General features: G+C 49.8%; 98 protein-coding genes, 1 tRNA gene and 1 pseudogene (2 of these 100 running past the window's edge). 56 read left to right on the top strand and 44 right to left on the bottom strand.

Annotation, left to right across the window (positions count from 1 at the left end; all coding sequences use genetic code 11):
• Positions 1-689, bottom strand: the 5' portion of a protein-coding gene (locus EL645_RS09350) for a sensor histidine kinase (protein ID WP_126549769.1). 154 nt of this gene lie to the left of the window's left edge; only the first 689 of its 843 coding nucleotides appear in the window; its start codon is at positions 687-689; its stop codon lies off the left edge, out of view.
• A 288-nt stretch (positions 690-977) separates the two neighbouring features.
• Between EL645_RS09350 and EL645_RS44060 the strand changes: the two genes are divergently transcribed.
• Together EL645_RS44060 and EL645_RS09345 are read left to right on the top strand one after the other, a co-directional pair.
• Positions 978-1,109: a hypothetical protein gene (locus EL645_RS44060; protein ID WP_281276281.1), complete on the top strand. Its 132-nt coding sequence runs from the start codon at positions 978-980 to the stop codon at positions 1,107-1,109.
• On the top strand, positions 1,106-1,453 hold the full coding sequence (locus tag EL645_RS09345) for a type II toxin-antitoxin system death-on-curing family toxin (protein WP_126549768.1): 348 nt from the start codon (positions 1,106-1,108) through the stop codon (positions 1,451-1,453). Before EL645_RS44060 ends, EL645_RS09345 begins: the two co-directional genes overlap by 4 nt.
• A gap of 69 nt (positions 1,454-1,522) precedes the next feature.
• Here EL645_RS09345 and EL645_RS09340 read toward each other — a convergent pair whose 3' ends face one another.
• Both EL645_RS09340 and EL645_RS09335 read right to left on the bottom strand, forming a co-directional pair.
• A complete protein-coding gene (locus EL645_RS09340; RefSeq protein ID WP_126549767.1) occupies positions 1,523-1,735 on the bottom strand; it encodes a hypothetical protein in 213 nt (70 codons plus the stop codon).
• 79 nt (positions 1,736-1,814) lie between these two features.
• On the bottom strand, positions 1,815-2,141 hold the full coding sequence (locus tag EL645_RS09335; RefSeq protein WP_126549766.1) for an FmdB family zinc ribbon protein: 327 nt from the start codon (positions 2,139-2,141) through the stop codon (positions 1,815-1,817).
• Positions 2,142-2,464: 323 nt separating this feature from the next.
• Between EL645_RS09335 and EL645_RS09330 the strand changes: the two genes are divergently transcribed.
• Complete coding sequence (locus EL645_RS09330) at positions 2,465-3,679, top strand: ISAs1 family transposase (protein WP_246035309.1); 1,215 nt, start codon at positions 2,465-2,467, stop codon at positions 3,677-3,679.
• A 235-nt stretch (positions 3,680-3,914) separates the two neighbouring features.
• Here EL645_RS09330 and uvrC read toward each other — a convergent pair whose 3' ends face one another.
• Positions 3,915-5,933 carry an excinuclease ABC subunit UvrC gene (uvrC, locus tag EL645_RS09325; protein WP_126549765.1) on the bottom strand — a complete coding sequence of 673 codons (2,019 nt, stop codon included), beginning with the start codon at positions 5,931-5,933 and terminating at the stop codon, positions 3,915-3,917.
• An 899-nt stretch (positions 5,934-6,832) separates the two neighbouring features.
• On the opposite strand from uvrC, the gene selB reads away from it, so the two are divergent.
• The 4 genes from selB to EL645_RS09300 all read left to right on the top strand — a co-directional run bounded on the left by selB (position 6,833) and on the right by EL645_RS09300 (position 14,870).
• Positions 6,833-8,812 (top strand): selenocysteine-specific translation elongation factor, encoded by a 1,980-nt coding sequence (selB, locus tag EL645_RS09315; RefSeq protein WP_126549763.1) that lies wholly within the window; start codon positions 6,833-6,835, stop codon positions 8,810-8,812.
• A gap of 367 nt (positions 8,813-9,179) precedes the next feature.
• On the top strand, positions 9,180-11,153 hold the full coding sequence (locus EL645_RS09310; RefSeq protein ID WP_126549762.1) for a protein kinase domain-containing protein: 1,974 nt from the start codon (positions 9,180-9,182) through the stop codon (positions 11,151-11,153).
• Positions 11,154-11,845: 692 nt separating this feature from the next.
• On the top strand, positions 11,846-13,267 hold the full coding sequence (locus EL645_RS09305) for a glycosyltransferase family 4 protein (protein WP_126549761.1): 1,422 nt from the start codon (positions 11,846-11,848) through the stop codon (positions 13,265-13,267).
• Between the two features lie 247 nt (positions 13,268-13,514).
• A complete protein-coding gene (locus tag EL645_RS09300; RefSeq protein ID WP_161977257.1) occupies positions 13,515-14,870 on the top strand; it encodes a glycoside hydrolase family 57 protein in 1,356 nt (451 codons plus the stop codon).
• Between the two features lie 1,469 nt (positions 14,871-16,339).
• Here the strand turns inward: EL645_RS09300 and EL645_RS42500 are convergent.
• Entirely contained in the window at positions 16,340-16,660 is a 321-nt protein-coding gene (locus tag EL645_RS42500; RefSeq protein WP_126551385.1) for a hypothetical protein, read from the bottom strand.
• Positions 16,661-16,948: 288 nt separating this feature from the next.
• Between EL645_RS42500 and EL645_RS09295 the strand changes: the two genes are divergently transcribed.
• Together EL645_RS09295 and EL645_RS09290 are read left to right on the top strand one after the other, a co-directional pair.
• A complete protein-coding gene (locus EL645_RS09295; protein WP_246035321.1) occupies positions 16,949-19,285 on the top strand; it encodes an RHS repeat-associated core domain-containing protein in 2,337 nt (778 codons plus the stop codon).
• 522 nt (positions 19,286-19,807) lie between these two features.
• A complete protein-coding gene (locus EL645_RS09290) occupies positions 19,808-20,287 on the top strand; it encodes an IS630 transposase-related protein (protein WP_126549758.1) in 480 nt (159 codons plus the stop codon).
• 603 nt (positions 20,288-20,890) lie between these two features.
• On the opposite strand, the gene EL645_RS09285 is transcribed toward EL645_RS09290, so the two are convergent.
• Positions 20,891-21,613 (bottom strand): class I SAM-dependent methyltransferase, encoded by a 723-nt coding sequence (locus tag EL645_RS09285; RefSeq protein WP_126549757.1) that lies wholly within the window; start codon positions 21,611-21,613, stop codon positions 20,891-20,893.
• A 282-nt stretch (positions 21,614-21,895) separates the two neighbouring features.
• On the opposite strand from EL645_RS09285, the gene EL645_RS45330 reads away from it, so the two are divergent.
• The 6 genes from EL645_RS45330 (at position 21,896) to EL645_RS09260 (ending at position 27,798) form a co-directional block, all read left to right on the top strand.
• Entirely contained in the window at positions 21,896-21,967 is a 72-nt protein-coding gene (locus EL645_RS45330; protein WP_371865728.1) for a hypothetical protein, read from the top strand.
• A 103-nt stretch (positions 21,968-22,070) separates the two neighbouring features.
• Complete coding sequence (locus EL645_RS09280; RefSeq protein ID WP_443090041.1) at positions 22,071-23,267, top strand: RHS repeat domain-containing protein; 1,197 nt, start codon at positions 22,071-22,073, stop codon at positions 23,265-23,267.
• Between the two features lie 343 nt (positions 23,268-23,610).
• Positions 23,611-24,330: an RHS repeat-associated core domain-containing protein gene (locus EL645_RS09275; protein WP_126549755.1), complete on the top strand. Its 720-nt coding sequence runs from the start codon at positions 23,611-23,613 to the stop codon at positions 24,328-24,330.
• A 513-nt stretch (positions 24,331-24,843) separates the two neighbouring features.
• A complete protein-coding gene (locus tag EL645_RS09270) occupies positions 24,844-25,716 on the top strand; it encodes an RHS repeat domain-containing protein (protein WP_126549754.1) in 873 nt (290 codons plus the stop codon).
• Between the two features lie 205 nt (positions 25,717-25,921).
• Entirely contained in the window at positions 25,922-26,938 is a 1,017-nt protein-coding gene (locus EL645_RS09265; RefSeq protein WP_126549753.1) for a lytic transglycosylase domain-containing protein, read from the top strand.
• Between the two features lie 263 nt (positions 26,939-27,201).
• Entirely contained in the window at positions 27,202-27,798 is a 597-nt protein-coding gene (locus tag EL645_RS09260; RefSeq protein ID WP_126549752.1) for an enoyl-CoA hydratase/isomerase family protein, read from the top strand.
• Positions 27,799-27,890: 92 nt separating this feature from the next.
• On the opposite strand, the gene EL645_RS09255 is transcribed toward EL645_RS09260, so the two are convergent.
• The gene (locus EL645_RS09255) at positions 27,891-29,801 is read right to left on the bottom strand and encodes a HAMP domain-containing protein (RefSeq protein ID WP_126549751.1); all 1,911 of its coding nucleotides are present in this window, start codon (positions 29,799-29,801) and stop codon (positions 27,891-27,893) included.
• Positions 29,802-29,836: 35 nt separating this feature from the next.
• Positions 29,837-30,844, bottom strand: a complete 1,008-nt coding sequence (locus tag EL645_RS09250; protein WP_161977256.1) for a PstS family phosphate ABC transporter substrate-binding protein — start codon at positions 30,842-30,844, stop codon at positions 29,837-29,839.
• A 397-nt stretch (positions 30,845-31,241) separates the two neighbouring features.
• Here EL645_RS09250 and EL645_RS09245 point away from each other — a divergent pair, with 397 nt between their 5' ends.
• The 6 genes from EL645_RS09245 (at position 31,242) to EL645_RS09220 (ending at position 36,564) form a co-directional block, all read left to right on the top strand.
• Entirely contained in the window at positions 31,242-31,796 is a 555-nt protein-coding gene (locus EL645_RS09245; RefSeq protein ID WP_126549749.1) for a hypothetical protein, read from the top strand.
• A gap of 104 nt (positions 31,797-31,900) precedes the next feature.
• Positions 31,901-33,127, top strand: a complete 1,227-nt coding sequence (locus tag EL645_RS09240; RefSeq protein WP_126549748.1) for a cation:proton antiporter — start codon at positions 31,901-31,903, stop codon at positions 33,125-33,127.
• A 784-nt stretch (positions 33,128-33,911) separates the two neighbouring features.
• Positions 33,912-34,544 (top strand): hypothetical protein, encoded by a 633-nt coding sequence (locus tag EL645_RS09235; RefSeq protein WP_126549747.1) that lies wholly within the window; start codon positions 33,912-33,914, stop codon positions 34,542-34,544.
• Between the two features lie 20 nt (positions 34,545-34,564).
• Positions 34,565-35,212 carry a phosphate/phosphite/phosphonate ABC transporter substrate-binding protein gene (locus EL645_RS09230; protein ID WP_126549746.1) on the top strand — a complete coding sequence of 216 codons (648 nt, stop codon included), beginning with the start codon at positions 34,565-34,567 and terminating at the stop codon, positions 35,210-35,212.
• Entirely contained in the window at positions 35,209-35,391 is a 183-nt protein-coding gene (locus EL645_RS44055; RefSeq protein ID WP_161977255.1) for a hypothetical protein, read from the top strand. Before EL645_RS09230 ends, EL645_RS44055 begins: the two co-directional genes overlap by 4 nt.
• A gap of 93 nt (positions 35,392-35,484) precedes the next feature.
• Complete coding sequence (locus EL645_RS09220) at positions 35,485-36,564, top strand: LLM class flavin-dependent oxidoreductase (protein WP_126549744.1); 1,080 nt, start codon at positions 35,485-35,487, stop codon at positions 36,562-36,564.
• On the opposite strand, the gene EL645_RS09215 is transcribed toward EL645_RS09220, so the two are convergent.
• The 3 genes from EL645_RS09215 to EL645_RS09205 form a co-directional block, all read right to left on the bottom strand.
• Positions 36,528-37,724, bottom strand: coding sequence for a M48 family metallopeptidase (locus EL645_RS09215; RefSeq protein WP_161977254.1), 1,197 nt, complete (start codon positions 37,722-37,724; stop codon positions 36,528-36,530). The genes EL645_RS09220 and EL645_RS09215 overlap by 37 nt on opposite strands.
• A gap of 46 nt (positions 37,725-37,770) precedes the next feature.
• The gene (locus EL645_RS09210; RefSeq protein WP_126549742.1) at positions 37,771-38,112 is read right to left on the bottom strand and encodes a hypothetical protein; all 342 of its coding nucleotides are present in this window, start codon (positions 38,110-38,112) and stop codon (positions 37,771-37,773) included.
• A gap of 169 nt (positions 38,113-38,281) precedes the next feature.
• The gene (locus EL645_RS09205) at positions 38,282-39,028 is read right to left on the bottom strand and encodes a sugar phosphate isomerase/epimerase family protein (RefSeq protein ID WP_126549741.1); all 747 of its coding nucleotides are present in this window, start codon (positions 39,026-39,028) and stop codon (positions 38,282-38,284) included.
• Positions 39,029-39,561: 533 nt separating this feature from the next.
• Here EL645_RS09205 and EL645_RS09200 point away from each other — a divergent pair.
• Positions 39,562-40,329, top strand: coding sequence for a hydroxypyruvate isomerase family protein (locus tag EL645_RS09200; protein ID WP_246035320.1), 768 nt, complete (start codon positions 39,562-39,564; stop codon positions 40,327-40,329).
• 17 nt (positions 40,330-40,346) lie between these two features.
• Here EL645_RS09200 and EL645_RS09195 read toward each other — a convergent pair whose 3' ends face one another.
• Positions 40,347-42,731 (bottom strand): protein kinase domain-containing protein, encoded by a 2,385-nt coding sequence (locus EL645_RS09195; protein ID WP_126549739.1) that lies wholly within the window; start codon positions 42,729-42,731, stop codon positions 40,347-40,349.
• Positions 42,732-43,023: 292 nt separating this feature from the next.
• On the opposite strand from EL645_RS09195, the gene EL645_RS09190 reads away from it, so the two are divergent.
• Together EL645_RS09190 and EL645_RS09185 are read left to right on the top strand one after the other, a co-directional pair.
• The gene (locus tag EL645_RS09190; protein WP_246035309.1) at positions 43,024-44,238 is read left to right on the top strand and encodes an ISAs1 family transposase; all 1,215 of its coding nucleotides are present in this window, start codon (positions 43,024-43,026) and stop codon (positions 44,236-44,238) included.
• Between the two features lie 395 nt (positions 44,239-44,633).
• Positions 44,634-44,885 (top strand): hypothetical protein, encoded by a 252-nt coding sequence (locus EL645_RS09185; RefSeq protein ID WP_126549738.1) that lies wholly within the window; start codon positions 44,634-44,636, stop codon positions 44,883-44,885.
• Positions 44,886-44,944: 59 nt separating this feature from the next.
• Here the strand turns inward: EL645_RS09185 and EL645_RS09180 are convergent, their stop codons facing one another.
• Genes EL645_RS09180 through EL645_RS39190 form a run of 3 tightly spaced genes read right to left on the bottom strand, consistent with a single transcriptional unit; the run spans position 44,945 to position 46,880 of the window.
• Positions 44,945-45,763 carry an aldose epimerase family protein gene (locus EL645_RS09180; protein WP_126549737.1) on the bottom strand — a complete coding sequence of 273 codons (819 nt, stop codon included), beginning with the start codon at positions 45,761-45,763 and terminating at the stop codon, positions 44,945-44,947.
• Positions 45,764-45,819: 56 nt separating this feature from the next.
• Positions 45,820-46,734, bottom strand: a complete 915-nt coding sequence (locus tag EL645_RS09175; protein WP_126549736.1) for a phosphotransferase enzyme family protein — start codon at positions 46,732-46,734, stop codon at positions 45,820-45,822.
• An 8-nt stretch (positions 46,735-46,742) separates the two neighbouring features.
• Positions 46,743-46,880, bottom strand: coding sequence for a hypothetical protein (locus EL645_RS39190; protein ID WP_161977253.1), 138 nt, complete (start codon positions 46,878-46,880; stop codon positions 46,743-46,745).
• Between the two features lie 305 nt (positions 46,881-47,185).
• Here EL645_RS39190 and EL645_RS39185 point away from each other — a divergent pair, with 305 nt between their 5' ends.
• The 6 genes from EL645_RS39185 to EL645_RS09150 all read left to right on the top strand — a co-directional run bounded on the left by EL645_RS39185 (position 47,186) and on the right by EL645_RS09150 (position 52,964).
• Positions 47,186-47,338, top strand: a complete 153-nt coding sequence (locus EL645_RS39185; RefSeq protein ID WP_161977252.1) for a hypothetical protein — start codon at positions 47,186-47,188, stop codon at positions 47,336-47,338.
• Between the two features lie 390 nt (positions 47,339-47,728).
• Positions 47,729-48,481: a septum site-determining protein MinC gene (minC, locus tag EL645_RS09170; protein ID WP_161977251.1), complete on the top strand. Its 753-nt coding sequence runs from the start codon at positions 47,729-47,731 to the stop codon at positions 48,479-48,481.
• Positions 48,482-48,605: 124 nt separating this feature from the next.
• On the top strand, positions 48,606-49,442 hold the full coding sequence (gene minD, locus EL645_RS09165) for a septum site-determining protein MinD (protein WP_126549734.1): 837 nt from the start codon (positions 48,606-48,608) through the stop codon (positions 49,440-49,442).
• Between the two features lie 12 nt (positions 49,443-49,454).
• Positions 49,455-49,802, top strand: a complete 348-nt coding sequence (gene minE, locus EL645_RS09160) for a cell division topological specificity factor MinE (RefSeq protein ID WP_126549733.1) — start codon at positions 49,455-49,457, stop codon at positions 49,800-49,802.
• A gap of 1,266 nt (positions 49,803-51,068) precedes the next feature.
• Positions 51,069-51,815 carry a hypothetical protein gene (locus EL645_RS09155; RefSeq protein WP_126549732.1) on the top strand — a complete coding sequence of 249 codons (747 nt, stop codon included), beginning with the start codon at positions 51,069-51,071 and terminating at the stop codon, positions 51,813-51,815.
• A gap of 192 nt (positions 51,816-52,007) precedes the next feature.
• Entirely contained in the window at positions 52,008-52,964 is a 957-nt protein-coding gene (locus tag EL645_RS09150) for a VOC family protein (protein WP_161977250.1), read from the top strand.
• 193 nt (positions 52,965-53,157) lie between these two features.
• Here the strand turns inward: EL645_RS09150 and EL645_RS09145 are convergent, their stop codons facing one another.
• Positions 53,158-54,075, bottom strand: coding sequence for a fumarylacetoacetate hydrolase family protein (locus tag EL645_RS09145; RefSeq protein ID WP_218031799.1), 918 nt, complete (start codon positions 54,073-54,075; stop codon positions 53,158-53,160).
• 191 nt (positions 54,076-54,266) lie between these two features.
• Here EL645_RS09145 and EL645_RS09140 point away from each other — a divergent pair, with 191 nt between their 5' ends.
• Positions 54,267-56,669 carry an ArnT family glycosyltransferase gene (locus EL645_RS09140; protein ID WP_161977249.1) on the top strand — a complete coding sequence of 801 codons (2,403 nt, stop codon included), beginning with the start codon at positions 54,267-54,269 and terminating at the stop codon, positions 56,667-56,669.
• A gap of 232 nt (positions 56,670-56,901) precedes the next feature.
• Here the strand turns inward: EL645_RS09140 and EL645_RS09135 are convergent, their stop codons facing one another.
• Positions 56,902-57,291: an ACT domain-containing protein gene (locus tag EL645_RS09135; protein ID WP_126549729.1), complete on the bottom strand. Its 390-nt coding sequence runs from the start codon at positions 57,289-57,291 to the stop codon at positions 56,902-56,904.
• A gap of 228 nt (positions 57,292-57,519) precedes the next feature.
• On the bottom strand, positions 57,520-58,401 hold the full coding sequence (aroE, locus tag EL645_RS09130; RefSeq protein ID WP_218031798.1) for a shikimate dehydrogenase: 882 nt from the start codon (positions 58,399-58,401) through the stop codon (positions 57,520-57,522).
• A gap of 783 nt (positions 58,402-59,184) precedes the next feature.
• On the opposite strand from aroE, the gene EL645_RS09125 reads away from it, so the two are divergent.
• Positions 59,185-59,949, top strand: a complete 765-nt coding sequence (locus tag EL645_RS09125; RefSeq protein WP_126549728.1) for an NUDIX hydrolase — start codon at positions 59,185-59,187, stop codon at positions 59,947-59,949.
• 76 nt (positions 59,950-60,025) lie between these two features.
• Positions 60,026-60,826, top strand: a complete 801-nt coding sequence (locus tag EL645_RS09120) for an MBL fold metallo-hydrolase (protein ID WP_126549727.1) — start codon at positions 60,026-60,028, stop codon at positions 60,824-60,826.
• 60 nt (positions 60,827-60,886) lie between these two features.
• Here the strand turns inward: EL645_RS09120 and EL645_RS09115 are convergent, their stop codons facing one another.
• Positions 60,887-62,584, bottom strand: a complete 1,698-nt coding sequence (locus EL645_RS09115) for an ABC1 kinase family protein (protein WP_161977248.1) — start codon at positions 62,582-62,584, stop codon at positions 60,887-60,889.
• Between the two features lie 517 nt (positions 62,585-63,101).
• Here EL645_RS09115 and EL645_RS09110 point away from each other — a divergent pair.
• Positions 63,102-65,786 carry a M1 family metallopeptidase gene (locus EL645_RS09110; protein WP_126549725.1) on the top strand — a complete coding sequence of 895 codons (2,685 nt, stop codon included), beginning with the start codon at positions 63,102-63,104 and terminating at the stop codon, positions 65,784-65,786.
• Between the two features lie 277 nt (positions 65,787-66,063).
• The gene (locus EL645_RS09105; protein ID WP_218031797.1) at positions 66,064-67,005 is read left to right on the top strand and encodes a ZIP family metal transporter; all 942 of its coding nucleotides are present in this window, start codon (positions 66,064-66,066) and stop codon (positions 67,003-67,005) included.
• Positions 67,006-67,086: 81 nt separating this feature from the next.
• Here the strand turns inward: EL645_RS09105 and pepE are convergent, their stop codons facing one another.
• Complete coding sequence (gene pepE, locus EL645_RS09100; protein WP_126549724.1) at positions 67,087-67,833, bottom strand: dipeptidase PepE; 747 nt, start codon at positions 67,831-67,833, stop codon at positions 67,087-67,089.
• Positions 67,834-68,354: 521 nt separating this feature from the next.
• Between pepE and EL645_RS09095 the strand changes: the two genes are divergently transcribed.
• A tRNA-Glu gene (locus tag EL645_RS09095) sits at positions 68,355-68,431 on the top strand.
• Between the two features lie 134 nt (positions 68,432-68,565).
• Here the strand turns inward: EL645_RS09095 and EL645_RS40830 are convergent.
• The 6 genes from EL645_RS40830 to EL645_RS09070 all read right to left on the bottom strand — a co-directional run bounded on the left by EL645_RS40830 (position 68,566) and on the right by EL645_RS09070 (position 75,148).
• Positions 68,566-68,742 carry a hypothetical protein gene (locus tag EL645_RS40830; RefSeq protein ID WP_246035319.1) on the bottom strand — a complete coding sequence of 59 codons (177 nt, stop codon included), beginning with the start codon at positions 68,740-68,742 and terminating at the stop codon, positions 68,566-68,568.
• Positions 68,739-69,872 (bottom strand): thymidine phosphorylase, encoded by a 1,134-nt coding sequence (locus tag EL645_RS09090; RefSeq protein ID WP_218031796.1) that lies wholly within the window; start codon positions 69,870-69,872, stop codon positions 68,739-68,741. The genes EL645_RS40830 and EL645_RS09090 overlap by 4 nt, the downstream gene beginning before the upstream one ends.
• A 74-nt stretch (positions 69,873-69,946) precedes the next feature.
• On the bottom strand, positions 69,947-70,390 hold the full coding sequence (locus tag EL645_RS09085) for a hypothetical protein (protein WP_126549723.1): 444 nt from the start codon (positions 70,388-70,390) through the stop codon (positions 69,947-69,949).
• A gap of 651 nt (positions 70,391-71,041) precedes the next feature.
• Entirely contained in the window at positions 71,042-71,962 is a 921-nt protein-coding gene (rho, locus tag EL645_RS09080; protein WP_126549722.1) for a transcription termination factor Rho, read from the bottom strand.
• A 60-nt stretch (positions 71,963-72,022) separates the two neighbouring features.
• Positions 72,023-72,781, bottom strand: a complete 759-nt coding sequence (locus EL645_RS09075) for a nucleoside/nucleotide kinase family protein (RefSeq protein WP_126549721.1) — start codon at positions 72,779-72,781, stop codon at positions 72,023-72,025.
• A gap of 243 nt (positions 72,782-73,024) precedes the next feature.
• The gene (locus EL645_RS09070; RefSeq protein WP_161977247.1) at positions 73,025-75,148 is read right to left on the bottom strand and encodes a MerR family transcriptional regulator; all 2,124 of its coding nucleotides are present in this window, start codon (positions 75,146-75,148) and stop codon (positions 73,025-73,027) included.
• A 576-nt stretch (positions 75,149-75,724) separates the two neighbouring features.
• Between EL645_RS09070 and EL645_RS09065 the strand changes: the two genes are divergently transcribed.
• Positions 75,725-76,393 (top strand): sigma-70 RNA polymerase sigma factor region 4 domain-containing protein, encoded by a 669-nt coding sequence (locus EL645_RS09065; RefSeq protein ID WP_126549719.1) that lies wholly within the window; start codon positions 75,725-75,727, stop codon positions 76,391-76,393.
• 84 nt (positions 76,394-76,477) lie between these two features.
• Here EL645_RS09065 and EL645_RS09060 read toward each other — a convergent pair whose 3' ends face one another.
• Positions 76,478-77,149, bottom strand: a complete 672-nt coding sequence (locus tag EL645_RS09060; protein WP_126549718.1) for an AAA family ATPase — start codon at positions 77,147-77,149, stop codon at positions 76,478-76,480.
• A 42-nt stretch (positions 77,150-77,191) separates the two neighbouring features.
• Positions 77,192-79,354 (bottom strand): MerR family transcriptional regulator, encoded by a 2,163-nt coding sequence (locus EL645_RS09055; RefSeq protein WP_161977246.1) that lies wholly within the window; start codon positions 79,352-79,354, stop codon positions 77,192-77,194.
• Between the two features lie 587 nt (positions 79,355-79,941).
• On the opposite strand from EL645_RS09055, the gene EL645_RS09050 reads away from it, so the two are divergent.
• The 4 genes from EL645_RS09050 (at position 79,942) to EL645_RS09035 (ending at position 83,185) form a co-directional block, all read left to right on the top strand.
• The gene (locus EL645_RS09050) at positions 79,942-80,619 is read left to right on the top strand and encodes a hypothetical protein (protein WP_126549716.1); all 678 of its coding nucleotides are present in this window, start codon (positions 79,942-79,944) and stop codon (positions 80,617-80,619) included.
• A gap of 143 nt (positions 80,620-80,762) precedes the next feature.
• Positions 80,763-81,938 (top strand): M20 family metallopeptidase, encoded by a 1,176-nt coding sequence (locus EL645_RS09045; protein WP_161977245.1) that lies wholly within the window; start codon positions 80,763-80,765, stop codon positions 81,936-81,938.
• 119 nt (positions 81,939-82,057) lie between these two features.
• Complete coding sequence (locus tag EL645_RS09040) at positions 82,058-82,684, top strand: hypothetical protein (RefSeq protein ID WP_126549714.1); 627 nt, start codon at positions 82,058-82,060, stop codon at positions 82,682-82,684.
• A gap of 48 nt (positions 82,685-82,732) precedes the next feature.
• A complete protein-coding gene (locus EL645_RS09035; RefSeq protein ID WP_126549713.1) occupies positions 82,733-83,185 on the top strand; it encodes a hotdog fold thioesterase in 453 nt (150 codons plus the stop codon).
• A 17-nt stretch (positions 83,186-83,202) separates the two neighbouring features.
• On the opposite strand, the gene EL645_RS45325 is transcribed toward EL645_RS09035, so the two are convergent.
• The 8 genes from EL645_RS45325 to EL645_RS08995 form a co-directional block, all read right to left on the bottom strand.
• Complete coding sequence (locus EL645_RS45325; protein WP_126554096.1) at positions 83,203-83,346, bottom strand: HAD hydrolase-like protein; 144 nt, start codon at positions 83,344-83,346, stop codon at positions 83,203-83,205.
• A 2-nt stretch (positions 83,347-83,348) separates the two neighbouring features.
• On the bottom strand, positions 83,349-84,002 hold the full coding sequence (locus tag EL645_RS09025) for an HAD-IIA family hydrolase (protein WP_161977244.1): 654 nt from the start codon (positions 84,000-84,002) through the stop codon (positions 83,349-83,351).
• A gap of 518 nt (positions 84,003-84,520) precedes the next feature.
• The gene (gene dnaA, locus EL645_RS09020) at positions 84,521-86,071 is read right to left on the bottom strand and encodes a chromosomal replication initiator protein DnaA (protein ID WP_218031795.1); all 1,551 of its coding nucleotides are present in this window, start codon (positions 86,069-86,071) and stop codon (positions 84,521-84,523) included.
• A gap of 18 nt (positions 86,072-86,089) precedes the next feature.
• Positions 86,090-86,476, bottom strand: a complete 387-nt coding sequence (locus EL645_RS09015) for a RidA family protein (protein ID WP_126549711.1) — start codon at positions 86,474-86,476, stop codon at positions 86,090-86,092.
• A gap of 181 nt (positions 86,477-86,657) precedes the next feature.
• On the bottom strand, positions 86,658-87,617 hold the full coding sequence (locus EL645_RS09010) for a protein kinase domain-containing protein (protein WP_126549710.1): 960 nt from the start codon (positions 87,615-87,617) through the stop codon (positions 86,658-86,660).
• A gap of 305 nt (positions 87,618-87,922) precedes the next feature.
• On the bottom strand, positions 87,923-89,209 hold the full coding sequence (locus EL645_RS09005; protein ID WP_126549709.1) for a TolB family protein: 1,287 nt from the start codon (positions 89,207-89,209) through the stop codon (positions 87,923-87,925).
• A 253-nt stretch (positions 89,210-89,462) separates the two neighbouring features.
• A complete protein-coding gene (locus EL645_RS09000) occupies positions 89,463-90,461 on the bottom strand; it encodes an LCP family protein (protein ID WP_161977243.1) in 999 nt (332 codons plus the stop codon).
• Complete coding sequence (locus EL645_RS08995) at positions 90,458-91,378, bottom strand: hypothetical protein (protein WP_126549707.1); 921 nt, start codon at positions 91,376-91,378, stop codon at positions 90,458-90,460. The genes EL645_RS09000 and EL645_RS08995 overlap by 4 nt, the downstream gene beginning before the upstream one ends.
• A 472-nt stretch (positions 91,379-91,850) precedes the next feature.
• Between EL645_RS08995 and EL645_RS08990 the strand changes: the two genes are divergently transcribed.
• Positions 91,851-93,017 carry a glycosyltransferase family 4 protein gene (locus EL645_RS08990; RefSeq protein ID WP_126549706.1) on the top strand — a complete coding sequence of 389 codons (1,167 nt, stop codon included), beginning with the start codon at positions 91,851-91,853 and terminating at the stop codon, positions 93,015-93,017.
• 49 nt (positions 93,018-93,066) lie between these two features.
• Here the strand turns inward: EL645_RS08990 and map are convergent, their stop codons facing one another.
• From map to EL645_RS08970, 4 genes are all read right to left on the bottom strand, one after another.
• On the bottom strand, positions 93,067-93,906 hold the full coding sequence (map, locus tag EL645_RS08985) for a type I methionyl aminopeptidase (RefSeq protein ID WP_126554092.1): 840 nt from the start codon (positions 93,904-93,906) through the stop codon (positions 93,067-93,069).
• Between the two features lie 202 nt (positions 93,907-94,108).
• Positions 94,109-94,531: a macro domain-containing protein gene (locus tag EL645_RS08980; protein WP_218031794.1), complete on the bottom strand. Its 423-nt coding sequence runs from the start codon at positions 94,529-94,531 to the stop codon at positions 94,109-94,111.
• A 402-nt stretch (positions 94,532-94,933) separates the two neighbouring features.
• A complete protein-coding gene (locus EL645_RS08975; RefSeq protein ID WP_126549705.1) occupies positions 94,934-95,251 on the bottom strand; it encodes an HU family DNA-binding protein in 318 nt (105 codons plus the stop codon).
• 335 nt (positions 95,252-95,586) lie between these two features.
• Entirely contained in the window at positions 95,587-96,639 is a 1,053-nt protein-coding gene (locus EL645_RS08970) for an MBL fold metallo-hydrolase (RefSeq protein WP_126549704.1), read from the bottom strand.
• A gap of 479 nt (positions 96,640-97,118) precedes the next feature.
• Between EL645_RS08970 and mraZ the strand changes: the two genes are divergently transcribed.
• The 13 genes and pseudogenes from mraZ to ftsZ form a co-directional block, all read left to right on the top strand.
• Positions 97,119-97,526, top strand: a complete 408-nt coding sequence (gene mraZ, locus EL645_RS08965; protein ID WP_161977242.1) for a division/cell wall cluster transcriptional repressor MraZ — start codon at positions 97,119-97,121, stop codon at positions 97,524-97,526.
• Between the two features lie 50 nt (positions 97,527-97,576).
• Entirely contained in the window at positions 97,577-98,572 is a 996-nt protein-coding gene (gene rsmH / locus EL645_RS08960; protein WP_126549702.1) for a 16S rRNA (cytosine(1402)-N(4))-methyltransferase RsmH, read from the top strand.
• A gap of 66 nt (positions 98,573-98,638) precedes the next feature.
• The gene (locus EL645_RS08955) at positions 98,639-99,034 is read left to right on the top strand and encodes a septum formation initiator family protein (protein ID WP_126549701.1); all 396 of its coding nucleotides are present in this window, start codon (positions 98,639-98,641) and stop codon (positions 99,032-99,034) included.
• Positions 99,035-99,130: 96 nt separating this feature from the next.
• Entirely contained in the window at positions 99,131-100,882 is a 1,752-nt protein-coding gene (locus tag EL645_RS08950; protein WP_126549700.1) for a peptidoglycan D,D-transpeptidase FtsI family protein, read from the top strand.
• Between the two features lie 121 nt (positions 100,883-101,003).
• The gene (locus EL645_RS08945) at positions 101,004-101,345 is read left to right on the top strand and encodes a hypothetical protein (RefSeq protein WP_126549699.1); all 342 of its coding nucleotides are present in this window, start codon (positions 101,004-101,006) and stop codon (positions 101,343-101,345) included.
• Positions 101,346-101,450: 105 nt separating this feature from the next.
• Positions 101,451-103,148 (top strand): putative lipid II flippase FtsW, encoded by a 1,698-nt coding sequence (ftsW, locus tag EL645_RS08940; RefSeq protein WP_161977241.1) that lies wholly within the window; start codon positions 101,451-101,453, stop codon positions 103,146-103,148.
• Between the two features lie 23 nt (positions 103,149-103,171).
• Positions 103,172-104,347 (top strand): undecaprenyldiphospho-muramoylpentapeptide beta-N-acetylglucosaminyltransferase, encoded by a 1,176-nt coding sequence (gene murG / locus EL645_RS08935; protein WP_126549697.1) that lies wholly within the window; start codon positions 103,172-103,174, stop codon positions 104,345-104,347.
• A complete protein-coding gene (locus tag EL645_RS08930; protein WP_126549696.1) occupies positions 104,347-105,006 on the top strand; it encodes a Mur ligase domain-containing protein in 660 nt (219 codons plus the stop codon). Before murG ends, EL645_RS08930 begins: the two co-directional genes overlap by 1 nt.
• The gene (locus EL645_RS08925) at positions 105,003-105,812 is read left to right on the top strand and encodes a glutamate ligase domain-containing protein (protein WP_126549695.1); all 810 of its coding nucleotides are present in this window, start codon (positions 105,003-105,005) and stop codon (positions 105,810-105,812) included. The genes EL645_RS08930 and EL645_RS08925 overlap by 4 nt, the downstream gene beginning before the upstream one ends.
• A 22-nt stretch (positions 105,813-105,834) precedes the next feature.
• Entirely contained in the window at positions 105,835-106,476 is a 642-nt protein-coding gene (locus tag EL645_RS08920) for an FAD-binding protein (protein ID WP_161977240.1), read from the top strand.
• Between the two features lie 20 nt (positions 106,477-106,496).
• Positions 106,497-108,011, top strand: coding sequence for an FtsQ-type POTRA domain-containing protein (locus tag EL645_RS08915; protein ID WP_126549693.1), 1,515 nt, complete (start codon positions 106,497-106,499; stop codon positions 108,009-108,011).
• Positions 108,012-108,095: 84 nt separating this feature from the next.
• Positions 108,096-109,334 carry a cell division protein FtsA gene (gene ftsA / locus EL645_RS08910; protein ID WP_126549692.1) on the top strand — a complete coding sequence of 413 codons (1,239 nt, stop codon included), beginning with the start codon at positions 108,096-108,098 and terminating at the stop codon, positions 109,332-109,334.
• A gap of 141 nt (positions 109,335-109,475) precedes the next feature.
• A pseudogene (gene ftsZ / locus EL645_RS45320) lies at positions 109,476-110,435 on the top strand (cell division protein FtsZ); the annotation flags it as partial.
• Between the two features lie 651 nt (positions 110,436-111,086).
• Here ftsZ and EL645_RS08900 read toward each other — a convergent pair.
• From EL645_RS08900 to EL645_RS08885, 4 genes are all read right to left on the bottom strand, one after another.
• A complete protein-coding gene (locus EL645_RS08900; protein WP_126549690.1) occupies positions 111,087-111,875 on the bottom strand; it encodes a BON domain-containing protein in 789 nt (262 codons plus the stop codon).
• 284 nt (positions 111,876-112,159) lie between these two features.
• Complete coding sequence (locus EL645_RS08895) at positions 112,160-113,014, bottom strand: GAF domain-containing protein (RefSeq protein WP_126549689.1); 855 nt, start codon at positions 113,012-113,014, stop codon at positions 112,160-112,162.
• Positions 113,015-113,270: 256 nt separating this feature from the next.
• Positions 113,271-113,921, bottom strand: coding sequence for an SCO family protein (locus EL645_RS08890; protein WP_126549688.1), 651 nt, complete (start codon positions 113,919-113,921; stop codon positions 113,271-113,273).
• A gap of 20 nt (positions 113,922-113,941) precedes the next feature.
• The gene (locus EL645_RS08885) at positions 113,942-114,856 is read right to left on the bottom strand and encodes a heme o synthase (RefSeq protein WP_126549687.1); all 915 of its coding nucleotides are present in this window, start codon (positions 114,854-114,856) and stop codon (positions 113,942-113,944) included.
• Positions 114,857-115,071: 215 nt separating this feature from the next.
• Here EL645_RS08885 and EL645_RS08880 point away from each other — a divergent pair, with 215 nt between their 5' ends.
• A protein-coding gene (locus tag EL645_RS08880) for a cytochrome c oxidase assembly protein (RefSeq protein WP_126549686.1) crosses the window boundary here: on the top strand, positions 115,072-115,343 show its start. It continues 637 nt past the right edge of the window; only the first 272 of its 909 coding nucleotides appear in the window; it begins with the start codon at positions 115,072-115,074; its stop codon lies off the right edge, out of view.

Genomic DNA, 115,343 nt, shown 5'->3' with positions numbered 1-115,343 from the left:
CGTGAACTCGCGGCAGGCAAGCGTCCATAAGGACGGAAGAGGTGCCCAATTTCGGCTGATGGAATACTGGCCCCCTGATTATGGACACTGATCTTAACACCCTTTTCGGTAGCAACGACAGCCACTGTAATGGTCGTCTTCTCATCCGAATACTTGATTGCATTATCGAGTAAGTTTCCCAGAGCCTGTTGTAAGCGGCCTCCATCCCAATGCCCAATGATAGGGGTCCTGGGAGCTGAAACAATAAATGTATGGTAGGGGGCCACCGGGCGTAATTGTTCTACCATTTCCTCGACCAGTTGTACAATATCGCAGTCTTCGCGGATTAACGAAAATTTGCCTGAGGCAAGATGAGAAGAGTCGAGCAAATCATTAACCAGGCGGCTCATACGCTGGGCCTGCCCAATGATGATATTGGCATTGCGCTGGATTGCTGAGTGCTTCTTCCCAATTTGTTGCGCAGAAAACTTACTGCCATCTTTAGGTGGGGCTGCATGACGTCCAATCATCTGTGCATAATTCATAATCGGCGAAAGTGGTCCGCGCAGATCGTGCGCGATCATCGCAGTTGACTGTTCCTTATGTGCCAGCTGATCTTGCAAGAGGAGGTTCTCCGCCCGTAAATCATCTAATTGCTGCTGAAGTTCCTGAATAATTTGTTCCTGTGTTTTCTCGCCTTGAAGCTGCATGACCTCTGTCTCCTTGCAAGCGGCATAATTCTAGCTATTCTTAGGGATTGTGTAATACCAGTATACACTCGTATGACGTGCATCTGTTCGTGAATACCTATCTAATAGGAAAATTTGGTATATAGGTCGTGACTTTTGGGAGAGAAGATGCGCATTTCATTCTCTTTTTGTAGAATATAGTGTTAACTCTACAATATAGAAGCTCAATCCAGGCTTGATTGTTTATATTGACGCAGTAGTAATGAAGTAGCTGCTTATTGCTAAATCTGCTAATAAAGGATACGAGTGATGAACACAGATGATGAGATAGCTTATCCTGATATCGAGATTGCCATACGAGCGAATGAGGTGGCTGGCGAGACTGGAGCAGTGCGAGATATGAATGGTCTGGGCTCTGCCTTAGCGGCTCCCAAAACATGAAGTTATATCAGAATGCTGGTATGGTGGAGCAAGCAGCTATCTTAATTCAACGCTTAGCCCAGAATCATCCTTTTATCGATGGCAATAAACGCGTAGCCTTTATTCTGGGGAGCACTTTTCTAATGATCAATGGCTACCAGATCCAATATAAAGATGAGCAGGAGGAGATGGCTCTGGCGTACGCTATTGAGTCTATGGTGGCGGAGAAAAACTTTGAAAATCTAGTGCAGTGGTTTGCAGGGCATGTGGAGAGATTTGTGGATAGCGCAATAAAGAACGAAGAGCAGATTATGCAGCTGGTGGCGAATGAACATCCGAAAATCATCGCATACCTGGGATCATAATCAGGGCGACAAGAATGATAGTCCCACATGCCGTGGCAGGCATACAGGACCGTTGCGCAGCGTTTTCTCTTAGTTGTCGGGCAAGAGGTTGAGTTCGCGCAACTCATCCTGGGCCACCTCACTGAATTTATGGATGTCCAGGCTATGGTCGGCGTGAGAGATAAGGTGGCGGATACGCTCGGTAGTGGATTGGCGCATATAGAAATCAGATGTCAGTAGAAGCTCGCCAATGGCGATCTCGATTTGTTGGCGCTGAATGGCGGCAATAGCTGATTCGGCCATGGTCTGTATCCCCTTTTTCGCGTGAGAAAAGTTCAATGGCCATCATCATGATGATGGCCATTGAACTTTTGATTCATTCTTATTTGGTAGTACTTGGCGTCGTAGAGGTAGATGGGCTACTACTGGCTGAGCTGCCTTCTGAAGAAGTGCTACTACTATCGCCAGTTTTGCTTTCGCTAGAACCTTCAGTTTTTTTTGTGTCTCCATTGGTAGGAGGAAGAGTTTTTGTATTGCTATAGTCAGTTTTATAAAAACCTGAACCTTTAAAGACGACTCCAGCGGGGAAGAGCACGCGACGAATGTGGTTGCCACATTCTGGACAAACTGTCAAAGGCTCATCGGTCATTTTCTGCCACGTCTCGAAGCGGTGGCTGCATGTTTGACAAAGATACTCGTACGTTGGCATATACCAATCACCTCTTTAAATTGCGCTTAACGCTGTCTACACAGCCAACACGCCAATGGAGAGAGGGGGATGACCTCACTGGTTTCTATGATCACCTGAGTCCTGTGCGAGTGGTCTGTGTGTTCTGATGAGATATTATTTATTGCATAGAGAGGGCGACCACTATAGCCGTCCTGCCCATTAATAGTACCGTGAATTTGTTGTGTTGTCAATCGATTCCATCGAGTGCTACAGGGCTTCGCAAAAGTCCGGGGGAGGTGAAAAAGAAGAGTCAATCCAGTAGAATGAAAAAAAAATCAAGGTCATTCGAGGAAAGACTCTGCATGGAATATAGCACACTGAAAACGGAAAGCAAGACCATTCAAGAAGTAAGCCCATCGCATCTGCGTTCGTTGTACGACATCTGTGCGCAGATCCCTGATCAGCGGGCAGCCCGAGGGAAGCAATATGCGTTAGCGGACGTGCTCATCGTGCTGATCCTGGCCAAACTGGCTGGGATGAAAAGCCTGTTGGGAGCCAGCGATTGGGCGCGAGACCAAGGAGAGAGGCTGCGCGAGCAGTTGAACGTGAAGTGGAAGCGTATGCCGTGTGCCAATACGTACAAATATGCGCTCGCTCGGTTGGAGAGCCAGCAGATCAATGAACGATTTCGAGATTGGTTGCTACGGCAGGAGGCAGAAAGCCGATGTGGTGACGAACCCAGTCGTCTCGCGATGCTGGCAGAGCAGCGCGCTGTTCATGTGGCCATTGATGGCAAAGTGTTGCGGGGAACCGGTCAGCAGAGCTATGGAGGAGAAAAGCCGCAGAGGCATGTGTTGCATGTGTATGAAGTGCAAACAGGAATTGTCTTGCATCAGTGTCCAATTGCCGACAAGCAGAATGAAGTCAGTGCCCTCAAGCCGCTGTTGACCGAAGTGCTCTGCAAAGGGCGCATTTTCACCGTCGATGCTGCTCAAAGTTATCATGCGTTTGGACGCATGGTAAAACGGGCAGGAGGAGAGGTGATTCTGATCATCAAAGACAATACGCCCGTGACTCGAGAGGATCTGGAACTCTTTTTCGAAGATCCACACGCTGATCGAAGCACCTGGCACTCCTATGAACAGGTCGAAAAAGGTCATGGCCGACTGGAGCGGCGCCACCTGCTCACCTCACCGGACCTCAACGAGTTTCTGGATCGAGAATGGGGAGAAGTTGGGCAGGTCTTTCGATTACAACGGGAACGCAAGACGGCAGAGAAAAGGAGCGTAGAGGTCGTGTACGGATTGACGACCTTGAGCCGAGAACAGTGTTCGATCCAGCGGCTTTTCCGCCTCATCCGCGACCACTGGGCGGTGGAAAATCGTCTCCATGGGCGCCGTGATGTGACGTTGGGAGAAGACCGATGTGGCGTTCGCGTTCCTCCTGTCGCTCAAATGCTTGCCGTACTCAACTCGCTCGTGCTCTCCTTGATGGATATGCATCAGGTTTCCAATGTGGCTCGTCAAATCCGGCGATTTGCATCTCACCCAGAGGAGGCCCTTGCTTGGTTACTCTGACTTTTGCGAAGCCCTGTCGAGTGCTAGCACTCTTGTAGCGCATCAGCGCCCGATTTTTAGTTCGGTGCAGTCATCAGGTCGTGCAACGACCTGATGACTGCACCGAACTAAAAAGACCTTGTGAGCGCCGCAGGCGTGTAGCGTCAGGGGCCGCAGTCACTAAATATATCCTGTACCGCGACCTGGAATAGAATGTCAACGGTCTCTGTTATATAGAACAAAAGGAGATCACATTCTATTCCAGGCGCCCAATGTACTCTTTCACCTTTTCGGCGGCATCGCGTGTCATGCCATCGAGGGCAGCCAGATCTTCCAGGCTGGCCGAACCGATGGCACGCACAGAGCCAAAGTGTTTGAGCAACGCCTGTTTACGTTTAGGACCGATGCCCGGAATCTCATCCAGCACGGACTTGAAGGTACGATTGGAGCGTAGTTTCTGGTGATATGAGAGACCGAAACGATGGGCCTCATCGCGGATACGTTGTAGTAGATAGAGTCCCTGTGAATTGCGTGGCAGGATAATCGGCTCAGCCGCACCTGGTATATAGATCTCTTCGGCGGTATTGAGCTTGGTATGCGAGCCTTCTTCTTTGGCCACACCAATGATGGGAATATCCAGTTTGAGCTCGTGCATGACCTCCAGGGCCGCGTTCAACTGACCCTTGCCGCCATCGATAATCACCAGGTCTGGCATGGCCCAATCATGTTGCAAGGCCCCATTTTCACCCTCCTGAATGATCTCCTCGACCGTTTCACCAATTGGTGGACTGATATCATCCATAGGTTTACTGGGGATAGAAGTACTATTGGCGGCGGCTTTGCGGAAACGGCGGCGCAAGACTTCCTGGTGGCTGGCATAATCGTTTGGGCCCTCAACCTGTTTGATTTTAAAGCGGCGATACTCCTCTTTTTTTGGCCGTCCAGCCTCAAAGACTACCATCGCACCGACCGAGTTTGTTCCCTGGGTATTTGAGATATCATAGCACTCGATACGCTGCGGAGCCGTCTCCAGATTAATTGCCTGCTGGATCTCCTCCAGGGCAAACTGCGTTTTTTGGCTATCGGTTAGCCACTTGATGCGCTGCTGATCCAGCACCTCTTTAGCATTATTCTTAACCATATTGACCAGTTGCACTTTGTCACCACGTTTGGGGGCCGTGATCGTCACTGTAGAGCTAGCGCCAGTGGCCGCGGCACCTTTCCGTTTCTCTTTGAGCCAGCTTTGAATGACCTGGCGATCGTCGGGCTCGGCCTCAACAATGACTTCAGAAGGCACATGTGGAGAGCTCTGATAGAACTGTTGCATGAAGGAGCCCATAATCTCACCTGGACTACTATCACGCGTACCTTGCAAGATAAAGTATTCGCGTCCCACCAGTTTGCCCGAGCGGAAGAAGAAGACCAGGGCGCACGTCTCATCGTCCCCACTGGCCAGCGCGATGACATCCTGGTCATCCTGAGCCTCCGTATTGATAATACGTTGCTTTTCCAGGATGCGCTCAACCGCTTGAATACGGTCGCGTAGACGGGCCGCTTCCTCAAAATTTAGCTCTTCCGCGGCCTTCTCCATTTTTGCCTGCAGATCTTTCAGAACCTCGTCATGTTTGCCTTCGAGGAAGAGTATAACCTGCTTGATTATCGCGTTATACTCCTCACGCGTGGTATAAGCCACGCAGGGAGCGGTACAGCGGTGGATATAGTACTGGGTGCAAGGACGTGGTAGTAACTTCAGCTTCCAACTAGCCGGGGGCTCACCTCTGGTGGGTGGTGCCCAGGAACTGGCATCATAGCGACAGGTGCGAAAAGCAAAAAGCTTATTTAAGAGATCGAGGGTTGCATCAACGGCCCCCGAATTCGTATAAGGTCCAAAGTAGCGATTGCCATCATGATGGAAGCTACGCACCCGATAGACGCGTGGAAAATCCTCGGTCAGAGCGACTTTGATATAAGGATAACTCTTATCGTCCCGCAGTAGTACATTATATTTGGGCCGATACTGCTTAATATAATTGCTTTCCAGGACCAGTGCCTCGACCTCATTTTGCACGACGAGGAACTCGATATCATCGATTTTAGCTACCATACTCCGATTTTTTGGACTATGGTCGGTTGACTCCAGGAAATAGGAACGTACCCGATTATAGAGTGAGATAGCTTTTCCCACATAGATGATCGTTCCTTCGGCATCCTTCATCAGGTAAATGCCAGGTTTGTGTGGGAGGGATTTTAAAACTGATTGGATTTTTTCGTTCATTTATACAAAGCCCTGAGAATCAAGATGCACAGTCTGGTGGTGTGATAATTTTGTGCATTTATTATATCATGTCGTTCAATCGTCTTGTTTGCTTGTGGGCGTGCGCATTCGCGCCCGAATATTTTTATTTATTCTCGAGGTGTCGCGCATGGGCGCAGCCCATGCGCGACACCTCGAGAATAAAGCGCAGGTGCAGGCACCTGGAGCCAGGGCGCCCGCACATTATTATGGGTGGCGCCGAGGTGCGTGATACCTCGAGAACAAAGCATGAGTATGGTGGCGCCGAGGTGGGTGACACCTTGAGAATAAAGCGCAGGTGTAGGCGTCCTGGCTCCAGGCACCTGCACATTATTATGGGTGGTGCTGAGGTACATGACAGACACCTCGAGAATAAAGCGCAGGTGTGGCTGGACTTGAGAGAACAATGTTTGAGTATGGTGGTGCTGAGGTACATGACAGACACCTCGAGAATAAAGCGCAGGTGTGGCTGGACTTGAGAGAACAATGTTTGAGTATGGTGGTGCTGAGGTACATGACAGACACCTCGAGAATAAAGCGCAGGTGTGGCTGGACTTGAGAGAACAATGTTTGAGTATGGTGGTGCTGAGGTGCGACAGACACCTCGAGAATAAAGCGAGAACAAAGCATTATGATGGATGCTGCGCCCGCACATGATGATAGGTGCTGTGCCTGGGCATTAATTATGGGTGGCGCCGAGGTGCGCAGCACCTCGGCGCCACCCATAATTAATGTGCGGGCGCGGACGCGCACGCCCGCCAAAGGAGAGACCAACGAATATAGTCGATGGTCGCATATAACAGCTTTCGAATAGCCAGAACCGCCCATCTGGGGTATACTGAAGGTGTTAACGTCAATCAAATCATATATACTAGGAAACCATGAGCTGTATTGGAACTGCTGGCCATGTAGACCATGGCAAATCTACCCTGGTCAAAGCGCTTACAGGTATTGATCCAGATCGCCTGACAGAAGAGAAAGAACGTGGCATGACCATTGATCTTGGTTTTGCCTGGTTGAAACTGCCCGGCGGACAAGAGGTCAGTATTGTAGATGTTCCGGGTCATGAAAGTTTCATCAAGAATATGCTGGCTGGCGTTGGAGGGATAGACGCAGCGCTGCTGGTCATTGCCGCGGACGAAGGGATCATGCCACAGACACGCGAACACCTGGCAATTCTAGATCTATTGCAAGTACCTCGGGGTGTGGTTGTCTTGACCAAAGCTGACCTGGTGGATGAGGAGTGGCTAGAACTGGTCCGAGAAGAGGTTGCTGAATATCTGAAACCCACCATTTTAGCCGGGTCGCCGATCCTTCCTGTATCTGCCTATACAGGCCAGGGTTTGCCAGAACTCCTATCTACCCTGGATACCTTACTGGAAACTGCATCCGCGCGCAAAAATATTGCACGTCCACGTTTACCAATAGATCGAGTCTTTTCACTAACGGGATTTGGTACGATTGTCACAGGGACACTATTAGATGGTGTGCTGAAAGTAGGCCAGGAGGTGGAGATCCTACCGCAGGGCATGAAATCTCGTATCCGTAGTTTGCAGACGCACAAGCAACAACTCGATGTCACCCGTCCTGGCAGCCGGGTAGCAATAAATCTCGCGAATATTGCTCGTAGCGATCTAACACGTGGCAATGTGGTGGCTCTACCCGGCCAATTACAACCAACCTTACTTTTCGATGCCCGGCTCAGGCTTCTTACAGAGGCCAGTCGCTCGCTCTTGCACAACACATCTGTCGATGTGTACACTGGTTCACAAGAAATTCCTGCCCGGGTACGTCTACTGGACACGGATGAACTCCAACCGGGACAGAGTGCCTGGGTACAGATACGGCTAAGCCGGCCCGCCGTTGTTGCTTGCCGTGACCGCTTTATTGTGCGCATTCCGTCTCCGAGTACGACCATTGGGGGTGGCGAAATTGTCGATGTCACACCGCGCTACCATCGCCGTTTCCAACAGCCATTGCTAGACACACTGGTTCAACTCTTACAGGCCACCCCTGAAGAATTGGTCCTGGCTAGCCTGGAGCGCCATCCCAAAGCAAAAGCAGCAGGAGTCACGAAAGCGACGCATAGTCTGGTAGGCTATACACTTGAAGAAATAGTGAAACAGTCTAATTTAGCTCATGATGTGACGCAACAGATACTAGAGTCGTTGTTATCAGAGGGAAGAGCGTGTAAAGTTGGTGTTTACTGGTTTGCGCAAACCAACTGGGATGCATTAACCGACCAGGCTCTCCATCTGGTTCAGGAATTTCATCAACAGTATCCATTGCGCAGTGGCATCTCCAAAGAGGAATGGCGTGCTCGTCTGGGTCTTCAATCCAAGATGGCCGCCGACGTTTTTTCCCTGTTCCAGGAAAAAAGTCTATTAGAGAATGTGGAAACCAGAACAGGTGAACGCGGCGAAGGTCCGGCACTTGCTCGGACCGCTGGCTTGATCAGGATACCTGGCTTTCGACCACATTTTACCAGCACTCAACAAAAGCTGGTCGAGCAGTTATTGCAGCAGTACCAGGTGCAACCCTATACGCCGCCTGTGCGTAGCGAAGCTGATGCGATTGCCGGGGTTGATGTGGTCAATGCTCTGCTTGAACAGGGCGAGTTGATAAAAATAGGTGATGGTATCCTATTTTTACATACAGCTTATGAGACAGCACTTTCAAAATTGGCGGCCTATATGCACGAGCATGGTAAAATGACCGTTGCAGAGGCACGCGATGTCCTAGGAACAACCCGTAAATATATTTTGCCTCTACTCGAACATATGGACGCCTTACGTATGACTCAGCGTCTGGGAGATGAACGTATACCAGGTACAACTCCTATTGGCAACCCTGTGGCATAAAAAATCAGGCGTGCACCGATTACAATAGAATAGTAGAAGCAAAAAACAATCTTTACCAGATGAGAACTCCTACTTTCCTGAAGAGTGTTCCATTCTGGCGTAGAATAAGTTAAAATAGTGACGCAATGCGTTTTGCCTTCTCCCTGATTTCGGGAAGAGAAGTTCTGGCAATTTGATGCTGGCGAGTCACATTGCGTCTCTGGTTGAGATATGCGTAAATCCTTGTTTGAGATTCGATTGGATATCTGAAAACGCCTGGAGATAGTACCAGTCCAATGGTATGATTACTCAGAAGGTGCTGTGACAGAGGTTATCCAGCAAGCAAGGGCAGGGCACTGCAAACAGTCGCCCAACAGTGCGGAGAGCTATGCAAATCGAAGTTTTGGGTGAGCGATACCAATTACAAGACCCTATTGGGCGTGGTGGTATGGCTACGATCTATCGGGGCCGTGATATGCGCATGGACCGGACCGTAGCTATTAAGGTGTTGCGCGAAGTCTACAGTACCGACCCAAAGTTTGTGACGCGCTTTCAGCGAGAGGCAAAAGCTGCATCTTCATTGCAGCACCCCAATATTGTGCAAGTATACGATTATGGTCAGAGCGATGGCAATTATTTTATTGTCATGGAACTGGTCGAAGGCACAGATCTGCGCCGATATTTGCGCTCGCGGGGTGTTCTCGCCATGGATCGGGCTGTCATTATCGCGCACGATGTCGCTCTTGGTTTAGGAGCGGCCCATCGCCGAAGTATTGTGCATCGCGATGTTAAACCACAGAATATTCTGGTGGGCCGCGATGGTTCTATCAAATTAACTGATTTCGGTATTGCCAGTGTGTATAAAGATATTAATGCCGAGCGTTTAACTACGACTGGCATGACACTGGGTACCGTACAATATTATGCTCCAGAGCAAGCACAGGGTGAAATAGTCAGTCCCGCGGCTGACGTTTATGCACTGGGTATTGTCATGTATGAGATGCTGACCGGTCGCACTCCTTTTGATGGAGATACCCCGGTTGCGGTCGCAATGCAGCATATTCAAGATGTCCCTATGCCACCCAGCCAGTTGAACCCAAATATACCACCTGCGCTGGAGGAGATTATTTTACGCTGCCTGGAAAAAATTCCTGAGATGCGTTTCCGGGATGGCAACACGCTGGCGCGCGCCCTGGAATTGTTGGGTGAGGAAGATAATGCGACCATACAGTCGGCAAATATGTTGCCGGGCAATGGTTCAGGACCTCATGCCAGCGCAGGGGCCATGCTAAACCAGGCTGCGGGCTATGCCAATGGTATATCGCATCCGGGTCAGCAGAACTCGTCGCCTAACCAGCAATTGGGTCCGGCTGCTCTGGGTTCGAACGTTCCCTCTGAGAATGGGGCCGCGACCGCATTACGTCCCGATCAGGACTATGCTCCGATGGCAATTGATCCAGGGGCGGCAACCACCGCTATGGATCAGCAACGCCCTATTCCCATGAGTGATATGGAAGCCGGGGCTACGCGACCTATTCAACGCGATGCCCTTGGAAGTCGTCCTGCAGGTATCGTGCGGGAGCAACGTGATACACGTGTGGCTGGTATTGTGACAGTGCTTGTCTTAGTGGCAACGGTATTATTACTCGCTTTTAGTATTTATCTCGCAGGCCAACTGCATTTTCTGCCATTTTCGTCAGGCAACTCGGGAAATACCACCCCAACAGTAGCACAGATGGTCCAGGTTCCTGATTTAAAGGATCTGACCTATAAGCAGGCCAAGAAGCAAGCTGAAGATAAAGGCTTTAAATTTTCAGTTACGAATGGGATTACAGCTGGTAAGGTGAAGCAGCAATCACCGCAGGCTGGTAATTATGCCAGGCCTGGTTCTACCATTCTGGTTGAGTTGTCAACCACCAGTGTGGTGCCAAAAGACCTGGTTGGCCAATCACTGGAGGGGGCAAAAGCTGAACTGAATAAGATGGGTATCCAGTATACTGTTCAAGAGGATAACCTTGACAAACAGGATCCTAACCGTGATCCCAATACTGTGACTCGTACAGATCCGGGTGCCGGTAAAACATTGAAAGATAACGAGATTTTGACGTTATATGTAACGAACTTGACTGGTGCACCTTCGACATCTTCAACGCCGGGTGTCTCAACGCCGCCAACACAGGTTCCAAGTAAGCCGCAGCCGCAGCCGACGCCGACCACTGCTCCGCAGCCGACGCCGACCACTGCTCCGCAGCCGACGCCGACCACTGCTCCGCAGCCGACGCCGACGCCGACTGTGCCGGCTCTACCTACTATAACGCCGACCGTTACATCGTCAAGTTTAAATACGCCAACTGCTCAATAGAGTTGAGCAGACAACATACGTCATTCGAACCAGGCCTGCGCCTGAGGGGCTGTGTCCCCAGAACTCAGTTTCCTGCTGTGCCACTTGCAAGTGGCACAGCAGGAAACTAGATAACTAATATATTAATTCTACATTTATGGAGATCTTCTTTTTATATCCTCGGACGCAATTCGATTATTCTTCAATAATACCTGTTAGTACAGGCCCACTTTTATCAAGAAAAAAGCGTTCAGCAAATATTTAATAACGTTAAAATATAGAGTATATATCTATAAACGAACTAAAATTGCAGACTCGATGTTAAGAATTCGCCTTATGGCTGCTTGCCGTCATAAACCTTAGAGGTCTTTATTCAGTTTTTTTTAAGAATTCAATGGTTGAGTCTATTTTACACATAAAACATATAGTATATGGTATACTCTATCGTAGAATGACGTTGGTTATGGACAACGTGCTATACTGCAAGTAGAAGCATTTGATGTCTATCTGGCAAACAGAAGTAGACACACGAACGGTAGTGACGAACAAAGATCGGGCATCGCAGGGTTGGTGACCTCCAAATGTGTGGAGCTCCGCGCAGCTGCCAACACTCAGTGTTTAAGACATTGCGTTCTGCTGGCCTATGAGTTCAACAAGGGTGTCTATGTTTTCCTTCTCAAAATGAAAATTTAAAAGAACGAGGACGACCTATCATGATGAAATTAGACGGAGCAATATCACCAGAGAATACACTTTTTGTCCTGCTCTGTTTTGAAGGGCCTGATGTCTACTCTACCGCGGGTGGTCTGGGCACTCGTGTTTCTGAATTGAGTGAAGCGCTTGCTACACAGGGATATACCACCCATCTTATTTATATTGGTGATCCTTACAAGCCAGCGATTGAACACCGCCTGGACGGGCGTTTGATCCTCAAACGCTGGTCGCAATGGGTTAGCAAATATTATCCCAATGGTGTTTATGACGGCGAGGAACAAAAGCTCTATGATTATAACGAGAGCGTTCCTTATCATATTTTTAGTGAGATTGTACGACCAGCAGTAGCTGAGGGTAAGACAGTTGTTATTCTGGGCGAAGACTGGCATACCGCTGAAGTGATGTGTCGCACCTCTGATCTTTTACACTGGTTTGGTGTGCGCCAGAAAGTTCTGATGCTATGGAATTTGAACAGCCTGATGTCATTGCAGCGTATTGATTGGGGGCGATTAAATTTTGTTACCACACTGTGCACAGTCAGTAAATACATGAAGCACAAGATGTGGAGTTTAGGTGTCAACCCCCTGGTTATCCCCAATGGTATTCCCAGTCGCCACCTCAATCCGGTCGATCCGGAAGCAGTGCAGCGCCTGCGCAACATTGCACGGCGTGGTGATCCCAACCGTTTTTTCCTGTTCAAGATCGGGCGTTTTGATCCTGATAAACGTTGGATCATGGCTATAGAGGCGGTTGCCCGTTTGAAAGATGCTGGCCATCCTGTAACCCTGTTTGTACGTGGTGGTATCGAGCCACATGGAGCTGATGTGTTCCGTCATGCTTACCATCGCGGACTGCATATTCAGGATGTGGTGGCCCAACGTCCTAATCTACAGCAGTGTCTGGACGCTATTGAACAGGCCGGCCCGGCCGATATATACAATCTGCGTTTCTTCTTGCCCGAAGAATTTGTGCGCACCACTTACGCGGCGGCGGACGCTACGCTGGCTAATAGTGGACACGAGCCATTTGGCCTGGTTGCATTGGAGGTTATGGCGGCTCAAGGTATTGCTGTTACCGGTTCGACTGGTGAGGATTATGCAGTCTCCTTTGAAAATGCGATTGTGACCGAGACCGACGATCCAGATGAAATCGTTGGTTACCTCCTCTATCTGCGCCGTCACCCGGAGAAGCAAGAACAGATGCGTCAGGCCAGCCAGGTAACCGCGCGCCAATTTCTCTGGGACCGTGTCATCGACAATATGGTGGGTAAACTTGAGTTCCTGGCGCGTAAGCAGAACATTGTTTTGTCGTCGGTCGGTATGATGGATGTAGTGGCTGATGCTCCTGTACAAGACCAGGTGGCGCAGGAAATAAGTGTTGCCGCCAATACTGCCAGCACAAAACGTGGTAGTACGGTCTAGTTTAGGACTACTTTTCAGGTATTTACTATTCTATCCAATAATAGATTTGCTGGTGGTTGTACTGGTCTACATTTACTTGTCTTGTGGGCCAGTACAAAGTGGGGGGTGTATGGTTGTAATTGTAGAGACTGAACTTCCTGGCGTCCATAAAGTTAAAAAAGAGAGATCAAGAGCGCTTCAGCGTAGAAGATGATCAGCCAACTGGTGGAGAAGGCATATATGCCAATAGGATGAGAGGATGACGAGTATGGTTGCGGATCTGGCAGTCTACACTGTAGTTCATCAGCCCCGGCGTTTAAAGCTACCGGCGCAGCCCATTCCGCGCGGAGCAACGCCTGAGGAGATTGCCCACTGCCTCTTTGATGAACGAATGAATGAGCGCTATTTCAGAAAAGTGGCGCAGTATAGCTATTATCCAGCGGCCCAGATGTTTTTGGATCTGTGCGCAGGAATGAAACTCTCCATTGGGTTCTCACTCTCGTTTATACGTCAGGCTATGTCCTGGGATGGAGCCTTGCTAGATCTCTTCCGAGAGCTAGTGGCACATGAAAACGTTGAATTGATAGGGGTAGAGCCATATCATAGTTTCCTGTTTCTATTGGACATGCCTGCTTTTGTAAACTCGATGCAGGATATGGTTCAGGATCTTGAAGGTATCTTTGGTAAAAGGCCGGTAGTGACCGATACGACGGAAATGTGTATGTCGGCCTCGCTGTATGATGCATTAGATGTGGCTGGTTTTCGGGGAGCCCTGATGGATGGCCGGCCCTGGGTTATGGGTTGGCGCGAGAGTACTCACCTCTATCGCAATGGGGATGATGGTCCCTATGCCTTACCAATTGAAGGCAAACGTACTCGCCGTTCGGTCCGCAAAGCTGGCGAACTCCGCGAGGCGCGCGGGAGTAGTCCCTTTTTGTTAACCCGTCACCTGGAATTGAGTGACGATGTTGGTTATAGATTCTCCAATCGCAGTTGGGATGGTTATCCGCTCTATGCGAACACGTATGCAGACTGGATTGCGCATACATGGGGTGACATGCTTTTGCTTGGTTGGGACTTTGAGACCTTTGGTGAGCATCATCGCCAGGATAGTGGTATCTTTGATTTTATGCGCGCATTGCCTGGCGAGCTGAAGCAACGTAACGTGGATACCTATACCGCGAGTGAAATAATTGAACGCCAACAAGCACAGGCTCATTACCTTCCTCTACCAGTATATCCTACTACCTGGGCTGGCAGCGGCGGTATGGAGTTTTTCCTTGGGAATGAAGCCCAGAAAAATATTCTCCACTTGATGGGCGAAGTTTATGGTATGGCTCAGCTAACCGGTAATACTGACCTTATTGACCTGGCCATCTGGCTTAGCCAATCTGATAATCTTCATTTGATTCAGTGGTATGGCAGAAGTGGACCTGAAGCTGAGGTATCTGCCTACTTCACCCCCGCTGAATGGTGGTCGCTGGGACCCAATCGCGTTATCCATGAGCAGCAGCAGGTGTATATCAATGCCTTGCATGCCATGCAACCGTATGTGCCAGCACGCCTGTGGCGTCAACCAGAAAAAAAGACTTCGCGGCGCAAAGAAGCCGTGCTGGTAAATTAACTGAAGGGTGACAGTATTTGGGGTTTGCCCACAATAGGAACAGAAAGTTGGAATAGCAAAACAGCCCAAAAGAACCATGCTTTTCCCAACAAAATAGGGGTAACGCTATAGGGGTGACGGCTGGCAAGGGATCTTTATAGATCCTTTGCCAGCCGTCACCCCTATAGCGTTACCCCATCTCGTTTGATGCTCGAGCTACCTATCTTCTCTGTGTGTGCGACATCACGTATCAGCTCACATGTGCTCAATGACGGTATCCTTTCTGTCGTACCAAAGCAGGCAGTTTTTCCGTTGAAATGCGTTTACCACACATGACATGGCAGCCATTCGTTTTTCTGGTGACTGTCTGTTCTTATCTTTTTCATACCCTCTTTTCTCCTTCATTGCGGTCACTGAGCTTCTGATTGTACTCTCACCTATTTATGTATATTAGAGTAAGATAAGAATTATTAGAGAATTATATCTATATATTGACATGTACATTTTTTTACTTTATATTTGAGAAAGCAGTAATAAGTGAAAGACAATCTATGACTCTTTCTCTTGATTTGGTTCTGGTGCTTTCATATTTTATCACCTTTTATTTTGCATGTTTTGTTAAAAATGTCCCTGCTGCGCGAATGACAGGATGTCAACCATTCACGTCGGTATCCAGGAGCCGCTGGTCGTCCAAAAGGAAGGGAGACCAGCCAGGGAGCAGCATGCCTCCACCGCGGTACGCATGCCAGCTCATTGTGTGCCCTGATGCCAGTGAGATGCAGCGCCGTATTTCGACAACGTGTGTGCTGAGAGGATAGAGGCACTCCCCTCTGCTGCTATTTTTTTGAATAGGTGTAACGAGAAAAGGATTTCACTCTATGGATCGTTTTTCAGTGCCCTTTTTGCCTGAATTACCCCCCCCACCCGCGACAAATGATCTTTCGCACGCCAAAAATATTCAACCATTCTGGTCATCGTTCTGGCGGCTCTTGCTGGTCCTTAGCCTGGCGACAGGGGCGATCTTGACCACCGTGGTCGCATCCGTTCCCTCGGCCTATGCGGCGACCGCGAACGAGGCGCTCCCGCAGACCAGTCTGCCCGCGACCTATACCGGGGTGCGCAACCCGACGCGGAACGTACCGGTTCCCACGAACGTCCACGATACCAGTTCGCACATCTCTCCATTCAAACCGAAAACACAGGCAAAAATGGCGACGCCTGCCGCCTCACCGGTCAGCAGCGGCACACCACTCAACGGCCTGGGCGACTCGTCGCTCTACACGTTTATCGACAAATCCCTTTCCGATCACCTGGATCTGAAGGTCAACGTCGCCAACGGCAACCTGGTCCTACACACGGTGGAGCTGCAGATCTCGGGCCGGGGGCTCAATAACACGATCGGTGGCTACTACAACAGCCAGTCTAACTGGTGGCTGGCCGATCACGGGACCAACTGGAACTTCACCACCGGTCGCGGAGCCTCCCTGTATTTAGATGATCTCTCCACCACCGGCGGCATCACGCTGAACTTGCCGACGGGCCTCAAGGCTTACTTCGCTCCCGATGGCAAAGGCGGTTTCAAAGATGCTCCCAGCCTGAACGCGACGCTGTTGCCCCTGAATGGGGGCGTCTACACCCTGCAGTTCCACCAGACCGGCGAGCGCTGGCTGTTCAACCAGTGGGGCACGCGCTACGAGGTGCTGGACAAGAACAACAACCAGCTCGAATATAGCTACCTGGACAACGGCGACTGGACCGGAGCGACCGACACGCAGGGACGCACCGTGAGCGCCACCCAGAACAGCAACCACCAGGTGACGAAGGTGGTCGACAATACTGTGGTTGGCGGCAAGACGCGCACTATCACTTACGGGTACGATGCTCAGTCGAATCTGACCAGCATCACCGATGCCAACAACAAGCAGACCATCTTTACCTATGATCCCAATGGCGACTCGGAGCTGCTCACCATCAAGGACCCGCTGGGACGCACGACGACGATCACCTATGGCTCAAACGGCCAGGTGGCCACCATCACCGATGCCAACAACAAGCAGATGACCTTTACGTATAACAGCGGCAATACCGTGGTGAAAGACGTGAACAGCCATTCCACCACCTATACGTACCAGGCCAACCTGCAGGTGACCTCGACCAAAGACGCGCTGGGCCATAGCACCAGCAGCACCTTTGACGCCACCTCCTACAACGTTAATACCTACCAGGATGCGATCACATCCGATGGACCAACCAGTTTCCAGTATAATAGCAGCAACAACATGGTCTCGCAGGTCAAAGATCCTACCGGGGCCACGACCAAATACAGCTATTCACCGCTCTCGGGCGGCCAGCAGCAGAACGTGCAGTATCTGCCCACCACCTCAACGGATGCGCAGAGCAATGTGAAGACGAATAACTACGACAATTATGGCAACCTGTTGTCTCAGGCCGATACGACCGGGAGCAAGAGCAATGGCAGCAAGCTGCAGTATTCCTACAATCAGGACGGCACGCCATCTGGTAGTGAGGATGCCAATGGCAATACCACCCTCTACGGCTACGACGGTCAGGGGAATCTGACCTCGGTCACGCCGCCCGCCCCCATGGGCAAGACGACGATGACCTACGACGCCCTGAGTCGTTTGAGCACGGAGACCGACGGCAACGGCAACACGACGACCTATACCTATGACGTCTTCGATCGCGTGCTCAGCACCATCTACAACCAGGGAACCGGCTCGGCCCGCACGTTCACGTATAGCTACGACGATGATGGCAACACGCTGACCCAGAGCGATCCCACCGGAACCACCTCGTTCACCTATGACGTGCTCAATCGGCAGACCAACAAGCAGATCCCGGGTGGTCCCAACATCGTCAGTACCTATGACAATATCGGCAACCTGACCAGCCTGAACGACGGCACCGGTCTGACCAAATACGGCTACAACGAAGTCAACCTGATGACGACGTTGACCGATCCAGGAAGCGCCGTCACCAACTATGGGTACGATAACGCGAACCGCAAGAACTGCATTATCTATCCCAACGGCACCGGCATGCTCATGAGCTACGACGCGGCTGGCCGCCAGGTGAGCAACCAGGGCGGCAAGATGAACGGGAGCCAGTGCGGCACGTCCAGTATCACCACGAACTACACGGGTTACACCTATAACTACGGCCCCTCCAATGGGTCCACGGAGGTGATGAAGAGCGCGGTGATCCATAGCGCCAACAACTATACCCAGTACGCGACCTGGAACTACCAGTACGACACGCTCAATCAGTTGACGGATGTCAACAACGGAGTGCAGCACTGGGCCCTGAGCTACGACGCCAACGGGAACTTGAAGACCAGGCAGTATACTGGAGCTTCCAGCAACGTGGCAACGTATAGTAACTATAACGCGGACAACGAGCCGACGGGGGCGACCAGCACCGGCAGCTATGCAGGCCAACCGACTTCGGGCAGTGCCACCTATGCCTATGATGCCGATGGAAATCTGACGTCGATCACCAATGGCAGTGATGGTCGTGGAGCACTCTCCTACGCCCAGACGCACAGCTATAACAACGCGAACCAGGATGTGAGTGGCACCGGCACGGCGTCAGGCTCGACGCAGAGCTACAGCTACGGCTACACAGGCATCGGCCAGAGCGAGCGCACCACCAACTCTGGGACCAGCACAGTCTACACCGGCCTGGGCCTGAGCACGGAAAAGACAGGAGGCACCACCTACGAGTACGTCCGTTGCAGTTGCGGTCTGCTCAACAGCGAGCGCACCTCGGCGGGCAAGGTCTACTACTACCTGTTCAACGGGCAGGGCTCGATCGTGGGCATGACCGATAGTGTGGGTAACCTGGTGGCCAGCTACGATTACGATCCCCTCGGCAGCATCGCTGGTAGCAACGTGCAGAGTGGAATCGTCAACCCCTGGCAGTATGCCGGCGGCTACTTCGACAGCACCACCGGCCTGACCAAGTTCGGCATCCGGTACTACGATCCCATCTTCGGCCGCTGGACCCAGCGTACCCCCGTTGGTGGCACCCTGCAGGAGACGCTCAAAGCCAACCCCTACCTTTATGCTGATAATGATCCAGTGAATGAGACTGATAGTAGTGGAAGATGTCCCATGTGTCTGGTTATTCTAGCGGGAGCTCTTGGTGGAGGAATAGCTGGATTAATTGCATTAAACATGACAGACGCTGTTGCACAACAACCACCTCCATCTGCTGAGCAGCAAGTTGAGGCATTTGTAGGAGGAGCTCTTGTAGGCGGCCTTACTGCAGCATTTGGTTTCGCAGGAGCAGGGTCATTTGCTGCAGCAAATGCTATGGCAACACCATCGATGGCAGGATCGGCACTGGCTACGCCTATTGGTTTTGCTCCTTGGGGCGCCTTGGTTGCTGGTATTCTTCGGCACTTTTGGCAATAGTTTAAGTTTGGAAATGATAACTTAAAATGAGTGCCGAATAAGCAACTCATACTAAGTAACAACTCATTTGTTTGAGGCAGTGCATCTAATAAATGCACTGCCGATGTTGAGATTTACTTTTACATAATAAGCAATTTAGCCTTTAGAGATACCGCATGTGATTCCTTACTATGGTTTATATTAGGGGTAAACTCTAGACATTTATTATGGAAAGTTTTTACTCGACTTACTTATTACATTTCAGGAGAGAGTAATGTCTACAAAATTATATATTATTTTAGTTGTAATCATTGGCCTGGCTCTTTTAGGCATTTTTTACCTGATGTCGATTATTTTTCATGACCCTCATTTTTTCGGTACGGTAGGTTTTATCCTTCTTGGTATGTACGTCTTTTTAGCAATCATAAATAGAATTTTTATAATGAAGAAGAAATGATAAAAAAATTCGTATAAGAAATATTTGATAGATAGATGGCCTACAGTGGTCTTCACAACGCTTGGACCCCGTGACAAAATAGACTCATGCGAGCTTATTCTTACGATTTACGACAGCGGATTCTGCGCGCGGTAGACCAGAGAAAGCCGCGTGCGGAGATTATGAAAACCTTTGCAGTGTCTCGATCCACGATTAAACGCTACCTCAAGCTAAGGCGCGAAACCGGTGATGTCAAACCTAAGGCCATTCTAGGCTGCCCATCAAAGAAAGGGGCAGCGCTGCACGCTGGACTGCTCCCACACCTCGAAGCGCACCCCGATGCGACCCTTGCCGAGCACTGCCAGTTCTGGGAAGCCACACATGGTATCGAGGTCAGCTCCGCGACCATGAGCCGTGCGATCACGCGTCTGAACTGGACCCGCAAGAAAAAGACGATCCGTGCAAGTGAGCAGAATGAGGCCGACCGCGATGTCTGGTGCGAGCAAGCCAAAGAACTGGATGCCAGCAAACTGATATTCATTGATGAGTGTGGCTCGAATATTGCCCTCACCCGCTTGTATGCTTGATCGCCACAGGGAAAACGGGTCTATGGCTCTGTTCCACGCAACAGGAGAGCGAATATCACGCTCCTGGCTTCGCTTTCGCTTCAAGGCATGGGCGAAGCTTTTATCCTGGAAGGCTCAGCGGATTCTCAGGTGTTTGAGTTGTACATTGAGCAGATCCTGGTATCATTTCTCAGGATAAATTGGCGCGTTCCTCTCAGATAATTTGCTGACGATTGGCTTGAGGAGTGCATTGAGACGGTTTTTGAGAAAAATTTCTCTCCCATAAAATGGCGGTGCAATTTCATCTCATCTCTTTGATGCTTTTCGGAAAAATACAACGGCTCATTTTGTAAGCATAAAATGGCATCCTTTTCGGGCTGTTGCAAACGGCGATGAGAAACAAATTGTGGCGGATTCCCAGTGGAGCACGACAATTTGCACGCAGGCTACGACTGGAAGCAATTTCTGGCGGGACGCGTCATATCATGCTTAATCGTGGAACCAGTCTTCACAGCTGTTCCGTCATCACGCAGCACTGCTCCACAGGCATGATTTCCAGAGTAAAACGGGGGTACCTTGATTGAAACACGTGTTTCAATCAAGGTACCCCTAAACAGTCTTTTTCTACCTTTTCACTGCCTCGATCACAATGTATCCTGGCACATGAGCGTAGCGTTCGGCTCGCAAACGGTGCGCGACATCGTGGTCTAGTTGTGGTTCAATCACCTGCTGAATGGTGCAGCCTGCCTGGATGACACTGTTGAAATAGGTGCTGAGTGGGCGGTGAATAAAATGCCCGTAGCCCTGGGGTACAGTACGCACTTGGAAATACTCACGTACCTCGACGTATCCCTTGCTAGTCCAGGCTGAACCGGACTCCTCGAAGCAGGGGTGCAACAGCGAGAAGATCAGGCGACCTCCCTGCTTCAGCGCGGTCACGCAGTTGAGTAGCGCAGGCAGGTAATCTGGGATATCCATCAAGACCATATTGGCAACGACAGCTTCAAATGCCTCTGGTGTAGGACTCCAGGTGGAGAGATCGGCCTGGAGATACTGGATACCCAGCGGCTCAGCCTGCTCCCTTTTCTGAGCGTACACATACCACGTCTCGGCAGGCTCAATGCCAGTCATGGTCGCGCCCCGTTTCGCGAGCAGTCGGCAGAGATAACCCTGACCACACCCAGCATCCAGAATATGTTGCCCGTTGACATCCCCCAGCAAGGCAAACAGCGCGGGATTGAGCATATATTGCCTGGTCGTATCACCCTCATCCCCAAATTGCTCAGCCTGCTCCAGTGGGACGTCGCCCCAGGCTTTAATTGTCGCTTCGTTCGTAACTTCTGACATTGTCCCTTCCTTTCACTTTCACGCGTGTCTGTGTGATGACAAGAGAGGATATTGTATTAGGCAAGCGCAACCGTTGCAAGCCTTGGATATGCGTCAAGAAGCTTCCTCCCGTCTCACAGGGTCGCGGGTTGGTTTGCGTTGCCCAACTCGTAGCCGGCGACGTGATGCGGCCCGTGGTCGCTGATCCTGTGGCTGTTGCTCCGCTGCCCATAAAGAAGCCTTCTTGACCATGCTACAGATACAACGGCTGTTTGCCCAACGTGCCAGCACACCTCCCATTGTGTGCATAGTTATGATATTCGTTTGCCCCAAGATCTGCCGATCAGCAGTCAAGGGACTGCTCTATGCCTATAATAACAATGGCACCATTAAGACCCAGACGGATGCCAACAACAATACGACATCCTATGGCTACGATAACCATGGCAACCTGACCTCAATCACGCCGCCAGCGCCCATGGGCCAAACCACCCTGGTACCAGATAGCCTGAGCCGGGTCAGTTCCATCGCCGACGGCAACAACCATACAACAACCTATACTTATGACAACCTGGACCGGGTGAAGACCATCACTTATAGCGACCACACCTCGGTCAGTTATACCTACGATGACAACGGCAATATGAAGACGCGTACCTACACCGGTGCCTCGACCTTCAACGCCACCATGAGCTATAATGCCGACAACGAGATTACCTCGGCCAGTTCCACCGGCAGCAACAGCGGGTCGGCAACCTATAGTTATGATGGCAACGGCAACCTGACCTCGGTCACCAACGGCAGTGGTGGTCCTGGACCCTTCACCCGTGCCCAGACGCACACCTATAACGCCGCCAATCAGGATATCAGCGGCAGTGGAACGGACTCTGGTTCTTCGGCCAACTATACCTACGGCTATAGTGGCAGTAACCAGACCGATCGGGTTACCAACACCGGCAACACCGCCGTCTACAGTGGGTTGGGCCTGAGCACTGAAAAAGTGGGGAGCACGAACTATGAATACGTGCGCTGCAGCTGCGGTCTGCTCAACAGTGAGCGCACCTCAGCAGGCAAGGTCTACTCCTACCTGTTCAACGGGCAGGGCTCGATCGTGGGCATGACCGATAGTGCGGGTAACCTGGTGGCTAGCTATGATTACGATCCCCTTGGCAGCATTTCCGGCAGCAACGTGCAGAGCGGAATCGTCAACCCCTGGCAGTATGCCGGTGGCTACTTCGACAGCACCACCGGGCTGACCAAATTCGGCATCCGCTCCTACGATCCCATCTTCGGCCGCTGGACCCAGCGTACCCCCGTTGGTGGCACCCTGCAGGAGACACTCAAAGCCAACCCGTATGAGTATGCGGATAATGATCCTGTCAATGAGGTGGATCCATCAGGGAAATGGAGTGTTGATATAAGCGGTGCCTGCATAGCAGCAATAACCGTTGGTCTCCCTCTATTAACTGCATCCATAACAGGAACCTCTATATTGTCAAGCCAGTTTTTTGCCCTGGCAGCGTTTGTAAGCATTATAGGGTTTCCTGTTGTTGGTGGTATCATTGCGATTTTGACTGTACTTGTCACTGCTGTCGTTATTACCGCAGAACTAATCGTCTTCTATGAAGCTATAAGGTCTGCGTGTGGATTACCTGAAATTCATATAAGGTTCTAGCTACTAAAAGAAATAGAGTGCTAAAACCATAGAAATATAGCACTCTATTTCTTTATTGGAAAGTAGGGCAAACAACAAATGCGTTTAATAACTGGTAAAAAGGCAGCATTAATATGGTTTATCATTACCATAATCACTTTTGCTGTTGCGTATGTGTTACGAATTGAGCGTAATATGGGATGGTCCCAATATTGTTTCTATATTGGGATACTAACACTGATCATTGCTTTTCAAGCGTTTCTTCTTGCTAATTTCGCTCGAAAAGGAAAATAAAAATTATTACATATAGGCTGTTTAAGCTTAAATCTATGAGAGAAAAGGCATTGCTTGCTGTAGATTGTGGTTGGTTACCAAGAAAGCAGGAAATGCTACTGAATATATCCGTTGTAGCTGCGGTCTGCTCAACAGCGAGCGCACCTCGGCGGGCAAGGTCTACTACTATCTGTTCAACGGGCAGGGCTCGATCGTGGGCATGACCGATAGTGCGGCTACCCTGGTGGCCAGCTACGACTATGATCCCCTTGGCAGCATTTCCGGCAGCAACGTGCAGAGTGGAATCGTCAACCCCTGGCAGTATGCCGGAGGCTACTATGACAGCACCACCGGCCTGACCAAGTTCGGCATTCGGTACTACGATCCCATCTTCGGCCGCTGGACCCAGCGCACCCCCGTTGGTGGGACCCTGCAGGAGACCACGAAGGCCAACCCGTATATGTATGCTGGCAATAATCCTGTCAATAATATTGATCCTAGCGGTGCAAGTTGTGAGGGAGATGCTTTAGTAGGTTTATTTTCGTTGGCTGGTCTAGCGAGAGGGGTTCAGTCAGTGCTCTCGTTTAGTGCCGCTCAACTGGCGGGTGGAGCTGGAACTGCAACATCGGCTAGTATGACAGCAGCCGCTGATGGAACAATTATTGATGGGGGATTAGATCTATACGCAGCATCACAAGCGACACCAGTCGGAACGATAGTAGATGCTGTTCTATTAGGCGCGGGCATTGCCTTTATAGCTTATTCTGCATATAACTTAGTCCAAGAATGTAATGGCCGACCAGGGTTATAATTTTAGAAAGTGTTTTACGGAACAAAAGAATGTTAATATTCTTTTGTTCCGTAAAACTTTAGTTCAGAGGTGCAAATATGAAAACAATGGTAGAAAATCCTATAGTACTCATAGGTGTCATAATCTTAACAATAATAGGCATCGGAGGAACGTTTTTTCTTAGAAAGAAACATTCTCGTTTAGCAGAAACAATCCTGCTCTATGGGGTTTGTTGCATGTGTGGGTTCTATTTTGCAATGAGACTTTCCTTTGCTTTCCCTGATTTAGGGCTTATCTGGTTCTTGTTGTTGGTGTTATTGGTCATACTAGTTGCTGCTATAAGTAGCTATTTTAATTTCAAAAGAACAAATCATAGAAGGCTTTGAATTATGAGTAGATAAATGTGGCTTTCTTTGAGAAATGAATAGTAAAACCGTTTTGATCCTTTGCATGAAAGACTCTTGGTATGGCTAACACTACAAAAGAGATCTTCTTAACAGTTCAGGTGTCCAGCATAGCGGATAATATTGGACTATGGGCTACGATGCCAACGGGAATCTGAAATCCACGCAGTACACCAGATCTTCCAACTTCGTGGCGACGTATAGTAACTACAATGCGGACAACGAGCCGACGGGGGCGACCAGCACCGGTAGCTATGCAGGCCAACCGACTTCGGGCAGTGCCACCTATGCGTATGATGCCGATGGGAATCTGACGTCGATCACCAATGGCAGCGATGGTCGTGGGGCGCTCTCCTACGCCCAGACGCACAGCTATAACAACGCGAACCAGGATGTGAGTGGCACCGGCACGGCGTCAGGCTCGACGCAGAGCTATAGCTACGGCTACACGGGCATCGGCCAGACGGAGCGCACCACCAACAATGGGACCAGCACGGTCTACACCGGCCTGGGCCTGAGCACTGAAAAGACAGGAGGCACGACCTACGAGTACGTCCGTTGTAGCTGCGGTCTGCTCAACAGCGAGCGCACCTCGGCGGGCAAAGTCTACTACTATCTCTTCAACGGGCAGGGCTCGATTGTGGGCATGACCGATAGTGCGGGTAACCTGGTGGCCAGCTACGACTATGATCCCCTCGGCAGCATTTCCGGCAGCAACGTCCAGAGCGGAATCGTCAACCCCTGGCAGTATGCCGGAGGCTACTACGACAGCACCACCGGGCTGACCAAGTTTGGCATTCGCTACTACGATCCCATCTTCGGCCGCTGGACCCAGCGTACGCCCATTGGTGGTACCCTGCAGGAAACGCCCAAGGCCAACCCCTATGAGTATGCCGAGAATGATCTTGTCAACTATGTTGGTCCGCATGGAACTACTCCAACTGTAATAGGAGACGTTCTAGCATGTATAGGAGGTATTGCCGCTGATCACCAGGCATACTAAGAGCGGAAGTGACGCAAGATGCTCTGCTTAAAAAGGGAGCTCCCGGATTTCTTTTATTGTAAAAGGTTAAGATTTCATACATGCATTTCTATGACTTTTGGCCTACGGTGTGCGCAACGAATTGACGAGCCTCGGTTTATTTAGTTAGACTCACATGTAGTAACAACAAGTGTCATAAAAAATATTTTTATATGAGGTAGGGTTAATGTCACAATTTCACTCTCTGCGTCCGTTCAGTAGCGATGATGCCGAACCTCTAGGAGAGCGCATCCCCGGTGTTGCAACGATGACCCCGATTCCTGGGGCCAATGTCACGACACCGAACATCCAGACCGATGCTTTTCCCCAATTGATTACCACTGAGCAGTCGCGTGCGGTACAGCTCAGACAGACAGATAGTCACAACCCGATTGTACTGCAGAACGCGCAGACAACCCAGTCATTGGTGCTGGCGCTCCATTCAACCTTGAAGCCACCAGCCCAGGGAACGCGCGCGCCATTGGTTATTCCTGGTGATAGAAAACGCCAGCGCGATACTGAAGCCTTGCTCATACAACAGCAGTCAGGCAAACATCATGGATTGAACCTGCATGTGCGCCATGGATTAGTTGTACTGGCCACATTCGGTGTATTAATGTTTACCATGATTACCATGACCCCTCTCGGTAGTGGGCAGAGTGGTGTTCCATTATTTGATGGCGCCATCAAATGGGTACAGACGCAGCAGCAAGATTGGAATCTCGCCGTTGGCCGTAATGCTGCCCCACCTGCTCAACAACAGGCCCAACAGGCAGCCAATCCTGTTGTTGTTCCGGCTCCCCCTACCACCAATCTACCTAGAAGCCAGTACGTTGCTATCGCTCAGCAAGCAGCGATAAAATATGGCATCAGCCCGGTTTATTTTGTGCGCCAGATCAATCAAGAGAGCGGCTTTAATCCTTATGCCATGTCTCCTGTTGGCGCGGTCGGTATCGCTCAATTCTTGCCATCTACCGCCGCCGGCATGGGCGTTAATCCCTATGATCCTGTCGATGCATTGTATGGAGCAGCCCGGATGATGGCTAACCTCTCCAACCAGTATGGTGGCAACTATGCCAAGGCGCTGGCCGCTTATAATGCTGGCTCTGGAGCGGTAGATAATGCAGTGGCCGCCGGTGGTGCTGCCTGGTTATCTTACCTGCCCGCCGAAACACAGAACTACGTCAATATCATTATGGGTTAAATAAAACACATCAATTCGTTGTCGCCAGATAGCAAGATTGCCTCCCTACCTCATAAGCAATCTTGCTATTTTTTCTTTTAACAGCATCGAGAGATATGCTTGAATTTCCAGGTTGATGAGGATATACTTTAGAGCAAGCAGAAATCTTTTGGTACATGGCACACCACAAGTAGTGCTAGCGCGAAACGATAGATGCACGCCATTTTATGCAATCACTGGCATAATGATGGCAAGTTTATTCACCATTAAGGATATAGTATTTCATGTCGGATATACATGTCCGTCAACGCAATGGCATTCTCTGGCTCATTCTTGACAGACATCCACGAAATATGTTGACCGCAGCGATGCTTGAGCAACTTTCAGCCGCATTGCTTAAGGCGAGCAACAAGCCCCCGCGTCTCATTGTTCTAACTGGCATGGGTGATGAAGCATTCTGTGCCGGAGCAGATCTGCCGGATGACTCTATCGCGCATAAGCAAACCCTTATAGAGACCGCGCATTCAATCGAGCATTCAATGCAGGTTTTACATAGTCAGGGTATTCCAACTGTTGCTTTGATCAAGGGAGCTACCTGGGGAATTGGATGTGAACTTGCAATCCTATGCGAGACCATTTTTGCGCGTGAAGATACCTTATTGCGTTTATCCACACCAGGTCATAGCCTTTTTCCGCGAGCATTGACAGAGATATTGCCTACGTTGATTGGTAAGTCAGAAACGGAACGCCTCGTAGAAAGCGCTGAGACGCTGAATGCGCACGATGCAATGCAAATTGGAATGGTACACCAGGTCTTGTCTCCCAGGCGCTTTCTGCAGGATGCAGAGGAGCTTCTGACCATGTTAATAAGTGTGGCTTGAACCTGACGCTTTGATATAACATAGAAAAGAGCTGATTCTTTAGCGAATCAGCTCTTTTCTATGTTATATCAAAGCGTCTTTGTTTTAGCTATTTATCGTATCTCTAGCAGGCCCATTGAATTTTTACGTCTGGGTACGGTCGGGCTATTCTGGGTTGGCGCGTTTTGCGCGAAGCCAGGTTGTGAGAGCACGGGAAAGTTACTGCCGCTATCGACTGTATCCAATTGGAAGTTCACGATACCGGTGCGAATTTCCTGGGCCATCTGGGTTATTTGACGAGCCAGAGCATGCATCTCGTTGGCGAACTGGGTACTGTGTTTAACAATCTCTTGTATCGCTTCAGTATTGGCTCGTGGAGTTGCGGCATCGCTACTTTGAGGCTTCAGTAAGCGCGCCTTTGCCGTAATCTGAGCCATCTCTTTTTCGATTTCTTCGAAGCCCCGGGCCGTGGTTCTCTGGGAAATCTGGATTTCTTGTAAGAGGCGCTTATTTAAATTATCTAGAGTGCGCAGATCCTCAACGAAGTGTACTCGTAATTCTTCCGCGCTCATATTAAGGGTGCTGGCCGTCTTGGGCAGCTTGGAGAGCCGATCAATGGTATTGGAGACTTGTTCAGATATCCCCAATGTCGTACGCATATGCTGTAAGATCTCGTCATTGGAAACCTGGTGCATCAATTCCCGGATCTGGCGCAATTGATTAAGTAATGCCGCCTGCTGCCCATCAACCTTCTCCATGTTCCCAGGATTACTTTTGTTTCCCACATTAGTCGCGTCTACCACCACAGCTGCTTTGTTCACAGTTTTGACCTGCAGCAGGGCTTGCGTAAAGCTTTCTGAACGCTCTGTCTGCTGGCGTGCAATTACGTCTAGCTGCTCAGCAGTCGTTTTTGTGCGCTGCACAAAGCGGCGGAAGCGTCCAACGGTGAAATTAAATGCATTGGCCAGCATACCAATAGGATCATTACTGACTGGAGCATTAATGCGCAAGTCACCCGCACTCACAACGCGCATATCGGTAAAGAGATGTTCGGCTGCGTTAGTGAGCGCATCGCGTTGATTACGTGTTTCATCCAGCAGTCCCACAATTGCTTCCAGCATCGCATTAACCGAGCCAGAAACATCTGCGATCTCGTCACGGCCAATGACATTGACACGTCGATCGAATTGTCCTTGCTCGACTGCCTGTGTTACCTCGCGCAATGAGCGTAGGCGGCGGACAATGGTCCCCGAGATCACCAGACCAATGATCAAAATCAAGATGAAGGCGATGATTGATCCAATTACAGTGGTAATAATCTGATTCTGGAACTCAATAGTTTGTGCTGCATTAATTGAATCAGTCAGGTGCACATTGAATTGAATCAAGGCACGTGTTGCACTGGTGGCGTCACTATTCGTCAGCTCGATCTGCACCTGCTCCAGATTATTAGCCCTGGTTATATCCTTATTATCAAAATCGTGTAAAATTTCTGTTAATGCGTTTTTATGGGTTAACCAGGTACGTTGAGCACTGGCCGCCAAAATATTTTGCTGGTGAATGAGCTGATTTGACGAACCATTGATAGCTAGAATTGACTGCTGGTCTGCATTCTTTTCGAGCACATCATGATTCAAATAATCTGTTAACAGACCATCATAGCGACTGATCAAATTTTTGAGCGCATCTTTTTCACTTTGCAGTGTCTCATTTGATGGCGCTGGTGTTTGCAGCAGAGCCAGGATCGATTGGGTCTCTGTTTTGATGAGCTGTAAGTACTGGGTACCAGTATTTAAACTGGTATTGGTCGTCAAAAGGCTGTGATAGAATTCTGATTGCCGACTCAAAGATTGCGAACGTTGCAAGCCAGTAGCACCGGTGACCAGCGCTGCTATCAGGGCTGCCGCCAGGAAGCCAAGCGTTAGCCGGGTACCGATGGGTAGATCAATTAAAAGTGAACCGCCACGCCTGAGCGAAGAGCGGATGCGCAATGGATTCTGGTTGTATGTTTGTGTGTTAGACATAGATGTCCCCAATTGTGTCTGATAATAGATCTGGCTTATTCATACGATTCACTACGGATGATCTCGCTTTCCTTTTCCGTGAAAGGCGAGATTGCTAGTGTGTCCGAATGCAACGGTTTTGCCGGGATTGAGGCTATTTTTTTCACATTCATTTCATCGATCGTGATATAGCTTAGCTGGTGTGCTTCCTGCTGCATTGCAGGGCTGATCATAAAGTCCAGGAACGCGCTCAATAAGGAATTGTTATCTCCCAACGTATACATATGTTCATATGACCAGAAATTATAAGTGCCATTACTAATAGTCTCTGCGGTTGGGCTCGCATTATCGATGGCGATGGCTTTCACGGTTGGTTTCAGGGCTGAAAGCGCGATATAGCCGATCGCTCCAGGGGTATTAGCAACGGTATTCACGACTTGTTGTGTATCGTCAACTTTGAGTGGTGTACCGATCTCATCGCCACCGCCAAGGATATATTTACGAAATGTTTCGCGTGTACCCGAAGATGACGGACGAATAATTGGATGGATGGGCTGGTTTAGCCCCGCTTTGATTTGACTCCAATTGGTGGTTTTACCAGTCGAAAAAATATCCAGGATCTGTTCTTTTGTAAGCGATGTAATATTGATATCCGGATGAACAATCATCACAAATGGCGTAGCACAGATAATATGATCTGTCATGTTGGGATCGGGATAAATAGCGGGATCTGCATACAAATCTGAGTCCCCAATATCCGATTGCTTTTGAAAGACTTTGAGTAGTCCCGTTTTGCTGCCACCACCGGCTACAGTAATGTGTGCTTCAGGATGCTGGCGCATAAACTCTTTGGCAGCCGCGGCTACCAATGGTTGGAGGGCGGTCGAGCCGCTAATTTTTAGCTGCCCACTAAACTGTTGCGTTTGCTGATCAGTGCCTGCGCATCCGGTCAGAAGTGAGGCTGCGAAAAGTAGTACAAATACGGGTAAAATGCCCATCACAACAGACTGCGGCAGCATGCGAGCTCTTTTTTTGCGCAGATTGGCATGGACGTTCGGTTGCATAAAGATTATCCTTTTGGACGTTATTCTTCTCCATGTATTGTGGAGTTTTTTGAATGCCCTGGTTGAATTAGAAAATATCATTGCGTCTCACAACGATTATGAATGAGCTTGATTAAGCGATTGTTATACAAGCGTTAAATTAGCCCCAGGGCATAGTTAAAAAATGCGTAAAGGCGCCTGCGAAGTCGTTTGATACGTTTTTTGTTAAGAGACTCACTAATAGGATAAAAAGGCTATTGAAGAGCTTGTTTATTGAAAGCTTGTTTAACTGGCTAAAAGTATAGTCATGATCACCTGTGTATAGTTTGTATGAGGGGAACTTTTACGGTAAGTGCAGCGTCATAGTAGTGAGTGGCTACTTCATCAAAGATGGTTGGTTGCAGAAAAGGAGTTCATTATGTATACAATGCGGATGCTTTTCGATAAAGGTAAACAGACAGCAAGCGTATTCGGGGTGCTAATGATTTTGCTTATAGTTGTATTGTCGGGGTGTGGGAATACTGATAGTAGTAATAGTAGTGGTGGTAGCTCAACCACTACGGGTGGCTCTAATTCTACGGCAGCTCAGCCTACCCCAACTAGTATAGCTGGTTATGGTACCACACAGGGATGTCCTAGCGATACAGTTGTTGGCAACGCTCCAAAGGCCAATGAAACGGTGGTTATGAGCGGAACGACTGACGCAACTGTTATTGCGCATACGGGTGATATTATTGAGTTCCGCTTCCCTTTTGGTAAAAGGTGGATAGGACCAAAGACTATGCCGGCTCAACTACAAATACAAAAGCCCGCTGGTTATGCTTTGAAGAGCGATAAAGTATGTGTCTGGCGCTTCATTGCCCAGAGCGCTGGTACTGTGGAGCTCCACTTTTCTAGTCGCGCACTCTGTAAAGCTGGCGGTATGTGTCCGCTGTATATTCTGGATGTGCCGGTGACGGTTGCTGTAAAATAAGACGGCATATTAAAAGGTCCATGTCCAGCTAGCGCTAGCTGGACATGGACCTTTTAATATGCTATGTAGAAACGAATATCTAGAAATGAAAGGATTATGTATGGATGGAAATACTGATTGTTGTTCGCTTGCTAGTGGTTTTGCTCTTAATTGCTCTGATGGTAATTTTTATTACCAGGCGTTTTGCCGTACCCTACACCCTGGGATTGGTGCTGGTCGGTCTGCTGATTAGTCTATTTGGGCATCTAGATGCCTTTCACCTCTCGCCGGAACTGGTCTTATTTGTTTTTTTGCCACCCCTGATTTTTGAAGGCTCCTGGTCAATCTCTTTAAAATTGTTGCGTGAAAATTGGGCCCCTATTTTGTTGCTGGCCGTACCTGGACTCTTGCTTGAGCTCATTTTGATTGCGCTACCCTTATATTTTTTTGTGCATGTACCCTGGTCGGTAGCGCTGCTGCTGGCGGCCATTCTATCGCCAACCGATCCTGTGGCTGTGTTAGGCCTGTTCAGACAACTTAAAGTCAATGAGCATCTCTCAATACTGATTGAAGGAGAAAGTCTCTTTAATGATGGTGTGGCTGGCGCACTTTATCAGGTATTCCTGGCGATTGTCTTACTATCGTTGCAGGGCCAGCAGGTGACCTTTGGGGTGGCAGTGATGAGGGGAATCGGCGTGTTTTTGCTCCAGGCTGGTGGAGGCGTGCTGGTGGGCGCCCTGTGTGGTCTGGCCGTCAGCCGCTGTGTGCGCCAGGTTAATGATCACCTCATCGAAATGACAATGACGATTGTCACGGCATATGGGGTCTATTTACTGGCTGATGCCATGCATATGTCAGGCATTCTGGCGGTAATTGTGGCCTCTCTGATCCTTAGCGATTACTGTTTAAAACAGGGCATGTCGGAAGAGACACGCCTGGCGGTTGATGATTTCTGGAGTATGATCGCTTTTCTGGCCAATGCTCTGCTCTTCTTGCTAGTGGGAGCGCAACTCAATCCGGTCAGCCTTTTGACGACTCAGGAGCCGATCTCGCTCTTGCTGGCTGCGGGGGTAGTAATTGGGGCAGTGTTGGTCGCGCGCTACGTCATGGTCTTAATCTTACCGCTGGCCTTTGGCGGCGCGTTGCGAAAACGTCTGCACACCTGGCGCTTTATCCTTTTGTGGAGTGGTTTGCGTGGTGCACTCTCGCTGGCTCTGGTGCTAGCCCTGCCTACCAATATACCTGATCGTACAGCCTTAATTTTTTCTACCTACATGGTTGTATTGTTTACATTGTTGGTACAAGGGTTCAGTATCCGCCCGGTGCTGCGCCGTATTCCAGGCTTACAGTAGCGAAAGTAGTACCATTGAGCGCGAGCTAAATTATGTTCATATTATCTATATTCCTATGGATGAAGCTGCTTATCTGGCGTGGATATAGTGAAGATTGTGAGTGCGTTAGCCTGCTCCAATCAAACTCATGGAAAAAGTAGCTAAGCTGGCTTTTAGCCTTGCTTGAGGCTGTGATGAGCTGCACCTGGATACATAATTACTCTGGTGTTACGACTATTTTTTCCTTATTGTTGTATAGCTATTTCCTATACAGCAATGTCATACAAATATAGCGAACCTACCTATTGACAGCCCTTTCCCATCTCTATTACAATCGTGTGTAACGACAGTTACTTATCCTCTCTGGGGACGTAGCTTTCATAACACATAGATCTGGAGTGTAGAAAGATGGCGACACAATATTATTTGTCCAGGCGGTCCCGGCTGACTGCGGACAGCGTTTCTCATAGCGCAGCTAGATATGTTCTTCCGAATTCCTCCCTTTTCCCTTACCCCTCCATGCTCATGTCTATGTGTATGTGTTGTCCCCACTGTCGCTAGCACTACTAAATTTGATTGCCCCGCAGCTGTAAAAAATGTACCTGGATAGTTATTAAGCAGATACTGGTCAGTAGATTAGCATTTCAAAGCTTTTCCAACTTTTTGTTGTTTGATGACACTGGCTTTCCCTTACCTTAAAACACAGTCTGCTTGCTATTGTTGCGGTTGAGGCTCTTTTTTGCATCCATAAATTTTCGTTGCAGCTTTTTTTATGTTACTCATGACAGAGTGGAGAGTGTATCCGATGTTACAATATACATTGCCAGTGCAAGTGCAAGAGATAGGTAGACTACCAGGAAATAAAGTTGTTAAGGGTCAGCTGGATTTGATTGTACTGCGCCATATGGCTCGTCAGCTGCGCTTAACCCTGCTCACAATGGAGCAGGCCAGCAGTACAAGCTTTCCCGGCGTGTATGAGTTAAATGAGCGCCAGTCGAGCCTGCATCGTATCGTTTTCTATCGTCCTGAACTGCTTACCACAGATGAGACGCTCTCCTTTGTGGGTTTTGTGAGTGGACGGCAGCGGGCGAAAGACGATACCTTAAATGAAGAACTTTTTCAAGCGGACCGCAAAATGCTGGATAAGCTAATGCATATTCCCGGCTTGCTGGCCTACTCATCATTGGAGCTACGTCCTGGTCGTTGGTATAACCTGGTTGTGATGCAGACCTTTGATGTTAAAACTGATTTGAAGAGTATTGATATGCATCAGCATGCGGCTTATCGCCTGGCACCCCGTGCCTATGACTGGATTCGTATTCATAGCGGCATTTTTCCGGGTGGACTGGCCAAAAATGTGCCCCGGCTGCTCAAGACCAAACATTATGCTTTTCAGCATGACACTAAAAATTTTCACATGCATGAAGTTAATTATTGATAGTCAGACAAGGATTGTATATGTCAGAAGGAGAATACCGAGCGGCTCCGTTGCACTTTGCTAATTTTCTGTCCTCGTTATTACAGGAAACCTATGCGGCGATTGCGACCTATGTGGGTCAACAGATTGGCTCAGAGGTAGTCTCAAGTAGCGGTTATAGTCTGGATGAATTTCAGGCCGAGCAGGCCGATGTTGGCTTTCTATGCGGCCTGCTCTATGTGCATTTGCGGGTCAGCAGCGCTGATCAAGTCGAGCTTTTAGCGGCTCCCGTCTTGCGTCCCGAGCGCTACCAGTGGCAGCCCAGATATTTTTCAGATGTCGTTGTGCGTCAGGATAGTGCTTTTAAGAGCTTTGCCGATCTGCGTGGCGCTAGCTGGGCCTATAACGAAGAGGCCTCTCATTCTGGCTATAACCTGGTGCAGTATAGTTTATTGGAACGACAGGAAAACGCTAGTTATTTTGGTCATACTGTTAAGTCCGGTGCCCACCTCCAATCATTGCAACTGGTGCTGGATGGCCAGGTAGATGCCACTGCTATCGACTCTCATCTGCTCGATGTTTTGCTCCTGCGACAGCCGCAATTGGCCTCCCAGCTTCGCGTCATCGACGCGCTGGGTCCCTCGACGATTCCCCCATCGTCGCGGCGCGGCGCCTACCGGAAGCGTTGAAACGGGAGATCCAGAACGTTCTGATCCATATGCATGAAGATCCTCAGCAGGCGGCCTTGTTGCACGCTGGAGGTATCGAGCGCCTGGTAGCGATAGAGGATGAGGATTATAACGATATTCGTGCTATGTTTGCCCGCGTGCAGGCGGCTGAGCAACCTGCTATTAGCCTCAGGCGCTAAGGCCCACATTACTGTGCCTGGATACGCTATAATAATGGCATCAATATGTTCATTGTGCGTAAATCACACTAATGGAAGGACAGACGTGAGCGTATGACGACTGCTAGTGAAACAGGCAATGGTGCTGAGCACAATCCACCATCCTACCGTTCCCGCATTGGTCTGGTAGCAGACTCTCCCAATTTTCCCGCCGCATGGGATCAAGTTATAGAAAAGGTACGCCTGGCCGATGAGCTGGGCTATGATTCGGTCTGGCTGGGTGAGTCCTGGGGCTATGAACTTTTTACTTCTATGTCGGACCTGGTGCGAGCTACCAAAAGAATCAAGATCGGGGCCGGTATCGCCAATATATATTCGCGCAGCCCAGCCTTGATTGCCAGCACGGTTGCGACCCTGGATGAGCGCTCGGGTGGCCGTATTCTGCTTGGCCTGGGACCTTCGGGCGCGCAGGTAGTTGAGCACTGGCATGGCGTGCCGTTTGAAAAGCCACTGCAGCGTACCCGTGAGTATGTCGAGATTATCCGTACTATCTTGCGTGGCGATAAGCTGATGCACAAAGGCGAGCTTTTTCAGCTGGAGCGAGGATTTAAGCTACGCTTTAAAGCGACGCGTCCTGATCTGCCGATCTATATTGCCGCCATGGGGCCCAGGAATATTTTTCAGACCGGCGAGATCGCGGATGGTGTCTTGCCCGTCTACTGGCCTGCAACCCGCTGGGGATCGCTGCGCGAGCAATTGGATGCTGGTTCACTGGCGGCTGGCCGACCGGCCCATAGCGCGGCCATCGCTCCCTATATTACCAGTGTGATCTTGCGCGATAACGCCACAGAGGAAGAGTGGCAGGCGGCCCGTTTTAAGGCGGCCTCACCACTGGCTTATTATATTGGGAAGATGGGCGTCTACTATGCGCAAATGCTGGCCCGCAATGGCTTTGAGGAAGATGTACAGGCCGTTCTAGCTGGCTGGCAGCAAGGCATGAAATCAGCCATTGAAGCCGTTAGTCCACGTTTGTTGGAGAGTACAACCATTATTGGGACCGCCCGGGAGTGCGCTGCCAAAATAGACAGCTGGGCGGCCCTGGGTGTAGACGAGCCATTGCTAAGTATGCCCGATGGCTCGCCCGATGAAGCAGCGGCTCAACTTTCAGCGCTTAAAGAGGCGTTGGCCGTATAACCGCTACGGCTCGCAAACTCGTCCGCATGCTGTAAGCGTTTCTGGATCGATGGATGCGAGTGGAAGAGAAACTCAATGATGGGCGCCGGTTCAACCTCTGCCAGATTCTGGTTGGCCAGGCGCCTCATCGCGCTTTTAAAGGCTTCAATTTTTCCAGTCGAAGTAAGGGCATATTCATCTGCCTGATACTCAATGACGCGGCTATAGCCATTGCTGAGAGGCATAATAATAAAGCTAAAAATGCCCAGCAAGGTAAAGAAGAATGGCAGGGTCGCGGGATCGGTCAGGGAGCGATAGTAGTGTTGCTGATCGATGACCCAATGCAAGATCAGGTTGGCAAAGAAGAGTCCAACCAGCATCAGTACCGTTTGACTGGCAATCAACTTCCAGATATCGCGGTGAACATGATGTCCCAGTTCATGCGCCAGCACCACCTCAATCTCATCGATAGTGTAGCGATCGGTCATCGTATCTCCCACCACAATGCGCCTTGTATTGCCCAGGCCCATCAACGCCGCATTGGTCGCGGTCGTCTTATTGCTCATCTTCATCGAGAAGACCCCGCGCACCCGGGTATGAGCCTGTTCGGCCAGCTTCAGCAGGCGTTGCGTCAACTCACCATCCGGTAACGGTGTGAACTTATAGAATATTGGAAAGATGAGGATGGGGGCCAGGTTGGCCATCAGGACCGAAAAGAACAGGATGATCAGCGCGACCCAGAGCCACCAGAGTTGAGGTTGGAAAGATAAGAGCGCATAGACCAGGGAAACAAATACAGCTTCAAGTAGCAGGTTTAAACCCAGGCCAATCCCCAGTTCACGTAACCAGGCGGGCAGGCTCATCACAGAGATGCCATAGCGCCGTGGTAATACAAAGCCAGAATAATAGGATAAGGGCGAGGTCAGTACTTCATACAGAACCGTGATCAGCACACAATAGACGACGATCTGCCAGGGAAACCAGTCTGCTCGGGGTTGCCAGCTCAAGAATGGTAGCCAGCTGGTCGCTCCTTGAATCACATCGCGGAACCATTTATCCAGCCCTGCTCCTAGCACGATCAGAATACTGAGTACACCAATGCCCATACTAATATACGAGATACGGCGGCGCGTGCGGGCATACTCACGCGCCTGTTGCTGTCGTTCGACATCGATTTCCATGCCAGTTACTTCCTTTGAATTGGGCAAGGTGAATGGTAGCAGAAATTTAATAAATGACCAGCGAAAAACCATGTTTAATCGTGACGGCACGCTTGGTTTTGGCTGCTCGCCAGGCTGTTTTACTCATACCGACACGTTTGCGGAGATCGTTGAGTTGTTCTTCTGAGAAGTGCTCTGAGGCGGCAAGTACGACGCGGCGTAGCTCTGCACGGATAGCATTAATGCGATCTTCTAACTCTGCCAGGCGATGGGCATCATGTGGTAGCCCTTGAATAGCCAGCCTGGCGAGGTCGGCCCATTGACTTGCCGGTAGACGCATAGCTTCAACGCGCTCTTTAATAAAGATGGTAACTTCATCAAAGTTCGGTACAGCTGTCAGGTCAGTCATGCTAAGCTCTCCTCTTGATGGATATCAAAACTCAGTGGAACTGGAATGACATCCTTATCGCACCAAAGATCCATACAAGCGAACCGCATCCTGTGGCGTGGGCGTTAGATCGAGGATATGGGAGGGAGTACATAGCTTTGTATCCCTCCCATATGAACTCGCAATAATTTTAGGTTAAGCTGCGATGTAAATCTTCGAAGGAACGACGCGCACTCTCCAGGGATGGGATAGCGGGCTGATCATTCTCAACGATGAATGCTGTGGCGCCAGCGGCCTGGCCGGCTTCGATATAGCCAGCGATATCCAGTGTGCCTGAGCCAACCTCTGTAAATTTGCGATCAGGTGTCATATCCTTCAGGTGCAGAGTTGCAATCCGGTTACTATGCTTGTTGATAAAGGCAATCGGGTCGACACCAGCAAAAGCAGCCCAGTAGGTATCCAACTCAAATTTGACCAGATTGGGATCAGTGGCAGCAATCAATCGATCGAGCAGTGTCTCTCCATTGACCTGGGCAAACTCAAAATCATGGTTATGGTAAGCCAGGGTCAGGCCACGATCTTTACAAAGCTGCCCATACTCATTTAACTGAGCAGCGAATTTTTTGAAAGACTCTTCCTGTGCAAGGAGATCTTTATTAATCCACGGGATAATCAAATAGGGGCTACCGATTTCCAGGCAGTAATCAATCTCGCGCTGGGCATCATTCTCAACCAGGGCCAACCCTACATGGCTACCGACCGTCTTCAGGCCTAACTCAGCCAGGACCGCTGCCAGTTCTTTCGAACTGAAATCGCCATAACCAGCGAACTCAACCCCGGGATAGCCAATCTCTGCGACGGTGCGCAGTGTCTCTTTAAAATTTTTAGCAGTTTCATCACGTACAGTGTATAACTGCAGTGCTACAGTCTCAGTCATGAAAACTCCCTACTACTGATGATGAATAGGTGATTTGAAGCTAATCCATTGCCCAAACTTACCCTAAGTATACCACCTTTGGAATGAACATTGGTCCTTCGCAGGTGGTATTCTACTCTACTTAAAAATATTGATACCGCTAGCTAAACGTCCTAGAGTTTTGAAACATTCAGCAAAGCATTGTACATTCCTTCTCTATGTAGGACTGGTATGCTTAACGTTTAAAAAGATATTCTGGGGATGGAATATGAGCGAAATGCGAGGGAAGCAGATTGGGAGCTATCGGCTGTCAAGCCTATTAGGCCAGGGTGGCTTTGCTGATGTGTATTTAGGGGAGCATATAAGCGAACAGATAGCGGTTTAACAAAAGTTCTGGCCCTCCAGATAAAAAAATCGGGTACAATAACAGGGAGTACGTATAGAGCCGTACTCCTCAATTTTTGTCACCTGCTTTTTGTCGCAAACTCTGTTTGACCCTTTCTTTAGGATAGTTACATAAGTATAGTTACATATTTACGATGAAGGAATATGCTATGAAACAGTCATTTGCCTGGTGGTGTTTTGCGAGGAATGATCTGGCGCCTGAGAAGCTGTTGCGCACAGCAGCGGAGATTGGCTATACAGGTGTAGATTTGATCGATCAGAGATACTGGTCGTTGGCCAGAGAGCATGGGCTCCAGATTGTGTCGGTTGGTGGACATACTTCAATCGAGCATGGATTGAATCGGCGCGATCAGCATTCCCGTATCGAGCAGGAGATTTTAGCCAATCTCGAACTGGCCAAAGAATGGGGCATTTCTAACTTGATCTGTTTCAGTGGTAGTCGCGCTGGCTTATCCGATGAGGAGGGTGCCGAGAATACCGCTGAAGGTCTACGGCGGGTAGTGCAAGCAGCTGAAGCCGCTAAGGTCACTTTGATCGTTGAGCTCCTGAACAGTAAAGTGGATCATCCAGATTACCAATGTGATAAGACGGCCTGGGGGGTGCGTGTATGCGAGCTGGTCAATTCACCTTATGTCAGGTTGCTGTATGATATCTATCATATGCAAATCATGGAAGGGGATCTCATTCGCACCATTCGGCAGTATCATCCCTATTTTGCCCATTATCATACAGCTGGAAATCCTGGCCGCCATGATATCGACGAAACGCAAGAGATCTACTATCCACCGATCTATCGGGCCATCCAGGCTACCGGCTATAGTGGCTATATCGCCCATGAGTTTATCCCCAAAGGTGATCCTTTACAGGCTTTGAAAGTAGCATTTGAAGATTGTGAGCAGAGCAAGTTAGAAGCATAGCTGCTAGTTTTGTGTGGCTAATGGTGCACTTGCAACTGCCAGAAGTCACGCGTGGGCAGTTGAGGATCATCTGCCCCGCGCACCACAAAGGCATTGCCCTGCCCATCGCAGGCGCTGGCGCCCAGCACTGATCCACCAGCAGTAAAAGGGATCAAGGGCTGTATTTGTAGCGTCTGCGTATCGATCAGCCAGGTATTATCCTTCCCCTGCTCCTGTCGTTTATCATAGCCACCAACCAGGACCAGTTTGCCGGGCAACACAACGCAGCCCGAAGCTCCACTAATGGCCTGAGGCATGCTTGTCGAGGCCTGTGACCAGCTATTGTTGGCGATGTCATAGCTATAGATAGTGTCAGTTTGTTGTTGTTGACCCGCATCTACCGACCCTCCAAATATAAGTAAGTGTCCCTGGTCATCGCTGCTGATGACCACATATCCCAATCCTACAGGCAGATCAGCCAGGCGATGCCAGTGGGAGGTCGCGATATCATAGCGATACCAGCCTGTACCGGCCTGTGTATGGCTATTACCGGGCTGGGTAAAGCCCTGTGTGAGATAAAGGTGACCCTGCTGGTCGGCAAACAGCGCGCTGGCAAAGCCAATCGTGATCTGGTCAGGTGGCACAATCTTTTTCAACTGGGCTGTGTCTGGCTGGTACATATAGAGCAACGAAGGCACATTATAGCTTTCGGACGAGTAGCCCACCGTAAAAAAGATAGTATTTCGTTCATCTACTGCAGCCGCGTTATTGACCATACCGGGAAAATTATTTTCCACCATCTCCCAGCGGGTCGCAATCACATCATAGCGATACAGCGTATGGTCATAGGAAGGATGCTCGGGGCTACGATAAGCGCCATTCATATAGACGTAAGGGTGACCCTTTTCCACCACATAGACGGCGGCCATATCCGCTTCTGGTTTCAGCGTCGATGGGAGGCGTAGCCAGGCGTTAGTCAGGGTTGTAGACTGAGTATGCCTGGACAAAGCGCTGGAATCAGATCCCATTTGTATATGTTGCCTGGCCGGTTGAAGGAGACGTACATAGACCAGTAGCGAGGCCATAATCACAAACAGGGCCAGTGCAAGTATAAAGCTGATCTGGATAAAGCGATGAAATTTGCGGGCCAGCAAGCTTGTATTGGTCGCTGGCGGTTGCTCCTGCAGCGTATGTAGAGAGAGCTGTGACAGGCTCATACTTGACCGCCGTTGGAGACTTTCATCCACCGAAGCCAACTGTTGCTCCATTTGATCGTGTGCCAGCCGCTCCTGGCGCATCCGTTGTAATGACTCACGATCCGCCCGGCGCTGTTCTAGATCCAGGGTACAGGGAACGACCTCCGTCTCATCATTGTGGGAAAGTGGCCCGGTTGCTATCTCGGAACTATCAGATCCACGACGCTGCAACCTCACCTTGTCGTTTTGTACGGATTGACCAAACATCTGGCGCTGATAGCTCAAGCGCTCCTCAACGCGATAGGCGCGTTCCAGGGCCAGAAAAAAGACATGCGCGGACTGGTAGCGATCACCTGGATCGGCCTGTGTTGCCAGCTTGATAATTCCGTTGAGCATGGTAGAGATGGGGGTAGCAGGATATTCACGCGCTTCTTGCTGCTGACGTGAATGTGGGCCAAGGATCATTTCTTGTAGCAGCATACCCAGACTATAGAGATCGGCCCGCACATCGATAGAGGCTCCATTAGGCGCAAACTCAGGGGCAGTATATTTGGTGTGCGCGACCGGTTCTTCTTCGCTACAGGTGGGTGGTTCCCTGAAATAGCGAGCATTCCCTAAATTGAGTAATACCAGTGAGGTATCTGGTACCAGTACAATGTTTTCTGGTTGGAGCGCGCAAAAAATTAGTGGGGGATCATGGTGATGCAGGTAATCCAGCACGTCACACAGCTGCATGCAATAGCTTAATGCTTCCAGTGGTGTCAGGGCAGGATCTTGCTGTAGCCGCTGGCCCAGTGTGCAGCCCGGGACATAGTTCATCACCAGATACCAGTAGCCATCTTCAGAGAAATAATCATATAGCGTTGGCAACGCTGGATGCTGCAAGCGCGCCATCAATAGCGCCTCACGCAGGAAAAGATCGGTTTGTGTGCCCCCGCTGCTTGGAAAGAAAGCCTCTTGAGCATCCTGCGTAGTAGCTGAGCGGCGTGAGATGTCTCCTCCATGCAGAATATAATCTAGTTCGGCCACCACACTCTCGGGCAACGCTTGATCGGTCTGTACCTGTTTGAGGACGAGTGGGGTTGCCAGCGTAACATGCGCGGCCAGATATACTCTGCTAGTGCTATCCCGGGCTAACAGTTGCTTGATGTGGTACTCTCCATCATGCAGTACGTGCCCCACAAACTGATCATTCTCTGTTGCCCGTGGCTCTTCCGAAGGTATCATCGTGACCCAACTCCCCTCTCACTTACTACCTGCCGACATAGATGTTGCCTCTGATGTATAGTAACTAAGGAATATAGTCGGCGTCAAGTCATGCCTTCTTAACAGTATGAATGCATCACAAAAATTAAATTAATGTGTTCATTAAAAAACAATGCTTCTATATTTATTATAGCCCCGGGCGCATTCATCCTAATCCACCACAGGGCTTCGCAAAAGTCCGGGGGAGGTGAAAAAGAAGAGTCAATCCAGTAGAATGAAAAAAAAATCAAGGTCATTCGAGGAAAGACTCTGCATGGAATATAGCACACTGAAAACGGAAAGCAAGACCATTCAAGAAGTAAGCCCATCGCATCTGCGTTCGTTGTACGACATCTGTGCGCAGATCCCTGATCAGCGGGCAGCCCGAGGGAAGCAATATGCGTTAGCGGACGTGCTCATCGTGCTGATCCTGGCCAAACTGGCTGGGATGAAAAGCCTGTTGGGAGCCAGCGATTGGGCGCGAGACCAAGGAGAGAGGCTGCGCGAGCAGTTGAACGTGAAGTGGAAGCGTATGCCGTGTGCCAATACGTACAAATATGCGCTCGCTCGGTTGGAGAGCCAGCAGATCAATGAACGATTTCGAGATTGGTTGCTACGGCAGGAGGCAGAAAGCCGATGTGGTGACGAACCCAGTCGTCTCGCGATGCTGGCAGAGCAGCGCGCTGTTCATGTGGCCATTGATGGCAAAGTGTTGCGGGGAACCGGTCAGCAGAGCTATGGAGGAGAAAAGCCGCAGAGGCATGTGTTGCATGTGTATGAAGTGCAAACAGGAATTGTCTTGCATCAGTGTCCAATTGCCGACAAGCAGAATGAAGTCAGTGCCCTCAAGCCGCTGTTGACCGAAGTGCTCTGCAAAGGGCGCATTTTCACCGTCGATGCTGCTCAAAGTTATCATGCGTTTGGACGCATGGTAAAACGGGCAGGAGGAGAGGTGATTCTGATCATCAAAGACAATACGCCCGTGACTCGAGAGGATCTGGAACTCTTTTTCGAAGATCCACACGCTGATCGAAGCACCTGGCACTCCTATGAACAGGTCGAAAAAGGTCATGGCCGACTGGAGCGGCGCCACCTGCTCACCTCACCGGACCTCAACGAGTTTCTGGATCGAGAATGGGGAGAAGTTGGGCAGGTCTTTCGATTACAACGGGAACGCAAGACGGCAGAGAAAAGGAGCGTAGAGGTCGTGTACGGATTGACGACCTTGAGCCGAGAACAGTGTTCGATCCAGCGGCTTTTCCGCCTCATCCGCGACCACTGGGCGGTGGAAAATCGTCTCCATGGGCGCCGTGATGTGACGTTGGGAGAAGACCGATGTGGCGTTCGCGTTCCTCCTGTCGCTCAAATGCTTGCCGTACTCAACTCGCTCGTGCTCTCCTTGATGGATATGCATCAGGTTTCCAATGTGGCTCGTCAAATCCGGCGATTTGCATCTCACCCAGAGGAGGCCCTTGCTTGGTTACTCTGACTTTTGCGAAGCCCTGTAATCCACCACCCATCAATAGGTATATTATTGTGATTGTGTTATGATGGAGGGCAGATTTTGCTCAGTTTAGACAGGGATCTTCAATTATCTATTTTTTGTACTGGGCAGTTGAGAATGTGTCTTATTCCTACAATCATGGGAAGCGCGCCGCCCTTATGCGGACGTGCGCTGGCGCGCCCGAGCTTTTTTTCTTGTGTGGTGCAAAAGTGCGCGCCGCGCACTTTTGCACCACACAAGAATACTTCTTGAGCACCAAAGGTGCTCAAACCCAGGTGTGAAGAGCGCGGAGACCATGAGGGGAAGATACATTCTGAATTATCAAAGGACTTTTTTGTATTAAGCGATAGGTTGATCGATGGGAATCATGGGAGAAAAAAATGCCTATTCACTATATATTACGTGGTAAACAGCAAGCACAAGACTTTGAGCATGAGGGAATGCTAAGCGAAGAGCAATTAAGCGGCGTGGATATCCGTCAAGATACAGCTTTGATTAATGTAGCGATTAGAACATTGCGTTCACAGGGGATAGAGGCTGAGTGGCAGGAATGTGTGCTAGAGAGTGCTGAAAGACCGGCTCAGACCTATATTCGCTATAAAAAGCGTTGGACATTGCAGAAGGTACGCTAGGATACGCTTTTTAGTCGGAAAGCCAGCCACTCTATCTAAAGTGGCTGGCTTTCTGGCCATTAGTAAGGTTGGGCAGACAATTTGAGGATAATCTGTTGGGCGCTATTGGGAGCAATATTAAGGCGATCCGCGGGACGATTGAGGCCATCTTCGCTGGTTACCACAGGCTCAAAACAGACAAAAGCATGATCTGGAGCGGTTGATGGCTCGGACCAGACCTGCATGGTGGATAGTGAATAATGACCATCCACTGGTTGCTCGGCGATGGTTAATACGCCTTCCTGCGGCATATGTACCGTCACACTGTGTGGAAAAGGATTGGGCTGGTCAGGTGGCTGGGTTGCCCACTGAATGGTACGAGGATCAATATCTGGTAATCCTTCGACAGTAATATCTGCTTTATCCTTTTGAGCAACCGTAAAGTAGGGATGAAAGCCAGGGGCGATCGGCATGACTTCATCGCTATGATTCTCCATTGTCAGGGTATAAGTCAATGTACCTTCGCCAGCCACAATATTGGCTGTAAACACAAATTCATAGGGATATTGTGGGCGTGTATGTTCATTGCTGGTAAGTTGAATCGTAACGCTAGAGGCATCTTGCTGGATCACATCCCAGGGCAGATTGCGTCCAAAGCCATGGATCGGCAGGGTCGTACCTTTATCTTGAAAGATCCCCTGTTTCAGGCGCGAAAAATTAGGGATCATCAAAGGCATGCCCCAGCGTTTAATATTCCCAGTCTCACGGGCCCGGTAGAGTACCGGCCAATTTTTCACCTGGAAATGTGATACCAGACTAATCTCTGGCATCACTCCCACCGTTGTATCTCCAGCGGTGAGCACGATTTCGCGCTGCATCGGAAATTGCGTAAATGTCATCGTATTGTCTACTCCAATATGTACTAGTAGCTCTACGTTTATTATGTTCAACCTGCTTATGAAAGTGCAAAAGCCCTGGCCAATGCATCCCGTTGTTGAAAGAGCCGCAAGGCATAAGCAATCGCATCGGTCTGCTGCAAAACCGCATGCACAGGATCAGGTAAAAAACCTGCTTCGGCGATCCAATATAATGGAACCCGAATCAACTCCAACGGCAATGCCCGGATCTCCTCACGCAACAAAGGCTGATCGGTTGCCTGATTATAGGCATTTAATAGCGTGCGAACCCGTGGCCAGGGGGCCAGTTCTGGATAACGCGCATCCTCCTGCTGCCAGAAGTGCCAGTAGATGGCATATGCCAGATCAAATATACGCTCACGCATATCTAGAAAATCAAAATCTAGCAAGCCAACTACCTGTCCCTCACGGAAGAGTACATTACCTATACGATAATCACCATGTGTTGGGCGACGAGGTAAATATTGCCCCTCATCGTACCACCAGGGTAACTGTTGAGAGAGCATTTGCAACACCACATGACAAATATCGCTGGCCTGTTGCACATCTCCTATTTTATAATCCGTCTGTGAATTTTCGATGAGAGACATTGTTCTTTCAACCCACTCCATCAACTGGATGGGAGTCGCATAATTATCGGCGGCGGGTGGCACAATAGAAGATGGTAGCAGATGTTGCGCCAGAAACGCATGCACATCGCCGAGCAATGTAAACATGGCAGGAAAATGTTCCCAGCGTTTAAGAGGTATATCATTGGGAATAAAAGGTTCAAGCTCAATTAAACGTTGCTGATGAGATAAAATATCGGCACCACTCAATGAAGGCACAGGGAGAGCCACAGGAAAACCAGCCTCAGCCAGCAAACGCTTCGTCTGATGTTCAAACGAAAGACGCCGCATCGTCACCCAGGGACGATGGACCCGCAGCACATACTGTCCTGACTCGGTATCCAATAACGCATTTAAATTATAAGTCCCCCCAGATCGTGGACCGCAAAGGTTGTACCAACCGCATAATGCTCAAGGAGCTCAGCAACCAGCTCCAATTCAGCACGGGGACCAAAAAGAAGCTCTTCCAGTTGACCCTCCTTTCCTGTCAAAAAACATGCATATCGCAAAGGTTGCTACGCAGGCATTGTACGCACATCTCATCCCAACTGCAAGTCTCCCTCATCCTCCACAGGGCCTTTTTGATGTTCCTCTTTGGCGCCTGTGGCGCCGGGTTGGGGGTGTGGAGGGTGTGTGATGGGCGGCTGCGGCCGCCCATCACACACCCTCCACACAGGAAAGAATGGACATCTTCTCGCTTGTTCGTGATCTCTGGACAAACGTGAAAAAAGCCCTGTATCCTCGGGCGGTTCCCAAAAGCATGTCCGTGTTTGGACCCCTTCCGGAGGAAGGGGTCATGCCACGAGGTACCCAGGCGCTGGGATACCGGGCCGCAAAGCGGGGATGCAAGGGGCGGCGAGCCCCTAGCTTGGGGACCTGGGACGCCGATTTCCCGGTCTCGTCCTATGGAGGCCGCAAAGCGGGGATGCAAGGGGCGGCGAGCCCCTAGCTTGGGGACCTGGGACGCCGATTTCCCGGTCTCGTCCTATGGAGGCCGCAAAGCGGGGATGCAAGGGGCGGCGAGCCCCTTGACTGGGGGTCCGGGGGCTGTGCCCCCGTTCTTTCCCTTTAATCGCGCAATGCCGCCGCAGGCGGCGTTGCGCGATTAAATAGGACCTATTGTGTTTTGAAAGTCAGGTGTTTATACTGTATGATAACAGGGTACTTATGTATGTACACATATGTACAATATTCATCACTACTACTGTATCAGTATATTCGTCCAGTTTCCGGAAGCATATGGGGACTCAAATGTATGGGAGATAATTCGGGTAAAGAGGCGCCGACGGCACGGTCATATGTAGATACAGACAGGTTGCACAAGGAGGAGATCCAGTCTGTGACAGGACATATAGCAATTAAAGGGACTCGCAATGGCCTACTCTTAACTCTAGAGCCAGCGACCCCCTTTAATGATCTAATCACTGCACTAGCTGATCGATTAGCGGAGTCACCTTCTTTTTTTCGGGGAGCCTCTCTCACAGTAGATACAACGCACCGCTCACTGCGCAGCAATGAACGTTTGCAACTAGAAGATCTGCTAGCACACTATCATATGTCTGTATCTGCGGTAGAAACAGTGGCCGATAAGAGCCGTGCTCCCAAAACGATCTCCCTGGCTATTCCCGATACATCTATCGAGGGATTAGTAACCAAAGAGATCGGATCAATGACAAAAGAGATCGGACCAACACCGTCTCCAACCCCTAAAGAAGGCGGGTCTGCGTCGAAAGATGTGCGTGAATCGGCCGATACCCTGTTCTTACGGCGCACCGTACGTTCCGGGCAGGCCATTCATCATAGCAGCAACGTAGTTGTGCTGGGGGATGTCAATCCGGGGGCTGAAATCGTGGCAGGTGGAGATATTATTGTCTGGGGCGTATTGCGTGGCATGGTACATGCAGGCTATCCCGATAATGAGAATGCAATTGTCTGTTCTTTACAATTATCGCCCGTCCAATTGCGTATCGCTCATTTACTCTCCCGTCCTCCTGAAGGCTTTGAAGCACAGCCTCGTCCTGAAGTCGCCACTATTCGTCAAGGCCAGATCGTCGTCGAGACCTGGGTAAGTGGGCGGCCACCTCGCAAATAGTGCGCATATGCTGTATTCGTGAAGTTAGATGATGCATATCTACTTCAATCAAAAGTTCGTGATATACTAAAAGACTGTATGGGCCAGTACAGCAGCCTGAAAAGTTCTTCAGAGGGAGTATAGCATGGATAGCCGGGTAATCACTATTACGTCGGGTAAAGGTGGGGTGGGTAAAACAACAACAACGGCGAATTTAGGGACCGCATTGGCGATGCAAGGGAAAAAGGTTGTTGTTGTAGATGGTGATATTGGATTGCGCAATTTAGATGCCGTTCTTGGTTTAGAGAACCGCATTGTTTATGATCTGGTGGATGTGGTTGAGGGGCAGTGCCGCTTACGTCAAGCTTTAATCAAGGATAAGCGTCAGCCAGAGCTCTATTTATTGCCTGCTGCGCAGACACGCGATAAAAACGCCGTCAACAGTGTGCAGATGGAGCAGCTTTGCCAGCAATTGCGCCAGGAATTTGAATTTGTGATAATTGATTCACCGGCTGGTATTGAGCAAGGTTTCCGCAACTCAATCGTCGGAGCAGATGAGATCATCATTGTCGCCAACCCTGAAATGGCCTCCGTGCGTGACGCCGACCGTATTATTGGTCTGGTAGAAGCAGCCGGGAAGCCAGAGCCACGCCTGATCCTTAATCGCTTACGGCCCGAAATGGTCAAGCGTGGTGACATGATGGATGTCGCTGATGTATTAGAAGTTCTGGGTATTGATTTGTTGGGTGTTGTTCCAGAGGACGAAGCCATTATCGTCGCAACCAATAAAGGTGAGCCAGCTGTCTACGATAAGCGTACTCGTGCCGGTCGTGCATTTATTCATTCCGCCCAGCGTATCCTGGGTGAAGAAGTGCCGCTTGAAGACCTGGTAGAATCACCCTCCTTGTTGGAACGATTACGGCGTTTAATGGGATTTGGTCCTGCATTGGATGAGAAGCCTGTGCGCTCTCAGTCTTCTTAAGAGGGGCAAACAATGGGTGTTTTTGAATTTATGGTTGGCAAGAAAAAGCCGACGCCTGGGGAAGTTGCCAAGGAACGCTTAAAAGTTGTACTGGCACACGATCGCCTGAAGCTTAATCCTGAGCTACTAGAGATTATCCGTGAGGAGATTCTCTCAGTTGTCTCTCGACGCCTGGCTATTGATGAGGAGCAGATGCTGGTTAATCTGGCGCATGAAGGTGGGGCGGAAAAACTGCTGGCTAATATGCCAATCAAGCGTGAAAAGATCACATTTGAGTGGGATCCTCCCTCCCACACTCCTAACTCAAATGTCATCCATGGCACTGTGCATGTGGATACTTCAGATAGTGAACAACAATAAATAGTTCATTGGCTGACTCCTACGCGGGGGCACCCTTTTTATCAGGATGCTCCACGCTTTCTCACTATATATCCTCTCTAATATCTACATATTATACTTTTCATATGTGTTCATGCCGCAATGAATCTATAAAAGGTTAAGGATCTGGTTGCTGAATTTTTAATTCTCAACTTGTTCTTTATGGCTTTTTAACTTCTTTTGTGCATTTTATGGCGTATAATAAGAGGCATAGCTATAAACTTGTTCTTTTGCTTGCTTGTGTGCGTGCGCATCCGCGCCCGATTTATTTTTATTATTGGGTGTAGGAAGGGTGCTCCGCACCCTTCCTACACCCAATAATAAAAATAAATTTGATGGCTGTCCAGGTGCAAAAAGAGCTTATGAATAAAGATGCTAATATAGCAGAATACTGGAAATGATTTTTTGTATACGATCATTTTTATTAGATAAAATAATTGTTTACTTGTTTGGTGCACATATTCTGCACCAAACAAGTAAACAATTTCGGGCGCGACAGCGCACGTATACATGGATATTAAATATTGAGGGACTGGCGCGTTAGTGAAGTGCCGGGATAGAGATGTTGCAGCCGTACATGAGATAAGGATTTCATGGGGCTCCTGGGCTGGATTGTTGCTGCGTCGCAATCTTCCTGCCTGCGTGGTTCTGTGAAATTGCCAGCTTGTTGTATATGCATGCAATCGAACCTTACGTTGTCAGATAACCGACTTTCCTGGTGGATAGCTTTGGATCGTAGATCCTATCGTTGACGGTTGCTGTTGTGTGGTGGTTGGGCTCAACGATAAGTGGAAGCTAGCGCGCTGGAGGTTGGGATGTGATGTGGTGGTTGGGTCGTGGTGTTATCACAACAAAAAGTTTCTATGTATAGCAGTACAGCATGTATTATTCCCGGGCAGGTCGCATGTCGAGCTTATACGTTTCGCACCTGGTACTGGAGACTGCCGGTGTATGCCGGCACTTCAGTGACGCGATAGGACGTTAATACCATAGTTGCAACAGAGTGAGCCTCATACGTCTATACACGATGTATAGTAGAAGGGCGCGCATAACTACCAATCTGATAGAAATAATCATAAGGCGCCTGGCAATTGTTATTTCCAGGTTGTCCGGCAGAACTTTCTATGTTTGTGTAGTGATAAATCTGGCAGAAAGGGAGTATCCCTGATACCGTTGTATCGTTTTCATCAGTTGGTGAAGATGGGTCAGGTCAAGAGGGGACACAGGTCTGCGAAAGGAATTGTCGCTATGCTTCAGTCATTTTTATCGAGGTATAAGGTGGTGAGTAGGGGTTTTCAAGAGCCAGGGAAGCGTAAACGTAAGAGGCTCTATCAACTGCATCGAGGTGCTAGTAAGGCCATATGGCCCGGCTCCGCTCGGTATTGCGTTCATACTGACAGGGCTGCCCAACAGCGCCGTTTATTAATTATGACCGGTATTAACTGGATCGATACGCTGGGCCTATTGCGTATCCAGGCTTTATACCTGGTTTCCCGCTATCTTACGTTTAACCGGCTAGTGCAGGGTGGCTTTGTATTTTGCTGTATTGTAATTGCCTTTGTGATAACCGCCATCTATGATTGGGCTATGCTGCTTAATCACTGGTTTACCTTTGTTTTATTCGCGAGCTTGTGTGTGTTGACAACCGCTATTATCGATTATATACGTACCGGACATAAACAGGACACACCTCAGGCTGCCCGGCAATTTATGCCACCTACCCATTCATCCCTGGCTGGCATCCCGGTTTCACCTCCCGATTCAGCATTGAACAGTAGTGCGGCTATTCCTCAAACACAGGTACCTGTCCTGTTCAGTTTTCCAGATACGCCCATGCCAGTTCCTGCCACTCCACTGGTACGTGTACTGGAGACAATTGATCTATCATCCACCAATATCAAACATTTTCTTGAGATAAAGCCTCAATCCACCGTATCGGTTAGTAAAGATATGGATGCGAAAAAGCGAAGCAACAATACCTCTTCACCTGAATAGCTGAATGAATAGTTAAGGGCAGCAAACCTCCTGTGAGATGAAGAACTGGAATGATGAGCTACGCCTGCTGGATTGGTGAGGGCTTCTTATGCATGACCTTCGGGTAATTTATTGACCTGTAGGCACGAGAGAAGTATGATAACAGGCAGATTTGTGCGAGTATCAGCAGATAGGTTATGTGAGGAGGCTCCAATGAGCAACCAGCAGGTACAAAAGGTTAAGGTAAAGCGCCTGGCGCATGTTGGTATCTGGACAACAGACGTGTCAGCGCAGGCACGCTTCTACCATCAAGTCCTTGGGCTGGATGTGCGCTCAACATCTGAGAGTGCCACAGATGATGATATTGAATTAAATGAGACAAATATATTTTTAGGATTAGGCGAAGAGCCCCATAGCCTGGGATTGTTCAATGATAATCGTCCCACGGCCACCAATGGTCGCCGTCCTGTACAGAGAACGCCTCTCCATCATCTCTCCTTCGAAGTTGATAGCGATGCTGAACTGGCTGCTCTGGCTGCTCGCCTTAAGATGGCCGGCGTCGATTTGAATCTGGAACCACGTGATGGCGATGCCGAGCTAGGAGATACCCTCTGGTTTAACGATCCAGATGGCAATCGTATTGAGATTGCTGCCAGGGTTGATGACTTTTTGTCTTCATTTAATGGTCGCTCTTCTGTATGGCATCCTCAGGCGTTGCAGCATATTGCTCTATATACCTCGCATCTGGAAGCCATGGTCGAGTTTTATACTGAAGCATTGGGCTTTGATATTTCTGACTGGTTGCTACGGGAGCGGGCCTGGTTACGCTGCAACCAGAATCATCATACACTGATGTTAATTCAGGGGAAACCTGGCATCGATCACATCGGCTTCACTATTTCTGATGGCGGTGAACTACTGCGCTGGGCGGATCAGTTAAGCCAGCACCAGATCCCTTTGTTGTGGGGTCCAGGGCGCCATGGAACCAGTGGCGACCTCTTTGTGCGCTTCGCTGATAGCGATGGTCTGCACATCGAGTTGTCGGCGGGCATCCAACAATATTATGATCGCGATGTTACTGCCCCACCTCGTCTCTGGCATACGCGGGCAATGGCCCTCAACCTCTGGGGTTCCTTACCCAGCTGGATTCGTGAAGAAGCACAGGTCTAACCAGTAATCTTATAATCTATAAATCCTGTTTCAAGGAAAAAGGTATGGGTAGGGCTTTTTCATGCTCCTCTTTGGCGCTTTTGGGGTTGGGTTGGGTGTGTGGAGAGTGTTTGATGGGCGGCTGCGGCCGCCCATCAAACACTCTCCACACAAGAGCGGTACGCTTCCCATGATGATGGGAGTAGACACATTCTTATGCGCTGGCAACAATAGGATTGCGCAGCGTGCCAATCCCTTCAATTTCTGATTCCATCACGTCTCCGGGCTGCAAGAACTCAGGAGGGACGCGTGAGAAACCGACGCCACTGGGAGTTCCGGTAGCGATAATATCACCGGGTTCCAGAGTCATACCCAATGAGAGCGTAGCAATCATGTCGGGAATAGAGAAGATCATCTGCCTGGTATTACCATCCTGCTTAATCTCCCCATTGACCAGTAGGCGCAGGCTAAGGTTATGGGGATCATTGATTTCATCGGCTGTGATGATCCAGGGTCCCATGGGACAGGAGCCATCAAGGCTTTTGCCTTTGAAAAATTGCTTATGGCGCGATTGCAGGTCACGGGCAGTAACATCGTTGAGAACTGTATAGCCAAAGACGTACTGCATGGCATCTTCCTCATGAATATTTTTGCCTGCCTTACCCATAATCACCCCCAATTCAACTTCCCAGTCAATTTTTGTCGAAACTGCTGGATCGATCACAATTTCTCCATAAGGGCTGTTGACGGTTGTTGGTGCTTTGGTAAACATAACTGGCTGCGTAGGTGGCTCGCCACCATGATCGCGCAAGGCCGCAGTCTCTCTGGCATGTTCGGTGTAGTTTACTGCCAGGCACATAACGTTTTTCCTGGGACGAGGAATTGGTGCGGCCAGGGTCACATCATTTAACGGGTAGCTAGCCTCACCCAGTTTTCCTTGCTCGGCGGCCTGCGCAATTGCTTGCAAGCTCTCTTTAACGGTTGCATACTGTTCAATGATGCCCTGGATAGAGTCAGGCACTGTGAGTCGAAGTAGCGCGCTAGCTTTAGTTATATCCAGGACGGCCTCTTGCTGGACCAGTCCTGGTCGGATCGTGGCATCTACCTGGTTGGAAAAGCTGACCAGTTTCACGTAAATATCTCTCCTTTATTGAAAGTATTGTGTATGTTCATTTTACAATATCTGCTCGCCTAAAAAGTATTTTGACAAGCCCAGCCAGACGCACTTATAATAATGCTCACATTATATTGCGCGTGCGATGTCGTTTTTTGCTGAAATAGATGCATTATTATTATAGAAATTGTTCGTTAGGAATATTTTATATGCAAAGGTTTTATAAGTATAAGTGGTGGAAGTTAAGCGGGCTAATTCTGCTGGTACTGCTACTTTTGCTGTTGGATCGAGCCTGTTATCAGGTAACTGTACCTGTAACATTGAAGATAAATAAGCAGACTTTAGTGGTTGATGTGGATGGTACCAGATTGGATGCTGGCCACATTGGTGAGCCCCGTTTCCTCTTGTTAGCCAATGCCAATCCAGTTGTCCATGAATATCAAATGGATGGCACTGATAGCACCAATAATTTGACCCTTGATCAAGCCTATTTTGAGAACCTGGCTACTTCTCCTTATTACCTCTTTCAGTCCTGGATGCGTGATCTTGATGGCACCAGTGCCTGGCGTGATCTACAGATAGTAAAATCTCAGCAGGTGACGAATACTACCTCCCGCCCTGTTCCCAATACGCCTATCGCCTTGCCCGCAACCACGGCCCTTGAGGTGCATTTACAATTGCAGCGACCAGAAACGCCGCGTACCTTAAGTGTGATCATGGCTGATCAATCGAGCGTCCATATTACAGTAAATCGCAATGACCGCTATATCCAGATTACGCGCACCCCCCGAGATTTTGGCGCTACAACTGTAGCTGCCCACGCTTTTTTTCCGCAAGATCCATTGCCATTTGCCGCCATGGTAGTCAGCTTTTTAGCGCGGACACTTTTATGGTCTCTGGCCATACTGGGAGTGGTCTTACTGGGCGACGTGCTGAACACATTCCTCTGGCATAGTCTGCTGAGACGCTGCTGGGAAGCAATCAGGAGACGCAAAAAGGATGAGGCCGGGCCAAGGCGTGTCGTGCAATCAGCCTGGATCATTAGTATGGTAGGTCGCGGCTGGAAGGCTTTGACGGCGCAGATCCATCCTATTGCATTGTTTTGTTTAGCTGCTTCTTTCTGTTTTGTGCTCTGGATTGCGAAGGTGCAATATCATGGGCTACCACATATCTATGATGCCAACGCCTATTTCTTTGCCGCTAAAATATATGCCCATGGTCAACTGGCGACCCCACTACCACCAATGCCGCAGCTTTTTCCTGGTCCCTTTGTATTGCAATTCGCTGGCAAATGGTTCGCGCAATATCCACCGGGGACGGCGCTGACATTAGTGCCGGGTATGTGGCTTGGCCTGCCCTGGGTCATTGAGCCGCTCTGTGGCACCTTGATGCTGCTTGGCTGTGGACTTATTCTGGCCCATTTTTATAATCGGCAGGTCGCAACCCTGGCTATCATCCTGGGGACGCTCTCACCTTTCTATAGTTACCTGGCCGCCAGCTATTTGAGCCATGCTATTGCCCTCTTTTATCTGGTCTGGGGCTGGTGGGCCCTGTTACGTTTTATGCAGGACCGTGCGCGCTGGTATCTCTACCTATCAATTATCTGTTTTGGCCTGGGGGCCCTCACCCGTGACCTGGTCGGCATTTTGTGGATTGGCCTGGTCGTCTCTGGTTGTATCGTGCTTAAGTGGTCACAGATCAGGTTGCGCTGGCGGTTCTGGCTCAAACCGATCCTGATTGCCTCTGGATTGGCCCTCTGCTTTGTCGCACTCAGCCTGGGCTATAACCTGTTTCTTACCCACAACGCCCTGCTCTCGCCACGCAGCCTGTTTTACGCTCCAGATAAATGGGGATTTGGCTCTGGGATTGGCTTTTATGGTCAGCATACACTGGCATCTGGCCTGGTTAATCTGGATGAACTTTTAACCAGCCTGGCGATTGATCTTTATGGTTGGCCTTTTTATCTAACCCTGGCCTTTGTGGCTCTGCCCTTTATTACTGGTCGGGCGCGGCTGGTAGATTGGATATTATTGCTGTGCCTGGTGATCATGACCGGGGCCTATGTTGGCTATTTCTATCATGGCATCTATCTGGGACCGCGTTACCTGTTTGAGACCTTGCCCTTTTTATTGGGCCTGACCGCACGGGGTATCATAATTCTCGGGACCGTGGGAGTCCAGACCAGCACACGAATATATTCTTACCTGCGAAAGGCTAACATGCGGCAGCGATTGTCCGTTCCAGAGCCATGGAGTCTGACTACCGGACTGTTGCTGGCGGGTCTACTGGCCTGTAATCTCGTATATTATCTACCTCGACAGACCGTTATCTATCAAAATTATACAGGACTACCTTCGTACTACAAGCTGGATCTAAATGCTATTTATCACCCTCAACTACATAACGCCATCGTGGTCACTGGAGATTATAATTTCTACGAAGTTGTCTTATTTCCTCTGAATGATCCGGACTTACATAGTAATGTAGTTTACGCTTTTGCCAGTGATCCTGCCCTGTACGCTCAATTACACAAAGCTTTTCCAGGCCGCAAAATATACCAGCTCAATGTCTCCAATAATGGAACCGTGCAATATCAATCTGTAGATGATTAACAAATATTGCTTCCTTGCCCACCGGTACTGATGTGTCCGAGTTTTTTATGTATGCTGTGTAGCAACAACTTTGTCTTGCAAAGTTGTTGCTACACAGCATACATAAATAATTTTTAGAACCTTAGAGCCGGCGGCGCGAAAGCTTGCTCATACGCGAAGAAATCAGTAAGGATGGCTGATAGCGTAACGCAACCGGATATGCCACTAAGCCAGCGTAGATAGTTGGATTATATTATTCTGTCCGAAATGTGTGTCCTGCTTTTGTGAGTACCGCAATAGCAGGCTCTAGATCTTGTTCCTTGAGCAAGAGATGATCAGTTTCATAGGTTGCAATGGCCATAACGCTGATATTGGCTTCCGCCAGAGGGAGGGCCAGCGAGGCATGGACACCCGAGACAGAAAAATCGAAGGGGCCTTCAACTTTGATGCAGCGCCAGCCACGTTCAGCCTGGGCTTCCGCTGGTACGTTGCTTTGTAAGCAGACGACTGAAAGTTCATCGCGCGTACGAGTCAGAGAAACAAAATCATCGCCTAAAAGCGCCCAATGGGGGATATGACCATCGGGATGCAGGCGACAGAAGGCATAGCTGCCTGGCAGTGTAAACAGTGTCAAAGGTTGCACAGGTCTTCCTTTCTCCTATAGTGCTTGTGTACAACTATTGGATGAACAAGAAGCATTTCTGCTCGTGTGGAATGGTTGCGGACGACACTGTATGCAACACTCGTAGACGCCATCGGTAAAATCCAACACGGCTACAAAGTATGTGAACAAAAGTTAGCGGGGACACTTCTTGTATACTCATTTTAACACATTTGTTTTGCTAAATGATACAAAACCCGTCCAGGTATTCTACATCAACGAGCTACGCATAATTTCGATTGGTGCTGGCTGGTTGGTCCATAAGGTAAAGGCAAGAGCTCCCTGGTATAAGAGCATAGAGAGCCCATTGGCTGTATTAAAGCCCATCAAGCGGGCCTGACAGAGTAGATATGTCTGGGATGGATTATAGATCATATCATAAATAAAGGTGTCGGGATCGAACTGTTCAAGCGTTTCCACCGGTAATGGACTGATATCTTCATGTAAGCCGAGCGAGGTTGCATTAATAATGATCGACGAAGTACGTGGAATTAAGAAAGAGGGATCATTTAAACTAAAAATGGGCCGGTCATAGTAGTGTAATAAATCAGCGGCTAAATGACGGGCACGTTCGAGGTGGCGGTTTAAAATAATCAGTTGTTCGATGCCCGCGTCTACCAGGGCGAAGGCGGCCGCCCGAGCTGCACCCCCGGCCCCGAGCAAGATCGCAGTATGACCGCGTAGCGAGACACGCTGATTGTGCATTTCACCCAGACCATGCTCATGCAAGGCATGTAACAGGCCCTGCGCATCTGTATTATAGCCATAGAGATAATCGTCTCGGTGCACAATGGTATTAATAGCACCAATCCGAGCCGCCAGAGGATCGATTTTATCGATCAGAGGGAGCACAGCCTGTTTATGCGGGATGGTCACATTTGCCCCCAGGCAGTCAGGTTCACAGAGCGAGCGGATGCGCTCAACAAGCTGGCTGGCAGGCGTATGCCAGAGCTCATAGCGCGCAGGAATACCAAGCGCATCAAAGGCGGGCTGTTGAAAGCGTGGCGAGAAAGAATGCGCCACGGGATCTCCGATTAACCCGACATGTAATTGCTTTGTTGTTTGCTTTAACATCTGCTTCTCAATAGACATCCCTGCACCATTTCCTATGTTATACCCACATTATTATGAGAGTTGGCCACGCCTACGATGGTTACCTTAAACCAACACCTATCTTGCAAACGATCAAGAACTTGCCGCCGCTTTCCCTACCAATTATATCAGAAATCGTTTCTTTGCAACATACGAAGAAACGATTTTATGGGAATAATTTTATACAAAAGTATACACATATTTATACGTATTTATACAATATATTATAGGTGAAATAACAACAGATGCGTATATTTTTATTCCCCAGGAATAACTATTGACTCTCCGTCCTTCCCCCGGAATGATGGAGAGGGAGGGTTGCGAGGGCACCTCGCGCTCCGTCAGGGGCTGCCGCCCCTGCACCCCGCTTTCCTCCAAAGGACGGAGAGCCTAACTGTTGATGCCTTATTTTAGAATGTGATTGATTCCCATGCGTACGTGCGCTGGCGCGCCCGAATTGTTTTTTATGGTGAGTTGCAGCAAATGTGCGGAGTACATTTGCTGCAACTCACCATAAAAAACAGTTGAGCATCGAAGGTGTGAAAACGCATGGGGAATCAATCATATTCAATAAAGGTTGTGAGTATACAAATCATCTCCTTTCCCATAATATACATAAATATAACCCATTTTTGTAGAGGTTGTTGAGATGGATTGCTTGTTTTTTGTCGCTTGTGATTGTATCGTGAGTAGGAGAGAAGTTTTTCCGCTGTTTAACTATCTCCATGAGAATTGATTGTTCATTATAATAGGAAATTTGTGGAAGAGATTGGAGATCCAAAGATGCCTGTACAACCTCGACCATCTGCGGCGGTGATGCTGCTTCGAGATACACAGCGTGGCCCGGAAGTATTTATGGTCAGGCGTTCCACCAGGAGTGCTTTTATGCCCGATGTCTATGTTTTTCCTGGTGGCGTCGTGATGGAAGAAGATCGCGCTATTGAAGTTGAACTGCAATTGTGTTTATCTGTTGCTGAGACTGCGGCCGACCCTGAAGGGCGTACCAGGCTGGGAAACGGTTTGCGGGTAGCCGCCTTGCGCGAGTTATTTGAAGAGGCGAATGTGCTGCTGGCCTATACAACGGACCAGAAGATGCTGGCGGTTGATGGACAAACATTAGCGCGTTTCGCCTCTTATCGTCATTTACTTCATCAGCAACAGGGCTCAATGAAAGAGCTATTAACCAACGAACAGCTGGTACTAGCTACCGAGCAACTACACTATTTTTCGCACTGGATCACGCCAGAAGCTTCGCCCAGGCGCTATGACACCCACTTTTTCCTGGCCAAGGCTCCTGGCGCGCAAGAAGCGATCTATGATCAATTAGAAACGAGTGATGGCATATGGGTTGCACCCGGGGAAGCTCTGAAGCGCTATGAAGCAGGGACCTTTAATCTGGCTTTTCCTACTATTTATCAATTGCGTGAGTTGGAGGTTTTCCCCACGGTACAGGCAGCCCTGGTGGCGGCCGATCAACACTATGTAAAGACACAACGACCTGTGATGGTTGAAAAAGATGGCCAGACACAGATTATTATGCCAGAGTAGTCCAGGGAAAATTTAGCAGCACTGATCATCCATTATAAAAATCACCGCATAGCTCAGAGAGCGAGGACGGAACATCATGAGTGAAGCATATACAACGATCCTGGCACCCAATGCATCCATGATGACAGGAGCTGGAACCAATACCATAATCGTTGGTACCGGTGTTGAGGGAGCCACCGTGATTGATCCCGCCAGTGATAACCTTAAACATCTAGAGGCTATCATTTGTGCTGGCGAGCCCAGAGGATGTATTCGGCGTATCCTGATTACCCATGGACATGCCGATCATTTCGAGGGGGCTGAAGCTCTGCGTAAGATGCTAGGCATTTATATCTATGCTTATAGCCGCAAAGGAGTTCCCTGTGCCGATGAAGAATTGCCAGACGGAGTCCTGATCCCTGCTGGCGATGATTGTCTGCGCGCCATCCATACGCCTGGGCACCGCTTTGATCATCTCTGCTTTCTACTTGAAAAGCAACGCATCCTGTTTGCTGGTGATCTAGTGGCTGGAAGTGGTACTGTAGTTATTATTCCACCGGAAGGAGATATGCAGGCGTATCTACAATCCCTGCAGCGTCTCCAGGGTATGGACATCCAGGAGATGGTACCAGCCCACGGGCCCATTATCACCGATCCACAGCAGCGCCTGGCTGAATATATTACCCATCGCCTTCAGCGTGAGCAGCAGGTCCTCAACGTGCTCAAGCAGCATCCAGAGGGGGCCGATATCATACTGTTGGTCAAGGATATTTACCGGGATGTGGATGAGAAACTGCACCAGATGGCCTCGCAGTCGGTGAAGGCCCATCTGCTCAAGCTGGAGAGTGAACACAAAGTGCGGCGTCTCAACGATACCATCTGGCAGCTTGCTCATTAACCCCATATACAGAGTGCGGTGTAAGCCAATTTGCTGGCTTACACCGCACTCTGTAATATCTTAGCGCTTAAAGAGTGTACCTAGCGCGGCCAGGCCGGCCAGGCCAAGGCAGAACCAGCCAGGACCTTCCAGGTGAATGTTCGTCAGATAGACGCCGCCCCCCATAGAGGCTAGAAACATCAATAAGAGTGAGACCCGCCCACCACTGGCTGCTGCTACCGCTACGCCACCTCCATTGCCATTTCGACCCCGCCTGCCTCTGGTCTGAGGAAGATTAGCCAGTTTGACCTCCATTTGCCCTGAATCTATGCGTGTAATCAGGCTTTCGACCGAGCGCGGCAAGCTGAGCAGGACCTTGCCATTCTCCAATAGTTGCGTCAACACCTCCTGGATGGTTTCACGAGCCGAGTTTGCATCCAGTCCCATAAAGGAGCGTGCATAGGGGGTGGCGACCTCAATGAAGTTGAAGTTGGGAGCCAGACCTGTAGAGACACCTAGCAAGGTGCCCACCGCACGCCCGGTGAACGCGAACTGCGCCGGAATGCGGAATGGCTGACCATAGAGCAGGTTGACAATATCCTGGGTAATATCATCCATTTCCAGTTCACGCATCTGACCCAGGGTTACGCCATGATATTGTTCCAGGATCAGCGCGATCGCTTTCTCAATCGCTACCTGATTAGCTCCGTCGCCGATAAAGCCCAGGCGTGCCAGGGCCCCGACCATTAAGTGGGCGTCGCGTGTAATGAAGCCGAAAAAGATATCGCGTAACGAACGCTTCATCACTTTAGTAATTGTGCCGACCATGCCGAAATCCAGGAATGCTACCACCGGCTCATCAGGTGAGGAGTCCGCTTTCACAAAGATGTTGCCGGGGTGTGGATCAGCATGAAAGAAGCCCGTCTCAAAAAACTGGTAGAAATAGGCATTTACGGTGCGTTTTGCAACCTCCAGGCGATTGATTTTGGCCGCATCCAGGGCCGCATAATCGTTTAATTTGATGCCATCGATCCATTCAATAACAAGGACACGACGGGTGATATAGTCCTCGTAGATATTGGGGATATAGACCGTGTGATCATCCTTAAACATCTCTTTGAAACGTTTGGCGTTCGCTGCTTCGGTCACAAAATCGATCTCTTCATAGACGGTGCGCCGGAACTCACGATAGAAACCCTGCAAGTCGATAAAACTGGTATCGACAAATTTGGTGATCACCCAGATGACAAAGCGCAGACTATTTAAGTCCATTGTCACCAGTTGATCAATATTGGGACGTTGCACCTTTACCGCTACCGTCTCACCTGTCTTAGACAGTACTGCCTTATGTACCTGACCCAGGGAGGCCGCAGCCGTACAGTTCTTTTCAATCTTACTAAAGAGTTCATCTACAGGCTTTTTGTATTCCGACTCAATGACACTGACCACGTGATCGAAGGATTCTGGCGGAACCTCATCCTGTAGAGAGGTAAGTACCGCCAGGGCACGCTCCGGCAACAGGTCCGCGCGCGTGCTCATAAATTGTCCTAGCTTGATCATCAAGACGCCAAGCTTAATGGCTGTTTGACGAAAAGCAATTAGTACATCAATCAGAACGTCTGTATTTGGTTGTACTTCATAGTTGCCGCGTGCGCGCGCCCGGACTACACGGCGCCGTTCACGGTAAATAACCCAGAGGGTCCATAATAGCAGTCGAACCACTCTAAATGAGCGGATGAGCTGCGAAAATCTATTGATATGGGGTGCTTTTCTCTGCATCAAGGCGCCTCTCTTACCTTTTGTCATATGATAGCAGCCGTCATGGAAGAAAACCATGCTTGTTTACGGCCTTAATTTCTAGACTTTGTAATCATTACGCTTGAGCCATCGTTTAGGGTAGAGCATTTTGCCAGGTACATACAATTTGTACCCGGCAAAATGTTACCAGGGTTTTTTATGTTCCTTTTTGCGCGCCGCCTGCGGCGCGCGGGAGAAGAAGAGAAACGAGGGGACACCCCTCGAACCCCGGCAAGGGGCTGGCCGCCCTTGCAACCCCGCTTCTCAGGCAGATTGAGGAAGGTCGAACGCCAGTTCGAAAACTTCGGGATGACTCATGCTGAAAGAATGTCCATCGTATCGCTGGCTCGTGATCTCTGAACGAACATTAAAGAGCGCTGAAATGTTACGATTGAGTTTGATTAAAGATGTTAATCATAATATTATGTAGAGGTAATGGTTGCGGTGTTCGAGGCTATACAGATGCCTGGCACTTCCATACTAGAGTAGGAGTGACATTTTGTTTACTTGTAATCGTGGGGAAGCCATTGAACTGGGGAACGGCTATGGCCTTCTCGTGTTTAATGAGCATAGCTCCTTACCATCTCCAAAATCACGTTCATTTGAGTTCCCTGGTGATCAACTGCATTTTGCCCCTGATCGGCCTGCGGATGTGCAGCATGTGAAGCTGGATATCACCCTGGATTTTGATCAGGAGACTATCAGTGGTACTGCCTATACGACCTTCCGAACGCTGTTTGAAGAGGTGAGCACCGTTTCGTTGGATGCTGAGGAACTGCAAATCGAAAAAGTTGCGCTTGAGAATGGGACCCGGTTAGAATATTCTACGACCAATCGCAAGCTGCTGGTGATCCTGGATCGGCCCTATAAGCATGGTGAACAATTCACCGTCGCGGTAACCTATCACGCGAAGCCACGTATCGGCCTGCACTTTATGAAGCCGGTGCCCGAGGACCCCACTCGTCCTGTGCATGCCTGGACCTTTGGAGAGCCGCGCTATAACAGCCACTGGTTCCCCTGTCATGACAGTATGGACGATCAGGCGACCTCTGAGATCATTGCCACCGTACCGGCTGAGTTTATAACTATCTCCAATGGCAACCTGCTGGACGTCAAGGACAATGGTGCTACCAAAACGCACCACTGGCGGCACGACGTTCCCCATGGAGCCTATCTTATCTCGTTAGTGGTTGGCGATTTTGCGGTAATCGAAGATAGCTATAATGGCAAACCGGTCAATTACTATGTACGCAAAGATCGTAAAGACGATGCGACTCTGTTGATGGGCAAGACCCCGCAGATGATGCGCTTCTATAGCGAGTACACTGGCGTTGAGTATCCTTATGATAAATATGCCCAGACGGTGGTAGAGATCTATACCGGCGCCATGGAACATACCACGACCACCACGCATAGTTTTTCTTTATTGACCGACAAGCGTGCTGCGTTAGATATGGACCTGGTTCCGGTGGTCGCGCATGAACTGGCGCACCAGTGGTTTGGTGACCTGCTTACCTGCCGTGATCTGGCCAATGGCTGGCTCAAAGAAGGCTTTGCCACCTACTTTGAAAAGCTGTGGGAACAACACGACAATGGTAATGATGAGTTTAAATACGGAATGCTGTATGAAAAGCTCGGTTACCTGGAAGAAGATAGCCATTATCGTCGTCCCATTGTTTATTATGTCTATCATGATCGCGGCTTTGAGTTGTTTGATCGCCACCTGTATAACAAGGGAGCCTGGGTACTGCATATGCTGCGCCACCAGTTGGGCGAGCAGGGCTTCCGCCGTGGCATGAAAGCGTATCTGGAAAAGTATCGTGGCAAATCGGTGGTAACTGCTGATCTATTGCGCACCCTTGAAGAAGTAACGGGTCATAGCCTGGAGCGCTTCTTCCAGCAGTGGGTGCATGGTGGTGGCCATCCAGAATTAGAAGTGAGCTACAGCTGGGATGCTGAGCGTAAACTGGCGAAGGTAAAGGTCAAGCAGACCCAGAAAGTCGACGAGTTAACCGCTTGCTTCTATATGCCACTGGATATTGCTTTTACCTTGCCTGTTTCTAATAAAGAGGCCAGTAAGGGAGAGAAGAGCACACAGACACAGACCGTTACGATGCAGGTACAGCTTGGTGAAGATGGGCAGACAGAGCAGAGTTTCTACCTGCCGTTAGAGCGAGAGCCATTGTTGGTGCGTATCGATCCAGAAGGCTGGTTGCTTAAAACCCTGAAATTTGAGCGCTCTGCAAATATGCTACGCTACCAGCTGGCACACGACCCGGATATCCTGGGGCGTATCGAGGCGGCGCAGGAACTGGCCAGGCAGAAGGACGATAGCAGCCTGGAAGCTCTAATCTCCACGCTTAATAATGATCCTTTCTGGGGTGTACGTGCCACGGCTGCCAAGTCCCTGGCAAGCCTGGGGAATGAAAAGGCGCAGGCGGCCTTAATCAAGTCGCTTGAGCAACTGGACCCCACGAAATCCTCAAAGGTGCGTGCGGCGGTTGTGACTGCCCTGGGCAAGTACCAGGCACCGCAGCAGGCCGAGCTGGCCCAGCGTTCCGCTGAAGCCTTGCGCGCCATTCTGAGTAACGGGGATATCAGCTATCTGGTCGAAGCCAATGCCGCCGAGGCGCTGGGTCGCACCCGTACTGAAGGCGTGGCTGATTTTCTGACCAATCTGCTCGATCGTCCAAGCTGGACACACTTTGTGCAGCGTGGTATCTTCAGAGGCCTTGGTCATACTGGCGAAGACCGCGTCGTCGAAATCATGACAGAGTATGCCGGCAACGACCACAATCATCCCACCCTGCGTCGCGCCGCCGTGGCTGGTCTGCTGGCGGTTGGACAGCAACGCACCCTGTACAGCGAGGAGGCACGTCAGCGCGCCGTCACGGCCCTGCTCCATACTCTTGAGCATGACACATGGGCGCCGGCCCGCTCGCTGGCCTCAATGGCTCTGGCAGCGTTCGGCGACAAACGTGCCATCTCCGTCTTGAAGAACACGGCCGAAACCGAACTGGACTCTGGTGCTCAACGCAACTACCTGGTCGCTGCCCAGACCCTCAGCACCGAAGGTAAAGATGATGCCCAGCTCAAGCAGCTGCGCAGCGATCTGGACGAAGTGCGCGAAGAGAACCGCAAGTTGCGTGAGCAGCTATCAGCCATCGAAGCCAGGCTGAAATAAAAGCTGCCCGAGAAAAAGTGCTGATATGATGAAGAGACCCGGTAGTTGCTTTGCAGGACAACTACCGGGTCTCTTGCTTAAACCACGTTCAGTAAGTTCAGGTTCTCTGGTTTACTTTATAGGGGCAGCCAGTAAAAAATGTTACGATTGCAGATTTAAAGATGACCCCTCTTGATTTTGGGCATTAGGTTGTGCTAATATCCGACTGGGTAGCTAGGTATTAGCTGCGACTAACTCATTGATATCCATCTTCTTAGATGGATGAAAGGAATCACTTGTGCCTACCGGAACTATTATTTTGCTTGGTGCTTTTGCCGGTCTAACTATCTATCTGGGTTTGCCACTGGCGTTTTTCAAGCGTGCCCCCCAGACGCTGAAAGCTTTCCTCAGCATGGTGGCAACAGGTGTACTTATATTTTTGCTTTATGATGTGGTTGGGAAAGCCAGTGAGCCGATTAATAATCTGATCGACCAGGTGCGTTCACATAATACCGGTGGTACCTCCGATGTGGTGCTGATGCTGGCTGGCCTGGTGATCGGGCTAATGGGATTGGTCTATTTCAATAAATACGTGATTGGACGTTTGAAATGGACGAAGAAGCAGGCAGAAACCAGCTCAACGCCTGTACCTACCTCTCAGATCGCGCTGGCCAGTGTCGGTGCCAATGAGTTAGAGGCTGAGCATAAGGCGAGCAGTGATAATAGATCAAATGTGGCTGTGGCGGCGCCTGTCACAAGTGTGGCGGCTCCTGCTCCATCGAAAGATTTAGCTCCAAAAACCCTGGCATTGATTATCGCGATTGGAATTGGTTTTCATAACTTCTCCGAAGGCCTGGCCATTGGACAATCGGCCGCGGCAGGTGCACTGCAATTGGCGACCATCCTGATTATTGGTTTTGGCCTGCACAATATGACCGAAGGCTTTGGAATTGCTGGCCCCCTGACCGGCCAGCGTGTATCCTGGAAGTTTATCGCGTTAATTGGTCTGATTGGCGGTGGCCCGACCTTCCTGGGTACAATCGTTGGCATTGTTTTCCATTCCACCGAGATTTTCATCTTTTGCCTGGCCCTGGCCGCCGGAGCGATTATCTACGTGGTTGCCGAACTATTTGGCGTAGCCAAGAAGGTACGTGCCCCTGAGATCGTAATGTGGGGTCTGCTGCTCGGCTTCTTTCTGGGCTACCTGACAGATCTGATTGTTACCTACGCAGGCGCATAAATAATAAAATTTCAGCAGCACAAACAAAAAGAATCCTCTGACCATACAGGTCGAGGATCTTTTTGTTTTGTCGCGCTTGTGCTAGCGGTTTTGATCAAAGGTGGCATGTAGAGTCAAGAGCCAGGATAGATCCGAGCCAGGCTGGTACTCCTGGGGCTCTGTGTGGCGCCTGAAGATGCGGGCAGCTGTCAGCCCGTCCAGTGTCAGGTGTGCGCCACGCTTGCGCAGCCAGGAGCCCTCACGCAATCCCACGACAGGCACATCATTCTCCTCTAAGAATTCCAGAATCCTATCTTCTCGCGTCTCTCCCATATGTGTCGAACCAACCACCGGATCTTGATAGTGGGGATTGATCTGGAATGGGATGAGTCCGAAGGAGGCGAAAGAGGTGGGTTGTACGATTGGCATGTCGTTAGTGGTGCGCAGCGTGGGGCAGGACATATTGGTGCCCGCGCTGGAGCCCATATAACGCAACTCGCCGCCCGTTACACGCTCCCGGACAACATTGAGCACATCCAATTGCTGTAACGTCTTCAATAAGCGAAAGCTATTGCCACCACCCACAAATAGCACCTCGGCCTCGCGTAAGGTCATGGCTGGCTGGTCGACCGTGTGGAGACCAATAACTTTAACATCGAAGTCATTGGCTTTAAAGGCCTCCTGAATGGTGGCCGTATAGCTATCATATGCGGTTTTAGCCGCCGCGTAGGGCGCGAAATAGATGGTGCGATGCCCGTCCAGAAAATCGAGCAATGCCTCTCTGGCATGTGCGAGGTATCCCATATTATGTGTTTTTGAATTGCTAAGCAATAAAAGATTATCTTCCATTTTGCCTCTCTTTCATGGTCACTTACTCTGCAAACATTGTAAATGATCTGTCGATCCCCAGCTTCAGGGCTTTGTAATGTTTCTCTGTGGCGCCTGCGGCGCCGGGTGTGGAGTGAGGAGTGTGTTTGGTGGGCGGCTGCGGCCGCCCACCAAACACACTCCTCACTCCACACCTGAAAGAATGGACCTCGTAGCGCTGGCTCGTCATCTCCATGTTTGCCGGTGGGAGGAGGCTGTGGCGCCCACTAAACACACTCCACACCTGAAAGAATGGACCTCGTAGCGCTGGCTCGTCATCTCCATGTTTGCCGGTGGGAGGAGGCTGTGGCGCCCACTAAACACACTCCACACCTGAAAGAATGGGCCTCGTCGCGCTTGTTAGTGATCTCTGGACGAACATCAAAAAGCCCTGCCCCAGCTTTTTTGGGGCTTGACAAAGGCGAGGTGGTCATGGCATAATACGTGAGCCGTAGGGAGAGCAAGCATTCTATGAGAATGACAAGCCCTATGACAAAGTATAAGGCGCATTCGTCTAGCGGTTTAGGACATCGCCCTCTCAAGGCGGAGATCACGGGTTCGAATCCCGTATGCGCTACCAATCCAAAAATGGAGTCGTGTTATAACGGCTCCATTTTTTGTATATTATTTGGTATATTATGGGCAAAAAAATAGCGAAAAAAGCCACTGTTACGCCATAACCAGGTAACAGTGGCTTTTTTTAGTCAGACTTATTTATGGATGGATGACATCACAGATCAAGGGTTGGGCTTGAACGGCCGTCTCGCTCCATTGATAGCTGGCGAGCAAGGAGTCCTGGATAGCAAGGGCTTCCTGTTCATTACGGGCGTGAATCTCGATCAGAGGCTCTCCCGCAGTCAGGTGGTCACCAACTTTTGCCTGCAGGATCAAGCCGGTACGATGATCAACAGGCTCACCTTTTTTGAAGCGGCCTGCGCCAGGCTCATACTGGCCAGGCCAAGTCCTTCAGCGTTGATGGCGGCAATATAGCCTGTCTGTGGGGCTGTCAGCATCACGCGTATGGGAGCGTGTGGCAAGAGCTCGGGGCGTTCAATCTGTTGAGGATTGCCTCCCTGGGCGGCAATGACCTCGGTCAGCTTTTTGACGGCCGCTCCTGATTGGATGGCCTGGGCTACCATCTGATCGGCTTCTGCCTGGTTAGCAGCTTTCCCGGTCATCAGTAGCAGTTCCGCTGCCTCGTGGTAGCAGAGCTCAGATACATCGGCAGGCCCATTTCCGCGCAGGATATCAATGGCTTCAGCCAGTTCAATGGCATTGCCGATAGCGCGCCCAAGAGGTTGTTCCATCGATGTGATGGCGGCCACCGTATGTAGTCCAGCTGCACGGCCGATATCAACCATGGCCTGCGCCAGCTGACGTGCTTGCTCGATAGTCTTCATAAAGGCGCCCGAGCCAAATTTGACATCCAGCAGTAAGTGTGAGGCACCTACCGCCAGTTTCTTGCTCATGATACTGGAAGCAATCAGCGGAATACTCTCAATGGTGCCGGTCACATCCCGCAAGGCGTAGAGCTTGCCATCGGCGGGAGCCAGCTCCGCAGACTGGCCAGCCAGCACAATTTGATGGTCATGCAGGATTCTCATGAAGTCTTCACGCGACAATTCTACATGGAAGCCATCGACCGACTCTAGTTTATCCACGGTACCGCCGGTATGACCCAATCCGCGACCCGTCATCTTGCCGACCGCTACCCCGCAGGCTGCCACCAGAGGAGCCACGGCCAGGGTAACTTTATCGCCCACGCCACCCGTACTATGTTTATCTACCACAGGCGAAATCTGGGTATTGACGCGTAATTGCTCACCCGAACGGGCCATAGCCAGTGTCAGATCACTGGTCTCACGCTCATCCATCCCACGTAAATAAATAGCCATCAGCAGAGCAGCCATTTGATAGTCGGGGATGTTGCCGTGAGTATAGTTTTCAATCAGCCAGCTAATCTCCTCTGAACTGAACTTCCCCCCATCCCTCTTCTTAGTAATAAGTTCAACTGTTTGCATATAGTGTCATTCCACAATTTCAACGAGCCGCAAAGCAACCAGCCGAGGCTACGACTCGTTGATTGGGTATGCGACTATTCAGATACTACGATGCGCACCGCATCCATGGCATAGCCATTGTCGGTCTCAATTTGATAGCGTTTCAGGGTTTGACTGCCCAGGCGTACATTGCGATCAAAGATGAGCTGTCCATTGGTATACTCGTAGATAGTGCGCTCTTGATTATACACACCTTGTATGACAATTGTGTCAAATTTCTTATCGTCATTATCCTTAAAAGCTTTTAACAAGGTGGCCACCTGTTGCCAGGGTGCGCAGCGTCGATAGAGGATTTGCACTAGTTTCTTCGAGCGATAATTGGTATCCTCGCTCACCACCGTATAATCCAGTGCCCCCACTTCCAATTGATTGAGGTGAGCAACTGTATGGGGTGGGAAAGGAGTAGGTGGCTCGGGAGCCGACTGAACGGGTTTTTCAATGGGCCAACCTTCTTGTGCCGGCTTTTGTGGTCTGGGCATTGAACGTGCAGGTGCCACTTGTGGCGCGGGCCGCGGTGGCTGTGGGTCCTGTCTGACGTTGGCTGATAGACCGAAGGAACCAGGGGCCGTGGTGGCTGTGGCGTCACTGTTGGTCGCTCGGGTTGCTGCATCGGACGAGATTGACCTGGAGGAGGGTAGACCGGCCGTTGTTGTTGGGGCGGCGTCACCGGTTTAGGAGGATAGACGGAACGTTGGGTTGGCTGTGGAACGTTTTGTTGCTGTGGAGCAATATTGCGCCCACAGCGAATGCAGTAGCTCGTATTATCTGGATTTAATCCACCACAATGAGGACAGCGCATAAGTTGCTCTCCAGTCTGCTTTCAGGCATTTCAAAAAAAGTGTTTGCTTGTGTTTTCTATAATACATAAGACATAAGACGTGATAAGTGGCATCAATATCCAATTATGCCAGACTGTATCATCGTGCAAAGGATCTTTTGGCTGTAGTATATCACATAGGGGGTGGTCTCTTGTGTTCAAAGGACACAAGAGACGTGCCTTTGCGTGCGTGCGCATCCGCGCCCGCCACATTTTTATGTGTAATATTATTTTTGATTGCATGGAGTGCGCTTTGCGCACTCCATGCAATCAAAAATAATATGCTGCGCCCCGCAGGGGTGCAACATATTATTCAGCCTTGTTTGACGATGGCTTCTACGAGTTGGGCGTTGGAGGGGGTTTTTTCAAAGAGTTGAATGACTTGTTCGGAGGCTTCGCGACGAGGGATGTCGGCCATGCGGCGGCGCACAATGGACATCGCGCGTAACTCGGTGGATGAAAGCAGCCGCTCTTCCTGGCGCGTGCTGGATATAGTGACATCGATGGCTGGAAAAATACGGCGGTCGGCAAGTTCACGTGAGAGGCGTATCTCCAGGTTGCCCGTGCCTTTAAACTCTTCGTAGACCACTTCATCCATGCGGCTACCGGTCTCAACCAGGCAGCTGGCGACAATAGTAAGGCTACCGCCTTCCTCAAGAGCGCGGGCCGAGCCAAAGACACGGCGGCCAACTTCAAGAGCATGGGCATCAATACCGCCAGATAGCGTGCGGCTGCCAAAACCTCCACGTTGATTGCGTGGCATCTGCCACATATCACTATTTAGATTATGGGCGCGGGCCAGACGTGTTAGCGAATCCAGTAAAATAACGACATCATGTCCCTGCGCAACTTCGCGCCTGGCATCCTGCAGGGCCTGCTCAACAATACGACCGTGTTTAGATGATTGCTGATCAAAGCTAGAGGCATACATGCGCACCTGTGGTCCGCGTACCTCCATACGCCAGTCTGTTACCTCTTCGGGCCTTTCATCAACCAGACAAAGATAGAGGCGAGCTTCAGGATAATTTTGCATTGTTGCAGCTGCGACCTGGCGCAGAATCGTCGTTTTGCCAGCCTGGGGAGGAGCAACAATCAGCGCCCGTTGTCCAAAGCCGAGCGGCACCAGAAGATCAATCATGCGTGGCGCTATCGGTTGTTTCCCAGTCTCTAAAGTAATACGACGATTAGGGTGGATCGGAGTTAGCTTATCAAATGGAGTATGTGTGGATGCCACTCGTCATGGATCTCCTATCAACTACTAGGGGGATACGTTATTCATACTGTACCACACACGTCAAATCTGTGATGCATCTGAATCTTTTGCCCGCGCCTGTCGTTCATAGGGCTGGCCGGATGTCGGGAGCTTGGCATAAGCGGTTGAATACTCACGGCTACCAGCGTGGCTTATGACAGGCTGCTTATGTTTATCCGCATGTTGTGTCAATAAAGCAATGACAAACTGCCGAATCTGCTCATAGAATTTGCGTCTCGTGCCCGTATTATGGATAATTCGGATACGGTCTTCGCTGATCCCATAATGAGACAGCATATTATAGATTAAATATGCCTTATTTTCTTGCTGATAATAACTGCGTAACATCTCCTCAGAGATAAAATGATCGTCCTGGTTAGTTGGATGGTAAGCCCGCTTGTAAACCCGATTAATGCAGGTATCCAGGTCAGCCTCAAAAAAGAGGAAGTAAGCATTACGCAAGAAAGCAGGATGAAATTGTTGCAGGGCCTGCATATAGTCATTGCGCGCAAATTCAAGTAATAGCAAGGTCTTTGGATGGGTGATATATGTTTCTGCCTCATGTTCGAGGGCGTGCAGGGCTAAATCTAGCACCGAAAAATCCAGCACATCAAAGCCACCACAGCCCGTAGGCTTGAATTTATGCTGATGAATATCGGCCTTAAACTGGGCGAGCAAAAAATGATAATCGTTTATATGTGTGGCAGCCCAATTATGTTTCTTGATGAGCCACTGAATATAATGTGCGGCTGTCGACTTGCCAGAACCGGGTCGTCCTAATAAAAAAATATTGATGGCCATAGGTATACGATTCTCCCATCTGCAAAACCACCTCTTACTCTGACTAAGCGATAAATAATGTAATAGTTATGTTCATCTGATTTACTATAGACAAAGGAGGGAGGAGGCGCTGGTATTGTTAATATACACGTAACGCGTACATAGGACGGGGGGTAACTATAAATCGGATGAGTAAGAGTTATTGGGAAGGGTGGAAATATACTTAAGCTAGAAAGGGGTTGTATAGCGGAATTAATGAAGAGTCTATTTAGCCCTGGGTGGGGACCAACGAATAAAGTTGCGCTGCTCATAATCCCAGCTAACCACCACGTTTCCCCCTTCAATCTGTCCTTTGACCAGGGCTACATCGAGGGCTGAAGTAATAATTGAACGTACTTCAGGAATCGCATATTCAGCCGCGTGTTCATGTAAGATTTCATCTAACTTGGGGTAAGGATAGGAGGTAATGCCAAAGCGCACCGTAATATCTGTCAGTTCAAGCAAGCTTTCGGGCCGGCTCTGCTGATCCGCGAACACACGCAAGGCATCCAGTTTATAAGATCCCATGGCCCCGATACGTAAGCGCTCGGCATGCTCACGGGTTTGATCGAGGGAAGTATTTTTCAGCAAAATAAAGAAGCGATCGGCGTAAATATGGTACAACTGACATTCAGGATATTCTTTAAAAAAGGTACGGATCTGTTCCTGAATACGTAGACCCACTTCGCGTGTCAGGTTGCGCGCCAGGCGCTCTCCATATTTATTTGCCAGGCTACTATATTTATCGATATCCAGCGCAATGAAAGACACCACCTTATCGGCCAGTTTATCTTTACTCCCTTTATTGCGCGTACCGGTTTGAAGGGAGCCCAGCAAAGTCTCAACATCTTTATTGAAATCATGTTCTGAGGGAAAGTTTTCAAACAGCGTATCAATGATCGCCGGATGTTTGATTATATTACTCAGGTGTTGTATCCCCTGCTGGCGTATCCAGTAGGTTTTCAGTAACTCTTCCGCCATGCGACAAATAATGCGTAGGAGGCGTTGATAGTTCGGCGCAAAGGCATCGCGTAGATGTGAGGAGACATAGAGTACCCCCAACGGCAAGCCATCCTCACCAGAGATCGGAAGGGCAATAGAAGAGCGCAAGGGTGCATCTAGATCGCCCAGAATGGCCTGTGTGTCTGAAGAAGGTATATTGGGTTCATAAATAATGTGACGGCTATGCAGCGCGCGGATATAGGGATAGTTGGTATGTTTATCCAGTCCTGATAGGGGTAATCTGGTGGTGTAGCGTGCATCTTGATTCTGTGCCCGTAGCGTCATATGGCTCATATTCGTAGGTTGTGAAATATCACGGGGCAGCAAGACCCAACAGAAGCGCCAGCGAGGCTGACCCGAAGGAGTAGTTCCACCTAGTCGAATAACCATATCCGCCAGCCCATTTAAAATAGTGTCATCATAATTCATATTATTGTAGAGGTCGGTGGCGGGATTGACATTATCGCGCATACCAGGTCCCAGGCAGCTGCGCACGCATGCTACTTCTGCGTAGAGCGGCTCTAGTAAACGATGGATAGTTTCCACCACCTCGCTGCTTAAAGTCAGAGGGCTCGTCTCGCGCTGCAAAATGATCAAAGTCCTATCACTCGTCTGAGTTGTTTGTGGTATGCCAGCGCGCATTTCCTGTAGCGGCTCAACCCGAAAATCGGAAGTATATTGAAACCAGGGCCGGGGAGTCAAAAGGGTATAGGACGAGCCGCTCTGGCTCAGCCAGCCAACCAGGGATTCCCCTAGCGTCTCCAGATCCTCTACGCGTCGAATTGATTGTACTTTAGCTTCCGGCGAGAGTGGTAGAATCAGACCAGCTGTAGTGTTAGGGATGTTCTCACAGATCAATTTTAAGGCGATGCGTAGCGCTCGCGAGATAAAATAGTCCCAGAATAAAGCATCTCGACCTTGCGTCACGCGTTGATTGATTGAGAGCTCATCAACTGCGGACAGCTGATTTGTGGATGAGCTTTGTTTGGCTGGATTGGTAGTGGGGACTGTTTCCCTTAACGAACGAATGGTTAGCCAGAGTTTATCAATATCGGCTGGAATGTCACTGGCAGAGTAGCCTGCATTGATCAGTTCGCGAATGATCGCTAACTTATCTAATTCTGTCGGGGTATACAGGCGGCGCCCTTTAGGGCCACCGGGGCGCAGTGGATTAAGAAAGCCATATTCTTCCCAATCGCGCAGTTTGTTCTCAGTAATACCAAATAACTCGGCGGCACGACTAATGGTTACCGTCGCTTCATCACGCCCCCTATGGATATTTTGCAAAATGCGTTCTTGCACATCTTCTTTTTGTAAATGTTCCTGTATTGATTGCTTACTTCGCACATCCATCTTCGCCTCGCTGAAAAAGTGGAGAAAAACTCAGGGCTGATGCAACACAAGCTTAATAGTACCACAATTGTATTAGTTTGTATACCTGTTTTGAATGAAAGATATGAGGTTTTTTACCGATGGATGGACAAAAAGTATGAGATAAGAAGTTTTTCTAAGGATATCAGTACTATGTTCAGGAAAGTTAACTATAGCATCAGGAAAATTAAGAAAAGTAATCTTTTGTTCGTGAGGCTGTGAAACTTTCTTGGAGACTATTGACAAAAAAATTCTTCTCAGGTACCATATACTTTAAATACAGCAATTTTCTTCTTAATTGTAAACATTCTTCAGAATAGTCTTCTATTATCTAACCTGATTAGCTGATCCAACATAGTAACCAACACCTTGCACAGATATCTTTTACAGATGAAAGTGCACAAGAAGTAAAAGAGGTTGGGAGGCTATCGCTGGAGAGTTACTTTGAGTGAGGACAGAGTTAGTAATTAACTACGATAGAGGCAAACGTATAGACGTCGTATCAGCGTTGTAGCACAAACGTATTGAGCCATATTTTCGGAGGTCATTCTCATGACAACAGATGCGACATCTGCCCACCTTGATAGCTGCGACATAACTGATGGACAGACATGGTATGACCTATATAATTGGTTATTGCCGCTGGTCGAGATGTGGGTACGGGACTCTCGTGTGTCGTCCTGGTATGGTCAACACCGAGAGATCGCCGAAGATATTGCTCATGAAGCGGTCATGCGAACGTTTCGTTATCATCAGCGGGCCGATCGCGGTGAAATGCCACCGATCGGCTCTCTCAAAGCCTTAAGCCGGGTGATTGCGCGCAATTATTTTCGAGATTGGCGTAAAAAGGACTGGTACCTGGTACGGCCTGCGTTGGGTGAGAATGAGCAACAAACATTTAATGTCGCCACGGGTTTAAATGAGATTGTTGATGCTTCCCAGATTGCCCTGGATCATCTAATGCTCGACTCGCTAATCGTCTCGGTCGCCCAGGTTGTTGCGCGTTTCCCACGTGGCCAGAAGGTGGCTTTACTGACAGACCTGGCTAATATGTCTGATTTAGATGGGGAACCATCATTGTTGGAGCAGGCCTTATCGGATGTGGGTGTGCAATTGAGCGAATACAAGCGACCGCGCTCCGAAGATCCAACCATAAGAGGTCGAGATGCGGCCCTGCGTAGCATCGCTTACAAGCGTCTAAAGCAAGAAGTGCGTGTATAGAAGCTAAAAATCGAAAAGAATATTCCAACGCCCTGCGGGCGAAAGGCAAAACAGCCTCTCGCTCCGCGGGCGTTTCGTTTAAGTTTACGCGTGAGCCAGCTGCTTCAATTGATCTGCTGAGGCTAACTGCTTAAACTCATTCAGAAAAATGTGCTCTGCAAATCGTTCGACCTGGGCTAGCAGATGAGAAACACTGCCAGTATTGCGAAAAGTTTGAGCCATTTTATAAATGTGGTAAACAGACATTAACTGTGTACTGACATAGGACCAGTTATCATAACTATAATAGGTATGCATAATATAGTCTGAAACAAAGTGACCACTTTGTGTACGAGGCGAAGCCACACGCTGATAAATGCGCTCAATACAGGTTTCAAGGTCAGCATCGACAAAGAATATATAGGCATCTTTCAGAAAATCAGCACTGAACTGGCTCAAGGCCTGGGCATAATCGTTACGAGCAAACTCAATCGTGATAATACCATTGCTAGCATGCGCTGACATTGCCTGCACCTGTTGCTCTAAATTTTGTAAGGCCGTATCGAACACCGACAGATCCAAGACATCAAAGCCATCGTAGGCTGTACGCCGGAACTGTTCATGGTATCTCTCATCGCGGGACATACGGTAAAGGATGCTATAGTCATCTATGCTAAAAGCGGAATAATCACGCTGTTGTGCCAGGTTCAGAAGATGATGAATCGCCGTCGTCTTACCACTTCCAGGCCGCCCTAAAACAAATACCTTCACTAACATCACTCACACTCCTCCATCTTCCATCTGTGACTTGGTATATATCTATTTTTTTTGTTGTTCCTCCCCTGGTTGATGCGGTGTATATGTCTGGGTACCTGGGTCCCAGGCATAGATAATATTCCCTCCGGTGTCCGTCCCTAATTTGAGCGCAAAATCTAACGAATGGTAGAGTGTTGAGCGCACATCGGTCACCGACCGCATGTGACGAGGGGCTAAAAACTCAGCGAGTTTATCATAAGGATACCAGGTTACTCCCAGGTGTACCGATATAGTTGGCAAAGTTAATGTGCCACCTGGCAGCTCTGATTGTTTAAGCGCGATGCTTCCTTCTAATGCTTTACGTAAGCGTTCCGCATTGCTTTTGGTGCGTTCCAGCGTAAAGCCACGTAGAAGGAGGCAATATATGCCGCCATAAATATGATAGAGAGTGCAATTAAGGTGATTTGAGAAGAGTGCTGGCAAGAGATCATGTATACGCAAGCCAATGGCCTTATTCAGGTTATGTAGCGTCTGATCGCCATAACTATTAGCAATCGATTCCTGTACATGACTATCAATATCTATGGCGATAAAAGAGATTTCTTTTACCGGTCCATCGATTTCGGTTGGTATTGTCAGTTCTTGCTGCCGCTCCACCTGTTGTTTAATGGTGGTCAGGACTTCCGCCAGATCATTGAGGAAATCACTCTCGGAAGCAAAATCTTTAAAGAGAGGATCCACCGTAGCTGGATCATCTAACAGATCAGGCAGTGTATCCGCGATCTGTCGCCGAATTTTGTACGTATATAATAGTTCTTCAGTAATTTTAGCTATGATGCGTAAAATGCGCTGATCTTCTTCGCTGAAGGCATCTTGATCATACGAGGTGACATATAGTACGCCGATGGGATGTCCATCCTCACCGCTGATAGGAACCGCAATGTTAGACTGAATAGGGCCCTCCAGATCACGTTGCAGGGCCATTATATCTTCACGGGCTAGCTCTGGCCGATAGATGATATGACTACTTTGATAGGCACGTATGCTCAGGCTCGTCACATGGCGCTCAGGGGTCACTGAAGTCACGCCAACGGTGTGACGGGCCTGCTGGCTTTTAGCCCTCACAATCAAGCTACGTTGCTGTAGGGGCAGGCTCATATTATTGGGTAAGAGAATACAACAATCCTGCCAGCGCTGCTGGCCATCGGGCGTCTTGCCGCCCAGGCGAATCGTCATATTCGTCAACCCCGTCAGGATAGCATCTGTCAGCTTGGGTGTGAAATCCATGGCTGGCGCAATGACATCCTGTCTGCCTTCACCCATATAATGTTGCCATTGATGTTGTTCCTCATAGAGTGGTTCTAAGAGGCGCAGCACGGTCCGGATAGCTTTTTCCTGCCGCCGTATATGTTGTATCTCATCACGTTGCACGACAATCAAGGTACGGCGAGCAATCGAATTGGGCAACCGCATCCGTAATTCGGGGGGACATAATGGCTGTACAATATAATCGCTTGGATATTCAAAGACAGGTGCCGAGGTCAGGAAGGTAAAAAATGAGCTTGTTTGCCCCAGCCAGCCGACCAGCGACTCGCCAACCATTTGCAGGCTGGCAGGCTCGCGTAAAATTTCGTCTGCATTATAGTCATGTGCGGGGAGTACAAGACCAGCGTAGAAACCCGGGACGTCTTCGTAGATTAATAATAGGGCCATCCAGAGTACTCGTGAAGCATAGAAACGCCAGCCTGCTAGATCGCGATAGGCCAGGGTGACGCGTTTATTGATGTTATCATCCTGTGACTGGGCAATAGGAGACACAAACAAGTCTTCCACCTCATCCGCGAACAGGTGGGACGTTGTCGTCTGTGTTGGTGAGGCCAAGGCTGACCAGATCTCATTAATATTCGGAGGAATTGCCCCAGGTGTTAGATGTGCTTCATCAAGCAACTCGCGAATAATCGCAAGCTTATCTAACTCGGCAAATGAATATTGACGTTGCCCTGTTATCTGGCGTGCCTCGGTGTCTTCTTTAGGGCGTATCGGTTTAATCAACCCCATCTTCTCCCAATCGCGCAGCTGGCTTTCGCTAAAGCCAAACAAGCGTGATGCCCGTCCAATCGTCACTGTGACTTCGTTGCGCCCTCTCTGGATGTTGTGGTGAACCCGTCGTTGCGCGGCCTCATCTTTGAGATGTTTGGCAATCCGTTGTAGGTTGCGCTCATCCATCACCATATTTCCTTAAAAAAAATACAGTGGGTATTGCCCCATGTATTTCAAAATTCCTGCCTATCATAACACACGCTCGAATAGCTTGTACACCTGTATATGACGTTTTGGCAGATGCTGTATTAAAAAAACTATTACGATGCTTGAAAAACTTACAGACTGCCTGTTTGTTTCTCAATTGAAAAAACGCTATAAGGTGAGATTTTTTTGTGTTATTCTTACTAATCTCTCAAAAAGTAAGGTTAATTTATGAAGAGGTAAGAAAATATGATGAAAAAACGCTTGATTTGCCTGCCTGGACGCTTATGATTGTTGATTTTTTTTGTTGAAAATAATAGAAATATCAGCCGATCCTAAGAAAACATTGAATTAATAACTCTAGTATGCTATAAAATTGATAAGGATAAGTCAATAATATGAGAGGTTTGACGAGTTTTAGGCGAAGCTTTGTTGATGTGGAATAACGTATATGAGCGATAAGAAAGAACAAAGCTCGGTGACCAGAAATAAGCATCAGGTGAGAGCCATACTTTAGATAGGTTAGATAGGTTTCTCAGCTAGCCTGTCCTTGCTGGAGGTTACGACTCATGGCTGTTTATCGACCAATAGTACATACGAATGATCGCCAAACGGTGAGCGATCGTGTCTGGATGGAGCTCTACACTACATTAAGGCCCTATATTCTTGGCTGGGTCTATTCTTCAGGCGTCACATCCTGGCACGGACAGGAACATGATATTGCTGATGACATATTACAAGAAGCGGTTATTCGCACCTTAAAGTATACGAGACTGGTAGAGAATGGCATTGGGATGCCGATTCATTCAATGACATGTTTTGGGCGCACTGTAGCACACAATCATTTTCGTGACCTACGCCGGCGTGAGTTGCGTTTAATTCGTCCTACGTCCCAGGATGGAGAGGTCTCATATCTATTATCGAATGGCGATGATGTTGACCCTTCAGAAATCGCCCTGGATAGTCTCATGCGGATTTCTGTACTTATGACACTGGCACGTATTATCGTTGATTTTCCGGCCAAGCAGCGGACGGCGCTCTTAACCGATCTGGCGAACCACGCCGATTTAAGTGGGGAGACCAGTCAATTGCAGACCGCTTTTATGTCCGTTGGCATTGATTTACGTGAGTACCGGCGCGCCTTATCGGGAGATCCCCTGGAGCGCAGTCGGCATGCTGCTTCATTGAGTATGGCATATAAGAGATTGCGCCAGACCTTTCAATTGAATGAACAGGATTTCGCGTAATCATAGTGTTTTTCTAAAGGGAAGGTCGGCATGGGGTGTTTAACGTGTCGTTCTTCCCGCACCTTCTAGCTTCTGTGATACAATGGCTGCAAACTAACCTCACTGTTGATGTTAAAATGACCCACTACGAAGGACAGCTATCTATGTCACAGACTGCTACCTATGCACAAAGTTACCTCTCGAGTTTTCAATCCTACCAGAAAGAATATTTCCAACGCCTGGAAACACTGGTCAATATCGATTCTGGCACTGGCCAGGTCGAAGGTGTGAACAGTATTATGGACACGCTCCAGCAGTGGTTGGGTGAATATGATTTTAAGGTGAGCCTGCATCCCTCAAAGGGTTATGGCAATAATCTGCTGGCACGGCGTAAAGGAAATGGAAAACGCCGCATCTTAATCATGGGCCATGTAGACACTGTTTATCCAGCGGGTGCGGTTCGCAAGCAGCCCTTTGCTATGAACGATGGCGTCGCGATTGGTCCTGGTGTGCTGGATATGAAATCGGGGGTGTTGCTCGGCGTCTATGCGATGCGCGCATTGATCGAGGCTGGCTTTGATCAATATGGTGAACTGGTACTGCTCTTCAACAATGATGAAGAGGTTGGCTCACCTGGCAGTAACCCTTTGATTCGCGAGATAGCGCGCGAGGTTGACTATGGGCTGGTCCTGGAACCAGCGGGCAAGCAAAGCTCGCTGACCCATTCGCGTAAGGGTACCGATAAGTATGTGCTGGAGGTGCAGGGTATCTCGGCCCACTCTGGTGTGGAACCCTATAAGGGCCGCTCGGCCGTCATTGAACTGGCCTACAAGATTCTGGCCATTCAGAATCTGCACGCGATTTTTCCTGGTGTCACCTTCAATGTGACCAAATTAAATAGTACTGAACCCCTGAATGTAATTCCGGATATGGCGCGCTGCTCTATTTCAGTGCGTTCATTCAGCCGCCAGGGATTGGACGCAGCAGCGGCGGCCCTGCAGAAGGTTGCTGCCACCAGCAATGTGCCGGATACTACCACTACCTTGACCCGCAATCCTGGTCGTCATCCTTATGAGCCAACACCTGAAATACAGTGGTTGGTAGAACTGGCCAGACTGGAAGGTGAGGCATTAGGGATAAATCTCAAAGCCGAACCCAAAGGGGGCGTATCGGATGCCAACATTTTGATAGATGCGGGCATTCCAACCCTGGACACCCTTGGCCCTGTGGGCGGTGGTATGCATAATCTGGATCGGGAACATATGCAAGTCAGTTCTTTCATGGCGCGCGGCCCCCTGCTCGCAGGCCTGATACAGCGCATCTGCCTGCACGAAAAATAAAACTACTGTTCTTTTGGCTAAATGTCATATAGACCTGGGCAAGTGAGCATCTTAGCGGTATAGTATTTATACCGGGTCTTTTTTGTCTGTAACTATGCACTTTAAGGAGTTTCTCTTACATGGAAGCGCTTATCTTCCTACTTTATGTCGTTCCATTTCTGCTACTTGTCTACGGGGCGTTCATGTTCTACATCCGTCCAACACGGGCGGTCCTATTAGCCTCTTTACTGGGTGGCCTGGTGATGGGTATTATCAACATGGCCGTAGACATGCTTGCTTATGCAAGTCACTGGTGGCACTACTCATTTGTGCAATCGGCCCTGCATAATCCCAACGACTTTCAATTGCAGTTGTCCAATCTCTTCATGAAGACATTGAACACGCTGCATGTTCCATTGCCTTTTTACCTTACCCCTATCTTTATTTATGGCAGCCTTGGCTATCTGCTCATCTGGCGCTTCTGGTCGGGCAAAGCACGCTGGTTCGCCTGGGTCTTACTGGTAGGTATTCCCCTCTTCAGCATCTACCGGGATATCTCAGGCGGTGTCACCAACGGCTCTTACCAGATCTGGGAGAACGTACCTGTGGCATCGACTGTCACTGTCGTGATGTGGTTAGTCGCTTTCTACCTGGGCTTTATGTTGTTCTGGTGGAGAGCCAGAAAGACTCCTTTTGTGGCTGAACAGTCGGAAGAGCAGTCAAACCAGGTTGCAGCTTCGAAGCATGCGCCGACCGTCTCAAAATAGATGTTGTGCCCACATCTGGCACAGGTGAGGAAGGAGTAAAAACGAGGAATGGATGCCACACAACAGGAGATTCTGGAACGTTTAAATGCCAGTGGTAAAGGAACGGTGCTGGAGGCACTGGATATAAGCGTGGTTGAGGCCACCAAAGAGAAAGTAGTGGCCTCAATGCCGATTAGCTCGAAGCATCTGCAACTGGTCGGATACTTGCATGGAGGGGTCTCAGTCGTGTTGGCGGAGACAGTGGCCTCGCTGGCCAGTGTGATGAACATTGATACTGCGCGCCAGATGGCGTTTGGTTTAGAGATCAATGCCAACCACCTGCGTCCAAAGCGTGATGGACAGCTATTCGCGGTGGCGACCCCGATTCATATGGGACGAACCACCCACGTCTGGGATGTGCGCATCAGCGATGAAAAAGAGAAGCTGATCTGCATCTCGCGCTGCACCGTAGCCGTGGTGGATCGTCCGCCAGATGATGGCGATCCTTTGTTCAAAAAGTAAACCAGATCTCAGCGGACTCAACCTTTAAGTTCTTGCATCACTGCAGCTAGATCTGCATAGACATAATCTGGGTGGAGGGTAGATTTTTCCAGGCTGGCAGGGGTATCTTTGCCCGAGAAGACCAGCAGCGTCCTGGTATTGGCCGCGATCCCGGCCTTAATATCTACCCCAGGTTATCCCCGATCATTACGGTCTCTTCCGGTGTACTACCCAGCTTGCGCATAGCTTCCTGTAGCAAAGCGGGTTCGGGTTTTCCAATTACCTCTGGACTGGTTTCGCTACCGGCTTCTATAGCGGCCACCATCGTGCCGCAGCCAGCTGTCAATGCGCCGCCCGCGATAGGTAACAAGGGATCGCGATTGATAGCGATAAATGTAGCACCCTTGCGGATTGCCAGTATTGCTTCGGTTAATTTCTTATAATCAAAGGCCCGATCCAGGCCGACAAAAACCACATCTGTGCTCTGCCAATCCTCGTTAGCTACCTTGAGATGATGTTGGTTGACCAGATCGAAGAGGGGCTGTTCGCCGATGACATAAACGGAAGCGCCAGGAAAGCGATGCTCTATGCTTTGCACTGCGGCCTGGGCCGCGCCCATCACATGGCTCTTATCCGTCTTAATCCCCAGCCGTGCTAGCTTTTCGACCACCTGGGTCTCACTGGCGAATGAATTATTAGTCAGGAACAAATATTTTTTTGCATTGGCATCCAGCCACTGAATAAATTCCAGGGCACCTGGAATTAAGGTCTCGCCTCGATAAACGACGCCATCGAGATCAATGAGGTAGGTTGTGAGGTCTTGTATCTGTGGTAACATGCTACCGTTGTTCTCCATATTATTAAAAGCAATTGGAAACGCGGCCATAGGTTCGCACCCAGTATATCACAGAGTATTTATGGGCATATGAAAATGCCCTTTCTACCAGGGAAAGGTATAGGGATTGTGTCGTTCCCTTGTGTGCGGGCGCATGCGCGCCCGCACCAGTAACTTATGTAGTGCAAAAAGTGCGCAGGGCGCACTTTTTGCACTACATAAGTTACTGTGTATGAGCTCAGCGGGTACAGAAAATTATGCCTGTTTTATTATATGGTGTAGAAAGTGTGCAGGGCACACTTTTTGCACTACATAAGTTACTGTGTATGAGCTCAGCAGGCACAGAAAATTATGCCTGTTTTATTATGTGGTGTAGAAAGTGTGCATCGCACACTTTCTACACCACATAATAAAACAGTATGATTACCACAGAAGGTAAATTTTTGCGCGCAAAAGGCGTGCAAAATCAGGCGTGAAGATCGTGGCGATCTTGAGGATCAGGCATATTATTGCGCGTTGTTTTATTCGCGCAATAATTGTTCGCGAATGGCCAGGATCTCGCGGCGCAGGGTCTGGTTGACATTGATGGTGCGATCGATCTTTTCGCAGGAATGGAGTACCGTGCTATGGTCGCGGCCCCCAAAGAGCTGGCCGATCTCCAGCAACGAGGTTGAGGTTTCCTGACGAATAAGGTACATCGCGATCTGCCGTGGTGTGACTATATATTTATCGCGTTGTTTGCCGCACATGGCTTCAAGCGAGATATGATAATAATCGGCTACTGCCTGGGCGATCTGGCGGCTATTGAGTGTCGGTTCGCGCGTATCCGTGCCAAGGGAAGAGATAGCCGAGCGTGCCACATCCATGGTCAGCTCAACCCTATGAAGTTGCTGATAGGCCATCAAGCGATTCAAGCAGCCCTCTAATTCACGGATATTGGTCTGCACGCGGCCCGCGATATAGGCAATAATCTCATCGGGCACATGATAATGCAAGAGATCGGCCTTCACGCGCAGAATAGCCATCCTGGTCTCCAGGTCTGGTGGCTGAATATCAGCGATTAAGCCCCACTCAAAGCGTGAGCGCAAGCGTTCCTCCAGACTCAAGATAGCCTTGGGGGGACGATCACTACAGATCACGATCTGTTTACTCATCTCATAGAGGCTATTAAAGGTATGGAAGAATTCTTCCTCAGTAGATTCTTTACCGGCGATAAATTGGATATCGTCTACCAGCAGGATATCGACCGAGCGATACTTGGCACGAAATTCTTCAGTGGTACGGTAGCGAATCGCATTAACAATTTCATTAGTGAACTGTTCAGAAGAGACATACAGGACAGCCAGGCCAGTCTGCACCCCTTGATGTCCAATGGCATGTAGTAAGTGGGTCTTGCCCAATCCCACACCGCCATAGAGGAAGAGAGGATTATATGATTCGCCGGGTGCTTCAGCGACCGCTAATGAGGCCGCATGTGCCAGACGATTGCTATTGCCAACGATAAAAGCATCAAAGGTATAGCGTGCATTCAAACGATTATGGGCCAGCATATTCGCCCGCTGCTCATTTTCCCAATCTTCCAGCGTTTCAGGGGAAGCATAAGAAAACTCTGACTGGGTTGGTGAGCGCGACGCAATATCATAATAGCCATTGCCACTATGGTTATTATTATGTTGTCCCGAATGGGATTGTCGCGCTGAATGAGGAGGGCGTGGTGCCTGTGGCTCACGCTCCCTTTCCCGCTCATGGATGGGAGGCAGTGTTTCTGGTACAGGTGCAGCGTGAGAGGAAGCTCTCACCACCAGAGCCACTGGTTGCCCAAGCACATCTTTTAATACATCCTCCAACAACTGCTGCCAGCGTGTCGCAATGATATCCCCGGCCAGATCATTAGGAACCTGGAGGGCGAACGCCAGCAGACCTTGCTCGGAAATATCCGGAGCAAGATCATGGAGCGCATCAGGTGCCAACTCAACCAGGTGAGCCTCCTGGAGCCAAGTCTTGGTCAGCGCATCAATGGGAGTTGTATCCAGTTGTGCAAGGGTAGTACGCCAGATAGTAGCGGTATTCACCGTTATTCCCCCATGCCCTTAGTCTTGCGCTAGCGCTACACACTCGATTTCGACCAGCGCCTTCTTAGGCAGTTCCACGACCGCGACCGTAGAGCGCGCAGGTGCGTTATCCCCAAAGTAGGTGGCATAGACCTCGTTCATCGCCTGGAAATTGCTCATCTGTGTCAGGAAAACAGTGGTTTTAATCACACTATTTAGCGAGCCACCGGCCGCTTTCAACACGGCCTGTAGATTTTGTAGCACACGATGTGTCTGTGTCTGGACATCGTCGCCAACCATTTCACCGCTAGCCGGATCAAGAGGAATCTGACCGGAGGTGTAAATGAACTGTCCGTAGCGGATGGCCTGATTATATGGACCAATCGCCGCTGGAGCTTCTGAAGTGCTAATCTGTGTATATTCCATGTGCATTTCCCATCATCGGGCAAGTAGACGCGAATGCTATCTTGCGCTGAATGTATACTGAATATAGTCAAAAAGAAAATTGAGAGAACCTGAAAAATGAGAGTTAGATAGTGAAGGACACGCCAATGCTCTCTCGTGCGTGCCCCCTGAACTGATCTGCTCTTTCACCGGAGGGCAACGATCAGAATTGACCGTGCCCTGAAGGTGGATATTGGCCCTGCCCATCACCAAAGCGTGACGGATAAGAGGGGCCGACTGGCATTGATGGTGCCTTACTGCGTGCTAACTCTTTTGCGCACGCTCGCAGTGCCTTTTGCATCTCCGCTGCTGAATCAAACCGCTCATCTGGCTCTTTTTGCAGTGTACGATTGACGAGCTGCTCCAGCACGGTGGGAACCTGTGGACTGAACTGACGCAATGGTGGCGGATTGGTTGATGCATGCTGCATGGCGATCGAAACCGCTGTCGGCCCTACAAAAGGAGGCCGGCCAGCCAGCATCTCAAACATCACAACACCAAGAGAATAGAGATCGGAAGAGGCGGTCAGGTTTTCTCCGCGTGCCTGTTCGGGCGACAAATAATCGGCCGTGCCAAGCACGATACCACTATTTGTTAATCCTGCATCCTCTGCCACACGTACAATACCAAAGTCGGTAAGCTTCACCCATGCGCCTCCGTCGCTGAGGCTACCCGCGCCGCCGCTCCATGCCAACATGATATTTTGCGGTTTAATATCGCGATGAATAAAACCACGTGCATGCGCAACTTGCAATACTGCACAGACCTGGGCCGCAATCTCTATCGCCTCGCGAGGTTGTAATTGACGGCGCTGCGCAATCAGTTGTTTTAACGTCGGGCCATGAATATACTCCATCACCAGAAAATACTGGCCCATTTCTTCTACAAAGTCATAAATAGTGACGGCATTCGGATGTGCGAGCGCTGCGGCAGCGCGAGCTTCACGGCGGAAACGCTCGACTGCACGAAGATCATTTTTGTCCAGGGAGCGCAGCACTTTAATTGCTACAATGCGCTCCACCCGGTGATCCCAGGTTTTGAATACGCTCGCCATACCACCAGTAGCGATATGCTCACGAATCTCGTACCGTCCAGCGATCAGTGTGCCTTCAAATTGGTTCAACGTCTCACCTCAAGCGACCTGGGCGAATACTTTATAAGAAAATTCCGTTTCAGAGGGTAGTATACCATTAATGAGTTATGCCGTCGAGTGTTACATGACCAGCGTCTATCCTTTATTTCGCCTGCTGATAACAAGCAAGCATATTTTATGAATGCGCTAGCTATAGCCTGAAAAGGCCCCGGCGCGTTACTGACGGGGTATGGAAGATGCTCACTAAAGAAGAATGGACCGCTAAGGCAGCGGCCATATTGCCAGCGGTCCATGCGCTATATTTATCCAGGCAGGGAGCCTGTTTGTGCGCGCCCCTACGCGCCCCAGGCCATACGCGAATCCGCATCCAGGTTACCGCTGGCCTGCGTTAGCTGTACGGTACTATCTTTCTGAATGCTATAGGAGCCGGTTTTCGAATCTTTTACCACGCTGGCCAGCCAGAGATCGAAGATATTGTCATGATAATCATAGTAAGCGATCTGCGATCCATCGGGTGACCAGACCGGCTGACTGAGATACTGGCTCGTCATAAGTTTGGTGGACTTGCCATACAGCGAGAGGCCTTTCTGGGAATTGGCGGCGCTATTGGGATCAAATGCAGGATCATTGGGATCGCTGGTCACGCCGTTTACCACAGACATTGTATACAGGCTCATATGGGTCGCATCGTCACGTCGTACATAGATCAGTGTATTGCCATCTGGTGAAAATGAAGGCTGCATATTCGTCAAATTAGCTTGTTCCGGAGTAAGCGCCACGCTGGGATCAATCTCGTTTCCATAGGCACCCGGATGATATTTCTGTGCATAAGGGTTATCAGGAAATTGTTGGACATTATCATTGATGGCATTCACATCAATCAGATTGATCTGCACCGCCAACTTTGAATAATCAGGTGCTATATACTTATAGCTTGTATATACAAGCTCATCTTTATGGCCCGCGCCAGGTCGATATGCCGGATCGCGCAATCCTCCCGCACCAATAGCTGTATATGCCACCGCTTGCGCACTCTCTGCATTAGCCTGTGTTAATCTGTCATGGATAGAGATTTTAAAGACCTGTAAGTCAAGGATATCCGCATCGTAGTTACCGACTAGCTTTGGGTCCCAATAATGTTTTTGATTATCCCCCAGGAAATAGATATGTTCATTATCTGGATCCCATGCAGGCTGGGCGAACCAGTGATACGAGCTGCGTACGGAATCTCCCACCGGAATAAATGTTCCAGTGCCCGTGGCAATTACAGTTGGTTTACCACCACTGGCAGGCATATAGGCCAGGTCAGAGTAATCTTTATAGTGAATAATGAACGCGATTAGTTTGCCATTGGGAGAAACGGCCGGATCGCGTACATCCATCCCCCTGGTTAGCTGTTTTGGATGCACTTTATCTTTTCCATCCAGCACATAGAGATTGCGATCCAGGGTGAAATACATCTTCCCTTTAAAGATTGCTTGCTGAACATTTATTTTGACGTCGCCGTTTGCGCCTGTCGTCACACTTTTATAGTTCGTATCGGAGCCTTCCAGGCAACCTTGCAGACACAGTGCGAGCAGGGCAAAGACGAAAATCAGCTTCCATGGTGGATATTTTTTCATGCTAGTACTTATTACATCTTTAAAAATTAATGGTGCGCTGACTGGCGTCGCACCAGGGGACGTTGTGCTTAGACTGTCTCATGCATCTCAGTTTAAAACCATGGCAACTATTCGTAGGGATAGGTCTATGTAGTACACCTTTAACAGGTCATGGTACACTGCCAGTCAGGGCACCAGCGAATGTTGGGTTTAGACTATATAACGCATCTCAGCTTAAAACCATCGCAACTATTCTCAGGGATAAGAGTATCTTCTATTTACCCATCGCTGTGAACGAGCCAGAGACGGTGAGCAGCATCAGATCCATCAAATTACCAAAGGTTGTTTTATTTGAGATAGTTGCGGTACCTGCATTCAGGCAAGCCAGTTGGTAGCCTGAACCAGTATGAAAGGAGCTCGTAACCGGTACAGAGGCAGTTGTATTGGTTGCAATTGCAGGCTGTGACTGTGCCACACTGGTTCCCGTATTCTCGGATGTAGCAGCCTGTGGGATACATTTAGGATCAATGCCAAACATCTGGCGAATCTTCGCTGTAATCAGTGTACAATTGGGAGCAAAGTTGCCCAGATTATTGGTTGTGATTGGGCTCGAGTAGTTCTGCGTAAAAGAGACGCGGTCCACTTTATTGATATCCACACTTTTGGCTAACTGAGCAAATGAGGCCAACTGAGCAACTGTTAGATCAGTTAGCAAGGAACCATCCAGATCTTTTAGAATTTCAGGTGCTTTCGTAACGATATCAGTGCCATTGAGTTTGACCTTGATCTGGCTCAAAACCTGCTGTTGACGATCGGTACGCCCAAAGTCTCCTCCCAGATCGGCGTGGCGTGTGCGCACATATTGCAGGGCGCTCAGACCATCAAAGTGTTGGGGGCCAGGGGCGATATCGAGGCGTTTATAGCCATATTTGTCGGTGTTCTTACCTGTGTCATCGGGGTAGGCGTCATCAAAGATAGGATGGCTGGCATCGACATCTACACCGCCGATGGTATCAATCACTTTGATGAAACCCTGTAGTCCTACCCAGGCGTAGTGATCGATATGGATACCGTAGTTCTGCTCGATGACATCCATGGTATGGCCGGCGGCGCGCTGGGCTTTTTCTGTTGTTGTATTGCCCTGCCAACCGTGTTCAAATACCTGGTCAATTTTAGCCTGCCCGCCGAGGGTCAAGTCGGAGACCTGCATATCACGTGGAATAGAGAGCATACCAACATAATTTGATTGAGGATCAATAGTGACAATGATCACGGTCTGAGCCAGGGGGTGCCAGTGGCGATATCATTGCCTTTGCCGTCGGTATCACTGCCCAGCAGGACGATATTGGTGCGCTGCGTCAAAGGATCGACGTTAACGGGCTGCTGGGCTCCCGAGTTCTTGCCACCTAAATCGTGTAGCGCGTTATTGCCGGTGATATCGTTGACTGAATTGGCAAAGTTGATCTGATAGTAAGCAAAGGCACCTCCGCCAGTGATAATCAGGAAGGCCATAATGCCAATTACCACACGCGCCCAGAGTGGAATGTGCCTGCGGCCATTATGTCCGGTTCTCGTGGTTCCTGGTGCTACATAAGGAGGAGCAGGAAAGCCTGGTGGCCGATTACCCATGCTGGAACTATTTAATACGGCAGTGCTATTCCATTGTCCACTCCCGAAGCCCTGCCTGTTTGTTTGGACCGAGTTAGAGAAGGCATTGTGGGATGATGCAGGATGAGCAGTGCCACTGGAAAAAGGAGGCTGGCTCGCGGGCACTACTGGATACTGACTCAATCCCCCGGCTTGTGATGGATGTGGCATATCGGATACCGCAGGCTGGTAAGCAGTCGGCACTTCATGCGCTGGAATTGAAAAAGGATTAGCGCCCGGTTGAGCCTGGGAAGAGGGAACACCCTGGCGGGAAGAGCGTCTGGGCATCTGGCGTTGGCTAAGTGGATCCGTCGCAGGTTCGTCGGCTAAATTGCCTGTTTGGATGGTTCCCCGGTTCGCAGGATGTCGTAATTGCCCCGTCTTCCACCTGGTTAACAGCCCACTTTTATCAGCAGAGGCATGATCTTGCGCGCCATTTATATTATTCGCGCCTGGCTTTGATTCAGCAGCGGGTCCTGATGGAGATCCCTGCTGATCACCAGCACCATCCTGGGAAGACTTATTTATAAATTGATGTTTCACCTGCTATACCTGCCTCCTTTTTCACTGAATATGTAACTATCCCCCTTTGGGCCCTTTCTCCCCTCTCCACTATACTATATCCACTTAGTAGCCCAGGTACTTTATGAGCATCATATGTTTTATTTATAATATGGCACAATGATACAAAAAGACACATTTCCTACATATTATAACGAATGGTAGAGTAAATGTTCACGAGTGTGACTGTTGTCTCATCCAAATAAACAGGATCACCTGCTTATATTCGAATATTCCTATTTAATGACCCTTTAGTCTGTGTTTTACATAACCGTAATCAAGCCTTAATTATCCTCTAAATAGAACGTGTTACTGTTGATATGGGGTACATCGGTCGCCCATTTGTCTGATCGCATCTTGTCGATTAGCATAATGTGTCACGATAGCTATTCCAGCTAAACAAGTGCTTCGAGAATCCGAGATTTTCGTACATCGATGAGCAGGTGGTGAGCCAATGCGTGTTGCCATAATCACAGAAAATTTTCTGCCAAAACTCGACGGCGTTACCAGAACCGTATCACGTTTACTTGAACACCTCCATACTAATGGGCACCAGGCGCTTTTATTGGGTCCTGAGTGTGGCATGGACGAATATGCTGGTGCTGAGGTGGTAGGTACTGCCGGATTACCTTTCCCTTTCTATCCAGAACTAAAATTTAATTTTTTTCGACCGTTATTCGTGCGCCGTTTGATTGAGTTCCGCCCTGATATTATCCACGTAGTTGATCCTGTTATTCTGGGCGCGACTGGACTGGCGGCGGCACGTTTACTCAATATCCCGATTATATCTTCTTATCACACAAACCTTGCGGCATACTGTGGACATTTTGGTTTTTCTCTCTTAACCAGGCCAATGTGGCTCTATAATCGCTTTGTCCACAATCAGTGTGCTCTGACTTTCTGCCCCTCGGCTTCCACGGCCAGCATGCTGACCAGCCAGGGATTTGAACACTTGCGCATCTGGCCACGCGGTGTGGAGAAGCAACTGTTCCAGTCGGGCCGTCGCAGTGAGTCGCTGAGGGCGGAATGGTTACGAGAGCGCAGTGTGCCAGAAGATAAGACCATTTTGCTCTATGTTGGTCGTGTCTCCTGGGAAAAAAATCTGCGTTTGCTGATTCAAGCCTATCGTGAGATGGACCATTCACGCTGTCACCTGGTGATTGTGGGGCAGGGGCCTGCCTTCAATGAGATCCAGCAAGATCTGAGCCAGTTACCAGTAACTATGACTGGCTATCTCAGCGGTGAAGCCCTGGCGACAGCTTATGCATCAGCGGATGTGTTTGCCTTTCCATCCTACACTGAAACCTTTGGTCAGGTAGTACTGGAAGCAATGTCATCTGGATTGCCGGTGGTTGGTGTACGGTCAGAAGGTGTGTGTGACCTGGTTAAGCATGGCCAGACAGGTCTGCTATTGGATGCTGCAACTCTGTCGGAACAAGAGCAGGTAGCAGGATACCGCCAGTACCTGGACAGACTGATACTGAACGCTGAAGAGCGCAAGCATATGGGCCAGCTGGCAGAGAGTGAGGCGGCACAGCGTTCATGGCATGAGGCAATGGAATGCATGGTGCAAGGCTATCGAGATGTGGTGGCGCGTTCACAAGTGCTAATCGCGGCTTAATTGTTTATCTCGATATATTCCGCCAGGCTTTAGACGTCAAAGCGGCAGCTTAGAGGGGTCCCTCCGGTAGTGCCCATGCTTTGCCGTCTGGTCCGGCGGTTAGTACCTGCACTCCTTGTTGTGTGATTGCCAGCGTATGTTCAAAATGGGCGGATGGTCTGCCATCTTCAGCGACCATGGTCCAATGGTCAGAGAGTGTTCTGACCCGTTTAGAGCTCATAGTGACCATTGGTTCAACCGCAATTACCACGCCCGGTTGCAACTTAAAGTCTCCTAAAGCCTGATAGGGTAGCGAAAAATAATTAGGTACCTGGGGCATCTCCCACATCTCACGGCCAATGCTATGTCCAACCAATCCCTCCACAACAGTGAAGCCTGCCCGCGTCACATACGCCTCCATCTCGCGTGCCACCTGGCTCCAGTACTGGCGTTGGGGTATCAACGTAATGGCCAGGCGTAGCGCCCCCTCGGTTACTTCTAATAGACGCCGGCTCGTATCATCGATCTGTCCCACCGCATGGGTGACCGCTGCATCCCCGCACCAACCTTGATAGCGTACCCCGGTATCGATGCTCACGACATCCCCTTCGCGCAGCGCACGCGGGCCTGGAATACCATGAACCAGCTGTTCATTGATAGAGATGCAGGCAACTGCTGGAAACGGTACCTGCCCCGTAATATCTGGGACCCCTTTGAAGAGTGGCTCCGCCTGTTGCGCCAGCATAAACTTTTCCATCGCGGTATTGATCTCAGCAGTAGTAATGCCCGGTCGAATTAATGCGGCTGCCACCTGGTGGGCCTGCCAGGTCAGCAAACCAGCCTGCCGCATCAGCGCAATCTCTGCATCTGATTTTAAATTCTGATTATGATTCTGCTGTTGCTCTTGCATATGCCCCTCAATCCCTTGGATGTTATGCTTTTCAACATCCATATTATAAAATCCCTATCCATCAATAATATTATCTCCAGGGCATTGAGGGCAACCTTATGGAAAGAACCACAGGGCTTTTTCATGTTCCTCTTTGACGCCTGTGGCGCCGGGTGGAGAGAGTGTGGTGGACGAACATGAAAAAGCCCTGGAAGAACCATTGCTAATGGTCTGAGGTAAGTTTTTGCAAGGCTTTCTGATAGGCCTGGAGGGTGCGCTGATCAAAGAGGACAAAGTGCACTTGTTGCAGGCTGGTCGGTTGTTGTAGATGTTCGATGGCTGTTTGTAGGGCGATCGGCGCCGCCAGATGGAGTGGATAGCCATAGGCACCTGTACTGATCGAGGGGAAGGCGATGCTCTGTATCTGGTACTGTTCCGCCAGTTCAAAGCAGCGTTGGTAGGCTCCTCTAAGCAGCTCAGGCTCATTGCCACGATCCTGATAGATGGGGCCGACGGCATGAAAGATATAGCGAGCGGGAAGATTTCCGGCACTGGTTGCCACTGCACTGCCAGTCGGGCAGCCGCCAATTTTGCGGCATTCCTGCATAAGCGTGGGTCCGGCGGCCCGGTGAATGGCACCATCCACCCACCTCCACCGGCCAGAGCCGCATTGGCGGCATTGACGATGGCATCGACTGCTACATCGACGATATTTCCCTGGTTTAGCAATAATGTAGTCGCGTTGATTCTATGTGTGGTCATAACAATTTCCTGATAGTGGATATATTAATCAAACAGTCTCACGTTAAACAACTACCAAGACAAGAGGTGTTATAAGTTATGGATAAATCCATAAAAAGTTATTGAGGATGCTATGAGAGATGGAACATAGCCCTTATAAGCATCAGAGGCAACAGGCCTCTTATTGTTGCCTGCATAGCGAAGGGATGATAATCCTTTGGGGACACATGACGCGTCCAATTCCTCCGCGACCAGGGATGCCTAACGGGCTATGTATTTGTGGCAGTGAGAAAAGAGTCACGACTTACTATTTTTTGAGAACAGCCTCCGAGAGTTCTTTGCCGGGGAAAAAGCGTACACGCTCTTTGGCTGGCACTTCGATTGGTTTGCGGTCGCGTGGATTTACCCCCTTGCGTGCAGCGCTCTGGCGCACTTTGAAAGAGCCAAAGCCTACTAGACGCACCTCATCACCATTCTGAAGTGCTTCACGGATTGCCGTGAGAGTGGCTTCTAGCACCTCAGACGCCTGCTTTTGAGAAAGTTTCGCCTGTTTGGCAATACGCTTAGATAGCTCTTGTCGGCCAACGGTTTGTCCCGCTGCCTGTTCTGTCTTATCTTCGGCCATAGGTTCGATTTCCTCCTTGCAACTATCAACACACGTCGCTTGATTGCCCAAAGGCACTTTGCCGGGCTTGTAGAGCGGCGTCACAACCTCACTGCCGATTAGGAGTATAGCACGCGATTTTGAGAAATACAAGCGTCGCACTATCCCTAAAAGTAGGACGTACAGCATAAATCAGCCTGGGAGGCCGATTTATCCCTCTATTCTCGGCCGAAAAAAATTTCATAAAATCTCTATATAAGGTTGTTCTTTTCTAGAATATGGTGCGATTGTATTTGTCATTTTTATTCGCTAAGCTCTTCCATTTGGAGGGGGACAGCAAAACATACAGCCTGCTCTCATGGCAATGTATTGGACACGACATAATATAGAATGCCTGCTTGTGTTTGTTGCTGAATGAGTTGTTTTTGCAGACGTAGATATTCCAGGTGGGCTAATATTTCGGCAACTGCGAGATGCAGGGCTTCATTGCTCTTGAGGCGATCCCCAAAAAGCTGTTGTGTTAGTTGTGTGGCATGCAGAGGTTGAATTGTGAGTAAATCTATAATTTGTTTTAGTCGACGCTGGTGATGTTCAATAATCTCTGCAACCCTGATTGCTAGATGATCAAATGGATCGCCATGTCCGGGCAAAACTTGTTGTGCAGGAAGGGATGCGACTTTTGTCAATGATTGAAAATAGTCTGCGAGAGGATCAGGACGATCCAGAGGCGAATATAATCCAATATTTGGTGTAATGCGCGGTAACACATGATCTGCCACCAGAAAGATGCCATCGCGTTCGCGCCACAGGCCAATCTGACCATCTGAATGGCCTGGTAGCCAGATAACGCGATAGTCTTCTCCGGCCAGCTCCAACACCTGACCATCCTCGATTGGCTGCAAGGCTGTTTGTGGGGGTAGATGTAAAATAGTGCGTTGGAGCTCGGGTGGCAGGCGCGTATACCAGTGTTCAGCTGGTGGCAAGCCATGGCGAGCAAAGAACTGGCTGCTCAACTGAAAATGTGCCTGGGCGCCCGTGCCCCAGGTCTCCTGGAGTCCTGCGCTATCCAGGGGGTGCATCAGGACCGGCACAGCGTTAACTTCGTATACGTCTCCTGCGAGGCCAATATGGTCGGGGTGGCTATGGGTCAGCACAATCGCCTGTAGATCTTTCAGGTTCAAGCCAGCCTGAGCGATACCGGCAAAGAAAGCCTCGCGTGTGCTGGGATTGCCGATTGCCGCATCTACCAGAACCCAGCCTGTGGGTCCGACCAGGGCATAGACATTGACGGTTTTAAGTGGCGTCGGAATCGGGAGTGTAATTTGCCAGATATGATCTGCAACCTCGCGGACCAGAGGTACTCTCTCTTGATTCAGGGTTGTTGATGTGGATGGTGGTTGCTGTGTCATTGGGAAATATCCTTTGACGCGTTAGCGGTTGTAGCCGTGGACAATTCGCAAAAAACTCCTTAAGGAGATATGCGCGCTAAAAAGATTTGTGCATAGCAATCTATCTTTGAATTGTATTTTTCTGGAAAGACAAATGTCAAACTTGTTTGCCGCCCATGACTATTTTGTTCTTTGGTTATGGCATAGAAGTCGAATGAAGCGAGTTAAAAACCGTTAAAGCTTTTTATACCACTTGTGGGCATCAACAAAAAAAAGTTATCCACAAGTTATCCACTTGCAGGCGCAAAATTGGTCGGAAAGACTCTTTTCCCAGATGCCTAAGAAGTGTTACAATGAAGTGGGGCAAAGTGGGGAATTTTGGTGAGATTGTATTGCTGGTGGTGGAGATGGGGAAGTATATCCGAATAGCGCAAATTTTCTGAAAGATTTCACAAAGGATATTTCTGCAACTGCCGTTTGAGAAAGTATGGATGCGATCTATGTTTCTTGGTGAATACGAGCATACAATCGATGCAAAAGGACGCATGGCGATTCCCGCCAGGTTTCGTGCGCAGATGGATAAGGGTGCGGTCATCAGCAAGGGTATGGGGACCTGCCTTTCCGTTTATATGACGGAACGCTGGGAGGAGCGCTCAAACGAGCTGGTTGCAGGTATGTCGAGTGACGAATTGCGCGATTTTGAACGGCGTATCTATCCAAGTGCCAGTGAAATTGATTTGGATGCCCAGGGACGTATGGTGATCCCGGCAAAATTGCGAACTTATGCCAATTTAAGTAGTGAAGTAACTATTGCCGGTGTGCGGGACCACTTTGAAATCTGGGATCGCGCCACCTGGCAAGCGTATCAAGAGCGACTCGATGCCGAAGGAAGTAATATTCCTTTCTAAATGATGTAAAAAATACATATCAGGTTTGACTATCTAGAATTTATCTTTTGATGACTATGGAACATACACAACACGTGTCAGTGATGTTGGATGAGGTGTTAGAGTATCTCCAGCCAATACCTGGAGGGCTCTACATCGATGGTACGTTAGGCGGTGGAGGCCATACTGCAGCGATTCTGGAGCGTAGCGCTCCAGATGGGAAGGTCCTGGGCATCGATACCGATAGCCAGGCATTGGCACGTGTGGGCGAACGATTGGCTGAGTTTGTTGCCAATGGCCGCCTGGTGCTGGCCCACGGCAATTTCTCTGACCTGGCGGAAATTGTAGAACAGACTGGTTTTGGAAGTGGACACGGGGTGCAGGGTGTCCTGTTAGATCTGGGGTTTTCATCGGACCAGATGGACAATCCCGAGCGTGGATTTGCCTTTAGTGCTGATGGTCCATTGGATATGCGCCTCGATCAGGCGTTGCCGCTGACTGCTGAAGACCTGGTCAACGGCGCGAGTGAACAAGAACTGGCGGATATCTTCTGGCGTTATGGCGAAGAGTCCCGTTCCCGTCAAATCGCGCGCCGGATTGTGCGCGAGCGGGAGAAAGCGCCCATCACTCGTACAGCTCAGCTAGCGGCGCTGATAGCCGCCGGCGTTCCACACAAACCTGGCTCTATTCATCCGGCAACGCGCGCTTTTCAGGCTTTGCGCATCGCTGTTAACCGCGAATTAGAGCGCCTGGAAACAGTGTTACCTCAAATTGTGGATGTTCTTGAAGGAGAAAAAAAGAGCGATGGAGGTGGTCGGGAAGGGGAAAAAGGGAGGATGGTGATCATCGCATTTCATTCTCTAGAAGATAGAATTGTCAAGGAATTTATCCGGCGTGAGGCCAAAGATTGCCTCTGCCCACCTCGCCTTCCTGTATGTGTTTGTGGTCATAAAGCACGTTTACGTAACTTGACAAACAAGCCTGTCACACCAGGTGAACAGGAGATCGCCAACAACCCTCGTGCTCGTAGCGCCAAATTGCGAGCCGCTGAAATAGCGAATAATTAATTCGTAGTGTGTTTGCTATGAATGCATTTGCTGATAATGGTTCAATATCTCGAGGGAATGTAATGTATGTATGGCTTGAAGAAGCTCAATAACTCGGCAGCGCCCAGACCGGTGTTTACCGCCCGCAGACGGCGTCCATTGCGCCCCTTTTTCTTTCATATGGGGCCGGTGGCTTTATCGATCACCAGTGTGTTGCTGATCGCCCTGATGGCTGTGCTCTATCTGGCTCAGGTAGGACAGGCTGCCGTTGCCAATCAACAATTGCAGCAGGCACGTAGCAAGCAAGTAAGCTTGCAGCGCGAAAACCAGGACCTGGCCCAGACCATCGCCATTGAGCGTTCACCGGCCTATATTAGTGAGCAAGCGAAAAAAGCTGGCCTGGTTCCTGTTAATCCAGCCCAGGTCAATGTAATCAAAATTCCTAATTTACAGCCTATCCACGATCCAGGACCCGATAACTAGTGTGCCATTCGATCGACTGTTTTGAACAGCAAGTTATGAATAAAATGCCATATGAAGTGACAGGTTAAACATTGTCTGAATGAGGAGACTGTGTAGATGAGTACAGAATTACGCCGTGCACGTAACCGCCAGATGGTCATCTTTCTGCTGGTTTGTGTGGGCATGGTGATTCTTTCTGGACGACTCTACGACTGGCAAGTTATCCATGGTCCACAGCTGGCTCGGGCAGCCGATGCCGAGCATATTCAGAATCAAACGTTGAACGCGCCACGCGGCCGTATCTATGATGCGACGGGCCAGCTGCTGGCCACCAATGTGGTGCGCGACGACGTCTATATCGAGCCATCGCAACTGGTCACTGATTATCCCGATACCTATCAGGCTGAACGGGATGCCGTGATTCAGAAGCTCAGCGGTGTACTGACCAATATACCGTTAGAGAAACTGAAAAGCGCCTTTGATTCTTCTGTTCCAACGGTACGGGTGGCCATCTCAATCACACCTGATCAGAGTCAGAAATTGAAAGATCTGCATCTGCCCTATACCTTTCTAGAGCCTCGTACCTGGCGCACTTATCCTGGTGGCGACCTGGCGGCTCAGGTGCTGGGTTATGTGCAGGAAGATGCCAGTGGTGGTTCTCCGCAGGGTATTTATGGCGTTGAGAAAAAATATAATACACAACTTTCTGGCAAGGCCGGCAGTTTTACGGCCGAAACCGATCTCAATGGCAATCCATTAACCGTTGGCCCCAGTGCTGAGCAGGACGCAGTTAATGGGGATGATATTACCCTGACCATTGATAGCACCATCCAATATCAGTTGCAGAACGAGCTAGAGGCTCGCGTCAAACAGATGGGAGCGGAGAGTGGGACCGCCGTCGTGCTGAATGCCCGTACCGGCGCGATCGTCGCTATGACTGGAGCCCCCACCTTTGATCCTAATAATTATAGTAAATATGCCTCAGATACGGGCTGTCGTGGTCAGCTAGAGGTCTATAGCAATCCCGCGCTCTATTGCGCCTATGAGCCTGGTTCAACCATGAAGGCGATCACTATGGCCGCCGCCCTGGACCAGCACCTGATCAAACCGACCGATACCATCCAGGACACCGGGACGCTGACCTTTAATGATGGAACCCCTCCGGTTGAGAACTGGCATAACCTTGGGTACGGTACCGAGTCCATGACACAAGTTTTGGAACATTCAGCCAATGTAGGCGCAGCCTGGGTGGTAACCCAAAAGCTGGGTAGCAAAGGCTTTTATCCTTACCTGCAGCGCTTTGGTTTCGGTCAGCGCACCGATGTTTTAGATCCAGAGTCAGCTGGCACCTATCGTACACCGGACTCAAAGGATTGGTCGCCCAGCGACCTGGCACGCCAATCCTTTGGCCAAAGTATTCAGGTGACGCCCTTACAAATGGCGTCGGCCTATCAAGCCATTGCCAACGGCGGCACGTTGATGCAGCCCTATCTCGTCTCGTCGCTGCGAGATAAAGACCATACAACTACCATCCAGCCGCACGAAGAGCGACAGGTTATCAGTGCGGAGGCGGCAAAGACGCTGGGTTTAATGTTAGAGAGTGCGGCTAATTACAATAAAGAGGGTGTTCCAGGCTATCGCGCCGCCATAAAGACTGGAACGGCAACTATACAGGGTTTAGTAGACACGAATACCGATGCCTCAATGGCAGGTTTTCTACCGGTCTCGAACCCCCAATTTGTGATCCTGGTGAAGATCGATCACCCAACAGCGACTATCTATGGAGGAGGCGCGGCTGGCCCTGTATGGAGAGAGATCGCGCAACAACTGATGTGGCACTATGGTATTCCTCCTGATGCGGCTGGCTAAAAAGCGTCGCAAGCATCGGCGGGGAAACGCGGCTGATCGGATAGCGCAAAACTTTGTAGTGCACGAGGAGTGGAAGTGGCTGTGAACAGGGGATGTAGTGTGTTGACAAGGTGTGAGTGAGATGAAAGAAAAAAAGAAACGTCCACAGCAGAGCTCGAATGTCCCGCAGGGACAGCAAACCGAACTGAGCGCTACCTGGCAAGAACTGCTAGGACGGCGAGCGCCCAGCGTGCCAGGACAAGGTCCAGGTGATAGAGAGCAACCGGGTAAGGACCCAGAGGTCATCCCCACGCTCGAAAGTGATCCCTGGAGTACGTTAATACAAGCTAAGGGTGTTGAAGTCGTTGATCTGCATAAAACGCGCTTACAGATCAGCGATCAAGAAGTCGAGCAGATGCTCGAGGTTATGCAAGAGCAATCCGCTCAGCAAGATGACGAGGGTTCATCGTCTAAGCAGCACTAACTTATGAACCTTGCTAGACATAATTGTATTAGAAAAGATGTTCTATGTCAAGGCCATGACGTGTCAGCTTTTAGCTTTAAGCGCGAATTCAGTGAAAGAAGCTTCATGCCACAAGATAAACTCAATCGAGGAAAGAATGCCGGTGAGAATCCAATCAGGGGTATGCGGCGCAAAGAGCTTGCTCCGCCTACCTTCCGCTCTCCCGCTCTTGAATCGATAGAACAAAAGAGCCAGCGACCCTCTGCGGCCAGAGGAACCAGGCGTGCACCATTGCCACCTCCAACCCATGGAGCCAAGCAGGTGAAGCGCAAGGCGACCCAGGCCGTGGTAGGTCGGCGCGTCAAAATGAGTTATGCGGCAGAAGATACGCTGGCGGATAGCAGGGCAATACCGAAAAGTCTGCCGCGCATGAGGAACAGGCCATTAAATATCGTGGAAGCCCAGACGCCAACCGCGCCCGATACTCCTGAGGTGTCTCCACAGGGGCCGGTAGAGTTGTCGCCAGGTGGACGAGGACCTTCGGGACGTACGGTGTTGCCGCGTCATACAGCTGACCTTCTGCGCAAACCACCTGTGCGACCGAGTAAGCCCCTGCAGGTCATCAGTGAAGAGGAACAGGAGAAACTGGCGGCGCTAGAGATGTTCTTGCCGCGTGTGCCGGGCAAGCCTGATCCGATCTTGCTGGTGGCGGTGCTGGCCCTGTTATGTATCGGCCTGATAATGGTCTATAGCGCCAGTTCATTTGCGGCGGCGCGTTACTTTGGAGATGCATCGTACTATTTTCAAAAACAATTGTTAGGCGCGGTGTTAGGAGTTGTGGCTATGCTGGTAACGATGAGAATCGATTATCGCATCTGGCGACGCTTCTCCTTGTTAGGACTGGCTATCGGGCTCCCATTGTTGGCGGCGGTACTATTTGTTGGTTCCAGTGCCTATGGGGCCTCGCGCTGGTTGGTCTTTGGGTCATTTTTCTCATTCCAGCCCAGCGAGTTGATTAAACTGGTGTTGGCTCTGTATATTGCTGACTGGTTAGCCCGCAAAGGAAAACAGGTAGGTACCTTTCTCTATGGTTTAACGCCCTTTGTTTTGTTAGTGGGCCTGGTGCTGGGACTGGTACTATTGCAAAAAGATATGGGCACGGCCTGCGTTATCGCGGCCCTGACCACAGTAATGTTTTTTACGGCAGGAGCGAACATTTTACAATTTTTGCTGGCCATGGGATGTGGATTCTTAATCTTTTTGTCCCAGGCTTTTAGCGGATATCGCTATTACCGTTTGATTGGTTTCCTTAATCCGTTTAAATATACGACTGACATTAATTTGCAACTCTATCAATCGCTATTAGCCCTGGGCTCGGGCGGCTGGTTGGGGGTTGGTCTGGGGGCAAGTCGTCAGAAGACTGGCTATTTGCCATTGCCCTATATTGACTCTATTTTTGCTATTGTAGGTGAGGAGATGGGATATATTGGCTGTATGGTTGTGATTGCCTTGTTTATGGTGCTGGCATTCCGTGGTTTTCGCCTGGCGCGTCGGACCCAGGATGTCTATGGAGCTTTGCTGGCAACAGGCATTACCACCTGGATCGTGGTGCAGGCCATGATCAATATAGGTGCGACAACTGGAACCATACCTTATACGGGTGTCCCATTGCCATTTATTAGCTTTGGAGGCACCTCGCTCGTCATCTCATTAGCAGGAATCGGGGTTCTGTTGAATATTTCTCGCTATATTCAAGCTCCGGAAGATCCTGCACTCTCCCGGCAGACCATTACAAAAAGGCTAAAAAGGAAAGTAGCGAAGTAGAGGCTGCGAGGCCTGTACTTCATATGGAACGTAGTTATGCGAATTTTAATCTCGGGTGGCGGAACTGGGGGCATATCTATCCGGCCCTGGCTGTTGCGACCCACCTGCGCAATACATATAACGCGGACATTCTTTATCTAGGCAGTGATGATGGCCTGGAGACGCAGCTTGTGCCGGCCGCCGGTTTTCGGATGGCCACGATCAAAGCGGGCAAGCTCCAGCGCTATGTCTCTGTCAAAACTATCAAGGGCATTGCACGGGTACCGGTGGGTATGGTGCAGGCGTTAGGTATCGTACGTAACTTTCACCCGGACGCCACCTTTACCAGTGGCGGCTATGTAGCTGTCCCGGCTGGATTGGCTTCGCGGGTTAACGGGGTACCGCTCTTGTTGCATCAGCAGGATGTGCCGCCCAACCTATCGAATAAGCTGATTGGGCCACTGGCCAATCGGATTTCGATCGCCTTTGCCGACTCGCAAAAGTATTTTCCGGCTGACAAAACCCTGTTGCTGGGAAATCCGATCCGGCAAGAGATACTGGATATACGTCAGGTCAGTCCGCAACAGGCTCGTAGCCAGTTAGGATTGGCTCCTGAACTGCCATTGATTCTAGTCACCGGTGGTAGTCAGGGGGCACGTCACCTCAACCAGGTGGTGGCGCGAGCCTTGCCAGAGCTCTTAAAGACGCACCAGGTATTACAGATCAGCGGTCAGAAGCTATTTGCTGAGACGCAGAGCCTGGCTGAGAGCACGATAGATGGGTTGGATAGTGAATTACGGCAGCGCTATCGCCTGGTGCCTTATCTATCAGATGAGATGCCGCTGGCATTGCAGGCGGCCGAACTGGTCATCTGCCGCGCCGGAGCGGCCACATTGAGCGAGCTGGCCGTGTTGGAGAAGCCGAGCATCCTGGTGCCATTGCCACCAGCCATCGGTAGCTCTCCACAGGAAGTGAACGCTGAAACCTTCAGCCAGGCTCAGGCTGCTGAGGTTATCCGCAATGATGCATTGAAACCTGAACTATTGATAAGTCGTGTACAACATATTACAAACTCTGCTAGCTTGCTGGATATGGCCCAGGCCCTCAAGGGCTTTGCCAGGCCGAGCGCTACCAGTGATATCGCTGAGGCTGTTGTACAGATGGCACAAGGTACTACTACTGGTGCGAAGGCGCCAGAACACAAGGGGATAAACGCCTGATGAAGTCACGCTTGCATTTTATGGGTATTGGAGGCCAGGGTATCTCCGCGGTTGCGCAGATGGCGCAGGCAGCGGGAGATAGCGTTACCGGTTGCGATCAACGTGAGTCCGCCACCGTGCACGCTTTACGTAAGGCAGGGATTGCCATCCAGATTGGACATAGTGCCGAGCATCTCAACGATGTCGACACCCTTGTCATCAGTCCGGCTGTCCCTGCGCTGGACCCTCAGAATCCCGAATTGCTGGCAGCCCGTGAGCGTGGCTTGCCCATCGTCACCTGGCAGGAAATTCTGGGAGATCTAATGCTCGACAAATGCGTCCTTTCCATCAGTGGTGTCCATGGCAAGGGCACAACCACCGCGATGCTCTCGCTGATGCTGGTTGATGCTGGCCTGGACCCAACCTGTGAGATTGGCGCAGTGGTGCCACGCTTTGGTGCCAATTATCGGCTGGGGAAGAGCTCGTACTTTGTCAACGAGGCCGACGAGTTCAACCATAACTTCTGGCACTATCATCCTCGGCTGGTCATTGTGACATCCATTGAGTTTGAGCATCCAGAGTTCTTTGCCGACTATGAGGCCTTCCTGGCAGCCTTTGAGCACTTTATCAGAGGTATGGATATGCAGGGGATTGGCCGGTACCCCCGACAGTCATTATGAACGCGGATAGTCCAGGCTGCTGGGATCTGCGGGCGCGCCTGCAGGATTGGCCGGGCCAGATTATAACCTACTCGGTTGGGCAGCATGCCGCGCCAGAGCAAGGTCCCGCTACCTTTGAAGCCTATGATATCAAGTTAGATGGTGAGACCAGTTTCCGCGTACGCTCTCGTAAGGATGCGCTGATCAATGAGGAGCAGGTGCTGCGGCTGCAGTTGCCAGGAGCCTATAACATTGAGAACGCCCTGGCGGCCCTGACAGCGGCGCACCTGTTAGGTGTGAGCATCGAGAGCATTGCCAGCACCCTGGCGGGCTTCACTGGCACCAGGCGGCGCTTTGACATTCGCCTGCAGGGACCGCTGAAGATCGCGGATCGCGTACTGGATGTCACGTTGGTAGATGACTATGCTCATCATCCGACCGCTATCGCCGCTACGTTGGAGGCCACACGCCGCCGCTATCCGGGTCAGCGCATCGTTGCGGTCTATCAGCCACACATGTACAGCCGGACCAAAACCTTTTTTGACCAGTTCTTGCACGCGTTTGATGCCGCCGATGTGGTGATTATCGCTGACATCTTCCCGGCTCGCGAACGTGACACTGGCTTAATCCATGCACGTGAGCTTGTGGATGGAATCGCCCAGCAGCCGGTTTTCGCCCAGGGCCGAGCCCATGTTCTACATGGTGGAAGCGTGGCTGATACCACAGAACTGCTCAATCATACCCTGCGTTCCGGCGATATGGTAGTGATTATGGGCGCGGGCGATATATACGTCGTTACAGAAACCTTGTTAAAGAACAATGCATAGCAACAGGCCTAGAGGAAACAACATGATATTTGATGCTGAGATTGCTTATAACGAACTCTATGCTCACTTCGGTAACCTGGTACGCCGCAATGAGCCATTAGCGCGCCACTGCACCTTTGGCGTTGGTGGGCCCGCTGATGTATGGGTCTCAGTGGATAAACCTGAAGATCTTGTGGGCCTGGTCACATTATGTGCGGAGCGACGCTGGCCATTGCTTATCACTGGCAATGGTACCAATGTCTTATATGCTGATGCCGGGGTACGCGGTGTGGTAGCGCGGGTCGCCATCAACGCCTATACCCTGGAAGAGCGCGATGCAGAAACTGCCTTCTTAACCGTCGGAGCTGGTATCAGCTGGCCGCGTATCATCAATGAGCTCGCTCCCAAGGGATGGGGTGGTTTAGAGTTTGGTCCTGGCATACCAGGCACTTTAGGTGGCGGCGTCGTTAGCAATGCTGGTGTGCATGGTCACGACCTTGGACATGTGCTGGAGTGGGTCGACATTGTCGATGCACGCCAGTGCGAAGAGCGTGCGGTGGCTCCCACGGTTGTACGTTACTCACACGACGAATTAGAGCTCAGTTATCGGCACAGCCGCTTTCGCGCTCAAAGGCGCGTTCAATTTGATGGTGAAGGAAATCCAATTGCCGCCCCCACAAATTGATCGAACCGGGGGAGATAGTCATGCAGCTGGGTATCCGCCTGCATCGAGAAGATCCCCAGAAGTTGCGCGAAGCCATTGATGAGCATAAACAGTATCGCAAGCGCACCCAACCACCGCAACAGAGTGCGGGCTCTGTCTTCAAAAATCCGCAAGGTGATTTTTCGGGACGGCTGATTGAAGCCGTAGGATTGAAGGGAACGGTTCATGGGGGAGCACAAATTTCGGAGCGTCATGCCAATTTTATTGTCAATGTAGGTGGAGCACGTGCAGCAGACGTTGCCGCCTTGATCAAAGAGGCCCATCAGCGTGTTTATGACCGCTTTGGGATAGATTTAGAGCTGGAAGTCGAACTGCGCGGGAGTGGAAGGTACTATGACATGACAGAAAGGAAAAAGCTACCGCAACAACGGGCAACTTCAAGCTATAACAAGCTTGAGAAGGTCTATACACCCAGAGATGCCTTAAAGAGAGAGCCCGATTCAGGTATGCTGGTCTCTTCTCGCTCGTTGAAAAGGGTAGTTACAGTTCCAGATGCAGATCCTTCAGTGGCATGGCATACCTTTGACCAGCGTCAAACACAGCGGCGGCGTGTACGCTCACGAGTACAGAAGCCGGTCAAACTGGTGCCACGCACCCTGGTTCAGACGGGAGTAAGGGCAACTAGCGGACGCATTCATGCAGTGCGGCGTCCTCTGCCCTATAAGTCGTCAATTCCCAGGCGTAGCGGTCGTCGGCATGGTCGACGCAGCATGGTCTGGAAAATCGCCGCTGTATTTGTAATCATTGCCTGTATTATTGCCTTGATTAACTTTATTCTGACTAGCGATACCTTCCGGTTGCATCGCGTCAATATTGTCGGTACGCGCAACGCGAAGTTAATCCAGAGCATTCAGCATATGGATATTCAGGGGCAAAACATCTTTTTAATCGATACTGGAAATATTCAAGCTCGCATCCAGGCTTCACCACTGGTGGCCTCAGTTGAGATGAGTAAGCAATTCCCAGATCAACTGACCGTTACCATAGTGGAGCGTAAGGCGGCTGTCTTATGGCAAAGTCCGCAAGGCACCTTTAGTGTAGACAAGCAGGGCATGGTCATTGCCCCTGCCAGTCAGACACCTGACTCGGAGCAGTTGGGAACTGTTGTTGATACAACCAGGCGGAGTGCAAAGACAGAGCCGTCATTGCGTCCTGGAACGTATTTAAAGAACATAGATATTGAATTTGCAAGTAATGTTTGGCAGCAAGTTCCTAAGGTGGCGGGTATAGATACTTTCAAACTGTATTACGATGGTACAATGTATGCTAGTACCACCAGTCAATCTGGTGGAATGGTGGATAGTAGGGGATCATATATTATAGAAAGTCCGGATGGGTGGAAAGCATATCTGGGAAGTTCTCAAGATGCCAACTCGCTGGAAAATCGGCTTAAAGAACTAAGTGAGATTGTAAAACTCGCACGCCAACAGCAAATGAATATCGCCACCATAGATTTACGTTATGGCCTGCGACCAGTGTTTACTTTACAACAGTAAGAATGTGAATAATCACATGACAGGTCTCAATTACTGTATTCGTAGTGCGTCTCAAAAGTGTACCGCCCAATAGGAGCGTAGATCGTGCAAGAGCGGGTGATTGTCGGTATCGACGTCGGAACAACAAAAATCTGTGTCCTGGTCGGCGAACTAGATCGTGACGGGAAGCTGAATATTGTTGGCGTTGGCACCTGCCCTTCACAGGGGTTGCGCCGTGGGGTGGTGGTGAACATTGAAGAGACCGTCACTTCAATTGCAGCGGCGCTTGATCGTGCTGAACGCTTGTCAGGTAAAAAAATTACCTCTGCGTATGTTGGTATTGCCGGTAGCCATATTTCATCGGAGAACAGTAAGGGTTTTGTCGCTATTTCACCCAAGAATCGGGATATTGAACAAAACGACATTAGCCGTGCTTTCGAAGTGGCTCGGGCAATCGCCATTCCCGCGAATCGTGAATTGATTCATGTTATTCCGCGGGGCTATGTCGTCGATGGACAAGAGGGTATCAAAAATCCGATTGGTATGTCTGGTTTTCGCCTTGAAGTGGAGGCCCATATCATCACGGGTTCTGTATCCTCTATGCATAACTTGATTAAATGCGTGCATAAAGCGCACGTCGAGATTGAGGACCTCGTTCTGGAGCCCCTGGCTTCAGGAGACGCCGTCCTGGAAGAAGGAGAGACCGACCTGGGGGTAGTCCTGGTAGACATTGGTGGTGGTACCACGGATGTCGCGGTCTATACTGATGGAGCTATCTGGCACACGATTGTATTGCCAGTTGGTGGCAATCTGATTACCAGCGATATTGCCATCGGATTGCGTCTGCCAGTCGGAGTTGCTGAGGAACTCAAAATTACTTATGGGCATTGTGATCCGTCAACTATAGATGAAGACGATATGATCGATCTGTCACAATTTATGCCTGATTGTGATGATCTTGTGCCAAGGAAACTACTGGCCGAAATCATCCAGGCTCGTGTGGATGAAATATTCTGCATGGTGCATGAAGAGATCAAAAAGTCTGGTTACGATGGATTATTGCCTGGGGGTATTGTGATTACTGGAGGAACCGCCGAACTACCAGGTATTTTAGAGCTGGCTGGCCAGATCCTTGATCTTCCGGCTCGCATCGGCTCACCTCTAGGCCTGCATGGTCTGGCGGACTCTATCAACAGGCCCGCCTATTCAACGGCCGTTGGTTTGCTTCTGTGGGGCTTGAGTAATACCTCACTCCTCATGGAAGAAGAAGAACCAATTGATGTAGACGATGAAAGTAATCTTGTGTCTCGGTTTGGGCGCTGGTTGCGTGCATTTATTCCTTAAGCGAAGTGCTCATTTATAGGCGAATAATCAGATGAATGGAGGCGAGCAACTGCAACAAACTATGTGTCGTTCGTTGTACACATCAGAGGTATTCACTATAAATGAGAAACTCGAAAGGGGGCCACGAAGAAAATGTTACCAATGGGAAATCATCAACTTGAAGGCTTCGCCCAAATCCGTGTGATCGGTGTTGGGGGAGGTGGCAGTAATGCGGTGAACCGCATGATTCAGGCCAATATGACGGGTATCGAATTTATTGCCATTAATACTGATGCCCAGGCCTTACTGCTGACAGAGGCACCGCACCGCATCCGTATCGGTGATAAGCTAACCCGTGGCCTTGGAGCAGGAGGCAACCCTAGCGTCGGCATGAAGGCTGCTGAAGAGAATGCCGAGGACATCTATGAGGCCCTGAAGGGGTCTGATATGGTCTTTATTACGGCCGGTATGGGTGGTGGTACTGGAACGGGAGCCAGCCCGGTGGTGGCGCAGATCGCGCGTGAGGTGGGTGCGCTCACCGTTGGCGTTGTTACACGCCCTTTCACTTTTGAGGGTAAGAAGCGTTTACTCTCGGCCGAGGAAGGTATTAATAATTTAAAGCAGCATGTGGATACGCTGATTACAGTACCTAATGATCGCCTATTGCAGGTTGCGGATAAGCGTACCCCGCTCGCTGAAGCCTTTCGCCTGGCGGACGACGTCCTGCGCCAGGGTATTCAAGGTATCAGTGATCTGATTACCGTGCCTGGTTTGATCAATCTAGACTTTGCTGACGTCAAGACGATTATGTCGGCGGCCGGTTCAGCCTTGATGGCGATTGGTGAAGCCAATGGTGAGAGTCGCGCGGTCGACGCCGCCCAGATAGCGATCTCCAGTCCTTTGCTGGATATTGATATCAGCGGTGCGCGTGGCGTGCTCTTTAACATCACTGGCGGCCTGGACATGACCCTGTTTGAGGTTAATGAGGCCGCTGATATTATCAGCCAGGCGGCCCATCCTGAAGCCAATATCATCTTTGGCGCAGTGCAGGATCCCAACTATGATGGTAAGGTGAAGATTACCGTCATCGCCACTGGATTTGATCAGTTGCCAGCGGCACGTTCAGCGACTAATGTGCACTCATATACCGCGCCACGGCCGGAATATGACCGTAGCCGGCTGTATACGGTCTCTAATCCATCTCAATCGGGTGGGAATAACAGTGGACCGACACCGGCCCGCTCCGGGTCATCTCAGGGCTATACACCGCCGGTTACACCATCGCTGCAACAACAAGTGGCTAATCATCCAACTGGACCAATTCCATCGGTACAGAGAAACCAGCCGCCGAAGTCCGCTTCGTCGTCGAATCCTTCACTGCCACCTTATGGAGCTGCTGACCCTGGACGATCGCGTATGCCTGGTAGTGGCTACACACCGCCGCCACCATCGATCCCCCTTGTCGACGGTACCAATCTGGATGATGACGAAGATGAGATGATGCTGCCGACACCAGACATGGGTAACCTGCCAACTCCTGAATTGGAGGATCAGGCCTTACGCCCACGTCCTGATGGACAGCAGAGACGGCATGTAAGGCGCCTGGATCGCGGTGCGGCCTCAGAACTCTCACGCGGCAACCGTAACACGCCCTCCGGCGACGTCATCGATATCCCCGCCTTCCTAAGAAAGCGTTAATGCTTCATAAGCACAAAAAATTAGCGGCTCGCCTGGCGAGCCGCTAATTTTTTGTGCTTATGAAGGAAATGCTGATTAAGCGTTTCTAGTCTTACCCAGGTTGCCAGGAATATCCTTATTCAAACCTATATGGTTGACCACCACACGGACGCCGGGGATACCGACGACTTCACGCTCTAAGGCATACTTCATGCTTGTCTTTGGTACATCTCCATAGAGGTGTAAAATATAGTTTTCCACCAGAACAGAAATGTTGGTCGCGCCATCCAGCTTGCCCTGTGACCGCAAGTTCTCGATACGTGAATAGGCCTGATTGAGGATGGTATCTTCAGCCACAATGAAGTTGCGTACGCCTGCTACACCCGGGACGCGGCTAACCTCATCCTCCAGGCGCTCGCGCTGAACTTCCAGCTCGATCTTACCATAGAGTGCGAGCACCACACCTTCAGGTGTCTCATTCTCGATCTCAACTTTAATTGGGTGAATGCTGAAGGCCGTACTGCCCAATGTCACAACCCGCTCTGCGGCTGCGCGGGCCTGATCCAGTACTTCATGCGCTGGCAATGAGATAATTTCTCTGGGTTCAGCACCCTCTTCATAAGGTGCAGCCATGGGATCTTCTAGAACCCAGCCCATTATGCCCCAGATAATAAATGGGACCGCAGCGATTGTCAGCCAGGGGGCATCAGGGATAAACAAAATACCGGCCACGGCAACCAGAATGGCGACGCTTAGCAACACGGGCCATAGACTGGGACCTGGCATATGGATATGGTGTTCGGCCTCTTCTACTTCCTGATATGACTCAAGGGACGATTCTCGATCGTCCACTGCGAGATTTGAACTTTGAAGAGATGATTCCATACGCTCTCGCTCTCCTCCGCGAATGGTTTACAATTAGCGAGGACTCTTTATTTTTTTATAATAGTGGTCCTTTATATTTAAGCATACCAAATATATGAGGTTCGTGCAACCTGAAATTTGTGATATGAGAAGCGGGCGCCCGCTTCTCATATCACAAATTTCAGGTTGCTGAGCTGCGCAGCAATTCTTCTTCTAATTCTTGCCAGGAAAGGGTTTCTGCCTGGGTGTGGGAGAGGTACTGCATGTTTTGATTGGCTTTGATGAGGTGATTGGTGACGCGTTGCTTAAAGCTGGCAATGGCGAGATTTTGTTGCTGCCGGGGGCATTATGCCCAGTTCAAGTGTGCTAAGTGCATAGAAACCCTCGGCTTCAAAAGCCAGTACCAATAGATCTACATAGCATTGAATGAGATCCAGATGGGGCTGGGTAAAATAATGGCATTGCGTACTTGCGATATAGAGCGTGCCAGCTGTGTAGTCGGATAATAAAATTGGATAGGCGACCGAGCTTTCTTCTTGAGCGCAGGAATGGAGGGGGAAAAGTCGCTCTTTCTCTTGTTTACTTTGAATAACTACAGGATGACCAGTGATGGCCGCATACCCGGTTTGCGATTCAGCCCCAAAGAACTGGGTCATATATTCCAACTGGTTGCCCTGCGGGGTAGTGCCTCGACCATTGACCTGGCGTAGACTACGTACGGGTTGGCCGGTCCTCGGAGGTACACAGCGTGCCAGTAGGATGATCATCCCGGCCTGGTGTGGATCTAGCTGAATGAGTAATTGCTGCAGGATCATGTTGCAGACAGTGATTTCACGTTGCTGGGGTGTGCTGGAAGTATATGTATTTAAAATTTGTGTATAAAAGGAAGATGATATTTCGAGCGCCTGCTCCCCATCCTGCACCCGGCTCTGGAAGGCAGACGGATATTCTTTCGTAATGAGTGCAGTCAGTTGTTGGCGATAGTGAGGAAGGGCAGCAAGCAAGGGCAGCAAATTATCCAGGCGTGGATGCGATTTGCCGGTTGTCCAGCGTGTCAATGTAATTGGATTTACGTTAATGCTATCAGCGATGCGCTGGCGTTCATGTGGATCGGCAATAACCTTCCCCAAAAATGTACGCCATGTCTGATCTTCTTCCATCTTACTTATTCACCATTAGAGAGCCGTATAACGCTCAATAGGGTTAAACAAATCACACCAATGATTGTATATGCATCTCATGCGGCAAATAAGCCCCGCATTTCCTATAGAATACTCGATATGTTTGTCTCAGTCAATCTTATAGAGTTTACTTGCTAAAGTATTTTATGGGAATTTAATGCCTGTTCCATGGCACAAAAAAGGATGAAGCCTGAAATGGTGGCTTCATCCTTCCTGTCAAACTGAAAACGTTTCGTTAGTTCTCTTTTAGCAGTAGTTTTAAATTTGCTGCCATCTGGGCAGGCTGGAAACTATCGTCCATATAGACGCGCTCATTGCCTTTTTTATCGATGAGGTAGAGGGCTGTACTATGGTTGACTTGTTGCTGCTGCTGCTGTGCATATATGCTATAGATTGACCAGACTGGAGAAAGTTGTTTCTGAGTACCAGTCAGGAAGTGCCAGTAATTTTGCATATTATGTTCGGTAGAGAATTGCATTGCCGCTGCGGTATCATCGCGCCTGGGATCGGTGCTCACTGCCAGAATGGCGACATTTTTGGCATCGCTACCAAGTTGTTGTAAGGTTGTGTGCAGGTGTTCAGCTGTCAGTGGGCACACATCGGGACAATGGGTGTATAAAAAGGTCACTATGACCGGTTTACCACGAAACTGCGCGAGCGAGATGGTCTTGCCATACTGGTCCGTGAGCTGAAAATTAGGAGCGGGCGTACCATTCAGGTCCGTTCCTTGAAGTCCCGAAGCAGTATTAGCGGGACTGCCGCTGCTGCTGGATTGGGACCGCGTAGTTTGGTTATGTTGAAGGACAGTAATTAGAATGACGACTACAATCGCCAGCGTTACGACGGATAATCGTGAAGCAAGCCGCCAACTCATACGCATACTCATAATATTTTGACCCTAGATAACTAGAAAAGGATTCGATCTACTACCATTAGCGCGAAGATCGCGGCCAGATAACAGTTAGAGTACCAGAAAATAGTGCGTGCCCAGTTTTTGTTCTGGTCGGTGAGCAGGCGAATCGACATATAGATGAGAATTCCACCCAGGATGACCGCGCCGATCAGATAGAGATAGCTCATGGTGTGCATCAAGAAGAGCATCATGGTTACGGCAAACAAGAGCAGCGAATAAAAGAATATCTGGCGTCGTGTCTCTGCATCACCCAGCACAACTGGCATCATTGGCACGTTGGCTTTCTCATAATCCTTTTTAATCAGGAGTGAGAGGGCCCAGAAGTGTGGTGGTGTCCAGTAAAAGATGATGGCGAAGAGCCAGATGGCGGGCAGTGAGATGTTATTAGTCACTGCAGCCCAACCAACCAGGACCGGTACGGAACCAGCGGCACCACCGATGACGATGTTCTGCGCGCTATTGCGTTTGAGTCCCATGGTGTAGACAAATACGTAGAACAGAATGGCACCCATGGCCAGGGCCGCGCTAAGTAGATTAACAAACACACTTAACACGATAAACGATGCTACGCCCAGGCCAACACCAAATATCAGGGCAGGCACTGGTTGGACACGGCCAGATGGCAATGAGCGGCGCTGTGTACGACCCATAATCTGGTCGATATCACGATCGATATAACAGTTGATCGCGTTAGCACTGCCAGCGGCCATTGCGCCGCCCAGCAATGTTGCCAGCACCAATCCTAGATTGGGCAGACCACGACCAGCAATCGCCATGGCCGCTACTGTGGTACCCAGTAGCAAGACCGTCACGTGCGGTTTCATCAGATTAATGTAAGCTGAAAGAGTCTGACGAAAAGGATGGACCTGCTTTGGCTCTTCAAGCTCACTATGGCTTAATACCTTCATACAAAGGCTCCCTTAGTCTATAAAGTTTGACGGTTCCTATTGTCGGTGCCACTCCTGATACTACCCTTGCAGTCAGTTTCTCTTACCTTACAATTGCCTGAACGTTTAGCGTCAGGCCAAAAAAAGAGAATTTCATTGTGAGTAAAAATTTACTTGTCGCCTTTTCGTTGTCCTGCTATAGTATGTAGGAGGATTTTCTGGAAAGGTCATCAAATATGCGAGCGGATATAGGATTAAACTTCTGGCTGACCCAATGGAATTGGCAACCGTCAATTATTCTGGGGACGGCCATTATCCTTGGCCTCTATATCTATCTGGTGGGCCCACTACGCGAGAAATACCAATCAGGCGAACCTGTGAAGACCAGGCAGGCAGTGCTTTTCTTCGTGGGTGTCTATTGTATTTTTTTCGCCCTGGTGTCGCCCTTAGATGAGCTAGGGGATGCCTATCTTTTCAGCGCGCACATGGTACAACATCTGTTACTGAC

The sequence above is a fragment of the Dictyobacter kobayashii genome (genome assembly GCF_003967555.1).
In the GTDB taxonomy this organism is placed as follows: domain Bacteria; phylum Chloroflexota; class Ktedonobacteria; order Ktedonobacterales; family Ktedonobacteraceae; genus Dictyobacter; species Dictyobacter kobayashii.
This window is presented reverse-complemented; position numbering and strand designations above follow the sequence as displayed.

What these genes read in the sequence shown, in the direction of transcription:
- EL645_RS44060 (WP_281276281.1), top strand. Translation starts at nt 978, where the DNA reads ATGAACACAGATGATGAGATAGCTTATCCTGATATCGAGATTGCCATA.
- EL645_RS09345 (WP_126549768.1), top strand. Translation starts at nt 1,106, where the DNA reads ATGAAGTTATATCAGAATGCTGGTATGGTGGAGCAAGCAGCTATCTTA.
- EL645_RS09340 (WP_126549767.1), bottom strand. Translation starts at nt 1,735, where the DNA reads ATGGCCGAATCAGCTATTGCCGCCATTCAGCGCCAACAAATCGAGATC.
- EL645_RS09335 (WP_126549766.1), bottom strand. Translation starts at nt 2,141, where the DNA reads ATGCCAACGTACGAGTATCTTTGTCAAACATGCAGCCACCGCTTCGAG.
- EL645_RS09330 (WP_246035309.1), top strand. Translation starts at nt 2,465, where the DNA reads ATGGAATATAGCACACTGAAAACGGAAAGCAAGACCATTCAAGAAGTA.
- uvrC (WP_126549765.1), bottom strand. Translation starts at nt 5,933, where the DNA reads ATGAACGAAAAAATCCAATCAGTTTTAAAATCCCTCCCACACAAACCT.
- selB (WP_126549763.1), top strand. Translation starts at nt 6,833, where the DNA reads ATGAGCTGTATTGGAACTGCTGGCCATGTAGACCATGGCAAATCTACC.
- EL645_RS09310 (WP_126549762.1), top strand. Translation starts at nt 9,180, where the DNA reads ATGCAAATCGAAGTTTTGGGTGAGCGATACCAATTACAAGACCCTATT.
- EL645_RS09305 (WP_126549761.1), top strand. Translation starts at nt 11,846, where the DNA reads ATGATGAAATTAGACGGAGCAATATCACCAGAGAATACACTTTTTGTC.
- EL645_RS09300 (WP_161977257.1), top strand. Translation starts at nt 13,515, where the DNA reads ATGGTTGCGGATCTGGCAGTCTACACTGTAGTTCATCAGCCCCGGCGT.
- EL645_RS09290 (WP_126549758.1), top strand. Translation starts at nt 19,808, where the DNA reads ATGCGAGCTTATTCTTACGATTTACGACAGCGGATTCTGCGCGCGGTA.
- EL645_RS09285 (WP_126549757.1), bottom strand. Translation starts at nt 21,613, where the DNA reads ATGTCAGAAGTTACGAACGAAGCGACAATTAAAGCCTGGGGCGACGTC.
- EL645_RS09280 (WP_443090041.1), top strand. Translation starts at nt 22,071, where the DNA reads ATGGGCCAAACCACCCTGGTACCAGATAGCCTGAGCCGGGTCAGTTCC.
- EL645_RS09270 (WP_126549754.1), top strand. Translation starts at nt 24,844, where the DNA reads ATGGGCTACGATGCCAACGGGAATCTGAAATCCACGCAGTACACCAGA.
- EL645_RS09265 (WP_126549753.1), top strand. Translation starts at nt 25,922, where the DNA reads ATGTCACAATTTCACTCTCTGCGTCCGTTCAGTAGCGATGATGCCGAA.
- EL645_RS09260 (WP_126549752.1), top strand. Translation starts at nt 27,202, where the DNA reads ATGTCGGATATACATGTCCGTCAACGCAATGGCATTCTCTGGCTCATT.
- EL645_RS09255 (WP_126549751.1), bottom strand. Translation starts at nt 29,801, where the DNA reads ATGTCTAACACACAAACATACAACCAGAATCCATTGCGCATCCGCTCT.
- EL645_RS09250 (WP_161977256.1), bottom strand. Translation starts at nt 30,844, where the DNA reads ATGCAACCGAACGTCCATGCCAATCTGCGCAAAAAAAGAGCTCGCATG.
- EL645_RS09245 (WP_126549749.1), top strand. Translation starts at nt 31,242, where the DNA reads ATGTATACAATGCGGATGCTTTTCGATAAAGGTAAACAGACAGCAAGC.
- EL645_RS09240 (WP_126549748.1), top strand. Translation starts at nt 31,901, where the DNA reads ATGGAAATACTGATTGTTGTTCGCTTGCTAGTGGTTTTGCTCTTAATT.
- EL645_RS09235 (WP_126549747.1), top strand. Translation starts at nt 33,912, where the DNA reads ATGTTACAATATACATTGCCAGTGCAAGTGCAAGAGATAGGTAGACTA.
- EL645_RS09230 (WP_126549746.1), top strand. Translation starts at nt 34,565, where the DNA reads ATGTCAGAAGGAGAATACCGAGCGGCTCCGTTGCACTTTGCTAATTTT.
- EL645_RS09220 (WP_126549744.1), top strand. Translation starts at nt 35,485, where the DNA reads ATGACGACTGCTAGTGAAACAGGCAATGGTGCTGAGCACAATCCACCA.
- EL645_RS09215 (WP_161977254.1), bottom strand. Translation starts at nt 37,724, where the DNA reads ATGGAAATCGATGTCGAACGACAGCAACAGGCGCGTGAGTATGCCCGC.
- EL645_RS09210 (WP_126549742.1), bottom strand. Translation starts at nt 38,112, where the DNA reads ATGACTGACCTGACAGCTGTACCGAACTTTGATGAAGTTACCATCTTT.
- EL645_RS09205 (WP_126549741.1), bottom strand. Translation starts at nt 39,028, where the DNA reads ATGACTGAGACTGTAGCACTGCAGTTATACACTGTACGTGATGAAACT.
- EL645_RS09200 (WP_246035320.1), top strand. Translation starts at nt 39,562, where the DNA reads ATGAAACAGTCATTTGCCTGGTGGTGTTTTGCGAGGAATGATCTGGCG.
- EL645_RS09195 (WP_126549739.1), bottom strand. Translation starts at nt 42,731, where the DNA reads ATGATACCTTCGGAAGAGCCACGGGCAACAGAGAATGATCAGTTTGTG.
- EL645_RS09190 (WP_246035309.1), top strand. Translation starts at nt 43,024, where the DNA reads ATGGAATATAGCACACTGAAAACGGAAAGCAAGACCATTCAAGAAGTA.
- EL645_RS09185 (WP_126549738.1), top strand. Translation starts at nt 44,634, where the DNA reads ATGCCTATTCACTATATATTACGTGGTAAACAGCAAGCACAAGACTTT.
- EL645_RS09180 (WP_126549737.1), bottom strand. Translation starts at nt 45,763, where the DNA reads ATGACATTTACGCAATTTCCGATGCAGCGCGAAATCGTGCTCACCGCT.
- EL645_RS39185 (WP_161977252.1), top strand. Translation starts at nt 47,186, where the DNA reads ATGCCACGAGGTACCCAGGCGCTGGGATACCGGGCCGCAAAGCGGGGA.
- minD (WP_126549734.1), top strand. Translation starts at nt 48,606, where the DNA reads ATGGATAGCCGGGTAATCACTATTACGTCGGGTAAAGGTGGGGTGGGT.
- minE (WP_126549733.1), top strand. Translation starts at nt 49,455, where the DNA reads ATGGGTGTTTTTGAATTTATGGTTGGCAAGAAAAAGCCGACGCCTGGG.
- EL645_RS09155 (WP_126549732.1), top strand. Translation starts at nt 51,069, where the DNA reads ATGCTTCAGTCATTTTTATCGAGGTATAAGGTGGTGAGTAGGGGTTTT.
- EL645_RS09150 (WP_161977250.1), top strand. Translation starts at nt 52,008, where the DNA reads ATGAGCAACCAGCAGGTACAAAAGGTTAAGGTAAAGCGCCTGGCGCAT.
- EL645_RS09140 (WP_161977249.1), top strand. Translation starts at nt 54,267, where the DNA reads ATGCAAAGGTTTTATAAGTATAAGTGGTGGAAGTTAAGCGGGCTAATT.
- aroE (WP_218031798.1), bottom strand. Translation starts at nt 58,401, where the DNA reads ATGTCTATTGAGAAGCAGATGTTAAAGCAAACAACAAAGCAATTACAT.
- EL645_RS09125 (WP_126549728.1), top strand. Translation starts at nt 59,185, where the DNA reads ATGCCTGTACAACCTCGACCATCTGCGGCGGTGATGCTGCTTCGAGAT.
- EL645_RS09120 (WP_126549727.1), top strand. Translation starts at nt 60,026, where the DNA reads ATGAGTGAAGCATATACAACGATCCTGGCACCCAATGCATCCATGATG.
- EL645_RS09115 (WP_161977248.1), bottom strand. Translation starts at nt 62,584, where the DNA reads ATGCAGAGAAAAGCACCCCATATCAATAGATTTTCGCAGCTCATCCGC.
- pepE (WP_126549724.1), bottom strand. Translation starts at nt 67,833, where the DNA reads ATGGAAGATAATCTTTTATTGCTTAGCAATTCAAAAACACATAATATG.
- EL645_RS09090 (WP_218031796.1), bottom strand. Translation starts at nt 69,872, where the DNA reads ATGCAAACAGTTGAACTTATTACTAAGAAGAGGGATGGGGGGAAGTTC.
- EL645_RS09085 (WP_126549723.1), bottom strand. Translation starts at nt 70,390, where the DNA reads ATGCCCAGACCACAAAAGCCGGCACAAGAAGGTTGGCCCATTGAAAAA.
- EL645_RS09075 (WP_126549721.1), bottom strand. Translation starts at nt 72,781, where the DNA reads ATGGCCATCAATATTTTTTTATTAGGACGACCCGGTTCTGGCAAGTCG.
- EL645_RS09065 (WP_126549719.1), top strand. Translation starts at nt 75,725, where the DNA reads ATGACAACAGATGCGACATCTGCCCACCTTGATAGCTGCGACATAACT.
- EL645_RS09060 (WP_126549718.1), bottom strand. Translation starts at nt 77,149, where the DNA reads ATGTTAGTGAAGGTATTTGTTTTAGGGCGGCCTGGAAGTGGTAAGACG.
- EL645_RS09055 (WP_161977246.1), bottom strand. Translation starts at nt 79,354, where the DNA reads ATGGATGAGCGCAACCTACAACGGATTGCCAAACATCTCAAAGATGAG.
- EL645_RS09050 (WP_126549716.1), top strand. Translation starts at nt 79,942, where the DNA reads ATGGCTGTTTATCGACCAATAGTACATACGAATGATCGCCAAACGGTG.
- EL645_RS09045 (WP_161977245.1), top strand. Translation starts at nt 80,763, where the DNA reads ATGTCACAGACTGCTACCTATGCACAAAGTTACCTCTCGAGTTTTCAA.
- EL645_RS09040 (WP_126549714.1), top strand. Translation starts at nt 82,058, where the DNA reads ATGGAAGCGCTTATCTTCCTACTTTATGTCGTTCCATTTCTGCTACTT.
- EL645_RS09035 (WP_126549713.1), top strand. Translation starts at nt 82,733, where the DNA reads ATGGATGCCACACAACAGGAGATTCTGGAACGTTTAAATGCCAGTGGT.
- EL645_RS09025 (WP_161977244.1), bottom strand. Translation starts at nt 84,002, where the DNA reads ATGTTACCACAGATACAAGACCTCACAACCTACCTCATTGATCTCGAT.
- EL645_RS09015 (WP_126549711.1), bottom strand. Translation starts at nt 86,476, where the DNA reads ATGGAATATACACAGATTAGCACTTCAGAAGCTCCAGCGGCGATTGGT.
- EL645_RS09005 (WP_126549709.1), bottom strand. Translation starts at nt 89,209, where the DNA reads ATGAAAAAATATCCACCATGGAAGCTGATTTTCGTCTTTGCCCTGCTC.
- EL645_RS08990 (WP_126549706.1), top strand. Translation starts at nt 91,851, where the DNA reads ATGCGTGTTGCCATAATCACAGAAAATTTTCTGCCAAAACTCGACGGC.
- map (WP_126554092.1), bottom strand. Translation starts at nt 93,906, where the DNA reads ATGCAAGAGCAACAGCAGAATCATAATCAGAATTTAAAATCAGATGCA.
- EL645_RS08975 (WP_126549705.1), bottom strand. Translation starts at nt 95,251, where the DNA reads ATGGCCGAAGATAAGACAGAACAGGCAGCGGGACAAACCGTTGGCCGA.
- EL645_RS08970 (WP_126549704.1), bottom strand. Translation starts at nt 96,639, where the DNA reads ATGACACAGCAACCACCATCCACATCAACAACCCTGAATCAAGAGAGA.
- mraZ (WP_161977242.1), top strand. Translation starts at nt 97,119, where the DNA reads ATGTTTCTTGGTGAATACGAGCATACAATCGATGCAAAAGGACGCATG.
- rsmH (WP_126549702.1), top strand. Translation starts at nt 97,577, where the DNA reads ATGACTATGGAACATACACAACACGTGTCAGTGATGTTGGATGAGGTG.
- EL645_RS08955 (WP_126549701.1), top strand. Translation starts at nt 98,639, where the DNA reads ATGTATGGCTTGAAGAAGCTCAATAACTCGGCAGCGCCCAGACCGGTG.
- EL645_RS08950 (WP_126549700.1), top strand. Translation starts at nt 99,131, where the DNA reads ATGAGTACAGAATTACGCCGTGCACGTAACCGCCAGATGGTCATCTTT.
- EL645_RS08945 (WP_126549699.1), top strand. Translation starts at nt 101,004, where the DNA reads ATGAAAGAAAAAAAGAAACGTCCACAGCAGAGCTCGAATGTCCCGCAG.
- ftsW (WP_161977241.1), top strand. Translation starts at nt 101,451, where the DNA reads ATGCCACAAGATAAACTCAATCGAGGAAAGAATGCCGGTGAGAATCCA.
- murG (WP_126549697.1), top strand. Translation starts at nt 103,172, where the DNA reads ATGGAACGTAGTTATGCGAATTTTAATCTCGGGTGGCGGAACTGGGGG.
- EL645_RS08930 (WP_126549696.1), top strand. Translation starts at nt 104,347, where the DNA reads ATGAAGTCACGCTTGCATTTTATGGGTATTGGAGGCCAGGGTATCTCC.
- EL645_RS08925 (WP_126549695.1), top strand. Translation starts at nt 105,003, where the DNA reads ATGAACGCGGATAGTCCAGGCTGCTGGGATCTGCGGGCGCGCCTGCAG.
- EL645_RS08920 (WP_161977240.1), top strand. Translation starts at nt 105,835, where the DNA reads ATGATATTTGATGCTGAGATTGCTTATAACGAACTCTATGCTCACTTC.
- EL645_RS08915 (WP_126549693.1), top strand. Translation starts at nt 106,497, where the DNA reads ATGCAGCTGGGTATCCGCCTGCATCGAGAAGATCCCCAGAAGTTGCGC.
- EL645_RS08900 (WP_126549690.1), bottom strand. Translation starts at nt 111,875, where the DNA reads ATGGAATCATCTCTTCAAAGTTCAAATCTCGCAGTGGACGATCGAGAA.
- EL645_RS08895 (WP_126549689.1), bottom strand. Translation starts at nt 113,014, where the DNA reads ATGGAAGAAGATCAGACATGGCGTACATTTTTGGGGAAGGTTATTGCC.
- EL645_RS08890 (WP_126549688.1), bottom strand. Translation starts at nt 113,921, where the DNA reads ATGAGTATGCGTATGAGTTGGCGGCTTGCTTCACGATTATCCGTCGTA.
- EL645_RS08885 (WP_126549687.1), bottom strand. Translation starts at nt 114,856, where the DNA reads ATGAAGGTATTAAGCCATAGTGAGCTTGAAGAGCCAAAGCAGGTCCAT.